Here is a 112028-nt window from a genome sequence, read left to right as displayed (position 1 = left end):
GGCCGAGCGCATCGTATCGGTTCCCCAGGGACTCGTACTGCAGCCACCAGCGCTGAATGGGGCCGGTGACCCATTCCCCGCCGATCAGGGAGAGCTTCAGGCCGTGAGACTCCTTCGAGTGCCACGCCACGACCCAGACCTGGTCGGTGCAGTCCGGTCCGTCCTCGCACGGACACCCGCTCGTGACGCCGGAGATGTTGACGAGCGCGGTCGGGAAGACCGCCCTCGTCGCCTGCTCGATCTGTCGCACTTCGTTGTCCGAGATGTTCGTTTCGCGGAGCGGGTCCGTCGGGCGCCGGGGCCTGAGCTGATGCGCACGGCTCCAGCGCTGGTAGGAACGCTCGCCAGCGACCGCCTTGTCCGCTCCGTCGGCTGCCGTCGACTGCGGCGGCGCGATCAGCAGGCCGAGGGATATCCCCAGGACTGCGGCGGCAATGATCCCGTTGTCGCGGCTAGCCATCGACTGACCCTTGCGGCAGGGGCCGCGGGACGTTTTCGGTATACATCCGCTTCTCGCCGGCGAAGCGCTCGTAGAAATCCCGATGCGCGCCGTGGGAGAACACGTCGTCCCGTTCGGTGTAGTCCCGGATCCAGCCGATCAGCATGTCGAGATTCGCATCCTGGGCCGCCTTGCTCTCGTATTTGTGCGGCTCCCACGGGCGATTCCTCGCATTCGCCACGCACTGCTCGACGTCGAGGTTCAGGAACACCGCCCTGGCGGCGAACGGCGCAGCCACCTCCAGCAGATCCGCGTAACAGCCCTCGATGACCCAGCCGGCATGACGGCCGATGAATGCCTCGATCTGCTGAGCAGAATCCGCGAGCGGCGCCCGCCGCGGGGGAGGCTCCGGCAGCCAGGCGAGCGTGTCCAGGTCCAGATGCGCCAGGCTCCCCGCGTCGGCCAGCTGCCGGGCCAGCGTCGACTTGCCGGAGCCGGAGTTGCCGAAGATCAGTACCTTATCGTCTAGCCCTGCCACTCGAAGACGTCCTCGATGCCCGTGCCGAATACCCGGGCGATGCGGAACGCGCTTTCCAGCGAGGGCGAATAGCGCCCCTGCTCGATGGCGATAATGGTCTGGCGAGTCACGCCGATGGCATCGCCGAGTTCCGCCTGGGTCAGTCCGCCGTGCTCGGCGCGTAACTCTCGCACCCGGTTGGTGAATGGTAACCGCTGGCGACCCATGGCGTGGTGGCTCCTAGATGCCGGTCCGGTACAGGAAAATCTGGATGACGTACTCGGCAAGCGTCCCGAGCATCAGTGAAGCGAAGACGCAGTAGAACAGCAGATCGCCGTTGCCGGAGAGCAGATAGAGGCCGAGTGAGACGATCACGCCGGTGCCGAAGACGTAGCCCGACCGGTGGCTCGCGTAGGCGGCAATCGTGCGATCTCTCTCATCGAGGGGCGCGTTGGCATCCTTCGGCGCCAGCGCGGCGGTCACTGCATGGCCGATTATGGCGATCACGATCAGGACGATCGTGTATAGCGCGATCAGCGGTATGGCGGGGGTGGCGAGGCTGGCGGTGGAGGACGAGGCCCTGATCACGACACCGAAGTACACGAGCGCCCCGAGCAACAGGGCGACGGTCATCACCCATGCGGACTTTTCCCGAAAACCCATCCTGAAAATCCTCATGTCAAAAATTATTAACATTCAGCATAGGGGGTTCGTGGCGGTATGTCAAAGATCTTTTACACTCGGAGCCGCACTTGAATCCGGGCTCCGCATTCACCGTCCCTCGGCGCTTCGTTCGGTGAGGGCGCTACCGATCCTCGTCGCCGCGAACGCCATGGGGAAATATGCCAGCACGAGGTCGGCGACAACGAACCACGTGGGTGCCGGTATCATCCGCGCGGCCGCGATGCCGCCCGCGAGGAACACCGCGCCGACGGCCCACGCGGCCGCGTTGCGGTAGCTGCCGGCGAAGAGATGCGCCGCGGTGGCGCCGACCAGCGTGCCGACGGCATGCGCAAGGAAAGGAAACAGGAAGTGCCGTGGCTGAAACAGGTGGGCGGATGCCGCGACCGACTCGGCATTCGTAACATCCACGCCTGCGGGGGCCGAAACGATCGCCGACCCCAGCATCACCAGCGCCATGTTGACGATTCCGCCGATGAACACACCGGCGACGAGGGCAAGAATCACGCGCAGGATCTTCATGACGTGTCTCCTCGAGTTGCCCCGGCAGCGGGGCCGACGCCCTAGCTTACCTTGCGGTCGGACGTCACGCTTCGGCGCCGGGCCGTCCCGTGCCCCCGGCCTCCACCTGTACGCTGCGGTAGAACAGCACCCCCAGCAGCAGGACGACGATGAAGAACGCGCCCACATAGCCCGCGATGCCGATGTTACGGAGAGTCATGTTGCCGGTCACCACACCGCTCAGGCCCGCCAGGGCGAGACCGCCGCTCAGCAGCATGGCCGCTCTGATCGACAGCGCCAGTCGACTCCCGGTGAACGCGCCGGCGGCGCACAGCATGGAAAGCGCGAAGAATACGTCCCAGGCCAGAATATCGATGGCGTAGGCGAGCGAAGGCCATTCGAACGAGAGCAGGTGCGGCAGACTCTCATGCGCCGCAAACTCCGCCTGCCGGCTCAGAGTCAGGATCGCGAAGTGCACGGCGCACGTAAGTGACGCCGCAATGGTCATGAAGACCACTGCTGAGAGGCTGAGCGCCTTCCGTCGGGCCGGCGCCCAGGAGTGAACCGTGACCATCAGCAGGACCATCGCAGGCATCATCAGGAGGATCAGAACCTCGAGCAGCGTGAAATACGGATCGCCTATCGGCTCGTCACCGGACTCGAGCGAAGCGAGGCCGGCAGCGAGCGTGATGGCGTACGCCAGCAGCAACGCTGCGACGAGCGATGCGGATCCGATACCGAGGCGACGGGCTGTCGCGCCGTACTCAGCGGGCATTCACATCCGCCCCGCACGAGGGCGCTGACGTGCGCGGCAGCTGCGCACGGTCACGCTTTCGCAATGATATAGCTCCCGGCTCCGAGCATGATGGTTCCCGCCGTCTTCCTGGCTGCTCTCTCGATCTTCAGTTCTCTCGCCATCGTTGCCAGCTTTCGCGCCGATAGCGCATACAGCATCTTCACGCCGCCGACGCTCGTGACCGTGATACACACGATTGCCATCACGTCTACGGCTTGAAGCGCAGACAAGTCAACGAACATGGGAAAAAGGCTGAGGTAGAACAGGATGGCCTTGACGTCCCCCAGGGTCAGAGCAAAGCCCGCGACAAAGCTGGCCGCGAGACTCCCACGTCCATTACCGGCATTCGCCGGGACGGCGGTCCCGTGTTTCGTTCTCAGCAGCGAGAGACCAAGCCAGAGAAGGTATATCGCCCCCAGATACCTGATGCCCAGGAACAGGCTGCCGAGAGTCTCTGCGAGCACGGACAGGCCGAGCACCGCCAGCCCGATAAAGACCAGGTCACCCAGGACGATTCCCGCGGAAACGGCGGCACCACTTCCCACCCCCAACGTCGCCGACCGGGTCACGACGAGTGCGACACTGGCGCTCGGTATAGCGGCGAGCGACGTCATGATGCCGAAGAGGGCCAGTGTCTCGATGAGGCTCATTGTCGGTATAGTGCCAGTCTTCGGCACTTTCGGTCATCACTCCACGTAATAGGACCACGTTGCAGAGCGAGTGCCGCCGGGGTTTTCGACCACTTCCAGCACATCGCAACCCGCCTCCCAGCAGCGCTCGAGCCGCGCTACGCGGTCTTCACCGATGGGGATTGTATTGACGCCGAGGCTGCTCAGAAGGGTTTGTGAGCTGGATTCCAGATAGATCAGGAATTCCCTTCCGCTCGAGAGGTTCTTCACGAAACGGGCCTCGGTCTCGCTCCCCGTGAGGCCATAGCAGACGATGGGCTCCATCGTGTTCTCGCCCATACAGGATCCCTTGTCATGAAGCCGCGTATCCTTACCGAGGAACTCCTGCCAGCTGTCCCGACTGTTGCCGACCATGTCGACGGGCGCCCGCACCCAGCCGTGCCGGTCCTCCGCAGGTACCTCCAACGAGTGATTACGCACCCATTCGATACTCCCTTCCGGACTCACTTTCGCAGAGAACACGACGGTCTTGCCGAGCAGCGTCGGATGGGCCTCGCTGCCGAAGGTCACGAACACGTGTCCGTCCGTGACGTCGAGTGCAGCCACCGGGCCGGTCCGGGTATCGGCGGGCGACGGGCTCATGCCCGTCTCTGTGCGGTCCGCGGGGAAGGACCGGGTGTTCCGCCACACTTCCTCGATCGCCGCCCGGGCGGCGGCCGAGACGATCCAGGCCATTTCGATGTCGCCGGCAACGGCGGCTTCCTCGTAGTCGGACTGCGCAGCCGCGACATGGCAGAAACAGACGGCGGTAATCAGCAATGCTGTCAGCTGCAGTAATCGGAAACCGGTCTTCACGAGAGACCTCCTCGTTCATCCCGCCAACGGTGGCGGAACAGGCGCTGTCCGACGATGGCTCCCGCCAGAGCGCCCGCCATATTAGGCAGCAGGAACAGGCTATTTCGTGTCGCGATGGCGAAGAAATCGCCCTGGCCGGCGACGGCCGCGATCGAATGAAGGATATAGATGACGAAGAGCGAGAGGGCGAAGGACAGACAGACCGCAGGGGCGACGAAGTTCCTGCGCGCGACCCATGTTCCCGCGAGCGCCGCGACGAATATCATCGCTGCACTGGCGAGCATCGCGGCGGGCGGCGTGACGTCGAACGGCGGGAACAGCGAGCCGAGGGCACTGATGAGGAAGAGCGTGCCGATCGCCGCGGCGACACCGAGCCCGATGCGTTTCATCCCCGGGACAGACATCAGGAATCCTAGCGGCCCCTCGCCGCGAACTGGCGGATCACCTCCGGATCGCGGTTGACGTAGCGCTGGAGCATGTCGATGAGCTTGTCTTCCGGTCGCGAGTGAAGGTACCAGCCCCATTGGCCCAACAGGACTCCCCCTAGCATGAAGTAAGCGTCAGTCAGGTCGTAGGGGTAGTCGATGTCGACGTAGAGGGCGATGACGGGCACCGCCAGCCAGCAGGCGAAGCCAACAAACAGATTGCGTCTGCGCTTTGCACGCTCCACGGGTATTTTCGAGAGAAGTTCGATTTCGCGCTGGGTGAGTTTCATGGTCACTCTCGTCACGGAGACTTGCTTGTGGTCGGAAAATACCACAAGCGGCGCGAAACTGAGAGCGTGTGCCAAGGCCGATGATCGGGGAGCAGCCCTGAGCAGCCTCGCTTCCCGGGCGCGTCACAGCGTGCCCAGCAACTCCTCCGCTTCCTGCCGGTGCACGTAGTCGGCATCGGCAGCGGACCAGACTTCCAGCGCGGATTCCAGCAGTGGCCTCGCGCGCGCCGGGTCACCCTCGCCGATATGGATCTTGGCCAGCGTCAGCCTGGCGAAAGCGTAGGTAGGAAACACTTTCAGCACGCGCTCGAGTACGTCGCGTGCCTTCTCCGGCGCGCCGGCTTCGAGGTACAGCTCGGCGATACCGACGTACACCGATGACGAACTGAGGTTGCCGACCAGCACCTGCAGGATGGACCTGTCCAGCAGCTCCCGCGCCCGGTCGACTTCGCGGATGGCCGTCTCGAAATCTCCGTCCCAGATCGCGATCCTCGCGGACTCGGTGGCGATGAAGGACTTGAAGATTTCGGGGTACTGGCCCATCGACTGCCGGCTCATCGCCGCTCGTTCCCGGAACGCCTCACGATCGTCGGTGCGCGTGTGGATCTCCGTGTAGGTGAAGTTCATGAACGAGTCGAAGGGCGGCTGCAGCTGCGCGGAGATCGCGTCGGCGTTCGCGAGGGCTTCGTCGAACCGTCCGAGCAGCAGCAGCAGGCTGGAGCGCTGATTCTCCAGGTTGATCAGGCGCACCATCGGCGGCACGAAGGTCCTGCTGAGTTCGACGATCTCCGCGTGCAGCGCCAGCGCACGTTCGATCTGCCCGCGCACCAGCGCGATCTCCGTCTGGGCGCTCAGCACTTCGACCCGCTGTTCCGGGTTGAGCGAGTCGCTCAGCTGCGCGGCGAGACGCTGTTCCGCCTCGGCATAGTCGCCTCGTGCGGCCTCGATGCGTGCCAGCGCCAGCTCCGAGGCACGGGGGTCGTCCGCCAGCACCGCGGCATCCTCGAGCGATGCCTGGGCCTTGTCCAGCTCGCCGGCGGCCTGGTAGACGGCGGCCAGCTGCTGGTGCGCGCCGGCGCTGTCCGGCCGGCTCTCCAGGTATAGTCGCAGGTAATTCGCGGCTGCCTCGTAGTCGCCTCGCTGCTGCTCCAGGCCGGCCATCTGTCGATAGACGCCGAACGCCAGCGGGTCCAGCTCCAGCAGGCGGTCGTAGGCGGCGCGCGCTTTCGCCAGCCCCTCGTCGCCGCCCTGCAGCCGTGCCAGGCGTGCCTGCTGCTCGTAGGCCTTGGTGCTGTTCGGCTGCACCTCCGTCCACATGTCGAGCACCCGCAGTGCCCGTTCGTAGTCGCCGTCGAAGACGTAGCGGTTGGCTCTCAGCACGAACCGGCTGGTCTCCGAAAGTCGATAGCTGTTCCTGAGGCCCGCCGCCGCGGCGGACCGCGCGGATTCGATGTCACCCGCGAGGTAATAGGCGACCGAGAGTTGACCGCTCGCCTCCGCGAAATTCGGGTCTTCATCCAGCGCACCGCCGAGTTCCTCGATGCCCTGCTCGAAGTCGTTGTTCAGGCCGATCGCGACCAGGCCGGTGGTGTAGTGACGCAACGCCTCGAGCGAGTCGCTGAGATGCTGGGCTACCGGGTCGTCGCTGCGGTTCTCGCCCGGCGAGATGTCGAGGTAATTCAGCAGGGCTTCGCTGACGTCGTCGACGCCGGCCAGCCAGTCGTCGGCGGATACGGTGTGGGTGCCGATCTCGTCGCCGCTCTCGGCGTCGATCAGTGTGGCGGTGATGATCAGCGCGTCGCCGTCGGTCCTGAAACGGCCGGTGACGAACGCGGCGCTGCGGCGGTCTCTCACGATCTGCACCCGCAGTGCCGGCGGTTCGTCGCGCAGCGTTTCGTAGCCGCGGTCCCGGAGCTCGCTCTTCATCGAAGTCGAATCGAGCGGCGTCTCGACGGTGATCACCGGCGAGACCCGGTTCATGTCGTGGGAGAGCATGAAGGGCAGGCCGTAGCTCAGCCAGTCCAGATCGCTGTTGCCGGACTGATTCTCCCAGAAGAACGCGACGACCTCCCGGTGATAGCCCTGCCGGGCCACCTCGAATTCGCGGACGGCTCCGGTCTCGTCGGTGACCTGCACCGTCTCCGTCGCCGCCTCGACCAGCAGCGAAGGCCCCGTGAAGTAGAGTATGCCGAGGGCGACCGCCGCGTTCAGCGGGATGAACACCTGCTCGGTACGAGTCCAGCGGTCCTTGCCCGGCGCGCCGTGGTTGTACGCGAACAGGATGACCGCCGGCAGCATCACCAGCATGGCGATGAACACGTAGGACGTCAGGCTCGCGGGCAGAGCGGAACGCTCGGTGACCCAGTCGCCAAGCTCGATGACCAGCCACGACGCCGCGATGTACATGCCGACGATCTGCGGCACGCGCCGGTGCATCAGGTTGTGCAGTACCGATCCGTCGGCGGACATGGGCCGATCCCTCTCTCCCTGCGAGCGCAGAGTATAGCTTACGGGTGATTGCCGTCTGTACGCCGGCGGAGCTGCAGATCCGGGCCGGGGAACTCCACCAATGGGTGGGGCCGCCGCCGACCTAGATCCATCTTCGCACTCTTCGTTTGTACGCAAGATACGATTCGCCGAACTTCGCCTCCAGGTAGCGTTCCTCATGGCGAATGACGAGTGTATAGAGCGCCCACATGACAGCAGGAACCAGAACCAGGACCCACCAGTTTGCAAGGGCAATGCCGACGCCTGTGCACACCAGGGCCATTTGCAGGTACATGGGATTTCTCGTGAATCGGTAAGGACCGCGTTCCTCGATATGTGTCGTGGGCTTCCAGGGATTCTCGCTTTGACCTCCGCTGCGAAAGAGGACCACGGACCAGAGGCCGAGCAGGAGAACGCTGATCAGGGCGAGCGAGGCGCCGATTACGACACGGGCGGGTGATTCGATTGGGAAATACCCGGACAACGGAAAAATCCACTCCAGCAGAACGCCCAGGAAGATCGCGATCAGCGGTATTGCCGGTGGGAAGAAGGCGACTTCCGCAGCGTCCTCGCGATCATTCATGGTTTGAAGACTCCATGCGTCCCGCCTGACACCCGGTAATTCGTGCACTCAGACCTTCACGAGCCAGCGGCCTCGCCCCAGACCGCGAACTCGTTTCCGCTCGGCTCGGTGAAATGGAAGCGGCGTCCCCCAGGAAAGGAGAATATCGGCTTGACGATGCGACCGCCGGCCGCCTCCACCTTGTCCTGGGTCTCCTCCAGGCGCTCGCTGTAGAAGACGATCAGGGCGCTGCCGTTGTCCGTCGATGCAGCGGCGTCCGCCTCGTAGAAGCCACCATCGAGGCCCTGATCCGAGAACGATGCGTAGGTCGGGCCATAGTCCACGAACGACCAGCCGAACACTCGTTCGAAGAATGCCTTGGTGGCGGCCAGATCCCTGGTGGGAAACTCGACGTAGCTGATCTTCTCGTGTGCTGGCATGGCGATTGCCTCCCGGTATCTGCCTCGGTCGCTGAACAGGCCGCATCCCGTGCGGCGCGACCCACTCATACTCATCACGCAGATCGTTGTCCCCGGCGCTGATCGGAGTGCCGCGCGATCGTTCCCGTCACAGTTTACGATCCGTTCGGGCGCCTCGCCTGCCTTTTCATCCACCAGCGTCCTATTCCGACCAGGCTGATCATCACCCAGAACGCCTCGATGACGAATGCGGACAGATTGAAGTCGAAACACAACGAGATGATGACCAGCGCGGCGCCCAGTGCGTTCATCACCGAATAGGTGAGCGCCGTGCTGCTCAGCCGGTCGAGCTGCAGCAGGAGGTAGGCGAGGATGATCAGCGCGACGCCCGCATTGCCGATGAGATCGTGCCAGGCGTAACTCATAATTGGGGTCGGACCTGAAGGCCCTCCTACATGGTCTCCAGCCAGTCAGGTAATGACAGCCCTTTCGACTCCAGATACGCGCGGTTGAACAGTCGCTCGCGATAGCGCATGGCGCCGTCGCAGAGCACGGTCACGATGGTGTGGCCGGGCCCCAGTTCCCGCGCCATGGCCATCGCGCCGCCCACGTTGATGCCGCTGGAGCCGCCGAGCACCAGGCCTTCCTCGCGGATCATGTCGTAGACCAGCGGGATGGCCACATCGTCGGTGATGCGATAGGCCACGTCGATCTCGGCGCCTTCCAGATTGGCGGTGATGCGTGAGTTGCCGATGCCCTCGGTGATGGAGCTGCCCTCGATACGGATCTCGCCTTCGGTGTAATAGTGGTAGAGCCCGGAGCCGCCGGGATCGGCGAGGCCGATCTTCACCTCCGACTTGCATGCCTTGAGGTACTGGGCCACGCCGGCCAGCGTGCCGGCGGTGCCCACGGCGCAGATGAAGGCGTCCACCTCGCCGTCGGTCTGGTCCCAGATCTCCGGGCCGGTGGTCTCGGCGTGGAAGTCCCGATTGGCCGTGTTGTCGAACTGGTTCGGCCAGAAGGCGCTGCCGGGTTCCTTCGCGTTCATGTCGTCCGCCATCCGGCCGGAGACGTGGACGAAGTGGTTCGGGTTGCGGAAAGGCACGGCGGGGATCAGCCGGACATCGGCACCGTAGGCACGCAGCGCGTCGATCTTCTCTTTGCTCTGCGTGTCGGGCATGACGATGATGCTGGGATGGCCCAATGCGTTGCCGACCATGGCCAGGCCGATGCCGGTGTTGCCTGCGGTGCCCTCGATGATGGTGCCGCCGGGCTTGAGTTCACCCGTGGCCTGGGCGCGGCGCACCATGCCGAGCGCCGCCCGGTCCTTCACCGAGCCGCCCGGATTCATGAACTCGGCCTTGCCCAGGATCTCGCAGCCGGTGGCCTCGGATGCCCGGTTCAGCCGGATCAGCGGCGTGGTGCCGATGGCGTCGATGAGTTGCCGTGCGTCCACGTTGCCGTACTCCCTCAGTGTTCGGTGAGCGCTGCGAGCTGGTCGGCCTGATACTCCCGGGTGAGCGGGTCGATGACCTGATCCAGGCTGCCTTGCAACACTTCGTCCAGTTTATAGAGAGTCAGGTTGATGCGGTGGTCGGTCACCCGGCCCTGGGGGTAGTTATAGGTGCGGATGCGTTCGGAGCGGTCGCCGGAACCCACCAGCAGCTTGCGGGTCTCGGCGCGCTCGGTGGCCAGCGCCTCTTCCTCGGCGGCCACGAGCTTCGCCTGCAGCAGCGACAGCGCCCGCGCGCGGTTCTTGTGCTGGGAGCGCTCGTCCTGACACTCCACCACGATGGCGCTGGGCAGGTGCGTGATGCGCACGGCGGAGTCGGTCTTATTCACGTGCTGGCCGCCGGCGCCGGACGCCCGGTAGGTATCCACCCGCAGCTCCGAGGGATTGATGTCGATCTCGCCCACCTCCTCCGCCTCGGGCAGCACGGCGACCGTGCAGGCCGAGGTGTGGATGCGACCTTGCGACTCGGTCTCCGGCACCCGCTGCACCCGGTGCGCGCCGGACTCGAACTTCATCTGCGCGTAAACGTTGCGGCCGCTGACCTTGCAGATGATCTCCTTGTAGCCGCCGTGCTCGCCCTCGCTGGCGGAGAGCACCTCGACGCGCCAGCCCTTGTCCTCCGCGTAGCGGGAGTACATGCGGAAGAGATCGCCGGCGAAGATGGCCGCCTCGTCGCCGCCGGTGCCGGCGCGGATCTCGAGGTAGACGTCGCTCTCGTCTTTCGGGTCCTTGGGCACCAGGGCGAGTTCGAGTTCGCGCTCGAGGGTCTCGCGTTCGGCCTCCAGCCGCTCGATTTCCTCGCGGCCCATGGCCTGCATGTCGGCGTCGGCGTCCTTTGCCATCTCCTCCGCGGCGGCCAGGTCACCCACGAGTTCGCGATAGCGGCGGAACAGCGACATCACGGGCTCTAGCTGCGCGTACTCCTTGGAATAATCCCGGAAGCGGTCCTGCGCCGCGATGACGTCCGGGTCGGCGAGCAGGCCGGCGAGTTCCTCGAACCGGTCGGCGAGACCCTGGAGCTTTTGTTCGATGCTGTCTTTCACGGGGGGAGGGCCGTCGCTGCGGCCGGCCTCAGGATCGGTTCTTCTTGTCGTCGTTCAGGCCGAAGAGTTCCCGGGCCGAGAGCATGATGGCCTCGTCCGACTCTTCGCCGGCCTGGCGCAGCCGCTCGCTGGGCTTGTGCAGCATCTTGTTCATGAGCGTCGAGGCCAGGAATCGGAGCGCCGCCTCCGGGTCGCCGGAATTCGCCAGCCGGCGCATGGCCTGCTCGAGCACCTCGTGCTTCAGCTCCTCGCCGCGGCCGCGGATGGACTTGATGATGGGCACGGCGTCCAGCACCCGTTCGGCGTTGCGGAAGCGCTCCAGTTCGAACTCGATGATGCGCTCGGCCTCGTCGGCGGCCGCCTTCCTGCTCTGCAGGCCGTCGTTGATCACGCCCTGCAGGTCGTCGACGGTATAGAGGTAGACGTCCTCGAAGTTCGCGACCTCGGGCTCGATGTCCCGCGGCACGGCGATGTCGCAGGCGAAGATGGGCTTGCGCTTCCTGAGTTCCAGCGCACGCTTCATGTCGGCGGCGGAGATCAGCGGGTCGGGGCTCGCCGTGGAGGTGATCAATATGTCGGCCTCTGGCAGGGTGCCGGGCAGCTCGGAGAGCGGCAGGGCGAAACCGCCGAACTCGGCGGCGAGCGCGCGCGCTCGGGGCAGGCTGCGGTTGGCGATGAACAGGCGGCCGATGCCGTGGCTGTGCAGGTGGCGTGCGACCAGCTCGATGGTCTCGCCGGCGCCCACCAGCAGCGCCGTGTGCTTGTCGAAGCGGGAGAAGATCTGTCGGGCGAGCGATACGGCGGCATAGGCCACCGACACCGGGCTGGAGCCGATGGTGGTGTCGGTGCGCACCTTCTTCGCCACCGAGAAGGCGTGCTGGAACAGGCGGGTGAGCCGGGGACCGGCGCGGCCGTGGCCCTGGGCATGGCGGAACGCGTCCTTCAGCTGGCCGGTGATCTGGGGCTCGCCGAGGATGACCGAGTCCAACCCGCAGGCGACGCGGAACAGGTGCCGGGCGGCGGCGTCGTCCCGGGCCTGGAACAGGCATTCGGCGAGGCGGTCGTCCATGCCGTGGAAGTTGTGCAACCACTCGACGAGCCCGGTTTCGGCCTCGCTCTCCAGGTCGCAGACGATCTCCGTGCGGTTGCACGTGGAGACGATGACGTTCTCGTTGACGCCGGGCAGCGAACCCGATTCGTTGAGCGCATCGGGCAGCACGGTCTCGTCGAACACGATCCGCTCACGGATATCGACCGGGGCCGTGTTATGGTTAATGCCCAGGATGAAAAACGGCATCTGAAGGAATCAATAATTCGGATTGGTTCACGAAGCGCTTATGATAAGCGAACTGCCGGTGATCTGCCCGAAGCGGCCCACCGGGTCACCGACAGAGATTTCCGAATGCTAGACACACATATCCTCCCGCGTCGAGGCGGGGTCCCGGCCCTCGCCACGCTGCAGATTCTGTTGCTGGCCGCCTTTGCGGCGGGCTGCGCCGGCACCCCGCAACCGGCGCCCGAGTCGACCGACGGGCAGGATCGAACCTATCACATACTCATGGCCGAGATCGCCCTGCAGCGGGGCGAGAACGCCACGGGGGTCGAAGAATACCTGAAGGCGGCACAGGCCGGGGAGTCGGTAGAGACCGCAAGCCAGGCCACCCGCACGGCGTTCGACTACGGCTACGATCGCGTCGCCTACGAGGCCGCGCGGCGCTGGGTGGAGCTCGCGCCGGAGGACGCCGAGGCCCGGCGCTACGCCGGTCGGCTGGCGCTCCGGCACCAGCGCGTGGCAGAGGCGGCGCGGCACCTGAAAGAGGCTGCCGCCGCCGACGGCGCCGACGATGCCGCGTTCCGCGAGCTGGTCACCATACTGATGGAGGACGGCCACCCCGAGGACGCGTTCGCAGTGGCCGAGCGCCTCGCCGATGCCTACGACGACAATGCCTACGCCCAGGCCACCGCGGCGAGCGCGGCCCTGCGCACCGGCGCAGCGGCGACCGCGATCGCCTACGCCCGGCAGGCCCGGGATCTCGCGCCGGAGGAACCCCGCGCGACGTTGCTGCTGGCCCGTGCGCTGGAGGCGGATGAGCAGACCGAGGCGGCGCTGGAGACCGCCGCGCCGCTGGCCGATGCCGAAGACCTGGACCTGCGGCTGGATTACGCCCTGTTCCTCGCCGGCGCGGACCGGCCCGACGAGGCGCGCACCGTGGTGAACCGGGTGCTGCAGGACGAGCCCGGGCAGGCTGACGCCTGGCGGGCCACGGCGCTCATCAGTCTGCAGCAGGGCGACTACGATGCCGCCTGGACCGATTTCTCGGAACTGCTGAAGAGCGGGGAGAACACGCACGAGGCACTCTTTTATCTGGGCACGATCGCCGAGGAACGCGAGGACTGGCTGCAGGCCATGCGCCTGTACTCCCAGGTAGGCGAAGGCGGCCTGCAGCTCGCCGCCCAGCAGCGGGTGAGCGTGATCCTGACCCGTCTTGGCCAGGCGGACGGCGCGCTGTCCCAGCTGGAACGGTTCGCCCGGCGCAATCCTCGCCAGGCGCTGGACGTGCGCTTCACCGAAGCCCAGCTGCTCGAAGCCATGGAACGTTACGAGGAGGCGCTGGAAGCCTACGACGAGATCCTGGCGGCCAGGCCGCCCTCGCTCGGGCTGCTGCTGAGCCGCGCCGAGGTGGAACTCGCCCGCGGCGAGACGGACGCCGCCATCGAGGTCTATCGGGAGGCGCTGGCGCTGCGCCCGGACAGCGCGACGGCGCTGAACGCGCTGGGTTACACGCTGGCGGACCGCACCGACCGGCTGAAGGAGGCCCGCAAGCTGATCGAGCATGCCCTCGAGAAGGAGCCGGACAACGCGGCGATCATCGACAGCATGGGCTGGGTGCTGTTCCGCCAGGGCGAGCCGGCGGAGGCGTTGCCGTACCTGGAGCGGGCGTGGGACATGATCCGCGACCCGGAGGTGGCCGCCCACCTCGGCGAGACCCTCTGGGCGCTCGGCCGGCGGGAGGAGGCCCGCGAGATACTGCAGCAGGCGTACGACGAGTTCCCCGGCAGCGAACCGTTGCGCGACACGCTGCAGCGCCTGATGGAAGCGGCCGAGACCACCGCGAGCTGATCGCGCCATGCCCCGCCTGTCCGTACCGGCTGCGCTCGGCCTCCTGGCCCTGCTGCTGGCGGGCTGCGCCGCCCGGCCCACCCTGACCCTGCCGCCGCTGGAGAGCTGGGAGCAACGCGCGGCCGTGCTGGGCGCAGTGGATACGTGGCGTGCCGGCGGGCGCATTGCCGTGGTGGCCGGCGACCAGGCGGAGAGCGGCAGTCTCGACTGGCGCCAGGACGACGGTGAGGTCACGGTGTCCATCCGCGGCCCGCTCGGTGCCGGCGGCATCCGCCTGGAAGGCGGCCCGGACGGGCTGATCCTGACCGCCTCCGACGGCAGCACGGTGGCCCTGACCCGGCCGGAGGAGGAGCTGCGTCAGATCTACGGCTGGTCCATCCCGGTGGCGAGCCTGTCGTGGTGGCTGCGGGGGCTGCCGGACCCGGCCCGCCCCGCGGACACCGAGGTGGCGCCGGAGGGTTGGCTGACCCGGCTGGGGCAGGCCGGCTGGCAGGTGGAGTATCCGGACTACCGCGCCGCCGCCGGGGTGATGCTGCCGTACCGGATACGGGCGCGCAGCGCGGATATCCGCCTGACCATCGTGGTGAAAGAGTGGAATTTCGGGCCCGGCGCGGTGCGTTGAGGCGTCGCGTTGACACCCCCGGGGAGGCTCGGGACAATGCGCGCGTCGGCGCGGCCGGCGGCGGTCTCCGCCCTCGGGCCGCGCCGCAGGGCCCCCGTCGGGGGCGGCGGTCGGGTTTCTGGGGTGTAGCCAAGCGGTAAGGCAACGGGTTTTGATCCCGTGATTCGCAGGTTCGAATCCTGCCACCCCAGCCATCGTCGCCGGGCATAGAGGCAGTGGGCCCGTCAATAAGAGCAATAACAAAGAGTCACGGACGGGCCAAGGGAGGATTCGGTGGATATTCGCAGCATGGCGCTGTTCTCCGGGAACGCGCATCCCCAGCTGACGGCAGATATCGCCCGTCATCTCCGCATACCGCTGGCGAAGGCCCACGTGGGCAAGTTCTCCGACGGCGAGACCAGCGTGGAGATACTCGAGAACATCCGCGGCCGGGACACCTTCATCGTCCAGCCCACCTGTCCGCCCTCCAACGACAACCTCATGGAACTGCTGGTGATGGTGGACGCCTGCCACCGCGCGTCGGCGTCGCGCATCACCGCGGTCATCCCGTATTACGGCTACGCTCGCCAGGACCGCCGGCCCCGCGCCTCGCGGGTGCCCATCACCGCGAAGCTGGTGGCCAAGCTCATCGCCACCTCGGGCGTGGACCGGGTGCTGACCGTGGACCTGCACGCCGATCAGATCCAGGGCTTCTTCGACATTCCCGTGGACAACGTCTACGCCTCCCCCATCCTGCTCGGCGACGCCTGGAAGCAGAAATACCCCAACAAGGTGGTGGTCTCGCCGGATGTCGGCGGCGTGGTCCGGGCCCGGGCGCTGGCCAAGCGGCTGGACGACACGGATCTCGCCATCATCGACAAACGCCGGCCGCGCGCGAACGTGGCGGAGGTGATGAACATCATCGGCAACGTCGATGGCAAGACCTGCGTGCTGATCGACGACCTGGTGGACACCGCCGGCACGCTGTGCCAGGCCGCCTCCGTGCTGAAGGAGAAGGGCGCCGTGCGCGTGGTCGCCTACATCACCCACCCGGTACTCTCCGGCCCTGCGGTGGAACGCATCTCCAACTCGGAACTGGACGAGATGGTGGTGACCGATACCATCCCGCTCTCCGAGGAAGCCACCGCCTGCACCCGTATCCGCCAGCTTTCCACGGCGGAGCTCCTGGCCGAGACCATCCGCCGCATCAGCGACGAGGAATCGGTGAGCTCGCTCTACCTCGACTAGCCGCGTAGGAGGGCCTTCAGGCCCGACCGGCCCTTCTGACCGCAGCGTCCTTTTGTCTTCGTAGGCCCGCCATCGGCCGGACCGGGCTCCGGGGGACACTCAGTGTGGGAGGGTCTTTAGACCCGATCGATCGCGGCTGAACCCGCTCCTAACATTGTCTATTGGCTCCAGTCGGCCCGGACGACCCCCGCAGCCCGCCCCGGCCGCTGACGGGCCCGTAGCCGAAAGGTCTGGCACCCATCAGCCACCGTATCTGACGGGCAGTTCCTCCACGCCACCGGGAGCACGGCCGTCATGCGGGGGTATCCATCGCCGCGACCTTTTGTCGGGAGCAAGATGGATACCCCCGCAGGGCGGCCAGGAAAGAAAGGAATCGGGCCTGAAGGCCCTCCCACAGTCGGATCGGGCCTGAAGGCCCTCCTACACAAAGCTCGCGTTTTCCAGTATTATTCGCGCCCCCTCGTGGAGGGGTCCGCCGGCGGGCCTGGTCGCAAGGCTCTCCGGCGAATTTTCATCCGACCGGAGAAAGCTCATGAACGAAGAGTACGATCTGGTTGCGGAGTACCGGGAAGACCAGGGAAAAGGTGCGAGCCGCCGCCTGCGTCGCGAAGGTAAGCTCCCCGCAATCGTATATGGCGGCGACCGGCCGCCGAGGGCCATCACCCTGGACCATGACAAGGTCCTGCAGCAGTCCGAGAGCGAGCGTTTCTACTCGAGCGTGCTGACCGTCAAGGTGGGTGACAAGGCTCAGGAAGTCATCCTCAAGGACATCCAGCGCCACCCGGCCAAGAACAAGATCCTGCATCTGGATCTCCAGCGCATCGTCGCCGGCGAGGCCATCCGTATGAACGTCCCGATCCACTACATGGGCGAGGAGCAGGCACCGGGCGTCAAGCTCGAGGGCGGCGTGCTGTTCCGCCAGTACAACGAGGTCGAGGTCAGCTGTCTGCCGAAGGACCTGCCCGAGTACATCGAAGTGGACGTCAGCGAACTCGGCATGGACGAACTCCTGCACCTGTCGGACATCAAGGTGCCCGAGGGCGTCGAGATCGTCGAGCTGGCCCAGGAAGATGCCGAGGATCAGGTGATCGTCTCCATCCACATGCCGCGTCAGGTCATCGAGGAAGAGGAAGGCGAGGAAGCCGAGGAGCCGGAGGCGGGCGAAGTGCCCCGCGTCGGCGAAGAGGAAGAGGGCGAGGACGAAGACGAGTCTTCGAAGGAAGACTGATCCGCTCACTTCGTGCCGACGAAAAAGGCCGCCGCGTGCGGCCTTTTTCTTGTGCGCAGGGGGAATCGCGCTAACATGCCGAAGCCATGGAATATCCTCCCGTGAAGGCGATCGTCGGCCTGGGTAACCCGGGCGACCGTTATGCAGACACCCGCCACAACGCGGGCTTCTGGTTCGTCGACGAACTGGTCCGGCGCCACGGCGGCAGTTTCGCTTATCACAAGCGCTTCGATGCCGAGGTCTGCCGCGTGCGGGTGGACGGCGGCGAGCTGTGGCTGGTGAAGCCGCATTCCTACATGAACCGCAGCGGCGGGCCCGTGCGCGCCTTCATGGATTATTACCGGATGAAGCCCGGCGAGATCCTGGTGGCCCACGACGAACTGGACCATCCGCCCGGTACCGTGCGGCTGAAGGAAGGCGGCGGGCACGGTGGCCACAACGGTCTCCGGGACGTCTCGCGGCACATCGGTCCGGAGTACCCGCGGCTGCGCATAGGCGTCGGCCACCCGGGGCAGCGGGACGAGGTCACCGACTACGTGCTGCGGCGCGCGCCCGCCGGCGAGGAACGGCTGATCCGAGAGGCCGTCGACCGGGCCGCAGGCGTGATGCCGGTGCTGCTCGAAAAGGGCATGCAGCAGGCGATGAACCGGCTGCACACGAAGCCTGCTGACGAGCCCGCGAAGAAGCCTGCGGGTGCCGGCGATGAGCGATCTGAGTGACTATTGCCAGGGCCCGCGCGTGCTGCGTCTGCACGGTGGCGTGCAGCACTATGCCTGGGGCAGCATGGATTTCATCCCCGACCTGATCGGCCAGGTCAACGCAGACGGCGAGCCGTACGCCGAGCTCTGGCTGGGTGCCCATCCGGAGCGGCCCTCCGAGGTGGAACTGGGCTCCGGCACCCTCGGGCTCGACCGCCTGGTGGCCGCCTGCCCCGGCCGGGTGCTCGGCGAGGCCGCGGCGCGCCGTTACGGGGAGCTGCCCTATCTGTTCAAGGTCCTCTCCGCGGCGGTGCCGCTGTCCATCCAGGCGCATCCCACGCGGGAGCAGGCCGAGGAGGGCTACGCCCGCGAGGAGGCCTCCGGGATTCCCCTCTCGGCGCCCCATCGCAACTTCAAGGACACGAACCACAAGCCGGAGGCCCTGGTGGCCCTGACGGAGTTCTTCGCGCTGCGGGGTTTCCGGCCGCTGGCCGAGATCGCAGCGCTGCCACGAGAGGTGCCGGAGTTCGCGCCCCTCTTCGCGGAGTTCGAACCCACGCCAGCGGGGCTGCAGGCGCTCTACCGCCGGCTGATGACCGCCGGACAGGGCGTGGTGGACGCCGCGCTGGCGCCGCTGGTGAAGCGGCTGCGTCGCGAGGCTCCGTCCGACCCAGGGGAGCTTGGCTATTGGACGCTGGAGGCGGATCGGCAGTTCTCCCGGGACGGCCACCACGACCGGGGCCTGTTCTCGGTGTGGCTGCTGAACCTGATGCGGCTCTCCCCCGGCGACGGCATCTACTTGCCGGCCGGCAACCTGCATGCCTACCTGCGCGGCACCGGCATGGAGCTCATGGCCAATTCAAACAACGTGCTGCGCGGCGGGCTGACGCCGAAGCACGTGGACGTGGACGAGTTGCTGGACGTGGTCACCTTCGACGGCGGCGAGGCGGAGGTGATCCGCGGCGAACGGCACGACGTGGAAACGGTCTATCGCACGCCCGCCGAGGAGTTCGAACTCCGCCGCATCGACCTGCCGTCAGGCGGTGAGTGGCACGCCGGGCGCGCACACGGCGCGGACATCCTGATCGTGACCGCCGCGGACGCCGATCTCACCGTCGAGAGCGGCGGCAGATTGTTCGGACTCGCCCGGGGCGAGAGTCTGTTCGCACCGGCCGGCGTGCCGTATTCGCTGCGGACCGGGGCGCCGGCCACCGTGTTCCGTGCGACCGTACCCGGCGGCTAGTGGCTGACGAGCGGATGAGGGGCAAAAGGCCGGCGGCCGGCGGGCAGGACTGAGCCCGCCCTGCCGGGCGCCTTCACGCGCGTGAAATGGTCGCGGGTGAGCTAGCCGGGCGTGAACGTGTTGACCACGTCGCCCGCGGAGACGCTGCCGTCGCGACCGAGAAACTCCTCCTCCACCATGCGCGTCAGCAGTGCCGGATCGGCCGGCGTGTTGGCGATGAACCGGGCTCCGCCGTTATCCAGCCGGCCGATTACGATGCCGCGCTCGGCGCCCTTCCGGCCGAACACCACCGTATAGGTCTCGATGGTGCCCCTGCCTTCGGGCCTGTGCTCACGCGCCGGACTCTCCATCGCATCGATCTCCTGCTGCAGTGGGGCGGCGTCCGGCCGCTGCCAGGCGCCCTCGAACGGCCGGGCGGAGTAGATGCCGATGGAGTGCTTGGTAAGATAGCCGCCGTTGCCGTTCACCAGCGCGTACTCGCCCGGCTTGTCGCGGCAGCGCGTCCAGGCTTCGGCGATGGCGTGCATGGTGTAGTTGTTGCCGGGGCCGCCGAAGTAGGGCAGGCCGCCGGTGAGGGTGAGGGCGCGCGAGTCGTCCTCGGCGACGCCGAGCGCCTCGGCCGCCGCTTCCACCGCGGACGGAAAGCAGCTGTAGAGATCGAGATAGCGGATGTCGTCTATGCCGATGCCGGCCATCGCCAGCGCTTCCGTGCCCGCCAGCCGCATCGCGGGTGAGCTGTGGTAATTGATCCGTTCGCCCACCAGCAGCTTGTCGCGCAGGTCGGCGCAGCCGTGCAGGTAGACGCGGTTGTCCTCCGGGATGCCGAGCTCGTCGGCCTTGCCGGCGGAGGTGAGCACCAGCGCCGCGCCCTGGTCGACGCCGTCGCGGGCGTTCATCAGTAACGTGTACGGGAAGCCGATGAAGGGGTTCTCGGCGGACGGCGTGGCGATTTCCTCGGCGCTGCGCCGGCGCGGAAAGTAGGCGTAGGGGTTCTCGGCGGCCACGGCGGTGAACGGGCTCAGCAGCCGTCCCATGGCGGCCAGGTGATCACGGATGCTGTGCCCGCGCCGGCCGCGGATGGCCTGCTCGAAGAGGGGATAGGTCTGTACCGGGAAGCCGATGCCGTGAGCGAGTTCGCGCGGGTCCACAAACATGACGCCGAAGCCCTTGTCGTCCAGGTGGCCCTCCACCTCGTCCTGCCAGTTCAGGGTGAGGCCGGCCCGGCGCGCCGCCTTCTCGGTGGCGACCGCCTCGCCGCCGGCGAGCAGTACGGCGTCCGCCTCGCCGCTGGCGATCATTCCGGCGTATTCGTTGACGTAGCGCTGAGGCACGTCGCCGCCCGCCTCGGAATAGACGGCGCGATGGGGGTTGGCGCCGATGTCCCGGGCCAGGCTGCGGGGCGGATTCGTGGCGCGGCCGTAGTCGTGACTGCGCCGGGGCGTGGAGTCGGAGAAAGTGCGGGTGACGGCGATGGTATCCAGGGCGGCGGCCAGATCGCCCTTCGCAGCCGCGGCGGCGATGGCGGTGCGGGCCGCCTCGGCGGCGATACCCATGGGCGGCAGGGCGTCCTCGGGAGCCACGTCCTTCTGGGTGTACTGGCCGGCGCCGACGATGACCGGGGTTCTGTCCTGGGGCACTGTCTGCTCTCGCTCGTTCCGGAACGAGCGCAATGTTAGCGCATCGTCTCGCGGCTGCCACCGGCTCCGCGGCTGAAAAGCAGTGGCCCGGGCGGTATGATCGGACTAACCGAGGGGTTAAATGCCGATGCAGGGGAACGGTGCCGCTGGCACCCGCCGCAACAGGAGAGAACTCATGAGCGCCGTCGCAGATCAGATCCGTGCCAAGACGTCCGAGCCCACCCGTGACGACATGCTCGCGGTCCTGGAGAAACAACGCCGCGCCTTCCTGGAGGAGGGATTCGTTCCCGTCGAGACCCGTATCGATCGGTTGAACCGGGCCATCGATCTGGTGATCGATAACAAGGATGACCTGGTCGCCGCGATGGACACGGATTTCGGCGGCCGGCCGCGGCCGCTGTCCATGATGACCGACATCATGTCGTCGGTCAGCGCGCTGAAGCATGCGCGCAAGCACGTGAAGAAGTGGATGAAGCCGGAGAAGCGGAAGCTGGACTTCCCGCTGCCGCTGCTGGGTGCCAAGGCTCGGGTGCATTTCCAGCCGAAGGGCGTGGTGGGCTGCATCAGTCCGTGGAACTTCCCGGTGAATCTGACCTTCATGCCGCTGGCCGGCATGTTTGCTGCCGGCAACCGGGTGATGGTGAAGCCGTCGGAGTTCACGGAGCGCACCTCGGCCCTCATGGCGGAGCTGGCCGCGAAGTATTTCGACGAGAGCGAGCTCGCCTTTTTCCTCGGCGGGCCCGAGGTGGGCAAGGCGTTCTCCACGCTGCCCTTCGATCACCTGAAATTCACCGGCGCCACGGAGGTGGGCCGCCATGTGATGGCGGCCGCAGCGAAGAACCTCACGCCCGTTACGCTGGAGCTCGGCGGCAAGTCGCCGGTGATCATCTCGAAGACGGCGGACATCCGCCAGGCGGCCGAGAATGTGATGCTCGGCAAGCTGATGAACGCCGGGCAGATCTGCCTGGCGCCGGACTACATCCTGGTGCAGGAGTCGCGGCACGACGAGCTGCTGAAGACGATGCAGGAGGTGGCCGTCGACATGTATCCGAAGATACTCGCGAACGACGAGTACACGTCGGTGATCAACGAGCGGCACCACACCCGGCTGCAGGGTTACGTGTCGGACGCGAAAGAGAAGGGTGCGAAGATCGTGGAGCTGAATCCCGCCGGTGAGGACTTCGCGCACCAGCAGGGTAGCCACAAGATCCCGCCGATGTTCATCGAGCAGGTCAGCGACGACATGGCGGTGATGAAGAACGAGATCTTCGGTCCGCTGCTGCCGCTGATGACGTATGGGGGGATCGACGAGGCCATCGACTACGTGAACGATCACCCGCGACCGCTGGCGCTGTACTACTTCGGCACCGACAGGGACGAGGAGCGCGAGGTGCTGGAGCGCACGACGTCGGGCGGCGTGACGCTGAACGACGTGATCTGGCACGTGGGGCACGAGGACCTGCCCTTCGGCGGCGTGGGTCCGAGCGGCATGGGCGCGTACCACGGGATCGACGGCTTCCGGGAGTTCAGCCATCGCAAGGCGGTGTACCGCCAGGCGAAGGTGAGCGTCGCGAAGCTCATCGGCATCCGCCCGCCCTACGGCGACACGCTGCAAAAAACCCTGAAACGCGAAATCAAGAAGTAGAGGGTGCCGGACCGAACTTTTGCAACTTTTCCAACTTATTCTGGAAAGGCGTTTAGCTCGCCGGACAACGGTCCGGCTTCAAAGAAACGCAAGAAAGTTGCAAAAGTTCGGTCCGGCACCTATTCCTATTCCAGGCGGGCGGCTATGGTTTCCAGGCGGCGGGTGATCGCCTCCAGGTCTGCGTGGCCGGACGGTTTTTCGCCGACGCGCGCGATGCCTTGCCAGACCATGTGCATGAGGCGCTGGACGTTCCTCGCGATCTCCACCAGGTCGTCGGCCGCGTGCCCCCGCAGCAGATAGGTGCGGCACGAGTACTCCAGGGCGCCGTAGAAGAGATCGCGGATGTTCCAGATGGGGATGTCCTTGCGAATCTCGCCCCGGTTCATACCCTCCCGGATGACGTGGTCGAACACCGCCACGTAGGTCTTGTTGAACTGCAGATACCCTGAGCTCTCGTACTCCGACATCTGCCGGTAGGTCGCCATCGCCAGCTCGATGATGCGCCACTCCGACAGGCAGCTGATCATGTGATGCCGCGCCAGGAACTCGAGCTGCTTGCGTGTATCGGAGAGCCCGTGCACGCCCTCCTCCGCACTCGCCGTCAGCCGTTCGTAGAACGTGCCCACCACCGCGTGCAGCAACGCTTCCTTGTTCTTGAAGTAGAGGTAGATCGTGCCCTCGGCGACCGCCGCGCGCCGGGCGATTTCCGCGATGCGCGCGCCGTCGAAGCCGTGCTCGCGGAACACCTCGTGGGCCGCGGCGATGATGGCCTCTTCGCGCGCCTCCACCCGCTCGCGGCGCGTTCTCGGTTCGGCATTACTCATGCTCGTTTCCCGGCTATAAATGCCATAATGAACTTGACTCATTTATACTGAATTGCTTTCATAGTCAACCGGCGCCGGCTGAAGGCCGCCGGCCGGAGGGGCATATGGCGAAGGACATCCTGCGCATCGGCGGAGCGGTCGGCTTCTGGGGCGAGACCTCGGTGGCCACCCCGCAGCTGCTTGCCGCCGGCGTCGACTACCTCGTCTACGACTATCTCGCCGAGATCACCATGTCGATCATGGCCCGCGCCCGCGGCGCCGACCCGGAGCGCGGCTACGCCACCGACTTCGTTTCCGCCGTCATCCGGCCGAACCTCGTGGAGATCGCCCGCCGGCGCGTCAAAGTGATCTCCAATGCCGGCGGCGTCAACCCGGGCGCTTGTGCGGATGCCATCCGCGCATTGGTGGAAGAAGCGGGGCTCGATCTCAGGGTCGGCGTGGTGCGCGGCGACGACCTCAGCGACCGCATCGCCGACCTGGCCGCGACGGAGATCCGCGAGATGTTCTCCGGCGCGCCTCTGCCGCCGGCCGAGCGTATCGCGAGCACGAACGCCTACCTCGGCGCGCTGCCCATCGCCGCCGTGCTGGATGCCGGCGCCGACATCGTCGTCACCGGCCGCGTCGTCGACAGCGCCGTCACCCTGGCCGCCTGCCTGCACGAGTTCCGCTGGCCGCAGGATCACTACGACGCCATGGCCGGCGCCAGCGTCGCCGGCCACATCCTCGAATGCAGCACCCAGGCCACCGGCGGCAACTTCACCGACTGGGAACAGGTGGCCGACGGCATCGCGGACATCGGCTATCCTGTCGCGGAGATCTCGCCCGACGGCAGCTTCGTCTGCACCAAGCCGGAAGGCACCGGCGGTCTGGTCAGTATCGGCACCGTCGCCGAGCAGATGCTCTACGAGATCGGCGACCCGCAGGCCTACGTCCTGCCCGACCTGATCTGCGACTTCTCCGGTGTCATGCTGGAGCAGGCCGGCCCGGACCGGGTGCGCGTCAGCGGCGCCCGTGGCAGGCCGCCGACCGACACCTACAAGGTGAGCGCGACATACGCCGACGGCTACCGCGGCGGCCAGCTCCTGTTCTTCTACGGTTTCGATGCCGAGCGCAAGGCGCGCGCCTATGCGGACGCCGCACTCGCCCGCGCCCGCGGCCGACTCGCGCAACAGGGCCTGGACGACTACACCGAGATCCTCGTGGAGGTCTTCGGTGACGAGAGCCACTACGGCGCCGCGCGGCGCATCGCCGGCGCCCGGGAGGTCACGCTGAAGATCGCCGCGAAACACACCGACCCCCGCGGCGTCGGCGCGCTACTGCAGGAGACGATCGGCGCGGCGCTCAGCGCGCCGCCGGGGCTCACGCTGTTCTCCGGCGGCGGCCGGCCGAAGCCCTCGCCGGTAGTGCGCCTGTTCTCTTTCCTGTACCCGAAGACCGACGTGCCGGTCACCGTCGACGTCGACGGCGCCACCGGTCCCGTGGAACCGCCGCCCGGCGCCCCGTTAGATGCCGACGCCATCCGTCGACCGGTGCCGCCGGCCTCGCCCGATCTCGCCGGCGACACCGTCGAGGTGCCGCTGGTGCAACTCGCCTGGGGCCGCAGCGGCGACAAGGGCGACAAGGCCAACATCGGCATCATCGCCCGCCGACCCGAGTACCTGCCGTACATCTGGGCGGCCCTCACCGAGGAAGCGGTCGCGGCCCGCTTCGCCCACTTCCTCCGCGGCCCGGTCGAGCGCTTCCTGCTGCCCGGCTCGAACGCCGTGAACTTCCTGCTGCACGACGTGCTCGGCGGCGGCGGCGTGGCGAGCCTCCGGAACGACCCCCAGGGCAAGGGCTATGCCCAGGTCCTGCTGGACCATCCCATCACCGTGCCGGCCGCGCTGGCGGAGACGCTCTGACATGCCCGTCTATCACTCCCGCATCGACACCGCCGCCGACGGCTATGCCGACAACCGCGCCGGCATGCTCGGCCTGATCGAGAAGCTGGAGGGCCTCAATGCCCGCAGCGCCGCCATCTCCGAGCAGCGCCGGCCCCGCTTCGAGGAACGCGGCCAGCTCACCCCCCGGGAACGCCTGTCGGCGATGCTCGATCCCGGCATGCCGTTCCTCGCCATCGGCAACATCGCCGGCTATCTCTACGACACCAGCGACGAGGAGAAGTCGCTGCCCGGCGGCAACGTGATCGTCGGCATCGGCTTCATCGCCGGCGTGCGCTGTGTGGTCTCCGTGAGCGACAGCGGCATCCAGGCGGGCTCGCTCACCGAACCCACCGCCTACCGCATCCTGCGCGGTCAGGAGATCGCGCTGGCGCAGAAACTGCCCTTCGTGCACAGCGTCGAGAGCGCCGGCGCGAACCTCATGCAGTACAAGGTGAGCGGCTTTCTGGACGGCGGTACGTTCTTCGCCAACCTGGCGCGCCTGAGCGCGGCCGGTATCCCGGTGGTCAACATCCTCAACGGCTCGTCGACGGCCGGCGGCGCATACATGCCCGGCCTGAGCGACTACGTCATCGCGGTGCGCGGCCGGGCGAAGGCGTTCCTGGCCGGTCCGCCGCTGCTGAAGGCGGCCACCGGCGAGATCGCCACGGACGAGGAACTGGGTGGCGCCGAGATGCACTCGACCGTATCCGGCCTGGTCGAGTACGTGGCCGAGGATGACGCCCACGCCGCGCTCATCGCACGCGAGGTGGTGGCCCGGCTCGCCTGGAATGACCGTTGCCCGCGGCCGCCGGCGCGCGGCGGCGCCGAGCCGCTGTTCGACCCGGACGAAATCGCGGGGATCGTGCCGCTGGATTATCGCCGGCCCTACGAGGTGCGGGAGGTCATCGCCCGCATCGTCGACGGCTCGGACTTCCTGGACTTCAAGCCCCGCTACGGCGCGGGCACGGTCTGCGTGCAGGCGGAGATCCACGGCCAGGCCTGCGGCATCCTCGCCAACAACGCACCCATCGACCCTGACGGCGCCACCAAGGCCACCCAGTTCCTGCAGCTCTGCGACCAGTCGGATCTGCCGGTGGTCTTCCTGCAGAACACCACCGGCTACATGGTGGGCAAGCATTACGAGCAGGGCGGCATGATCAAGCACGGCTCGAAGATGATCCAGGCCGTGACCAACATCTCGGTGCCGCGGCTGACGCTGATGATCGGGGCGAGCTACGGCGCCGGCAACTATGGCATGTGCGGCCGCGGCCTCGACCCGGACTTCCTGATGACCTGGCCGAACGCGAGCACCGGCGTCATGGGCGGCGACCAGGCGGCCACCACCATGTCCATCGTGACCCGGGCCGCGGCGAAGGCCAAGGGCCGGGAACTGGGCCCGGCGGAGGTCGAGACCCAGGAACGGCGCCTCGCCGAGCACTTCGATTCCCAGTCCAGCGCCTTCTATACCTCCGGTCACATGCTGGACGACGGCATGATCGATCCCCGGGACAGCCGCCGCACGCTCGGCTTCATGCTCGAGACGGTGTGGGAGGCGAGGAACCGGACGGTTAAACGCAACAGCTTCGGCATCGCGAGGATGTAACCATGAGCGACCTGCCCGACACGAAGAACCTGGATCTGAAGCTCGCCGGCGGCTGGCTCACCATCTGGCTGAACCGGCCGAAGGCGAGGAACGCGCTCTCCGCCGAGATGATCGAGGAGCTGATCGCGGTACTGGAAGCGGTGCGCGACGACCGTGCGGTGCGCGGCATCACCTTCCGCGGCCGCGGCGGCATGTTCTGCGCCGGCGGCGACGTGAAGGGCTTTCGCGCGGCCTTCCAGGGCGGCGGCCAGAGCGCCGACGACGTAGCCGCGGCCAGCCGCCGAGGCGGCGAGCTGTTCGCGATGGTGGACTCCATGCCCCAGGTGGTGGTGATGCTGGTGGAGGGCGCGGCCGTCGCCGGCGGCCTCGGCATGGTGTGCGGCGGCGACGTGGTGGTGGTCACCCGCGACGCCCGCTTCGCCCTGACCGAGGCCCGTCTCGGCATCCCGCCGGCGCAGATCGCGCCCTACGTCGTGCGGCGCATCGGCCTGGCCGCCGCGCGGCGTATCATGCTGACCGCCGCCGAGTTCGACGGGGCCGGTGCTAAGGAAATCGGCATCGCGGACTTCCTCGCCAACGACGCCGACGAACTCGAGACCCTTGAGGCGGTGATCCGCGCGGACGTGCTGCGCTGCGCGCCCGGCGCGATCGCCGTGACCAAGGAACTGGCGCGGGCGGCGGTCCACCTGGACGCCGAGGCCATGACCGATCTCGCCGCCCGGCGCTTCGCCGAGTGCATGCTGGGCGAGGAGGGGCGCGAGGGCGTGGCCGCCTTCGTCGAGAAGCGCAAACCGGGCTGGTCGCCGTGACGCTGGAGCGTATCCTCGTCGCCAACCGGGGCGAGATCGCCTGCCGCATCATCCGCGGCGTGCAGGCGACGGGGCGCCGGGCCGCGGCGGTGTACTCCGAGGCGGATGCCGACGCCCCCCACGTGCGCCTGGCCGACGCCGCCGAATGCATCGGTGCGGCACCCGCCGCCGAGTCCTACCTGAACATCGAGGCCGTGCTGCGCGCGGCGGAGACTGCCGGCGCCGACGCCGTGCATCCCGGCTACGGCTTCCTGGCGGAGAACGCGGACTTCGCCCGCGCTTGCGTCGATGCGGGGCTGACGTTCATCGGCCCGCCCGCCGGCGCCATCGAGCTCATGGGCAACAAGGCGGCGGCCAAGCGGCGGATGATCGAGGCGGGTGTGCCATGCGTGCCCGGTTACGAGGGCGAGGACCAGGGCGACGCAGCCTTCGCCGCCGCCGCCCGTGACATCGGCTATCCGGTCATGGTGAAGGCGGCCGCCGGCGGCGGCGGCCGCGGCATGCGCCGGGTCGAACACGAAGCCGAGCTGGTTCCCGCACTCGCCATGGCTCGCAGCGAGGCCGAGAGCGCCTTCGGCTCCGGCGAGCTGATCCTGGAGAAGGCGGTGGTCGACGCCCGCCACGTGGAGATCCAGGTGTTCGCCGACGACCACGGCGCCGTCGTCCACCTGGGCGAGCGGGACTGCTCCGTGCAGCGCCGCCACCAGAAGGTGGTGGAGGAGGCGCCCTGCCCGGTGATGACCGAGAGACTGCGCGAGGCCATGGGCGCCGCGGCGGCGGATGCGGCCCGCAGCATCGATTATCGTGGCGCCGGCACCGTCGAGTTCCTGCTGGACGCGTCGGGGGAATTCTATTTCCTGGAGATGAATACCCGGCTGCAGGTGGAGCATCCGGTGACGGAGATGGTGACCGGGCTCGACCTCGTCGCGCTGCAACTCAGGGTGGCCGAGGGCCGCGCGCTCGGTATCGAGCAGCACGAGGTCGCGCTGCGGGGTCACGCCATCGAGGTGCGCCTGTACGCCGAGGATCCCGCCCGGGGTTTCATGCCGGCTACCGGCCGCATCGACCTGTGGGCGCCGCCTTCGGGCGGGGGCATCCGGGTGGATGCGGGTGTCGGGACGGGCTCGGAGATCTCGCCCTGGTACGACCCGATGGTGGCCAAGATCATCAGCCACGGCGAAACCCGGGACGCCGCCCGGCTGAACCTGATCCGCGCGCTGGAGGGCACGGCCCTGTTCGGCGTGACGAACAACCGGGACTTCCTCGTCGAGGTACTGCGGCGGCCGGAATTCGTCGAGGGCCGGGCCACGACGGCCTTCCTCGATGCGCAGGGCGCGGGGGCGTTCGGCGGTGGTCCGGGGCCGGCCGATGCCGCCGTCGCGGCGCTGCTGGAATACACCCTGGCCGGCGAGGCCGCGCTGGCGGCCAGCGTCGGGGTATCGCCCCGGCTGCTGGGCTGGTCGAGCGCCGGCCGGCTGGTGTCCCGATACCGCTACGAGCTGGACGGCGAGCCGGTCGATCTCGCCGTCAGTCCCGCGCCCGACGGCACGGTGACGGTGGCCGGTGCGGGCGGCGAATGGCGGCTGCGTATCCTCGCGCGCGAAGCGCACCGGGCGCGCGTCGCCATCGACGACCGCATCGTCGACGTGCTGTTCCACCTGTCCCGGCCGGGGTTCATCCACGTGTCGGTGGACGGGCGCGCCGCGGCGTTCGAGAATCTGAGAGAGAGCGTTGCGGCGGCCGAGGAGGCCGGCGGCGGCCGGGTGACCGCCGCCATGCACGGGCTGATCACCGAGATCGCGGTCACGCCCGGCGCGAGCGTCACGCGAGGCACCCGGCTGCTGGTGCTGGAAGCCATGAAGATGCAGCACGAGGTGCGCGCCGAGATCGACGGCGTGGTGACCGTCGTGCACTGCGAGGCCGGCCGGCAGGTGGCGGCCGACGAACTGATGCTGGAGATCGAGCCGGCGGACGACGACGCGGCCTGAGCCGCCGGCGACCCTGACTGACTGGAGGAATCTATGAAATCAGCCCTGTGCGAGCGACTCGGCATCGAGTTCCCGCTGTTCGCTTTCAGCCACTGCCGCGACGTGGTGGCGGCCGTCTCCCGTGCCGGGGGCATGGGCGTGTTCGGCGCGGTGACGCTGCCGCCCGACCGGCTCGAGGAGGAACTTTCATGGATCGACGACCACGTCGACGGCAAGCCCTACGGCGTGGACCTGATCGTGCCCAACAAGGTAGAGGGCAAGGGTCAGGCCGTCGACGAGGACCAGCTGCTCGCCGCCGTGCCCGAAGCGCACAAGCAGTTCGCAGCCGGCCTGCTCGCGAGCCGCGACATCCCCACCGACGACCTCGAGGACGGGCGCCGCGAGCACGTGCGCTTCGCGAAGAACCTGCAGGAGGGCGGCGCCGGCGAACTGCTCGAAGTGGCGTTCTCCCATCCCATCAAGCTGATTGCGAACGCACTCGGCGTGCCGCCGCAGATCATGCTCGACATGGGCAAGCAGCACGATGTGGCCGTCGCCGCATTGGTCGGCGCGAAAGAGCACGCCATCCGCCAGGTGAACGCCGGTGTCGACATCCTGGTGGTGGCCGGTGGCGAGGCCGGCGGCCACTGCGGCGACGTCTCCACGCTGGTGCTGGTGCCGGAGGTCTGCGAGGCGGTGCGGCCCATCAGCGACGTGCCCATACTGGCGGCGGGCGGTATCGTGACCGGGCGTCAGATGGCGGCCTGCATGGCCATGGGCGCCGACGGCGCCTGGACCGGCTCCGTCTGGCTCACCACTGCCGAGGCCGAGACTAATCCGGTGGTGAAGGAGAAGATGCTGAAGGCCAGCTCGCGCGACACCGTGCGCTCGCGCAGCCGCACGGGGAAACCCTCCCGTCAGCTGCGCTCGCCGTGGACCGATGCCTGGGAGTCCGGCGACAGCCCCGAGCCCCTGCCCATGCCCCTGCAGTCGCTGGTCAGCGAGCCGGCGCTCAGGAAGCTCGACAAGCTGGCCCAGGGCGGTCACGCCGGCGCGGGCGAGCTGGCCACGTACTGGGTGGGTCAGGGCGTCGGTCTCATGAATCAGGAGAAGTCCGTGCGCGCCGTGGTGCAGGAGTTCCAGGAGGATTTCCTCGCCGCCTACGAGCGGCTCGGCGAGTTCCTGGACGACTGAAGCCATTCGGCCAGTCGGGAGGCAGTCATGTTCCAGCAGGTGATCGATTTCCGCGACGAGAGTGAGGCGTTGTACCAGCTGCTTGCGCCGCTGGGCGACGAGCAGTTCGCGCGGCCCACCCAGTTCAAGGACTGGACCATCGACGACGTCATCGGCCACCTGCACATCTGGAACCGGGCGGCGGCGCTGTCGCTGGCGGACCCGGAGGCATTCCGGCAGTTCCTGGCCGAAGTGATGGCCGCAGCGCAGAAAGGCGGCATGCGGGCTTTCGAGCGGGAGTGGCGCGGCGAACTGGCCGGCCACGCCCTGCTGGAAGCCTGGCGGGAGTTCTACCTGCCCATGTGCGAGCGCTTCGGCGAGGCCGATCCGAAGGCCCGGGTGCAATGGGCCGGCCCGGACATGAGCGTGCGCTCGGCCATCACCGCCCGGCACATGGAGACCTGGGCCCACGGCCAGGAGGTGTACGACGAACTCGGCGTGGTGCGCCGGGACGCCGACCGTATAAAGAACATCGCCGTCCTCGGCGTCAACACCTTCGGCTGGACCTTCCGCAATCGCGGCCTGGAGATACCGGAGCAGCCGCCGTTCGTGCGCCTCGACGCGCCCTCCGGCGCCGTCTGGGAGTTCAACGAGCCGAGCGACGTGAACTACGTGGCCGGCGACGCCACCGAGTTCTGCCAGGTGGTGACCCAGACCCGCAACGTCGCCGACACCAGCCTCGACGTGAAGGGCGAGACCGCCGTGCGCTGGATGGCCATGGCCCAGTGCTTTGCCGGCCCGCCGGAAGACCCACCCGAACCAGGCACCCGCCACACGGTGAAATAACCACGTAGGAGGGCCTTCAGGCCCGATCAATCGCGGCTGAAGCCGCTCCTGCCATTGTCCATTGGCTCCAGTCGGTCCGGACGACCCCCGCAGGGCGGCCATAAAGGAAGGGGATCGGGCCTTCAGGCCCCTCCCACAGCGGGTCGGGCCTGAAGGCCCTCCTACCGCGGTGTGTTTCGGTTTACCCGACTTGCTGCAGCGCAAAAAGCCTGTAGCATCGGGCAAGCCTGTTTGTGCGCGATGCGGGGGCCGAAACCATGACTGACAACGGCGGCGAAGAAGAAAAAGGGACCTCCCTGGCGGCATCACTGGACGATTTCGTCAGGGAATATCAGCCGTTCGGCAGGCAGGACGCCGAGAAGCTGGACCGGGAGGTGCGTTCGCTGATCGCCCGGGCCACACGAGGCATGTCGCCGGTGGAACTCTCGCTGGCCTATCTCGACTGGCTGGTGCATCTCAGCCTTTCGCCCGGGAAGCTCGCGCTGCTCGCCCAGAGCTTCATACGCAAGACCGTCCAGCTGGGTATCTACAACGTCAAGGCCATGTTCGGCCGCGGCGGGGAGCCGCCGGCGCGGATCACGGAGCGGCGCATGCAGGGCGAGGCCTGGCAGCGCTGGCCGTTCAACGTGATGGCTCAGGGGTATCAGCTCAGCCAGGACTGGTGGCAGGAGGCCACCACCGGCGTGGACGGCGTCGACCGCTCCCGCGAACAGCTGGTCGCGTTCATGGCGCAGCAGATCCTCAGCCTGGCCTCGCCGATGAACGTGCCGATCACGAATCCGGAGGTCATTCACACCACCGTTGCCGAACGCGGCCGTAACCTTCTGCGCGGCGCGCGCAATCTGGTCGACGATCAACTGCGCAAGGCGCGCAACCAGCCGCCGCCGGGGGTCGAGGCCTACCGGCCCGGCGAGAGCGTGGCAGTGACGCCGGGCAAGGTGGTCTACGAGAACCGCCTGATCGAGGTGATCCAGTACACACCGCAGACCGGGGAGGTGGGCGCCGAGCCGGTGCTGGTCACGCCCGCCTGGATCATGAAGTACTACATCCTTGATCTCTCGCCGAAGAATTCGCTGGTCCGCTACCTGGTGGAGCAGGGCAAGACGGTGTTCATGATCTCGTGGAAGAACCCGACCGAAGCCGACCGGGACCTGGGCATGGACGATTACCTGAACCTGGGCATCATGGCCGCGCTGGATGCCGTGAGCGCCATCGTGCCGCGGCGCAAGATCCACCTGGTGGGCTATTGCATCGGCGGCACACTGGCCTACATCGCCGCGGCGAAGATGGCCCGGGACGGCGACGAGCGCCTGAAGTCGCTGACCATTTTCGCCGCCCAGGCGGACTTCACGGAGGCCGGCGAGATCCGGCTGTTCCTCTCCGACAGCATCGTCTCGTTCCTCGACAGCTTCATGTGGAAGCAGGGCTATCTCGGCGTCGAGAACATGGGCGGCGCCTTCGCCGCGCTCAGGGTGAGCGATCTCGTATACGCGCCCGCGGTCGACCGTTACGTGCTCGGCAAGGAGCCGCAACTGAACGACCTCATGGCGTGGAACGCCGACGGTACCCGCATGCCGCCGCGCATGCATTCCGAGTATCTGCGCCGGCTGTACCTCGATAACGATCTGGCCGAGGGCCGCTTCGAGGTGGACGGCGAGAAGGTGCACCTGGACGCCGTCGACGTGCCGCTGTTCGTCGTCGGCACGGAGACCGATCACGTGGCGCCGTGGAAGTCCGTGTACAAGATCAACCGGCTGAGCAACGCGGAGGTGACCTTCCTGCTCACCAGCGGCGGCCACAATGCAGGTATCATCAGCGGCCCCAGCCACCCGCGGCGCCGCTACCGCCTGCGCACCCGAGCGCCGGGCGAGAGCTATATCGCGCCGGAGCGCTGGCTGGCCGAGACGCCGCCGGAGGACGGTTCCTGGTGGCCGGTGTGGGATGCGTGGCTGGACGCGCAGACCACCAGCCGGGTGAAACCGCCGTCCATCGGTGCGCCGCGCAAGGGTTATCGCCCGCTGCGCGATGCCCCGGGCGAGTACGTCTTCGGCTGAACGACACGCATTCGATAACGACAACGAGGAGCAATCATCCCCATGGACCTCAAAGACAAGACCATTGCGATCACCGGCGGCGGGCGCGGACTCGGCGCCGCGATGGCTCTCCGCCTGGCCTCCCGCGGCGCGAAGCTGGCGCTGGTGGACCTGGACGAGGATGCCCTGAAGTCGACCGCTTCGGAATGCGAGAAGGCCGGCTCGCCCCAGGTGGCCGTCTACAAGGCCAATGTCGCCGAGGAGGATTCGGTGGTCAGCCTGTTCGAGGACATCGGGGACGATTTCGGCGCGCTGCACGGGCTGGTCAACAACGCCGGCATCACCCGGGATGCGCTGACACTGAAGGTGAAGGACGGCGAGCTGGTCTCCAAGATGTCGCTGGATCAGTGGCAGCTGGTCATCGACGTGAACCTCACCGGCGTGTTCCTGTGCGGTCGAGAGGCGGCGGCGAAGATGATCGCCACGGGTTCGAAGGGCTGCATCATCAACATCTCCTCCATCTCCCGCGCCGGCAACATGGGCCAGGTGAACTACTCGGCCACCAAGGCTGGCGTGCAGGCCATGGCCGTCGTCTGGGCCAAGGAATTCGCCCGCTACGGCATCCGCGCCGCCTCCATCGCGCCGGGATTCATCGGCACTGAGATGGTCATGTCCATGAAGCCGGAGGCCCGCGAGAAACTCACGAAAGGCATACCGTCCGGCCGCGTCGGTGACCCGGACGAGATCGCCCACGCGGTGCAGTTCATCCTGGAAAACGACTACGTGAACGGCCGCTGCATCGAGGTGGACGGCGCCCTGAGACTGTAGGAGGGGCTTCAGCCCCGACCTGTTCGGCAATCGGGCCTGAAGGCCCTCCTACGGTCAGCGTTGCCCGAAGGCTTCCACGAAGCGGGCGAGGGTCTTCGAGATTCTGCCGCGCGGGATCATGATCTCGATGAGTTCGAACGTGCCGCGCCGGGCGTAGGCGGCCTCCAGCGCCGTAGCCAGTTCGGCGCGCGTGTTCACGCGCGTGCCACGGCCGCCCAGCGGCGCAGCCATGTCGGCGAAATGCCAGTCGTCCAACCGGTTGTATGGCGTCTCGGGCTGGAAGGTGGCGAGCATCTCCCAGGAGGCATTGTTGAACACGAGCACGATGGGGTCCCAGCCGTAGCGGCGGCAGTTGCCGAGTTCCCAGCCGGTCATCTGGAAGGCGCCGTCACCCACCAGTATCAGCGGCCGGCGGCCGCTCGCCGCCTGCAGGCCGAGCCCGGCCGGTACGCCGAAGCCCATGCCCGCGTAATAGCCCGGCGCTGCGAGTTCCGTATTGGCCATCTCCATGGCCGTGAACAGGCAGTCTCCGGTGTCTGCGGCCAGCGGCAGGGGCTCGTGGCGGGCGAAGAGGTCGTTGACCGCGCAGCTGATATCGTCGGGGGAGATGGCTTCGTCGTCGGCCGGCATACCCGTTGCGTAAGCGTGACGATACGGCTCGCGATCTTCGCCGAGCGGCTCTACGGCCGCCAGCAGCTCGTCGATGAGCGCGGCGAGGGGGATGTCCTCGTAGACGTGGTAGCCGAGGCGCACGTGTCGGTCGGTCGCCGCTATGGCGTTGCGGTTGTCGATGCGCCGCGCCGAGACGCCGAAGTTCGTGTCGCACAGGATGACGCCGAGTGCGAGCAGCGCGTCGGAGTTCTCCACCGCTTCGCCGATGGCGGGATCGCCCGCCAGCCCGAGGTAGGTGCCGATCAGCGGCGCGCGGGCGTCGGCCAGCAGACCCCGCCCCATGAACGTCGTGGCCACCGGTATCCCCAGCCGCCGCGCCAGTCGCGCCACCCGGTCCTCTAGGCCGTAGCGGCGGATTTCCACCCCGATCAGCATGACCGGCCGTGCCGCCGCCCTGAGCCGCTGCATGACCTCCGCCGCGCAGGCAGACACCGCCCCGGCATCGAATGCGGTGGCCCTGGCCGACGGTACCGCATCCGTCGGCATGTGCACGCGGTCCCGAGGCAGTTCGATGTAAACCGGCCGCGATTGTTCCAGGCAGTTCCGCAGCACCCGATCGATGAGCGCTGGTGCCGTCGCCGGGTCGTCCAGCACGGCCTGGTCGCAGGTGATCTCCTGGTATATGCGGTGCTGGGAACCGAGCGTCTTCGCCTGATGATGGACGAGCAGCCCGCGCCGCCCTTCGGCGACGCCGGGTGCGCCGGAGACGACCACCAGCGGCGACTTCTCGGCATAGGCGCCGGCGACCGCATTCACCATGTTCAGCGCGCCGGCGCCGTAGGTCACGGCGGCCACGCCGAGCCCGCTGCGGTAGCGCGCTGCCGCATCCGCCGCGAAGCCGACGGCGGGCTCGTGGCTGAGCGTGTAGTAGGGCAGGATGCCGGACTCCGCGATCACCTTGAAGAATGGCAGTGCGAAGTCGCCCGGGATGCCGAATATCTCGCCTGCGCCCCGATCCTTAAGCGCATGGAGCAGTGCTTCCGCCAGGTTCATCGCGTCCTCGTGGTCCGCAGTGGGAATACGACACGCTAGAAGGCGCAGCGGCGGGCTGTAAATAGGTAATGGACGCCGGCGTCCGCGACACGCGATATTGCGTAAACCACGACTGGCAGCGCCCGCCGGTCTCGGTTAGGGTTCGCCGAGAAAAAGGTAGGAGGGCCTTCAGGCCCGATACCGCCTTCAGGCCCGATCCGAAAGACGATCGGGCCTGAAGGCCCTCCTGCGGCAACATCGAGGGGGACAAAATGAACGACGCAGCATCACCCGCGACGAAACAGATGATCGGCGGCGAGGTGCTCGCCGCCATGCTGGCGAAGGAGGGCATCGACACGATCTTCGGTATCGTGGACGGCACCTATCTCGGCTTCTACACGGCGTTCCAGAAGTACGGTATCCGTCTGGTCTCGCCGCGGCATGAGTCCACCGCCGCACACATGGCCGGGGCCTATGCCCGCGCCACCGGCAAGCTCGGCGTCTGCATGGCCAGCAACGGTCCCGGTGTCGCCAACATCCTGCCCGGCGTGGCCGTGGAGCAGGGCGAGGGCAATCGGGTCCTGCTGATCACGAGCTGCAGGCGCACCGGTCTCGCCTACCCGGACCGGGGCGGCACGTTCCAGTACTTCGACCAGGTCGGCACGACGGCCCCCATGAGCAAGTGGTCGGGCGCGGTGGCCACGCCGGACCGGCTGCCGGAACTGGCGCGGGAGGCGTTCCGCATGTCGTGGATCGGGCGTCCCGGCGTCGTCCATCTGGACGTGCCCGAGAACCTGATGAACGGGCCGGCGGAGTATCCCGCCGACTTCCTGCGCGAGCCGGCCAGCTACCGGCCGGTGACGCCGCTGGCGGCCGATCCCGATCAGGTGCGCGCGGCGGCGGACATGCTGCGCGAGGCGCAGCTGCCGATGCTCCACGGCGGCACGGGTATCGTGCATGCGGACGCGGCCGCCGAGCTGCAGACTGTAGCCGAAGCGCTGCAGGCGCCCGTTACCGTCAGCTGGGGCGCCCGCGGCGCGCTGGACGAATCCAGCCCGCTCGCCATCCCCAACAGCACCCTGGACGTGGCCCGCGAGGCACGCGGCCGCAGCGACCTGTTCCTGATCCTGGGCTCCCGGGTCGGCGAGACCGACTGGTGGGGCCGCGGCCGCTTCTGGGGCGGCTCGAACCCGGAGGTGCCCAAGCGCACCATCCAGGTGGACATCGACCCGGACATCATCGGCCGCAACCGCCCCGTGGACCTGGGCATCGTGGGCGACGTGAAGGTATTCCTGCAGGCGCTGCGCGCCGAACTCGAGCGCGAGCCAGTGGCCGATCGTCTGATCACCGCGCGCGGGCAGGCAATCGCGGAACTCGCCGAGGCCCGCGCGAAGATCCGTGCCGGGCTGGACGCCGTGCTCGCCTCGGACAAGTCGCCCTTGCATCCCGCCCACGTGCCGGCCAAGGCCCGCGAGGTGTTCGGCGACGATGGCATGCTGGTGATCGACGGCGGCAACACGGCCGTTTGGTGCGCGCACTATTACCGCAACGCCAGGCCGGATGCGATCTACTCCACCTTCAAGTTCGGCATGCTCGGTGCCGGCGTCGGCCAGGCGCTCGGCGTGAAGACCGCCTGCCCGGACCGACCGGTGGTCTGCATCATCGGCGACGGCGCCATGGCCATGCATATGCAGGAGGTCGAGACCGCGGTGCGGGAGAAGCTGCCGCTGGTGTACGTGGTGCTCTGCGACAAGCAGTGGGGCATGGTGAAGCTCACCCAGACGGTGGGCATCGGCCAGCTGCGCCAGGCCATGGGCATCGACGCCGACTCCACGATCAATACCGATTTCGAGGAGACCCGCTTCGACGAGGTGGCCAAGGCCATGGGCGCCATCGGCGAACGCGTGGCCGACCCGGCGGAGCTGGAGGGCGTGCTCCGGAGTACGAAGGAGTCCGGCCGGCCGGCCGTGATCCACGTGGACGTGGACCCGATGGCTCACCTGATGGCGCCAGGGCTGACCGAGTTCAAGGAGATGCACGGGGAGCCGGTGGGCTGAGCGGCTGAGCCGCCCGCGTGGATCCCGCCCTCGACGCCATCAGGCTGGATTTCGAGCCGGCCAGCCTGCTCGCGCTCAACATCATCCTGGCGCTGCTGATGTTCGGGGTGGCGCTGGATCTGCGCCTGTCGGATTTCCGGGCGGTGGCGAAGGCGCCCCGCGGCCCGCTGGTGGGCATCGCCACCCAGCTCCTGCTGCTGCCGCCCGCCACCTTCCTGCTGGTGCAGCTCATCGACCCCATCCCCAGCGTGGCGCTGGGCATGATGCTGATCGCGGCCTGCCCGGGCGGCAACGTCTCCAACTTCCTGGTATGGCTCGCGAAGGGTAATGCGGCACTCTCGGTGAGCATGACGGCCGTGACCAGCACGGCAGCCATGTTCATGACGCCGTTCAACCTCACCTTCTGGGCCGCACTCGATCCGGATACGCGGCGGCTGCTCGCAGACATCGCCGTGGACCCGGTGATCATGGTGATCACCATCCTCCTGATTCTGGCGCTGCCGCTGCTCGCCGGCATGTGGACCGGCTCCCGCTATCCCGAGTTCGCCGCCCGCATGCGCCGACCGCTGCGGGTGGCAGGCGGCCTGTTCTTCCTGGGCTTCATCGTGCTGGCGTTCTGGCGCGATCGGGAGTACCTCACTCTCGCTATACTGCCGGTGCTGGGGATCGTCGCGGCGCACAATGCCCTCGCTCTGGCGCTGGGTTACACCGCCGGCCGGCTCACAGGTCTCTCGGCGCGGGACCGCCGCGCCGTGACCATCGAGGTGGGCATCCAGAACAGCGGCCTGGGGCTCGCGCTGATCTTCACCTTCTTCGCGGGGCTGGGCGGCATGGCGATTGTCGCTGCCTGGTGGGGCAGCTGGCACATCGTCGGCGGGCTGACCCTGGCCGCTCTCTGGTCGCGGCGCGAGCCTGGCGACCATTCCGGTGACAATTCCGGCGACGGCCCCGGACGGGCATTGCCCGACTGACAGACACGGGAGACATCCATGCCGAGGAACATCTTCGTGACCGGCGCGGCAGGCTACATCGGCGGGCTCACCATTGCCGAGCTGGTCGGCCGCGACGACGTGGGCACGGTGGTCGCCTACGACATCCGCGAGGCGGAGGCGCCGGCAGGGGTGGTAACTGTTAGCGGCGACATCGCCAGCGCAGATATCAGGCCCTTGCTCGAAGAGCACGAGATCGACACCGTGATCCATCTCGCCAGCATCCTGAAGCCGCCGCCGGACGCGCCGCCGGACCTCGCCCGCCGGGTGGACGTCATCGGCACCCGCCGGCTGCTGGAGGCCTGCGTGGAATCGGGCGTGGGGCGCGTCGTGGTCACTACCAGCGGGGCCGCCTACGGCTACAGCCCCGACAATCCCCGCTGGATGACCGAGGAGGCACCGGCCCGCGGTCATCCCGCGTTCGAGTACAGCCGCAACAAGAGCGAGGTGGAGCGGATACTGGCCGAATACCGGGTCACGCATCCGGAACTCGCCCAGGTGCTGCTCAGGCCGGGCACGGTCATCGGCAAGGGCACCAGCAGCCCGGTCACCGAGATCTTCGAGGGGCCGGTGGTGCCCGGCATCGTGGGCACGGATGCACCGTTCGTGTTCGTCTGGGACCGGGACCTGGTGGCCATTCTCCTGCAGGCGGCGCTCGGCGAGCAGACCGGCGTCTACAACGTCGCCGGCGACGGCGCTCTCACCGCGAAAGCCATCGCGAAGGCCCTGCGCAAGCCCTACGTACCCGTGCCCGCCAGCCTGCTGGCTGCCGGGCTCGGCCTCGCCAAACACCTCGGCAAGACCGTGAACGGCCCGGAGACGGTGGACTTCCTGCGCTACCGCCCGGTGCTCTCCAACGAGCGGCTGAAGAGCGAGTTCGGCTACACGCCCATCTCCTCGGCGGCGGCCTTCCGTATCTGGCTGGAGGATCGGGACGAGCCGGACGACAAGAGCCTCGCCGGCGACGCCGATTACCGCCCTGTCGTCGCCATTACGGGCGGCGCCGGCGGCATCGGCCGCGCGCTGGCCCGGCGCTGGACGCTGGAGGGCGCCCGCATCGCCCTGCTCGATTTCGAACCCGAACCGCTCGAGCAGGCCGCCGAAGGGCTGCGCGTGACGGGCGCCGACGTCATGACCGCCGAGTGCGACGTGACCGATTACGCGGCCTGCCAGCGGGCGGTGCGGGCTGTGGTGGATCACTACGGGCGTCTCGACGTGCTGGTGAACAATGCGGGCACCGTCCACCGCAGCCTGTTCGAGGAGACGGAACTCGACGTGTACCGCAAGGTGATGGAGGTGAACTTCTTCGGCAGCGTGAACTGCACGAAGGCCGCGCTGGAGTATCTGAAGACGACGAAGGGCCTGATCGTCGTCACCAGCAGCATCGCCGGCGTCGCGCCGCTATACGGGCGTACCGGTTATGCGGCGAGCAAACACGCGCTGCACGGTTTCTTCGAGTCGCTGCGCTGCGAGATCGCAGCGGACGGCGTGCGGGTGATGATGGCCTGCCCGAACTTCGTGCGCAGCCCCTTCGAGCAGCGGGCCATGGGCGGCGACGGCAATCCGGCCGGCACGAAACGCACCATGATCGGCCGCCTGGCCGAACCCGACGACGTGGCGGATGCCATCGTCCGCGGCGCGAAGAAGGGCAGGGACATCGTCGTGCTCAGCTTCCTGGGGCGACTGTCGTACTACATGGCCAGACTCACGCCGCGCCTCTACGCCCGCGGCATGACCCGCCGCCTGCGGGAGAAAAAGATGTAGGAGGGGCTTCAGCCCCGACCTTCAGCCCCGACCTTCAGCCCCGATCTTCCGCCGCGAACAAGGAACGAGACCAGCCAGCCATGAAGCTCCGCTTACTCTTCTACTTTCTGTTCTGCCTGCCACTGACCAAGCCCGCGATAGCCGCCGACCCACCCCGCCTCACCGCGCAGGGTTTCGCCATCACGAGCGTCCAGCGCGGTGAGCCCGGCGCATTCCCGCCGGTGCGCCTGCGGGCGGAGGCGCCGGCACGGATCGCTTCCCTGGTAGTCAGGCAGGGTGAGTTCGAGGCCGATCTGGCCACCACGCCGGATCGCTCCCTGTTCCCGCTGTTCGGTCTGGAGAGCCGTCCGCTGCAGGCCTACGACGTCACGCTGGATTTCACCCCCTACATCAACCAGCGGCTGAAGGCGGACGGCGAATACCTCTTCCTGGTAACGCTCACGGACCGGGAGAGACGCCGCAGCACCGCCACCCTCGAGATCGCCGTGGGCGAACCCGAATTACCGCCCGAGCGGGCTGCCGGCGAGGCGTTCGGCCGAAAGCTGGAAGCGTCAGATGCCGTCCTGCGTCGCATCGGCGCCGGCGCGGTCCAGGCGGCGGGCATCTCCCGCCTGACGTGGGTCACGGTGGAGCCGATCGATGTCACGATCCGCGTTCGGCCTGCGCAGGCAGGGCTGTCGCTGCGCGAGTTACCGGCGGGCATCTGGTCGGAGCTGACCGACACTCTGGCACTCGCCGGCGCCGCGGCGGCGACCGATCCGGTCGAATTCGTCGACCTGCCGACCGCGAACCGGGCGGCCACGGGGCGCGTGCTGGTGCTGAGCGATGCGGCCGGGCATACCGCCTTCCGCATTACGGGCAGCGCCACCGCCGTGTCGGAGAAAGGCACGACGGTGGAACTGGTGGGCCGGGTCCGGCGCTAGCCGGCGCGCTTGAGTTCCGGTCCCTTCTCGGCCGTGCCGAGGTCCGCGAGCGTCTCCTGCAGGCTCTTCTGACGCCGCGCCTGCGGGTCGATCAGCTTCTCGGTCTGAAGGTTCAGGCTGTCGACGAACAGCGACTCGATCTCCTTCGGCATGCCCTTGATGGACAGGCTGGCCCGCTCGCGGATGCCCTCGAAGATGCGGATCTTCTCGTCGAGGAAGCCCGTCGCGTCGAAGCCCAGTCCTGCGATGTAGTCACCGTAGCGCTGCAGCTGGCTCTGCAGCAGGTGGATGTACTCGCCGAGCAGGAACTCCGTGGCGACCACGAACGGCTTCGGCGGCTTCGTCGCCAGCGTGTTCAGCGCGTTGATGATGTCGAACAGGCTGTCCGAGAAACCGATCAGCAGTTCGCGGTACTCACGGTCGATCCTCTCGGCCTCCCGCAGCTTCGCATCGAAGCGGGAGGTGGCGTTCCACCACACCGAGAGGATAAAGCCGAGGCTCACCGCGAAGAAGCTGGCCACGGTGATCTTGATCGCGTACATCGGATCGCCCGCCATGACCGGCAGGTTCTCGAACAGATACAGCGACCCTCCGAACAGAAACGCGAATACGACCACGAGTGCGAACAGCGGATTCGTGAATCGTCTCGATTTCAGCTGCGACTCGGCCTGGCGGATCCACTCGCCGTGGCGCAGCTCACCTGTGTGGCGGCGCCCTTCGGGATGCAGCGCTACGTCAGCCTGTGACTCGGCCATCTGGCCCTTTCTGATGCTTTTCCTGATGTAGTCTGTCACGGTCTTGTCCTCGCGACGTCATGGCTTCCCTGCCATTCCTCTCCCGATTCCACGCTAGAGCGGATTCCGCGGCCTGGCAATCGTGGATTTGTGAAATGCGCGGGAAGGAAGGAACGGAGCGCGTCCGTGTAGTAAGTTATGCAGCGACACAAGAATGACAAAGGACTGGGTTCATGAGATATCGGAACTTCTGGGTACCGGTTGCCGCGGCTCTGGCGCTGGCGGCTTGCGGGTCGTCCACACCAGAATCGGGCATTGACGGCGCGGAGCGTAACGTTGTGACCAAACGCCCCTTCGAACCGATGCTCGACGGCAAATGGATCGGCAACGGAATCTCGTACGGTGCCTACCGGGACGGCGAAGCGCCCGGAGAGGCGCTGACGTCGAAAGCGCATATACTCGAAGACCTGACGATTCTCGCGCCACGGTGGAACCTGATCCGTCTCTACGGCGCGGATGAGCAGGCGCGGAACATCCTGGAGGTGATCGAGGAGCACGACCTGCCGATCCGGGTGATGCAGGGCATCTGGCTGGACGCCCACAAGACCGAGCAGGAGAACGACGAGCAGGTGAGGCTCGCGATCGAGTACGCGAATCGCTTCAGCGACATCATCATCGCCGTCAACGTCGGCAACGAGATATTCGTCGACTGGTCGTACCACCGGATAGACGACATCGACGGTGTCATCGAAAAGATCAGGCAGGTGCGTGCGGCCGTCCGGCAACCGGTGACCGTGGCGGACGACTACAACTTCTGGAACAAGCCCCACGCGCGCCGCGTCGCCGACGAACTGGACTTCATCTGCCTGCATGCCTATGCGTTCTGGAACGACAAGCCGCTGGACGTCGCGATGGAATGGACGGAGTCGATCTACCGCGACATACAGGGCCGTCATCCGGACCATCAGATCGCCTATTGCGAGACCGGCTGGCCGACGAGCCGGGTCTACGGCGACGGCAGCCACGAAGGCGGATTGATCGGTAAAGCGGGCGAGCCCGAGCAGGAGATCTTCTTCAACCAGTACGATCCGTGGGTGGACCGTAACAGGATCACCTCCTTCTACTTCACGTCATTCGACGAGAAGTGGAAGGGCGGGTTCGACGGGGCGAATCCCATGGACAAGGCCGAGAAGCACTGGGGACTCTACTACAGCGACCGGACGCCGAAGCAGGTCCTGCAGTAGCCTGAAGAAAGTCAGCCTGGCCGCTAGCCGGGCAAGGCGGACACGATCAGCGTGAGGCCTTCGCGGTCGATCACGTGCACGGTCATCCCCGCGGTGAGGGCTCCGGTGTCGCCGGGCGCGCGGACCGCTCGCCACGTCTCCCCGCGTATCGATACGTGGCCGTGCGGCTCCGAATCGAAACCGCCAACGACGACGGCCTTCTCGGAAGGCAGATCGGACACCAGGCGCTTTTCGCCCGGGCCGATGTGGATTCGTGTGGGTGCGATGGACTCCATCCAGGCGGCTATCGCCAGGTCTGCGAGAGCGGTTGCGACCGCCGCGACGGCAAGGATCGTGAAGATGCCCCAGTCCGTAAGGAGGCTGGCAAGCAGGATGGAGGTCCCGCCTACCGTTACCGAGGTAGGAAGGATGACCAGCCACCACATAAAGGAGTAGCGCTTCACAGTGATGCCGTCATAGTCGCTGTCCTTCGAGTCGGTTGGTCATCGACAGTGGAGGATATTCCGATTCGTGATCCTGGAGCGCGCCGGCTAGCCGTTCAAGCGTTCGATGCGACTCTCGGTGAGCCAGTGACCAGGGCGAAGCACGACGGGATCAGGCGACGGTGTAGGCGGCCAGGGTCCAGAGCAGGGCTGCGAGGCCGGCCGCGTAGCTAGCCGGCACGATCTGGGTCTTCACGTGGTCCATGAGGTCGCAGCCGGTGGTCATGGCGGAGAGGATGGTGGTGTCCGAGATCGGCGAGCACTGGTCGCCGTAGACGCTGCCGTTTAGCACGGTGGCGAAGCAGATCGAGAGGTAGATCTCCGGGTTTGCGACCCCCTGCACCTGGCCCACGGTCCACGCGAGCGGCATGGCCAGCGGGAAGGCAATGGCATAGGTGCCCCAGCTGGTGCCGGTGGAGAAGGCGATGATCATGGTCATGAGCTGCAGCGCCACCGGCAGCGCCCAGTACGGGATGCGTTCGCCGAGCTGCTGCACCAGGTAGGTGCCGGCGCCGATCTCCTGGCTGATGCCGCCGATAGTGACCGCCAGCATCAGGATGACCGAGGCGAGTACCACGCCCTTCAGCCCGTCGCCGATGCCTTCGATGACCTGGCCGAGGTGCATGCCCTTGAACAGTGCCACCAGCACCGACAGCAGCAGCGCCGCGCCGAAGGCCCAGTTCACCCGCGGCGTGCCCATGGCCACGAAGGTGCCGACGGCGATGGCGATCAGCAGCGCCAGCGGCACGAAGAATTCGGCCACCTGGGGCCGGTAGCCGGGCGGCACGTGGCTCGTGTGCAACTCCTTCGCGCTCATGGGGATGGCGCCGGGGGCGTCCAGCTCGCCGGTCTCCCGCGCGCGTCTGCGGGCGGCCCGTATGCCCGGGCCGGCGAAGCGGGTGATGCCGAGCGAGAGCAGCAGTGTCCCCAGCACCGCCAGGATGCCGTAGAAGCTGAACGGCACGCTCTGGAAGAAGAAGCTGATGCGTTCGTCCTCGGTGGCCAGGAAGGCGACGCCGGGGATGAAGATGAACGCCTGCACGTAGGTGGGCCAGGCATTGAACGCCAGCACGGACGCGATGGGCGAGGCGGTGGAGTCGACGATATAGGCCAGTTCCTCGTGGCTCACCCGTTCCTTGTCGGCCACTGGCTTGACGATGGTGCCCACCAGCACCACGCTGATGGTGCCGCCCTGGAAGAAGATGACGCCCATCAGCCAGGAGACGAGCTTTGCCGAGCGGGGGCCCTTCACGAAATGCCTCGTCATGAATTCCGCGAAGGCCTGCGCCGCGCCCGTGCGCGACCAGATGCCCATCAGGCCGCCGACGAGCCAGAGATATAGCAGCAGGATGGCGGCGGCGCTCTCGCTGGCGAGGCTCGGCAGCAGTACCGCGTTGGTGATGTCGAACTGCCCGAGCATGAACGCGCCGGTGACGACGCCGGCGAACAGTGCGGTCAGCGCCTCGCGGGTGAGGAGACAGAGCGCGATGGCGATGGCTGCCGGCAGCAGCGACCACGGACCGAAGTGATAGGTGGGCTCCAGCAGGGAATAGCGCTTCTCGCCGCCGCTGTCGGTGGGGACCGTTTCCACGACCCACTGTTCCTCCAGCGGCGGTTCACCCTCCAGCTCGTCGAGTGCCGCCTGGCGCAGCGGCGACTCCTCGTACGGCACGACGTCGAGCACGCGCTTCTCCCGGCCCCGCTCCACGTACACCCGGCGGCCGGCGTCGTTCTCGTAGACGTTATAGGTGACCTTCTGCTCGACCCACTGTCGGTCGATGTTGGCAGAGACCCAGAGTCCCGCGCCGAGGCCGGCCAGCACCACCAGCACGGCCGGGCGGATCAGGGGGACCAGCCACCGGGCGGTGGCGGCGACGATGTCGGGCTGGTCGGCCGTGCCGGTGCCGGACTCCTCGATGGAGGCGATCGGCTCGCTGCCATTGTCCTCGGACTCGCGCTTTCGTATCGGCTTGCGCTCTTCGGACATCGGGTGCGGGGCAGCCGCGCCGGCGCTATGCCTTTGCCTTCGGTTCCGCCGTCGCGAATACCCGCGCGAAGTAGTCCGTGAACGTCTCCAGGATCTCCTCGCGGTCCGTCTCCTCGATGCCTGCCAGCTCCTTCGCCAGCGCCTTCCTGAAGTCCATCTGGGCGGCCCGGGCGATCTGGATGCGCTGGGCCTGAGGCGAGCCCGCGCCGTGCATGGATTCGGTGAGATAGCCGACGGCGTTGCGCCCCATGGTCATGTTCTCGATCAGCCTGAGAATGCGCATGCGGTTCTCGGTGGGGATGTCCGCGCGGCCTTTCAGGTACTTCTCCAGCAGGGCGCCGATCTCCGGGCTCTCGAAGTCCTTCTGAGAGGGCAGTGTGACCACGAGCCCGCCGGCGAGGTCCTGGGCCAGACGTCCGATCTCGTACGGCATCTTCGTCACATGGTGCTTGCACACGTTGGCGATCATGTCGTCGCAGATCCACGCGCCGGATTTCAGCTTGTGAGACTGGTAGCTCGCGGCGATGCCCGTCGAGTAAATGGTCTCGTTGAGATGGGTCATCTCGGTGAGCTTGTCCTTGATGTGGGAGGCCTTGTCCGCGCCGTTGTACTCGGCCACGGTGGCCGCGGCACCTATCAGCACGTCGCCCACGCCGGACTTGCACACGTAGCTCCTGCGGTGATAACAGGTGAAGCGCTCCACCAGCATCGCCGCGTACTCGTACTCGCCGTGCATGAAGACGCGGTCCCAGGGGATGAAGACGTCGTCGAAGATGACCATCGCCTCCTGGCCGCCGTACTCGTTGTTGCCCGTGTCGATGTCGCTGCCTTCCATGGCGCGGGTGTCGCAGGACTGGCGGCCGTAGATGTAGGTGATGCCCTCGGCCTCCACCGGGATGGCGCCGACGATGGCGTAGTCCTCGTCGCCCTCGCCGAGACGCATGGTCGGCATGACGATCAGCCAGTGGGAGTTCAGGCAGCCGGTCTGGTGGGCCTTCGCGCCGGTGATGTATACGCCGTCGTCGGTGCGACGGGTGACGTGGACAAAGAGGTCCGGATCCGCCTGCTTGTGCGGAGGCAGGCTGCGGTCGCCCTTCACGTCGGTCATGGCGCCGCCGATCACCACGCCGTCACGCTGCGCCTCGGCCACGAATCCGGTGAAACGTGCGTGGTAGTCCGTGCCGTGCTTCTCGTCGATCTCGTAGGTGACCGAATGCAGTGAGTTCAATGCGTCCATGCCCACGCAGCGCTGGAAGCAGGTGCCGGTCAGCTGGCCGAGGCGGCGCTGCATCTTGTTCTGCATTACCACGTCTTCGGCGGACTGCGCCACATGCAGGAAGCGGTTCACCCGCTCGCCGGTGAAGGGTGAGAGGGCGGTGGCCAGCTCCGGGTTCTCGACGGCGAGGTCGTAGGTGCGGGCCACGGCGTTGACGGAGGGCCGGATGATCGGGTGGTCGACGGGTTCTTCCACCAGTTCGCCGAACAGCCAGACCTTCAGGTTCCGGCCGCGCAGGCTGTCGATGTACTCCTGGCCGGTGCGTATCGGTTTGCGGGTCGACGTGAACGCCGCTGCTGCTCCGCTGCTCATGGCATCTACCTCTGTGTGTCCTGTCCGGTGCCGTGGGGCGGCCCGAACCCCCAAAGTTACCGCAGATCGGGCCCGTATGCAGGCCCGCCGGCCCTCCAGGCGCCATCTCCCGCTGCCATGCGCGCCCCGTAGCGGTAAACTGCGGCATATCCCCGCACAGCCGCCAGGTAGCGATCATGCACCAGCTCAGCCCCCAGGACGCCCAGTTCCTGTACATGGAATCGGCGAACAACTTCACCCACGTCACGGGCGTACACGTCTTCGACCCATCGACCGCGCCGGGCGGCAAGGTGCGCTTCAAGGACATCATCGCCCACGTTGAGAGCCGGCTGCACACCTCGCCGATCTTCCGGCGGCGGCTCGTGCGCGTGCCGCTGGAACTGGACTTCCCCTACTGGGTGGACGACGAGTACTTCGACATCGAGTACCACATCACCCACGGGCGGCTGCCGGAGCCGGGGGACTGGCGTCAGTTCTGCATCCACGTGGCCCGCTATCACTCCCGGCCGCTGGCCATGCAGCGTCCGCCCTGGGAGATGTACGTCATCGAGGGCCTCGACCGGATAGAAGGCTTTCCCGAGGGCGCCTACGCCATCGCGACCAAGCTCCATCACACGGCCGTGGACGGCGCCGCCGTCATCCGCTTCTACGCTGCCATGTCGGACGTGGATGCGCTCGGCACGCCCGCGCTGGTAGTGCCAAAGCGGGAAGAGGAGCCGGCGACCGAACCGACCCCGCGGGAGATGTTCGGCCGCGCCGTCGTGAACAACGTGCGCGAACCGTTCCAGCTGGCCAACACGGTGGTGCGCTCCGTGCCGGCGCTGGCCGGCCTCGCGCAGAAGGCGCTCCGCCGCGACGACGGAACGAGCAAGCGCGTGCCGTTCACCCGTTTCAACGTGCCGGTGGGTCCGCACAAGATGTTCGACGCCGCCATCTTCGCGCTCGACGACTTCAAGCAGATCCGAAAGGCGGTGGAGAACGCCACCATCAACGACGTGGTGATGGCGGTCTGCGCCGGCGGTCTGCGCCGCTATCTGGAGCACCACGGTGAGCTGCCCGAGGACCCGCTGGTGGCCTGGGTGCCCATCAACGCGCGCCCGGGCAAGAGTACCGGCGTGGATGTGGAAGCCTCCGGCAACCGCATCACGGCGATGACCGCGAGCCTGCATACCCAGGTGGCCGACCCGCTGGCCCGTCTCACCGCCATCACGGCGGGCACCCGGCAGAGCAAGGAGGCGAAGTCGGGGATTTCCGCCCGGCTCATGACCGACATCTCCCGGCACATCCCGGCCGCCACCCAGGCGCTGGCCGGCCGCCTCGTGCTGCGTGCCGGCGCCGCGCAGCGGGTCTGCAACCTGTTCATCTCCAACGTGCCGGGCCCGCAGCAGCCGCTGTACATGGCCGGCGCCCTGAACCTGCATTCGTTCGGCATGGCGCCGCTGGCGGACGGCATGGGGCTGTTCATCGGTACGCCTAGCTACAACGGCGAGATCACCTTCAACGTGACCTCAACCCGCCACATCCTGCCGGACATCGATTTCTTCGTGGAATGCCTGCGCCAGTCGCTGGGCGAGCTGAAGGCCGCCGCGGAGGCCCCACCGGCGCCGAAGAAGAAAAAGAAGCGGAAGAAGAAAGCGACGCCTTCGTAGGAGGGCCTTCAGGCCCGATTCCCTTCTTTCCTGGCCGCCCTGCGGGGGTAGCCCGGGCCAACTGAGCATCCCGCGCAGTCCACCCCAGTCGATGGCGGACCAGCGCGGATAGAACCGCGCATCGGGCCTGAAGGCTCTCCCACAGCGGATCGGGCCTGAAGGCCCTTCTACCTGCGTGTTACGCGAACGGTTTGCACGCGGTGCGAATCCTCGCCCTCTGCCGCCGTCCATGCCACGATCAGGTCGTCGCCGTCTCGCACCATCTGTGGGAAGCCGACTTGACGAGCAGGCTCCGGGTTCGGGAGCACTGCCTGACGCGAAGAGACCTGTCCATCGCTGCCGACCCAGCCCATCGCCACTTTCCCCTTTCCGGCGCCGGCACGGGTGACCCAGCTCACCAGAGAGCTGCCGTCGTCGAGGGTCACTACGTCCACTCTGCCCCACGGAGGCCTCTTTCCGCTGAATCGCCCCTCTATCGTGACAGGGTCGGTCCAGGTCACGCCGCCATCGAACGACCGTGCGAATCGCACCTCCGGCTCTTCCGCAGCCGTGAACCAGGCCACGTCGATCTGGCGTCCATCGGTGGAAAGTGCAGGTCCGTTGACCGGGCAGCCTGCAATCTTCCAGCCGTCGTCATGGACTGCGACCGGCTCGCCCCAGTCGCCGCCGTCGGCGCGGACGGCCTGGATGTCGCGGATCTCGTCTTCGGTGCGGTTGCGGTAGACGATCAGCGGGCCGTCTTCGGTCACCACCGCATCGGTCTGGCAGCAGTCGCAGACCAGTCCGTCCACCAGTCCCCCCCCGAGCAGTTCGCCCCCGGGCGTCACGACTGCCGAGCGCAGCGTCATGCCGCCGCCGCCATGGTCGCCGTGGCCTCCCGTCATGTTGCGCCCGTCCAGCCAGACGACGCCGATGGCATCCTGCCAGGGAAAAATCGTGACGAATCCGTGCTCCGTGGGCGTGCCGTCGGTGTGGGGGCGGAAGGGTTCCGACCAGGTTTCGCCGGCATCGTCGGACACCGTCAGCATCACGTCATACGCATAAGTGGAGTCGGCGGATTTCGCGAGCCAGTGGGCCGCCCACACGGTGTCGGTGACGGGGACGACCGAGGGAAAGTCGGCCCAGTTCACGAACCAGTCGTCGCCCCGGGCGATCTCCACGGGTTCGCTCCAGGCCTCGCCGTCCAGCCGGGAGTAGCGCAGCGCCTGACCGTCGCCGGCAGGCTCGAGCCAGCTCAACATCACCGTGCCGTGCGGCGACACGGCCAGGTGCGGCTGACCGCTGTCGGGACCGGCAGGCGAGGGGACCGCTTCGACCCCCTTCCAGGGGAAGGCGCCGCCGTCGGCCGCCGTTGCAACCGCCGGCAGCAGACAGACAATGGCGAGCAGAGCGCAGAAACGGTGGACCAGCGGATTACCCATTCCGCGCTGCCTTGTCCCGCTCGTTCGCCTTGCGGATCTCCTCGCGCATCTCGTCCCATTCGTCGTCGGTGACGTCGATCAGCTGGGAGTAGAAGTTGCCGCCGGTGGCGAGGCCCTGGGCTCCGTCGATGGCGATGGTCTCGCCGGAGAGGTAGTCGCAGCCGTCGGCCATGAGGAAGGTGGCGAGATTCGCGAGTTCCGGCATCTCCCCGTAACGGCCCCAGGGGTTCGACTGCTCCATCGAGGCCTGCTTCTCCGCCGCCTTCGAGCCCGGGTTCAGCCGCTCCCACGCGCCCTTGGTCGGGAAGGGCCCCGGCGCGATGCAGTTCAGGCGGATGCCGTAGCGGCCCCATTCGGTGGCCAGCGACTTGGTCATGGCATCGATGCCGGACTTCGACATGGCCGAGGGCACGACAAAGGCCGAGCCGTTGCGCACCCAGGTGGTGGTGATGGAGATGACGCTGCCCTTGTGACCCCGTTCGATCCAGCGCCGGCCCACCGCGTGGGTGACGTAGAAGGTGCCGTGGAAGACAATGCTGGCGATGGCGTCGAAACCCCGCGGCGAGAGATCCTTGGTCGGGCTGACGAAGTTGCCGGCGGCGTTGTTCACCAGGCCGTCCAGCGGGCCCTCGGCGAAGATGCCGTCGATCACCTCGTCCACCGCCTGGGCGTTGCGGATGTCCAGCGTGCGCGTGTTCACCCGGCCGCCGTGCTTCTCCGTCAGCTCCCCGGCTGTGTCGTCCAGCACGGACTGGCGTCGGCCGCAGATGTAGAGTTCGGCACCCAGCCGCAGATACTGCTCGGTCATCACCTTGCCGAGGCCGGTGCCGCCTCCGGTCACCAGGATGCGCTTGCCCTTCAGCAGGTCGTCTCTGAACATGGTCTTCCTCCGTGGCTTAGAGCACCGGCGCCATGGTGGCCTCGTCCACCCGCTGCATCCAGCGTCGCACGTCCTTCTTCCGCGCCAGCGCGGCCTCCCCCTCGGGCACACCCTGCAGACACTGCAGCATCACGAACACCGAGATGTCCGCGATACTGAGGGTCTTGCCCACCAGCCATTTCCGGTCGCCGAGCAGGCCGTCGATGGCATCGACGTGGCGATTCAGGTCCTTCGCGATGGTCTCCGGCGACTTGCGACCGATGCCCTGGGCCCGGGTCGCCTTCAGCGCCGCGCGCGGGATGATCCTGGGCCCCAGTTTCTGAAACCACTCGGGGTCGTACTTCAGCAGTTCCGGCGCCCAGCGCCGGGCGTTCTCCGGCACCGCGAAGCGCAGGTAGAACTCGTAGAAGTACAGGGACTCGTCCGCCCAGTCCTCCAGCACGTGGCACATGGCCACCTCGGCCGGGACGATGGGGTAGACGTGCGGCTCCGGGTACTTCTCCTCCAGGTACTCGACGATGTCGGTGGAATCCGCCAGCCGCACGCCGCCGTCCTCGATGGCCGGCAGCTTGTTGGTGGACGACACGGCCTTCGCCTTGCCGCGCAGGAAGGCGAGCATCGGCACCTCGACGATCTCGTAGGAGACCTTCTTCAGGTTCATCACCCGTTTGACCTTCTCGCAGAACGGCGAGACCTCGAACTGGTAGAGCTTGACCATCGGTCCTCCGGGGGGATTCGGCGGCTTATGCGGGCCGGGCATTCTTGTTAGGATACGCGCCCTGTCGGACGCCCCTTGAGTTAATTCGATTATACAGAGCCCCGCTGCCGGCGCGGGCGCACGGATCCGGACCATGGCAATCAGATGCGGCATCGTGGGACTGCCCAACGTGGGCAAGTCCACGCTATTCAATGCACTCACCGCGGCGGAGATCGCGGCGGAGAACTACCCGTTCTGCACCATCGACCCCAACGTGGGCGTGGTGCCCGTGCCGGATCCCCGGCTGGAGCGTCTGGCGGCTATTGTCCGTCCCGAGAAGGTGATCCCCACCACGATGGAGTTCGTCGACATCGCCGGCCTGGTGGCGGGTGCCTCCAAGGGCGAGGGCCTCGGCAACAAGTTCCTGGCCAACATCCGCGAGACCCACGCCATAGCGCACGTGGTGCGCTGCTTCGAGAACGACGACGTCACCCACGTGGCGGGCCGGGTGGACCCGGTGGGCGATGCCGAGGTCATCAACACCGAACTGGCGCTGGCAGACCTGGAGTCGGTGGAGAAGGCGCTGGACAAGGCCGAGCGCGCGGCCAAGACCAACGAGAAGAAGGCCGTGGCCTGGCGTGACCTGCTCAAGCGGGTGAAGGCGCACCTGGATACCGGCGCACCCCTGCGCACCCTCGAGCTGAACGACAACGAGCGCGCGGATCTGCGGGAGCTCTTCCTGCTGACGGGCAAGCCGGTGATGTACATCGCCAACGTCAACGAAGACGGTTTCGAGAACAATCCCTACCTGGACGCTCTCAGGGGACTGGCTGCGTCCGAGGGTGCCGAGGTGGTGGCGGTGTGCGCGGCCATCGAGGCGGAGATCGCCCAGCTCGACGAGGACGAGAAGGCGGAATTCCTCGCGGACCTGGGCCTCGAGGAACCGGGTCTGAACCGGGTGATCCGCGCTGGCTACCGGCTCCTGGGACTGCAGACCTTCTTCACCGCCGGGCCGAAAGAGGTGAGGGCCTGGACGGTGCACGTCGGCGCCACGGCACCCCAGGCCGCCGGCGAGATCCACACGGACTTCGAGAAGGGCTTCATACGCGCGGAGGTCATCGCCTACGACGACTACGTGGCGAAGAACGGCGAGGCTCGGGCCCGGGAGGCCGGCAAACTCCGTCTGGAAGGCAAGGACTACGTCGTCAAGGAGGGCGACGTGATGCACTTCCGGTTCAACGTCTGACGGATCATGCGACGGACGCACGCAACGCTGCTCGGCATCAACGTCGGTATGACGCCGGGCCTGTTCCGGGCCAAAGACAGCCGGATCATCGCCATCCGGCCGGACCGGGCGGCGCTGGAGCGGATCATCGCGGGCTATGAGGCCGACCCGGAGTCCGCCCACGCAACCTATCTCGAGGCGTGTTGCGCCGATTAACGCCGGCGGGCCGTCTCCTTGTGCGCGCATCCGCTGATCGGCGAGGTCCCGCCGGAATGTCGCGCTCTACTCGTCTTCACGCACCCACAGGAACCCCTGCCAGACGCTCTCCCGGTTGCCGTCACAGGCGTCGCAGGCACGGGCGCGTTCCTCGTCGGTAAGCTGCGCGTCGAGGCTCGGCATGAAGAGGCGACCCTCGATGCGGTTGTGGCCCGTCTGGGTCAGTTCGATCGGATACTCGGCCTCGCACGCGTTCTCGCGGCGATAACCGCGCTCGTAGTACCAGCATTGCCAGGTCGCGCGGGCGGTGCCGGTGTAGCGGTTCGTGTCGACGCGCGCGAGGTCGTAGCTGCCGCTCGGGTAGCGACCATCTTCGGACGCGCGTCCCCAGGTACCCCGGAGCCTCCGGTTCTCGAGCACGAGGGTGCGGGGAGTCTCGCTTTCCGCCGAGACCCAATCGCCGGTCGGGTCCGGCCCGACGGCGCATCCTCCTGTGCAGAGTGCGAGCGTCATCGACAAGCAAGTCCAAGCGGGAATTCGGCTGCTGGCGCGCGTCATCATCATCGTCCAAGATCCACAGTAGGAGGGCCTTCAGGCCCGATTGATTCTCTGATTGGGCCTGAAGGCCCTCCTACAGCCAGGCCAGGCGGCTGGATTCCACCCGGTAGAGCACCCGGTCGCAGAGGCGCAGCGCCACGGTCTCGTCGAGCCAGGGCACGGTTACCGTCTCCGCCGCCAGCACGAACTGCAGCGTGACCAGGCCGTGGCGGCGCTGGAACGGTGACTGGACGACATCCACCCGCTGCACCTTGCGCAACAGGAATGCCTGCAGCGTTGAGCCAACCAAGCCCTGGCGCACTACGGCCGCATCCGCGGTGAGCGCGAGGCCCCAGCGCGCGTATCGGCGACGGATCAGGGGCCAGGCGCCTGCGGGTACGAGCAGGGCGATGACGGCGGCGACGGGCCAGGGGACGTTGATGGCGAGCAGCAGCAGTCCGGTCACGGCGCCGATCGCGCCGAACAGCAGCGTCCGGGAGCGGACGTAGCGCTGCGAAATCGAATGGAAGCCGTTGCCGTCCATGCGCAGATCGAGCTCGCGGCCTTCGTCGCCGAAGAACACGGCCGGCGCGCGCTGGACGAGCGACGGCGATGCCAGCGGGATCAGGAAGCTCTTGCGCGTGTTGACGGCGTGGCTGGCGGCCTGCTTGGCGACCATGCGGAAGGCGCCGAACAGCCGCAGCAGCGGTCCCTGGCGGATGCGCAGCACCTGCAGTTTGCCGAGCCCCATGGAATGCTCGTGGGTGGTGAGCAGTCCGCCGCGGGAGCGGATCACCTCGCCGTCGGTGCTGAGCGTGTAGCCGTGATGGCGCAGGAAGGCGCCCAGAACCGAGATGCCCATCAGGACCATGGCAGCGGCCAGGATGCTGGCGACGGCTACGAAAGCCGCTGCACCGGCGGAAAGGCCCTGCAGCGTGTCGGCGACCGGTCCGAACGTGCGCTCGAGCCAGGGACCGGCGCGTTCGCCGAGCTCATCGGCGAGAGGCGCCAGCACGGCGAGCAGGATGAGCGCTCCGTTGCTCGTAAGGCCGATCCGGACCATGTCGCCGGGGGACAGCGCCAGCAGGGTCTCGCCTTCGTCGGAGTCTGCTTCCTCCGTGCCGGCCACTCTATCCGCGCTCTCGTCCTTGCGGCGCCGGATGCGTCCCCGCAACCGCTCGCCCAGGCCGGCCGGGATGGCCGGCAGGTGGCCCTCGGCCGTCGCGGAGCCTGCGGTATCGAGCTTCAGGTCCACGAGGCCGAACAGCCGGTAGATCGGGTTCTGGGTGGTGTTGATGCCCTGGATGCGGTCGTAGCCGATATCCAGTTCCTCGCGCTGGAATATGCCCTGGCGGATGCGGATGCCTTCTTCGTCGATGCGGAAACGGAACCGCAGCCAGCGCCCGACGGCCACCAGAATCAGCACGACCAAGAGCGCACCGGCCAGACTGTAGAGCCGATCCTGTGTCGCCCAGCCCGTGCTGATTACCACCGCGGTGGCGGGCACGACGGCCTGGAACAGGTTGCGGGCCACCCCGCGCAGTATCTGGCCGACGTAAAACAGCACCGACAGCGGCGAGGCCCGCTGCCAGCCGTGCGCTTCAGCCGGACTCATCGGCTTGTCCGGCACGGCGCAGGATGTGTTCCCGCAGCCGGTGTGCCTGGTCGGCCTCGAGCCCGCGGATCTTGAGATCGCCACCGCTGCCGCCGGCGGTGTAGACCACGAGCGTGGCCAGGCCGAACAGACGCTCGGTGACGCCGCTGGTGGTCTCGACGTGCTGGATGCGGTTGAACGGGATCGCGATGAGCTTGCGGCGCAGCACGCCGAGCCGATACAGGAGGTCGTGCTCGCGCAGCGCGTAGCCCCGGTGCCGGACCGACAGCGGCGACCAGACGGCGACCGCGAGCAGATGCATGGCGGCATAGAGCGCCACGCCCTTCGGCACGGAACCGGGCGCGTTGATGATGCCGAGGGCCGTGCCGCCGAACGCCACGAGGAGCACGATGCCGAGGCCGATGACGTGCCCGGCGATGAGTTCCGCCAGGTAGCTGCGGGCGATCGGCTGCCAGCTGACCTCCTCCACGGAGGGCAGGGATTCCAGTGGTATCTCGGCGTTCTCGAACATCGGGGAGGCGGTCTGGGGCAAAGAAGGACCGGGATTATACCGGCAGCAAGGACGCGGCAGCGGCGCTTGACTCCGCGGCCCCCGCGGCCGACAATTCTCGCCCCCGACCCGGGGGTCCCCTGCCGTGGTGATGTAGCTCAGTTGGTCAGAGCGCGGCACTCATAATGCTGAGGTCGGTGGTTCAAATCCACCCATCACCACCATCTACACCGCCCGCTAAGCGAAGACGCCGGCTTCGATCAGCTCGCGCTCGAACCCGAATTTCTCTTTCTCGACGATGCGGTCCGGGTACAGGATGCCGTCGAGATGGTCGTACTCGTGCTGGAAGACCACGGCGTGGAAGCCGTCCGCCTCGCGCTCGACCGGCTCGCCGTGCGGGTCGAAGCCCCGGTATCGGATACGCCGATAGCGGGGCACCCGGCCGCGCATGCCGGGTACGGAGAGGCAGCCCTCCCAGCCGCTCGTCTGCGTCTCGTCGAGCACTTCGTAGCTGGCGTTCACCAGCACGGTGGTCGGTACCGGTTCGGCATCGGGGTAGCGCGGGTTCGATTCCACGCCGAAGATCATGACCCGCAGCGGCACGGCGATCTGGGGCGCGGCGAGCCCGGCGCCGTCGGCGTCGGCCATGGTGTCGAACATGTCCGCGATCAGGTCGTGCAGCTCGGGCGTGTCGAAGGCTTCGACGGGCCGGGAGACCTGGCGCAGTCGGGGATCGCCCATCCGCAGGATCGGCCGGATGGCCATTCAGAACTCCTCCTGCACCTGGCCGTAGGCGAGCAGTGCGAAGAGTCCCGTGCCGCCGAGAATGTTGCCGAGCAGGCTGGGCAGGATCAGGCCGAACACGCCCTCGACGATCCCGAGCTCGCCCGACAGCTGCAGCAGGAATACCTCGGACGAGCCGACGATGACGTGGGCGAAGCCGCCCAGGGCGATGAGATAGGTCATCGCGATCACCACCCAGAACTCGCTGCCCTTGGCGTTGGGAATCATCCAGACCATGGCGGCCACCAGGAAGCCGGCGGGGATGCCCAGGCCGATTGCCTCTCCGGGAGTCATGAGGGCGAATTTCCCGCTCACCTCGAGCATGGCCTGGAGATGCTCAGGATGCACCGGTCCTGCGGCCACGATGAAGACCGCGGTCAGGAAAGTGCCGGTCAGGTTCGCGATCAGGACGACGCCCCACAGCCGGCCGAGTCCGATCCAGTTTTCCCGTTTCGGGTTCTTCAGCAGCGGCAGCACCGCGGTGACTGTCTGCTCCGTGAACAGCTGCAGGCGACCGAGGACGACGATGAGAAAGCCGAGGCAGTAACCGAAACTCGTGACCGCCTGTGCCCAGTCGGCCGCGGGCAGATAATGGAAGAGCAGGCCCGTGCCCAGCAGCGACGCGGAGATGCCGACGCCGGCCGCGAGCCCGGACCACCAAAGGGAGGAGGTGGGCCGGCGCAGCTCCTCGATGCCCTCGCGGCGCACGATCTCGTAGATGACCGGCGAACGCAGGCGTTGCCGTTCTTCTGCTTCCTTCTTTTCGGTTTTCTCGTTCATGCGGCGGACGGCAGGCCCCAGGGCGCACGGTAGCCTTTGGGCAGTCCGGCGTCGGGGGTGAAGCCGTAGAGCTCCTCGTCGGGCAGCGCCTCGCGGACGATGTCGCGCACTCTCAGCAGCTTCTCGATGTCGATGCCGGTGTCGTAACCCATGCTGTCGAGCATGAACACGAGATCCTCGGTGACGATGTTGCCGCTGGCGCCCGGCGCGAACGGACAGCCGCCGATGCCGCCGAGGGAGGCATCCAGGGTGGTGATGCCGACGTCCAGTGCCGCCAGCGCATTCGCCAGCCCCAACCCGCGGGTGTTGTGCAGGTGCACGCCGGTGAGTGCGTCGTCCCCCACTTCGGCGCGCACCAGCCTGACCAGCCGCTGCAGCTGCGCCGGATTCGCGTAACCGGTGGTGTCGGAGAGCCCCACCTCGTCGCAGCCAAGTTCCATCAGCCTGACGGCGAATTCGACGACCTTGCGCTCGTCCACCGGTCCCTCGAGCGTGCAGCCGAACGCGGTGGACAGCCCGCCCTCGAACCCGGGGCGCTCGTCCGCCGGCAGCGTGCCCAGCAGCTGGGCGATGGCGCGCACCTCTTCAAGCACCTCGGCGTGCGTCTTGCGCAGGTTCGCCTTGCTGTGGGTCTCGCTGACCGACAGCGGCAGCGTGATCTTGTGGGCGCCGGCGGCCACGGCGTCCTGCGCGCCCCTGAGATTCGGCACCAGGGCGGCCACCGTGAGGCCGGGCAGGGTGCGGGCGTAGCGGACGATCTCCGCCGTGTCGGCCAGCTGGGGCAACAGCTTCGGCGGCACGAACGAGCCCACCTCGATTTCGCGCACGCCGGCTTCCGCCTCGGCGGCGATCCAGGCCTTCTTCGCCTCCGTGGGCATGGTGGATTCGATGCTCTGCAGGCCGTCCCGGGGTCCGACCTCGCTCACCAGGATGCGCGTAGTGTTCGTACTCATGGTCTCCGTTACTCGGCTGACGTGCGGATGACAACCATACTATCCTACGCTAACGTCCCCAACCCGTAGGAGGGCCTTCAGGCCCGACTGTGGACTTGCTGGATCGGGGCTGAAGCCCCTCCTGCATGCTTCGATCGGGTCGGGCCTGAAGGCCCTCCTACGGATGAGAGCACGACGATGACACGAGACCGGGAAGACCTGCCGCTGGCCGGCATCAGGGTGGTCGAGTTCACCCACATGGTGATGGGGCCCGCCTGCGGACTGCTGCTGGCGGACATGGGCGCCGACGTCATCAAGGTCGAGCCGGTGAAAGGCGACAACACCCGGCGGCTGCTCGGCTCCGGCGCGGGCTACTTCCCGATGTACAACCGCAACAAGCGCTCGATCTGCCTGGATCTGAAGTCCGCCGAGGGCAAGGCCGCGGCGCTGAAGCTGGCGGAGTCGGCCGACGTGCTCATCGAGAACTTCCGGCCGGGGGCCATGGACAAGCTCGGCTTCGGCTGGGAGGTGATGCACGCGCTGAACCCCCGCCTGATCTACTGCTCCGAGAAGGGCTTCCTGGCCGGTCCCTACGAGCACCGCACGGCGCTGGACGAGGTGGCGCAGATGATGGGCGGTCTCGCCTACATGACCGGGCCGCCGGGCCGCCCGCTGCGTGCCGGGGCGAGCGTCATCGACGTACAGGGCGGCATGTTCGGCGCCATGGGCGTGCTGGCCGCGCTCGAGCAGCGCCATCGCACCGGCGAAGGGCAGAAGGTGGTCAGCTCGCTGTTCGAGAACACGGTGTTCCTGGTGGGCCAGCACATGGCCCAGTACGCGGTCACGGGCACGCCGGCGGCGCCGATGCCGGCGCGCATCTCCGCCTGGGCGGTGTACGAGGTGTTCGACACCGGCGACGACGAGCAGGTATTCGTAGGGGTCGTGAGCGACACCCAGTGGCGCCTGTTCTGCGAGGCGTTCGGCCTGACGGAATTCGCCGCCGACGAGACGCTGGCGGCCAACGGCGACCGCGTGCGGCAGCGGGACCGCATCATCCCGGTCATCAGGGAGACTTTCCGCTCCTACACCAAGGCCGAGCTGATGGAAAAGCTCGAGCAGACGGGCCTGCCGTTCGCGCCGATTGCCAGGCCGGAGGAGATGTTCGACGATCCGCACCTGAATGCCGGCGAGGGACTGGTGGAGGTCACCGTGCCCGGCGGCGAGCACGCCGGCGAGACCGCGAAGCTGCCGGCGCTGCCGCTGGAGATGGCGGGCGAGCGTTTCGGCCGGCACCAGGACGTGCCGCGCCAGGGGCAGCACACGGCCGAGGTGCTCGGCGAACTCGGCTACACGGACGAGGAGATCGGCGGCCTGTTCGAACGCGGCCTTGCCGCCGGCGAGTAGCCGGCAGCCGCGAAGTCGCCTGTAAGCTGACGCGACTTAGATGAACAGCGTCGCCGGGTGCTCCAGCAGCTCCTTCATGCGCTGAATCATGGCGGCCGCGTCGTAGCCGTCCACGAAGCGGTGATCGAAGGAGGACGACAGGTTCATCATGAGTCGCGCCGTCACCTGGCCGTCGACGATCACCGGGCGTTGCACCGCCTTGTTCACGCCGATGATGGCCACCTCGGGCTGATTGATGACCGGCGTGGAGACGATCCCGCCCAGCTTGCCGAGGCTGGTGATGGTGATGGTCGAGCCCTTCAGCTCGTCCGGTTTCGCGCTCTTGTCCCGGGCCGCCTCCGTGACCCGCCGGATCTCGCCGGCGAGGTCGTCCAGGTCGCGGGCTTCCGCGTGGCGCACGACCGGCACCTTCAGCCCGTCGCCGGTCTGGGTGGCGACGCCGAGATGCACCGGGTTGTGGCGCAGCAGTACCTTGCGCTCGGCATCGTGGGTGGTATTGCACTGAGGGAAGTCGGCCAGCGCGCGGATGAGTGCCAGGCCGATGAACGGCAGCAGCGTGAGCCGCTCGGCGGGGTCGGACTTCTTCCCGTTCAGGTGCTTGCGCAGGGCCTCGAGCTCGGTGACGTCGAGCTCCTCGACGTAGGCGAAGTGGGGTATCTCCTGCTTCGCCTTCGCCATGCGCTCGGCGATGACCCGGCGCAGGCCGATGATCTTCACCTCGGTGGCGCCCGTGGCGCGGCGCGGCGAGGGCGCCGGGCCGCCGGCGGAGCGCTGCTCGAGGTGGCGGTCGAAGTCCTCGCGCAGGATGCGCCCGCGGGGGCCGGAGCCTTCCACCTCGGTGAGGTCGATGCCGGCTTCCTTGGCGCGGCGGCGTATGGCGGGGGACGTGATGACCTTGCCTTTGCGGGCGGGTTTGGGTGACCCGGGTTTTTGGGTCGGGCCTGAAGGCCCTCCTACATGCTCCGGCGGGGGTTCGGGTTTCCTGGCCTGGTCTGCAGCACCTCCTGTAGGAGGGGCTTTAGCCCCTATTCCTTTTTCCTCGTCGTCCGTCGGGCCTGAAGGCCCTCCTACATCATCTTTCGTCTCGAAGACGACCAGCGGCGTGCCGACCTGCACCATGTCGCCGGGTTCGCCGGCGATCTTCGTCACCTTGCCGGAGACCGGAGAGGAGACTTCCACCGCAGCCTTTTCCGTCATCATGGTGCAGACGACGTCGTCCTCGGCCACCTGGTCGCCGACCTTCACGTTCCACTCGCCGATTTCGGCTTCCGTGGTGCCTTCCGCGAGGTCGGGGAGTTTGAAGATGTATTCGCTCATCCTGCCTCCATCACCTTGCGGATCCCGGCGGCAACACGCTTCTGGCCGGGGAAGTATTTCCATTCGAAAGCGTGGGGGTAGGGCGTATCCCAGCCCGTCACCCGCTCGATCGGCGCCTCCAGGTAGTAGAAGCAGGCCTCCTGGATACTCGCCGTCAGTTCCGCCCCGTAGCCACTGAAGCGTGTGGCCTCGTGGGCGATCAGGCAGCGCCCGGTCTTGCACACCGACTCGGCAATCGTGTCGATGTCCAGCGGCATCAGCGTACGCACGTCGATGATCTCCGCGTTCACGCCGGCCAGCTTCGCCGCCGCCTGGGCCACGTGCACGATGGTGCCGTAAGTGACGATGGTGAGGTCCTCGCCCTCGGTAACGAGATCCGCCTTCGACAGCGGCACCGTGTAGTAGTCCTCGGGCACCTCGCCCTTCGGGTGGTTGGACCAGGACAGTGCGGGCTTGTCGGGGTCGCCGTCGAAGGGGCCGTGGTAGATGCGCTTCGGCTCGAAGAACACCACCGGGTCCGGCGATTCGATGGCGCTGATCAGCAGTCCCTTGGCGTCATACGGGTTCGACGGCATCACGGTCTTGATACCGCTCACGTGGGTGAAGATGCCCTCCGGGCTCTGGGAGTGGGTCTGACCGCCGCGGATGCCGCCGCCGCAGGGCGTGCGGATGGTCACCGGCGCGTCGAAGTCGCCACCGGTCCGGTACCGGATGCGGGCCAGTTCGCTCACCACCTGGTCGAAGCCGGGGTAGATGTAGTCGGCGAACTGGATCTCGGCCACCGGCCTCAGTCCGTTCACGGCCATGCCGATGGCCGCACCGATGATGCCGCCCTCGGCGATGGGCGCGTCGATCACCCGGTGTTCGCCGTACTTCCTCTGCAGGCCGTCCGTGCAGCGGAATACGCCGCCGAAGTAGCCGACGTCCTCACCCATGACGATGACGTCCGGGTTCTTCTCCATCATCACGTCCATCGCCGAACGGATGGCCTGCACCATGGTCATCTGCGCCATGACTCAGTCCTCCTCTTCGAGTTCGAGCAATTGCCGCCGCTGGGCTTCCAGGTGCGGCGGCGTCTCGGCGAAGACGTCGTCGAACATCTCCGACGGATCCAGCCAGGGACCTTCCGTCATCGTCCCGTAGGTCTGGGCCTCCTTCCAGGCGGCGGAGACTTCCTCCTTGAGTTCGTCGCGCAATGCCTGGTGCTTGTCCTCCGACCAGTGGCCGATGGCGATCAGGTGGTCCTTCAGGCGCTCGATCGGGTCGCCGAGCGGGAAGGCCGACCACTCGTCCTTCGGCCGGTACTTGGACGGGTCATCGCTGGTGGAGTGGGCGCCGCCGCGATACGTGACGTGTTCGATCAGGGTGGGTCCACCGCCGCGCCGGGCGCGCTCCGCCGCCCACATCGTGACCGCGTAGACCGCCAGCAGGTCGTTGCCGTCCACCCGGATGCCCGGTATGCCGAGGCCGAGGCCCCGTGCCGCGAACGGCCGCCGCTCGCCGCCGGCGAAGCCCTGGAAGGTGGAGATGGCCCACTGGTTGTTCACGACGTTCAGGATGACCGGCGCCTGGTAGACCGCGGCGAAGGTCAGCGCATGATGGAAGTCGGCCTCGGCCGTGCTGCCGTCGCCGAGCCAGCTGGTGGCCACGTGGTCTTCGCCCTTGATGGCCGCCGCCATGGCCCAGCCCACCGCGTGCGGATACTGGGTGGCCAGATTGCCGGAGACGGAGAAGATGTTGCCGTCCCGGCTGTGATACATGATGGGCATCTGCCGCCCCTTGCACATGTCCCGGGTGTTCGAGAGGCACTGGGACATGAGATCGACCAGCTTCGTACCGCGGTACAGGAACAGCGCCTGGCTGCGGTAGGAGGGGAAGCACATGTCCCCGGGCCTGAGCGCCATGCCCTGGCCGATGGAGACCGCCTCCTCGCCGAGCGACTGCACGTAGAAGGAAATGCGGCCCTGGCGCTGGGCCTGCCACATGCGCTCGTCGAAGACCCGGGTGAGCAGCATCCAGCGCAGCGCCCGCTGCAGCTCGGCGGCATCGATGTCGGGGTCCCAGGGCCCCACGGCCTTGTGGTCGTCGTCCAGCACGCGGATCAGGCCCGTGCTGAGCTCGTCGAGCTCACGTGTGCGCGCGTCGATGGGCGGCCGGGCGTGGGCGCCGGCGGGCTCCAGTTGCAGGTAGCTGAAATCCGGCTCTTCGCCGGGACGTGCCGCAGGATGCGGAATGTGCAGGCGTGACTTTTTGGTCATGCGTCGAGGATCCCCCCTGAGATTCTCATGAAACCTGTCGGCCGGCGGGCGCTGTCTCCTCCGCGGGCCGGGCCGGCGCGCCGCCGGCGACGATGCGGCGAGCGAGTTCGTCGGCCACCTCGTTGGTGGGCCGCCCCGTCTCCTGCGCCTCGGCGAAGATGGCGCGCAGGCGATCCGGGATGCGGCTGACCTCGGCGCGCACCTCTTCTCTCGAGCTGCCGCCGAGGTACTCCCGCGCCACGCTGATCACGCCGCCGGCGTTGATCACGTAGTCGGGCGCGTACAGGATGCCGCGTGCCGCCAGCCGGGCGCCGTCTCCGGCCGTCGAGAGCTGGTTGTTCGCGCCGCCGGCCACGATCTTCACCCGCAGCCGCGGGATGCTGGCGGAGGTGAGTATGTTGCCGAGTGCACAGGGTGCCAGCACCTCGGCCTCCGTGGCCAGCAACTCGCCCACCGGCACCACGCTGGCGCCGAGTTCTTCGCGCGCTCGTTCGGCGTTGCGCCGGTTGACATCCGAGACGATCAGCTCGGCGCCGTCCTCACGGAGCAGGCGGCACAGGTGCCAGCCGACGTGGCCGACGCCCTGCACGGCTACGCGGATGCCTTGCAGCGAATCGGTGCCCAGTTTCGATTCGACGGCCGCACGGATGCCGAGGAACAGGCCCAGTGCCGTCCAGGGCGAAGGGTCGCCGCCGGCGCTCTCGCCGCTCTGGGGCAGGCCCGAGACGAATTCGGTTTCGGCCCGCACCGCGCGCATGTCCTCCACGCTGATGCCGACGTCTTCGGCCGTGATGTAGCGCCCGTGCAGGGAGGCCACGGCGCGGCCGAAGGCGGCGAACAGTTCCGGCGACTTCGGCGCCCGGTCGCTGCCCAGGATGACGGATTTGCCGCCGCCGAACGGCAGTTCGGCAATGGCGTTCTTGTAGGTCATGCCACGGGACAGCCGCAGCGCGTCGGTCAGCGCATCGGCGTCGCTGGCGTACTGCCAGCGGCGGCAGCCCCCGGCAGCGGGACCCAGCGCCGTCGAATGCACGGCGATGATGGCCTCCAGCCCGGACGCGGGATCACAGAAGTGGTGGATGGATTCGTGCTGATCGAATTCGGGATGGTCGAATACGCTCACCGGCTGCCCCCTGCAGTGTCTAACCTTCAAATATATCCCGGTGACAGGGAATTATTTCTGAAATTTCATTGGCATCAACGACGATCTGCGCATAATGAATGCGTCATTAGCTGCCAAAACGGTTTTGCCATGCAGACCCTCGATCTCGACAAGACCGACCGCCAGATTCTCAATCTCCTCCAGACGGAGCCGGGAATCAATGCCTCTGCCATCGGCGAGGCCATCGGGCTGTCCCAGTCCGCCTGCTGGCGGCGCATACAGCGGCTGCGCGAAACCGGCGTGATCCGCGACCAGGCCGCGGTGCTGGATGCCGAGAAGGTGGGGCTGAACACGATGGTGTTCGCGCTCGTGAAGCTCACCTCCCACGGGCGCAGCAACCTCTCCGCCTTCGCCGATGCCGTCCGGGCCTTCCCGGAGGTGCAGGAATGCTACCTGCTCATGGGCACGGTGGATTTCCTGCTGCGCATCGTCGCCGAGGACATCAAGGCCTACGAGCGCTTCTTCTTCGAGAAGCTCTCCCAGGTGCCGGGCGTTCAGGAGATCACGTCGAACATCGCGCTGTCGCGCATAAAACACACCACCGTGCTGCCGCTCTAGCGCTGCCTCAGAGCACGGCGGCCACGGATTCGACGAAGTAGTCGATGTTGCCGGCGTTCAGCGACGCCACGTTGATGCGCCCGGAGTCCACCATGTAGATGGAGTACTCGTCGCGCAGCCGCCGCACCTGATCCACCGACAGCCCCATGAACGAGAACATGCCCGACTGGCGCTCCATGAAGGAGAAGTCGCGCTCGACGCCGGCGTCGCGGAACTTCTCCGCCAGCACCCGCCGCAGGCCGTTGATGCGATCGCGCATGCCGTCCACTTCCTCGACCCAGCGGGCCCGCAGCTCCTCGTCGTGCAGGATGATGTCGACCACTCCCGGTCCGTGGGCGGGCGGCATCGAGTAGTTCGCCCGGGTCAGCTTGTTGATGACCGTCTCCACGGCGCTGGCCCGGTCGGCATTCTCGGTGACCACCGTCAGCGCCCCGACCCGGTCCCGGTAAAGCGCGAAGTTCTTCGAGCAGGAAGTCGCGATGATCACCTCCGGGCAGCGTTCCGCGAACAGCCGCACGGCCAGGCAGTCCTCCTCCAGGCCGCGCTCGAAGCCCATGTAGGCGGTATCGATCACCGGCGTGAAGCCCTTCTCGGCGGCGAGATCCACCACCTCCTCCCACTGGTCCGGGTCCGGCGTGACGCCGCAGGGGTTGTGGCAGCAGGCATGGAACAGTACGGCGTCGCCCGGACCGCGCTGACCGATGGCTTCCATCATGTCCTCGTAGCGCAGGCTGCTGGTTTCCGGATCGAAATAGGGGTAGCTGTGCATGGGCAACCCCGCGGCCGGGAATAGGGCGAGGTGGTTGCCCCACGTCGGATCGCTGGCCCAGAGCTCCGTGCCGGGGCTGGCCCGGTGGATGAGGTCGCCTGCCACGCGCAGCGCGCCCGTGCCCCCGGGCGTCTGTATGGTGCGCACGCGGCCGGCCCGGACCACCTCGCTGTCGGCGCCGAACAGCAGTTCGGTCATGCCCTCGTTGAATCCGGCCACGCCGGCGGGGCCGAGGTAGGCCTTGCTGGTCTGGGTCTGCAGAAGGCGGGCCTCCGCATCCTTGACGGATCCGAGTACGGGCGTCTCGCCCTCCTCGTCGCGGTAGACGCCGATGCCGAGGTCGACCTTCTTCGGGTTCGTGTCGGCGGCGTAGGCGGCGATGATGCCGAGGATGGGATCGGGCGGGACGGGTTTGACTTGTTCGAACATGGAGTCTGATTCGCCTTGTTGTGTGGTGTTTTGCCGGCGGGCCGGCGTTATCCGGTGTAATCCGTCTAAGCATAACGCGTTCGCCCGGGGATTTGGCCGCCGGGCACCGCTGGGAAGGTGCCGGCGCGGCTGCTATTCTCTCGCCGCTCTTGCCACAGCTGTTGCCACTGACGTCGCCATTGCCTTGCCAACCCCGCCCAACGAGGAAGCGCCATGCCCGGACAGCGATCCGACATCGATCCTGCAAGTGATCCCCAGGTAGATCCAGAGGGTCTGCTCGAGTATTCGGTGGTCTTTACCGACCGTTCGCTGAACCACATGTCCGCCCTCTTCCAGGGGGTCATGAACGATATCTCGGCCGGTCTGAAGGACGTCTACGGCGCCGACGCCGTGGTGGTGGTGCCGGGTGGCGGCACTTTCGCCATGGAGGCGGTCGCCCGTCAGCTCGCGACGGGACGGCAGTGCCTCATCGTGCGTAACGGCTGGTTCAGCTACCGATGGACCCAGATTCTCGAGATGGGCGGATTCGCGGCCGGATCGACGGTGCTTGCCGCGCGACAGAGCGGCGAGGGCTCCCGGGCGCCGTTCGTGCCCCCGCCCGTCGACGAGGTCGTCGAACGCATCCGGGCGGAACGACCGTCGGTGGTCTTCGCGCCCCATGTGGAGACGTCGGCCGGCCTGCTGCTGCCCGACGACTACGTCCGCGCGGTCGCCGATGCCGCGCACGAGGTGGACGGGCTGTTCGTGCTGGACTCCGTTGCCTCCGGCTGCCTCTGGGTGGATATGCAGGCGCTGGGCGTCGACGTGCTGATCAGCGCGCCCCAGAAGGGCTGGAGTTCCACGCCGTGCGCGGGCCTGGTGATGCTGAGCCGCGGCGCGCGCGAGTACGTGGAAGCGAGCGAGAGTGGCAGTTTCGCCTGCGATCTCCGGAAGTGGCTGCAGATCATGCAGGCCTACGAGAACGGCGGGCATGCCTACCACGCCACGATGCCCACCGACGGCCTGCGCCAGTTCCGTGACACCCTGCACGAGACGCGCGATTTCGGCTACGAGCGCGCCCGCGACGCACAGGCGGAACTCGGCCGGCGCGTGCGGGCCGTGCTGGAAGGGGCGGGCTTCCCCAGCGTCGCCGCACCGGGCTTCCAGGCGCCGGGGGTGGTGGTCTCCTACACCGACGACCCCGACATGCAGAACGGCAGCCGGTTCGCGGCGCAAGGCCTGCAGATCGCCGCGGGGGTGCCGCTGATGTGCGGCGAGCCGGCCGACTACCGCAGCTTCCGCATCGGGCTGTTCGGGCTGGACAAGCTGGCGAACGTCGAGCGCACCGTGGCCCGCCTGGGCGAGGCGCTGGAGCGCCTGTGAGCGGCGCGGAAAATGCCGGGCAGCCGTCCCGCGAGTACATCCTGACGATGCACTGCCCGGATCGTCCGGGCATTCTGGCGGCGGTGACCGGCGCGCTGGCGGAGCAGGGCGGCGACGTCCGCGACGCCCAGTCTTTCGCCGACGACAGCACCGACGAGTTCTTCGTGCGCATGCACGCGCTGCTGCCCTCGGACGAGGCGGCCGCCGCCTTCGGCGCCGCGATCGGCGAGCTCGCGGTGAGGCTCGGCATCGGCTGGGAACTGCATGACTGCGCGGTAGCGCCGCGCGTGATGATCATGGTGTCGAAATTCGACCACTGCCTGCGCGACCTCCTGCACCGGCGCGAGACCGGCGCACTCCGCGCAGACATCCCGCTGGTCGTCTCCAATCACGACGACGCCCGCGAGCTCGTCGAGTGGCACGGCATCCCCTTCGTGCACTTGCCGGTGTCGAAGGACAGCCGGCCCGAGCAGGAGGCGGAGGTGCTGCGCCTCGTCCGCGAGCACCGCATCGAGCTGGTCGTGCTGGCCCGCTACATGCAGATCCTGTCGGCCGGCATGGTCCGGGAGCTGGCGGGCCGCTGCATCAACATCCACCACTCTTTCCTGCCGAGCTTCAAGGGGGCGATGCCTTATCGGCAGGCCCACGAGCGGGGCGTGAAGCTGATCGGCGCGACGGCGCACTACGTCACCGAAGACCTGGACGAGGGTCCGATCATCGAGCAGGACGTGCGGCGCGTGACCCACGCCACGACGGAGAGTGAGATGACCGGCATCGGCCGGGAGACGGAAGCGAGCGTGCTGGCCCGGGCCGTGCGCTGGCACGTGGAGCGCCGCATCCTGCTGAACGGCGTGAAGACCGTCGTCTTCCCCTGACCGGTTCGCCTGGCCGACGCCCCGACCGGCTGTCCTACAGGTAGATCCAGGGCCTTTCGCGGCGATCGCGCTCGCGGAAGGCGCGGATTTCTTCGTCCAGCTTCATGGTCTTCGCGACGGGGTCGAGGCCCTCCAGCAGCATCTCCTTGTCCCCGGCGCCGATCTCGAAGGGATAGTCCGCGCCGGCCGCGTCGGTGACCGTCTGCGCCGGCAGGTCGATGGTCACCCGCTGGGCGGGCTCGGCGTCCACGTGCAGGGCGATCGCCTCGATGTCCGGCTCGGCGAGGCGCACGGGCAGGATGCCGTTGCGCACGCAGTTGCCGTAGAAGATGGAGCCGAAGCCGGGCGCGATGACCGCGCGGAAGCCGAAGTCCTTCAACGCCCACACCGCGTGCTCCCGGGACGACCCGCAGCCGAAGTTCTCGCCGGCCAGCAGGATCGTGGCGTGGCGGAAGGGCTCGCGATTCAGTACGAAGTCCGGGTCCTCCTCCCGGGCGGCCACGTCCCGGTAGCGCCAGTTCGCGAACAGGCCCTCGCCGAGCCCCTCCTTGGATACCCGCTTCATCTCCCGGCTCGGGATGATGGCATCCGTGTCGATATTGATGCGCAGCAGCGGTGCGGCGATGCCGCTGTGGTTCACGAACGGTTCCATCTCAGTCTTCCTCCGGCGCGAATTTCCGCACGTCGGCGATGCGGCCGGCGATCGCCGACGCCGCCACGGTGGCGGGGCTGGCCAGGTGGGAACGGGTGCCGGGCCCCTGCCGGTTCTCGAAGTTGCGGTTGGTGCTGGTGATCACGCGCTCCTCGCGGCCGAAATGCTCGCCGCCGGCGAAAAAGCACATGGAGCAGCCGGATTCGCGCCACTCGAAACCCGCCTCGGTGAAGGCGCGGTCGAGTCCTTCCGCCTCGGCCGCCGCCTTGACCCGGCTGGAGCCCGGCACGCAGATGGCCTTGATGCCGTCGGCGACGCGCCGCCCCCGCAGCACGCCGGCTGCCGCGCGCAGATCGCTCAGCCGGCTGTTCGTGCAGGAGCCGATGAACGCGGCGTCGATGGGAGTGCCGGCGAGCGGCCGGCCCGGCGCGAGCGCCATGTAGTCCAGCGCCCGCTCCATGGCTTTGCGCCGGTTGGCATCCGGCTCGCCGGCCGGGTCCGGTATCGTGCCGTCCACCGGCAGTTCGTGCTGCGGGCTGGTGCCCCAGGTGACCCGGGGCACGATAGCCGCCGCGTCCAGTTCGATCTCCCGGTCGAACGCCGCGTCCTCGTCGGTGGCCAGCGAACGCCAGTGAGCGAGCGCCTTCTTCCAGTCGTTGCCCTCCGGTGCAAAGGGCCGGCCCTGCACGTATTCGAAGGTCTTCTCGTCGGGCGCGACGATGCCGCTCCAGGCGCCGAACTCCACCGCCATGTTGCACAGCGTGAGCCGGGCCTCCACGTCCAGCGCCCGGACCGCCTCGCCGGCGAACTCCACCACGTAGCCGACGCCGCCCGACGCCGTGTGCCGGCCGATCAGCGCCAGGATCATGTCCTTTGCGGTCACGCCGAACGGCAGCTGCCCGGAGCAGGTGACCCGCATCTGCTTCGGCCGGGTCACCGCCAACGTCTTCGTGGCCAGCGCATGCTCGGCCTCGGTGGAGCCGATGCCCCAGGCCAGCGCGCCGAGCCCGCCCACGGTGCCGGTATGACTGTCGGGGCAGACGAGCGTCACGCCGGGCAGGGCGATGCCCTGTTCCGGCGAGACCACGTGCACGATGCCCTGGCTCGGGTCGCCGATGTCGAACGTGCGGATGCCGGCCTCCCTGGCCGCCGCCCGGGTGGCGGTGATGAACTCAGTGCCGCCCGGCATGATCGTGATGTCCGAGCGGCCGGGGAAGGTGTCGACGATATGGTCCATGGTGCAGAACACCTGCTCCGGGTCGCGGACGGAGCGGCCGGCGGCCTCCAGCCCCTTCAGCGCGATGCTGCCGGTGCGCTCGTGCAGGAAGATGCGGTCGATGTAGAGCAGCGTCGTGCCGTCGCCCAGGTCGGCGACCGCGTGCTGCGACCAGATTTTCTCGGCCAGCGTCCGGGCCATGAAGTATTCCTGCGGGTTGCCGGTTCCCTGTTCTCGAGTCCCGACTCCGAATTGACTCTGCGCGGGATTACCACAAGATAGGCGCAGCCGCCCGCCGCCTCAAGTCGCCTGAACGAGCCGTGTGAAGACGTTGCCATGAATCTATTCTTCGACCTCGACGGCACCCTCACCGATCCCCGTGAGGGCATCACCCGCTGCATCGCCTACGCGCTGGAACGCATGGGCAGGGAGCCGCCGCCGCTCGCCTCCCTGGAGCGCTATATCGGTCCGTCTCTGTTCGTGAGCTTCCGCGAGTTGCTCGGGACGCAGGACGAGGGCCGGGTTCGCGCCGCCGTGGCCCTGTACCGGGAGCGCTACACGGACACCGGCCTGTACGAGAACCGGCTGCACGAGGGCATCGACGATGTGCTTGAGGGATTCGCCAGCGACGGTGGCACCATGCTGGTGGTGACCACCAAACCCACGGTCTTCGCGCGGCGCGTCATAGGGCACTTCGGACTGGCGGGCTATTTCGCGGACGTGGTGGGTGCCCACCTGGACGGCAGCCGCTCCGACAAGGCCGCGCTGATCGGCCATGCGCTCTCGGCGCACGGCCTGGACGCAGGCGCATCGGTGATGATCGGGGATCGCAGGGACGATGTGATCGGCGCGCGGCGGACGGGTGTCTCCTCGGTCGGCGTACTGTGGGGCTTCGGCAGCCGTCGCGAACTCGTGCAGGCCGGCGCGGACGTCCTGTGCGAGAGCCCCGGCAGGCTCCCGGGCTGCGTCGCCCGGGCGATGCCGCAGCACAAGGAGGACAGGCAATGAATATCCGTAACGCACGACCCGAAGATGCGCCCGCTCTTGCCAGGCTGATCGACATCGCCGGCGAGGGGATCCCGAGCTGGCTCTGGTCCCGTTCGGCGGAGTCCGGCCAGACCGCCGAACAGGTCGGCTGCGAGCGGGCAGCCAGGGAAGAGGGCGGTTTCAGTTACCGCAACGCCAGGGTCTGTGTGGATACGTCGGGACACATCATCGGTATGTTGCTCTCGTACCGCCAGCCCGACCCCTACGAGCTGCCGGACCTCGCCGAGCTACCGGCTGTGGTGAGGCCGCTCGTCGAACTGGAGGCCGCGGCACCCGGGACCTGGTACGTCAATGCGCTCGCCACCTTCCCCGAATCCCGCGGTCTCGGCGCGGGTACGCGCCTGATGGGCCTGGCCGAGTCCATGGCCCGCGAGGCCGGGGCTCCCGGTCTGAGTCTGATCGTCGCCGAGGAGAACGCCGGCGCGAAACGCCTCTACGAACGCCTCGCCTATCGGGTGGAAGCCCGGGCCCCGATCGTGCCCTGGCCCGGGGCGGCCCACGGCGGAGACTGGCTGCTCATGGTCAGGCCGCTCTGAGCCGCGGATTCAATTCGCACTGAAAATCAAAGGCTTACGCCTAAATTGTATACAATCTGCTGCCGATTATCGGATCGGGCCGTGGTGAGAATCCGCCGTGGCCGTCGCCGGTCCCTGCTGTTGCCCGGTCGCGACATCTACGTATTGTTTTGAAAATGCCCCGCGTATCAGGCAGGATTCCCACGACGGGGGCTGTCTGCGTTACGGATTTGCAGGGAAGAGCCGGAACGTCCCGAAAACACTGAATGTTCTATCTTTTTCTGAGCAGGGGAGTACCCATGAGCAAATCTTTTCGAAGCGGGCCGGGCCCGATCGCAACCCTCCCGGCCTTGCTGGTGCCATTGTTGTTTTCCGCGGGTGCCAGCGCCCAGGTAGAGGAAATCATCGTCACCGCCGAGCGCCGCGAAGCGTCCATTCAGGACGTGCCGGTAGCGGTCAGTGCATACAATGACGAGGCGCTGGAGGCGCTGCAGGTGGAGGACACCCTCGACCTGATCAACGTCGTGCCGAACCTCTTCGGCGGCAACAACACGGGTATCGGCAGCGCGAACATGTACTACATGCGCGCCCAGGGCAACGACGAGTCCATCGCCACCTTCGACCCGCCGGTCGGCACCTATATCGACGGCGTCTACGTGTCCCGGCAGAACGCCAACAACTTCACGCTGTTCGACGTCGAGCGCATCGAGGTGCTGCGAGGCCCGCAGGGGACGCTTTTCGGGCGCAATACGACGGGCGGTGCCATCAACGTGGTGCTGAAGGACCCGTCGCCGGAGATGGGCGGTTTCGTAGAAGCGGGCTTCGGCCGCTACAGCGAGTACCGGGTGCGCGGCAGCGTGGACATCCCCGTCAGCGACACCTTCCTGACCAAGTTCTCCGGCTACCACATCTCCAACGACGGCTGGCTGGAGAATCGAAACCCGGCCGTCGGCGGCGACTACAACGTGCGCGACAGCATCGGCCTGCGGGCGGACTTCCGCTACATGCCGACGGACATGCTGACGTGGGACCTGACTCTGGAGTACATCGACGACGAGGCCGGCAACATCCACGGCGATCTCGTCGGCGACGACCGGGTCTCCACCTCCGTGGCACCCCTGGGTGCACCGACCACCGCCTTCGATTTCCTGAACTTCTCGATCACCGGCGGCTTCGTGCCGATCAGCTATCAGCAGAAGTCCGACTACGGCAGTGTCTCCGAGACCACCAGCATCATCTCGGACCTGACCTACGCCGCGCCCGCGGGCGAACTCGAGTTCATCGTCGGCTGGCGAGACCTCGAGCAGGATTTCTTCCTCAACTTCCCGAATGCGGTGGGTGACGCGGACGACTTCTTCTGGATCGACAATAACGGCGTCCATGAGCAGTTCACGGCCGAGGTCAAGTGGTCGGCCCGTTATTTCGACGACAAGCTCGATTTCGTCTCCGGCGTCTTCTACCTGAACGAGGACAACGAGACCGACTTCGCGGACTGGTTATTCGGCTCGTTTCTGCTGGCCGACCGCGTGATGGAGAACACCACCGACAGCTGGGCCGTCTACGCGCAGGGTGATTACGCCCTCTCGGACCAGTGGACGCTGACTCTCGGTGCCCGCTACACCGACGAGACGAAGGAAATCTCGATCACGGACAACATCGGCGCCCGTGGCGTGATCCCGGGCACCATTACGCTCGAGACCGCGAACCTGGTCGCCGCCGGTATCCCGGTGGAGCAGGAAGAATCCATCGTCACGCCGCGCATCGCACTGAAGTATGACTACTCCGACGACCTGATGGTCTACGCCTCCGCCACCCGGGGCTTCAAGTCAGGCGGCTGGAACGCCCGCGAGGCGCTGGCGGCGACCATGGAGCCGTTCGGGCCGGAGAAGCTCTGGGCCTACGAACTCGGCTTCCGCGCCGACATGTTCGATAACCTGGTACGAGCCAACGGCACGCTCTTCTACACGGACCTCGAGGACCTGCAGACCACTTCGGCGACACCGTCGGGCAACTTCCTGACCACCAACGCCGGCGGCCTGGAGGTAACCGGATTCGAGCTCGAGGTGAACGCCGTACCGACGGACTGGCTGAACCTGTTCGTCTCGCTGGGCCTGCAGGACGCGGAATACGTCGACATCTCCGATCAGATCGCCGCCTGCACCGTGCCCAACACGGACTTCGCGGCGCTCGACGGCAACTGCAACGTGGCCGATCCGAAGCGCTCGCCCGACTGGACGCTGACGCTGGGCGCGTTTCTCGACTTCCCCGTCGAGGCGCTCGGTGCTTCGCTGCAGCCGAACCTCTCGTCCCGGTTCATCGGGCCGAACGTGGTCGGCACGCGTCAGCTGGGCGAGAACGACACCGAAGTCATCGTCAACGCCGGCGTCTCGCTGGTGGATGACGAAGGCGTGTGGTCCGTGACCGCCGAGTGCAATAACTGCTCGGACGAGGAGTACGTTACCTCGAACCTCTTCCTCAACTACTGGACGCCGCCGATGACCTGGCAGGTGCGCGGCCGCTGGAACTTCGGCGCGCGCTGAGGCACGTCCTCGCCGGCACCCGCCGGCAGGTTCCGGGAGAACGCCCCCTCAGCGGGGCGTTTTCTTTTCTGGGGTCCGGCAGGGCGGGCCTGTCCCGCCGGCTAGCTCAGGCGTTCGAGTATCTTCACGAACTCCGCCGGATCCGGCCGCTCGCGGACGTCCTTCGAGCGGTTGGCGTAGCGGATCATCCCTTCGCTGTCGATCACGACGGAGACCGGCCGCAGCGTGTCGGTGCCGTAGTCGTCCCGGTAATCCGCCGGCACGCCCCCCGGATGCACGATGCCGAGTTTGCGCGCGGCGGCAAGATCCGGGTCCATCCAGAAGGTGAAGTCAACGTCGAATAGGTCGGCCACGCGCCGGGTGGTCTGCTGCGGCTTCGGCACGAGGAGAATCAGCCGGGCGCCGAGCTCGTTGATACGCCGGTAGTGCTGCGTCAGGTCCTCGACCTGAGCGGAACAGAACGGACACCAGTTGCCACGCAGGAAGATCAGCACGGCCGGCAGCCCGCGCAGATCGGACGGGCTTGCGGGCTCGCCATCCTCAGTCTGCACGGTGAAATCCGGAATGCGGCGGCCGCGCACCAGCCGGTCGCTGGCCTTCTCGCCGGAGCGGCGCAGCAGCCAGACGATCAGCCCCGCCGCCAGCAGCAGGACCACCACAACGATCGCAGTGACCATGGCCGTGTCGTTCAGCACCTGTTCCGCCTCCGCCAGCCACGCCGGGCAATGCGGCATTCTAAGGCTTTACCCGCGGCCGGGAAAACGCGAGCATCGGCTGCCGGTCGAGGGCGATAGAACCGGACCGGCCGGGGCCGCATACGGCGGCTCGGGCGCCACCGCAACAGGGGGGGAAGATGGACTTCGAGATTCCGGCACTCGTGCGCGAGAAGCTCGCCGCGCTGGACCGCTTCATCGAGGCGGAAATCCGGCCGCTGGAGGCCGCGGACGACAACGTCCGCTTCTTCGATCACCGGCGGGAATATGCGCGCACCGACTGGGAACGGGGCGGCCTGCCCGCCGCCGACTGGGAGGCGCTGCTCGCCGAGATGCGCCGCCGCGCGGACGCGGCCGGCCATTACCGCTACGCGCTGCCGCGGGAGTTCGGCGGCGAGGAGGCGGGCAACCTGGCGATGGCAGTCGTGCGGGAACATCTCGCCGCGAAGGGCCTAGGCCTGCACAACGATCTGCAGAACGAGAGTTCGGTGGTGGGCAACCTGCCCATCGTGCTCATGCTGCGGGATTTCGGCACGGCCGAGCAGATCGAGCGCTACGTGGAGCCCGCGATCACCGGCGAGCACCCCATCGCGTTCGGCCTGACCGAGCCCGAGCACGGCTCGGATGCCACCTGGATGGAGACCCGTGCCGTCCCGGCTCGCCGGGACGGTGTGCCCGGCTGGCGCATCAACGGCGAGAAGATGTGGAACACGGGCATGCACGTTGCCGGCACCGATCTGGTCTTCGCCCGCACCGCCGGCGCGGACGGCGAGGCCGCCGGCATCACCTGCTTCCTGGTGCCCGCCGATGCGGACGGGGTGCGGATCGAGGAATATCTGTGGACCTTCAACATGCCCACCGACCATCCGCGGGTGTCTTTCACCGACGTGTGGGTGGCAGAGGACGCCGTACTCGGCGAAGCGGGCCGGGGCCTGGCGGTGGCCCAGCACTTCGTGCACGAGAACCGCATCCGCCAGGCGGCCAGCAGCCTCGGCGCGGCACAGTTCTGCATCGACCGCGCGGTCGCCCGCGCGCGGGAGCGCAAGCCGTTCGGCAAGCCGCTGGCGGCGAATCAGGGTATCCAGTTCCCGCTGGTGGAGCTGGCGACCGAGGCGGAGCTGCTGCGAGTGCTGATCCGCCAGACGGCCTGGCAGATGGACCGGTTCGACCGCCGGCGCATCGCGGCGGAGCTGTCGGACAAGGTGGCCATGTGCAACTACCGTGCGAACCGCCTGTGCTGCGAGGCCGCCGACCGGGCGATGCAGGTCTTCGGCGGCATGGGCTATTCCCGGCACGAGCCCTTCGAGCACATCTACCGCCACCACCGGCGCTACCGCATCACCGAGGGCGCGGAGGAGATACAGATGCGCAAGGTCGCGGGGCACCTGTTCGGCTTCATCCGCGGCTAGCGGCGGGGTGCATCCTCCCCGCTGCCGGCGGCGCCGGCCTCGGCGGCGATGCGCGCCCCGGAATAGGCGGGCTGGTCGATCGCCAGCCGGTCCAGGGTGGTGCGCTCCAGATGTTTCAGGAGCTCCGCGTCGTCGATGGCGATGCGGCCCTCCCGGATGGCATCGCACAGCGCACGATTCAGATCGGCGGGTTCGCCGTCGCGCCCGAGCAGCGCCCTGAGGCGTTCGGCCTCCGCCGCGTCGGCGGCAGGCGCCAGCTCGAGTTCGCGGCGTGCGATGTCCACCACGTTCGCGGCGACCAGCGCGTGGAATCCGCGATGCCCGCCGAGTTCCTCCCTGGCCTCGGTCAGGAAACCGCGCACCGCTTCCAGCAGCTCGCCCAGCTCCGGCGTCTCTTCCATCAGTCCCTGCCCCGTATGATGTTCAGCATGTCGATCTCCGCCTCGCTGACCCGCCGGCCGATGGCGGCGCGTTCCACGGAGCGGTCGACGCCGCGCCGGTAGATCTCCGCCATGGTCATGCATATGACGCCCCATTTGAGGCTGCCCATGAGCTGCCAGTAGCGCATCCGTCCCTCGTCCGGCGTGCCGCCCGCTTCGCGATAGCCCCGCAGCAGCTCGCGGCGCCGGCCGAATCCGCCCACGGGCCGGTGGCTCATGCCGAAGCGCCAGGAGTTGACGGCAATCCAGCCCAGATCCTCCATGGGATCGCCCCGATGCGCGAGTTCCCAGTCGAGCACGCCCACGAGCCCCTTTTCGTCGACCACCAGATTGCCGTTGCGGAAATCGCCGTGCACGAGCACTGGCTCTACGGGTTCGGGCAGGCGTTCGTTCAGCCAGCGGAAGGCGAGTTCGAAGACCGGGCGTGAGTGCCCGTAGGCGTCGTAGCGCTGCCGGTATGCCGACAGCACGTCCGTGCCCTGCATGGCCGGCAGCTCGGCCGCCGTGGCGGGCCGCGCGGCGTGTATGGCGGCGAGCGCGGCGCCGCATTGCTGCGCCAGGCGGCTGCGGGCGTCGGCGTACTGGTCGCGGCGCAGGATCCGCGGCGCCAGCGTCTCTCCGTCCAGCCGCTCCATGACGAAGCCCCGGCCCAGCCCTTCGTCCGGCGCGAGCACGTGCACCACGCCGGCCACCGGCAGGCCGGCCGCGGCCAGTTCCCCGACCAGCCGGCCCTCCAGGCCCGGGTCGAGAGCGAGCAGGTCCTCATCCGGCGCCTCACCGTCGCACGCCCGACGCAGGATGAGTGGCCGGCGGGACTCGCCGATCACTCGCTCGAACGACCAGGTCTCGCGGCTCGCGCCGCCGGTCAGCCGGCGCAGTGCCTCCACCCGGCCGGCGCCGCCGGTGAGTATCCGGGCCAGGGCGTGTGCGAGTTCGTCGGGACTGGATGCTTTACCGGAGGATGCCACGCCTTTACTTTAGCGGACATCGGCGCGGCTTTGCGCGCGGCAGACGGCGGGAGCCGGGAAAGGAGCAGCGATGGAGAACCTGGCACTGATCACGGGCGCATCGGGCGGCATCGGCGAGCAGCTCGCGCGTATCCACGCCGGGAAGGGCGGCGATATGGTGCTGGTGGCGCGCAGCGAGGAGCGGCTGGCGGAGCTCGCCGCCGAGCTCATCGACGCCCACGAGGTAAACGTGCGCGTCGTGGCGCGGGACCTGGCCGTGCCCGGTGCCGCGGAAGGCCTGTCCGACGAATTGCTGGCCGAGGGTCTCGTCCCGGATGTTCTGATCAACAATGCGGGCTTCGGCGGGCAGGGCCGCTTCCACGAGCGGGACTGGGCCCGGGACCGGGACATGATCAACCTGAACGTGACGGCGCTGGCGGCGCTCACGCACGGTTTCCTGCCGGCCATGGTGGAGCGGGGCAGCGGCCGCATCCTCAACGTGGGCTCGGTGGCGGGCTTCCTGCCGGGACCGAACTTCGCCACCTACTTCGCCACCAAGGCGTTCGTGCTGTCGTTCAGCGAGGCGATCGCCGCGGAGCTGACCGGCACCGGCGTGACGGTGACGGTGCTCTGCCCGGGACCGGTCGCCACCGGTTTCGTGGATGCCGCCGGTATGACCAACCGGCAGATTTTCGACGCCGTGGCTTCGGCGCCGGAGGAGGTGGCGCGTTACGGCTACCGGGCGATGCTGCGAGGCGACGTGATCGCGGTGCCCGGGGTCGCCACCCAGATCTCGCTGTTCCAGCTGCGCTTCCTGCCGCGGGGCCTCACAAGGGCGATCTCGCGGCTGACGATGGGCAACCTCTGATCAGGTTTCCAGCACGATCTTGCCCATGTGCTCGCCGGATTCCATGAGGGCGTGGGCCCGTGGAGCCTCGATGAGCGGGAAGGTCGCGTAGACGGTCGGCCGGATCCGCCCTGCCTCGAGCAGCGGCCAGATGCCACGCTCCAGGCCGGCGGCGATGGCCGCTTTCTCCTCGACTGTCTGCGGGCGCAGCGCTGAGCCGGTGATGGTGAGCCGCTTGCGCAGCACGTGGGCGAAGTTGGCCTCCGCCTTCGGCCCCAGCAGGAACGCGATCAGCGCGTAGCGGCCGTCGTACGCGAGCACGTCCAGGTTCCGGTCGACGTAGGGGCCGGCGACCATGTCCAGCACCACGTCGATGCCGCGTCCGCCGGTGATCTCCTTCGCCCCCGCCACCCAGTCGCTCTCGCGGTAGTTCAGGGCGAAGTCGGCGCCCAGTTCGCGGCAGTACTCGCACTTCGCCTCGGTCCCGGCCGTGACGATCACGCTCGCGCCGCGGGCCTTCGCCATCTGGATGGCCGCGCTGCCGATGCCGCTGGAGCCGCCGTGGACGAGCAGCCACTCTCGCTCGGCCAGCGCGGCGCGCGTGAAGACGTTGTACCAGACCGTGAAGTAGGTCTCCGGCAGCGAGGCCGCCTCGGTCAGTGTCAGCCCTTCCGGCACTGGCAGGCAGTGTTCGGCGGGCACCCGGCAGTATTCGGCGTAGCCGCCGCCGTGCACCAGCGCGCAGACACGGTCGCCCGGGCGCCAGCGGCCTGCGCCCTCGGCGCTCGCCACCACCTCGCCTGCCACCTCGAGACCGGGCAGGGGATCGGCGTCCGCGGGTACGGGGTACAGGCCCTGACGCTGCAGGCAGTCCGGGCGATTGACGCCGGCGGCGCGCACCCGGATCAGTACCTCCCCCGGCTGCGGATCCGGCACCGGCCTCTCTACGGCGCGCAGGACCTCCGGGCCGCCCGGCTCCGTGATGTCGACGGCCGTCATCGTCTTCGGCACGCCCATGATCGCTCCTCTGGCCTGTTTCCGGCCTGGTCAGTCTGTCAGCAGGCGGACGCGCGCAGCGACGATATCGCCGTTCAAGGTGCCCTCCACTTCGACGTCGCGGCCTTCCGCAGCGGCATAGAAGGCGGCGGCGTCGCTCGGTTGCCCGTCTGCCTCGAACTCGGTCGTGGCGTCGGTGACGACGGTGACGCCGAGCAGCACGAAGCGGGGTTGGGCGACGTCTCTGGCGCGTGCACGCAGGACGACGCCCGCATCGGCATCCGTGCGGGTGACGCTGCGTGCCAGGAGCGCGTCGCCGCTTTCCGTGCCCGCCGCCTCCACGCGATCGCCGGTGCCGATGTCGCCGAGCGAGAACGGTCGCTGTCGCTGACTGCTCGCGTCGCGGAAACCGGTCTTCGCGTCGGTGAGGACCGTGACCCCGGCCGCAGTCAGCGTGCCGGCATCGACGTCGACGTCGTCCACCGTGCCGTCCAGCCGCGCCTGGCTGGGGGACTCCAATCTGACGCGCTCGGCGAGGATGGCGCCCGTGCCCGTCACGGTGCCTTCCACCTCGACGCGCACGTCGGGACCGAGCATGGAGGCATTGCCGCCCTCGAATACGGTTGCGTCATCCGTGGCGACCGGCTGACCGTCCACGTCGAAGTCCGCAGCCGAGGCGAAGCGCGTGATCAGGCCCTCGATTTTCGCCTCCTCGCCTTCCGCGGCCGCGTCCACGCCCTGTTGCCGGTAGCTCAGCGTCTCGGCGATCAGCGTGCCGTCGGCGGCCCGCTCGCTACCGCGTGCTTCCACGCGGTCGCCGTTGGCGGGAGCACCGTCGGGGAAGCCGTCGAGCATGGCGCTGCCGTAATCGACGAGCGCCCCGCCGATGCGCAGCCGCTGCGCGGCCGTGTCCACCTGGGCGGCAACGCCGGACAGCTCCAGCCGGTCGGGCTCGGCCTTGAGACGTATCAGGGTGGCCTCGACGCTGCCGTCGGCGCGGTCGAACCCGCTCACCTCCACGGCATCCCCCGCGGCCAGACCGTCGAGTCCGCCGCCCGCTCCGTTGCCTTCGAACAGCGTGTCGATGGACACGTGCACGGTGCGCCCGAGCACCACGGCCGTGCCGGCGCCCGCGTCGACGGCATCCACCGGCCCCTCGACGCTGTCGTCGAATTCGATCCGGATGGCGTTGCCGGTGTCGGCGCCCGGCACCCGCTCGCCGCGCAGCGTCACCACGGCACCCACCGAAAGTCCGGCCTCGGTGCCCGGTTCGCCGTCGATCACGATCTCGGCGCTCCCGGTGTCGTAACGGACGCCGTTCACGATGACGCTGCCGAAACCGGTGATCTCACCCTTAGTCACCACCGCGACCGGGTTGCCGCCCCGGTCGACGCCGGCCACCTGCTCGGTGCTGTCGCAGCCGGCGAGCAGAACGGCGCACAGCGTCGCTGCTGCCAGTGTCGTGGTGGCCGTCTTCGAGGCCATCCTGGAGGTATGTGGTTGACTGCGCATCCTGTCACTCATCGCTCTCTTCCCTGGTCTGCGGGCCCTGGATGAAGTAGACGCCGATGCCGAGGCGCACCGTGTCCGTCTCCTCCCTGCCTGCCTGGCGTTCCTGCTCGGCCAGCCAGTCGTCGATCATGTACAGGAACTCCTCGCCCTTGTCCTCCAGCAGCGCCTGCAATTCGGGGATGGCGGAGCGGGGTACCTGCAGCGCCGTGGCGCGGCCCTCGAAGCGGGACGGCTCGTCCTGTGCACGCCCGAGATTGTGATTGACCGTCCTGCCCACGTCCTCCAGCACTTCGCCCGCGCGGCGCAGAGTCTCGGTATCGGTGGCCGCGGGCATGTAATAGCGGTGCAAGGCCCGGAGTCGCCCGCCCGCGGCCTGTTCGACAGCCCCCGTGGTCAGCAGCTCCTTCAGCATGGCCTTCGGCGGGATGTCGCCGGCGTAGCGGCGCAGGAGTTCGGTGAAGCTGTTATTGCCTTCCTCGTATTCGAGTTCGCGGGCGTTGCCCTGCCCGTCGGAGAAGTCCGGGTCCTGGTGCCAGCGGGCGAGTACGCGCGTGGCGTTGTTGGTCTTGCGGGTGAGAGACTCATCCAGCTGATCGGCCAGCAGCTCCCGCTGGCGCTTCACCTCACGGCGTGTAAGGCCGGTCAGGATGGAGGTGCGGGAGACGTTGGTGGGCCGGCCGCCGATACCGTAGTCGCTGGTTGCCACCTGCACGAAGACGGACTTGCTGATATCGGCGAATTCCCGCCACGTCATGCCGCCCCGCAGCATGATGCGCGCGATCGGCCGCAACAGGCGGCGGCAGGCGTCTATCAGAACTCTGCGGTACTCATCCATGGTGTTCGTCCGGTGGCTGAGCGGCAGTCACCCGTCTGCCCGGATCGCGATAGTCGCCACGCGACATAATGACGTGCGAGCGGATACACTGCGATAAAGCGGCACAGTATCCATCGTCAGGCAGGCTCGAGTCCATGACGCAGCACACGAATTCGAGCGAGAAACCGCGCGGCCGGCACTACCTGACCCGGCGTCATTCCCTGCACCTGTTCCCCGGGCGCTATACCCGCCCCGGCACGGCGCCCGGAGATCTCACCGCGCCGCCGGAGGCGGAGCGCGTCCCGGTCCGGATGTCCCTGACCGACTTCGACGGCGAGCAGCTCGTGGAGGAGACGGACTGCGGCCTGGAGGAAGCGGGGAGGTATTTCGACAGCCCACGCACGACCTGGCTGCACGTGCAGGGCACGCCCTCGGAAGAGCTGCTGCGCTCCATCGGCGATGCCTACGGCCTGCATCCTCTGGCGCTGGAGGATGTTCTGCATACCGGGCAGCGGCCCAAGGTCGAGGCCTACGAGGGTCAGCTCTTCGCCATCGTCGGCGCACCGGAGCACGGGCCGGACGGAGTAGTGCCCACCCAGCTCAGCCTGTTCCTCGGCGACACCTGGGTGGTGAGTTTCCACCCGGGCCACGCCGATCCTTTCGAGCCGGTGCGCCACCGGCTGCGCCAGCCCGCGGCGCGGATTCGGGAGCGCGGCGCCGATTACCTGTTCTATGCGCTGATCGACACGGCGGTGGACCTCAGCTTTCCGGTCATGGAGGCGCTGGGCGAGCGCATCGAGACCTTGGAACTCACCGTCTTCGACGATCCCAGCCGACAGGCGCTGGACGAGATCCACCGCCTGAAGCGCGAGCTGGTCGTGATGCGCCGCAGTCTGTGGCCCCAGCGCGATGCCCTGAATACCCTGGTGCGGGACGAGCATCACATGCTGGCAGCGGAGACTCACCCGTATCTCCGTGACTGCTACGACCACACGGTGCATGCACTGGATCTGGTGGAGAGCTACCGGGAGATGGCCTCCAGCCTGCTGGAGGTTTATCTGTCCAGCCTCTCCAACCGGATGAACGACGTGATGAAGGTGCTCACCATCATCGCCACCGTGTTCATCCCGCTCTCGTTCGTGGTCGGCATCTACGGCATGAACTTCGATACGGAGGCGAGCCGCTGGAACATGCCGGAGCTCGGTCTGCGTTACGGCTATCCGCTGCTGTGGCTGGTGATGCTCGGCATCGTCGCCGGCATGCTCATCTACTTTCGCCGCAAGCGCTGGCTCTAGCGACTCACTGCTGCGCCTCGCTCAGCCGGTGGGCCGAGGCGGCCGCGGCCACCGAGAGCGCCGCCAGCAGCACCAGGGTCCAGGCGGAGCCCACCAGGGTGGCGATGCCGCCGAAGATGCCCCCGGCCAGCAGCATCACGCCGATCACGGTATTGCTGACCGCGACGTAGCTCGCGCGGTTCTCCGCCGTGGCGATGTCCACGAGATGGGTCTTGCGCCCCAGCCGCACGCCGGCGTGGGCGATGCTGAGCGCAAAGTAGGTGGCCGCGAAGGCGGCGGGAGCGAGCGGCACTTGCGGCGCGAGCGCCAGCGCGGCCGTGGCCAGGCTGGCCGTCGCGGCGAGCAGTGCGGCGCGCTTCATCACCAGCCGGCTGGAACGGTCCGACAGCCGCCCCCAGACCGGCGCGCTGAGGAAGCTGGCTGCGCCGGAGGCCAGCATCAGCGAGCCGAGCCCGGACAGCGTGTTCTCCATGCTCTGGTTCGCGAGGCTCACGTAGAAGGGGGCGGCCAGCGCGGTGGAGAGCAGCAGCGTGCGGGTGATCAGGAATTCCCGCAGGTCCCGGTCGCGGCGGATGAGGCCGAGCTGGCGGACGGCCTCGGTCAGGGCATTACCGCCGCCCTCCGTGGCGCCGGCGTATTCGGCGAGGAAGCTGTAGATGGCGGCGGCCAGCAGCCAGAGGCCGCCGGCGGCGAACAATACGGCGACGAAGAAGCCGATACCCCGGCTGCCGGGGTCGAGCGCGATCGCCGCGACGCCCACGGCGACCGTCACGGCGCCGGCGGCCGAGGCCGCGTAGCCGGTCACCGAGCCGCGCCGGGTCTTGGCGATGGTCTTGCCGAGCACGTCCTTGCTGGCCACCGAGCAGATCCCCCGCGCCAGGCTGAACAGGGTGAGCAGCCCCAGGATCGCCCACCCTGCCGCGGAGCCCTCCAGGCTCAGCGCGACGGCACCCATGAGCATCACCGCCACGCCCTGCAGCACGCTGCCGGCCACCCAGAACCACTTGCGCACCGGCACGGCGCGCAGGTAGCGGGCGACGACGAGCTGGGGCAGCAGCGCGAGCGATTCGCGGATGGGCACCAGCCAGCCCAGCATCCACGCCGGGGCGCCGAGGCTCGTCAGGAGCCAGGCCAGCACGAGTTTCGGCCCGGCCAGCCGGTCGCCGGTCTTGGTCGCGACCAGCGAGGCGACGTGGATCAGATAATTGCGGGGCTGCTCCCGGCAGGCGGCATCGGGGATGTCCTTGCAGACGCGGGCATCCTCGTCGCCGGTCAGCAGGTCGTAGACGTCCCTCGCGGGGCCGGGTTTCGGAACCGTCTGCGTCAAGTCGATGTCTCGTGGTTTCCTTGCGAGGGTGGGAATACTAGCAAACGGCAGGCGGGCGGGAGGCGCCGGGATGGCCCGGCAATAGTACGGCAATTCGCCGGGCAATGGCGCGCCGCGCCGTGCGCGATGCCGGCCGGATGTGTATGCTCGTCGGACGTCAATGCTGCACGGGAGACCCTGGATGGGACTGGAAATCGGCGGCCTGTTCGGCCTGATCATCCTGATACTGGATGTCTATGCGATCGTGAAGACCCTGGGCAGCCGGGCGAGTACCGGCAGCAAGGTGCTCTGGATCGTGGTCATCCTCGTACTGCCGTTGCTCGGACTCATCCTCTGGGCGCTGTTCGGTCCGAAGGGCTAGGCGCACGAAGCGGCCGCCGGGGCCCGGCAAGGGCCGGCGGGGTTCACTCGTCCCGCAGGAACTCCCGCGCGTCCCGGGCCGTCCGTGCCGGTGACTCCTCCATGGGCACGTGGCCGAGATCGTCGTAGACCACCAGCCGCGCGTCCGGGATGTCCTCGGCGAAGCGCCGGCCGTGCTCCGGCGGTATCCACTCGTCCTGCCCGCCCCACTGCACCAGCGTCGGCGCGCCGATCTGCGCCAGCGCGGCGGCGGGATCGTCGCGGGCGGATCGTGACGCGGCACGAACCCGCTGCAGGAAAGCCTCCCGATTGCCTTCCCGCAGCGACAGTTCGAAGTAGCGGTCCACCAGCGCCTCGTCCACCAGACTGTCGTCCGCGTAGACCTCCTCCAGACTCCGGCGGTAGAGGATGCGCGGCGTCAGTTTCGCCAGTGCGTCGCCGATGCCCGGCAACGCCGCGAGCCGGAAAATCAGCGAGGGCGTGCGTCGCAGCGGATAGCCCGATGCGTCGACGAGTAGCAGCCGGTTCACCCGCTCCGGATGGGCGACCGCGTAGTTCCAAGCGATGCGCCCGCCCAGCGAGTTGCCGGCCAGGTGGAAGTCGTCGATGCCGAGACGCCGCGTGACGGCGTCGACGAATCGCACGTAGGCGCCGATGGAGTAGTCGCCGGCGGGATGGGGGCCCGTCAGCCCGAATCCCGGCAGATCCATGCGCACGATGCGGAAGTCGCCGGCCAGCGCCTCCGCCCACCCGTTCCACGTGTGCAGGGAGGCGCCGGTGCCGTGCAGCAGGACCAGCGCCGGCCCGCTGCCCTAGACGGCGACATGGGCGCTCATGCCGTCGAATTCCAGGAACTGCGAGCCGGTGACCCGGTAGCGCTCGGTCAGGGACTCGACGCTGCGATCGGGCTCCCAGGCCCATGCGAGCACCAGCGCCACGGCGATGAACAGGATCAGCACAGCATTGACGACTGCCCTCATGTGCCTCTCCCGGCGCTGCTGCTGTCCATGCCCGTTCTCCCGGTCGCTTGCCGATGCCTGCGTCGATGGTAAGGGCGCCGCGCCGCCACGGCCAGCGCATCCCTTACGGCTCGCCGAGGGTGTCGTTACAATGCCCGGGCCGACGCGCCGCACTGGCGCAACCGAGCCGGAGCGACTATGAGCCGACCACTGCGGGAACCATTGTGGGAACCGTCGCCGGAGCGCGAGGCCGGCGCGAACCTGACCCGCTTCGCCGCCTTCGCGGCGGAGGCCCGGGGCGAGGGTTTCCCGGACTACGCGGCGATGCACCGCTGGTCGGTGGAGGAGCCGGAGGCGTTCTGGTCCACGCTGTTCCGCTTCGTGGACCCGGTGTGCCGCCGTCAGCCCGAGACCGTGATCCGCCATGCCGACGCCATGCCGGGCGCGAAGTTCTTCCCGGAGGCTGAACTCAATTTTGCCGAAAACCTGCTGCGCTACCGGGGGCCGCTGCCCGCGATCATCTTCCACGGCGAGGACGGCAGGCGCCGGGAGCTGAACCGCGACGAGCTGTACCACGAAGTGGCGCGAGTCGCGGCCGGGTTGCGCCGGGCTGGCGTGGGACCGGGGGATCGGGTGGCCGGCTACCTGCCGAACTGCCCCGAGACGGTGATCGTCATGCTGGCGGCGGCGAGCCTCGGCGCGGTGTGGTCGTCGTGCTCGCCGGATTTCGGCGTGCAGGGCGTGCTGGACCGCTTCGGCCAGATCGCACCGAAGGTGCTGTTCGTTACCGACGGCTACCGCTACAACGGCCGGCTCTTCGACATGCGCGACACCGTGGCCGGCATCCTCGCGCAGCTGCCGGACGTGCAGACCTGCGTGGTGGTACCGTTCGTTGAGGACGAGCCGGCCATCGGCGGCATTCCCCGCGGCGTGCATTATGCGGATTTCCTGCAGGACGCGGAGGACATCGAGTTTGCGCCGCTGCCCTTCGATCATCCGCTCTACGTCATGTACTCCTCGGGCACGACGGGCACGCCGAAGTGCATCGTGCACGGCGCCGGCGGCACACTGATACAACAGATGAAGGAACACGTGCTGCACGTGGACCTGAAGCCCGGCGACCACCTGTTCTATTTCACGACCTGCGGCTGGATGATGTGGAACTGGCTGGTGGCCGGTCTCGCCTGCGGGGCCACGCTGGTGCTCTACGACGGCTCGCCCTTCCATCCCGACGGCGGACGACTCTGGCGCATGGCCGAGCAGGAACGCATCAACGTATTCGGCACCAGCGCCAAATATATCGCGGCGCTGGAGAAGGCGGGCCTGCATCCGGGCCGCGACCACGATCTCTCCGCGCTGCGCACGGTGCTGTCCACCGGCTCGCCGCTGGCGCCTGCGAGCTTCGACTACGTCTACCGGGAGATCGCGGACGACGTTTTGCTGGCGTCCATCTCGGGCGGCACCGACATCCTCGGCTGTTTCGCCGGCGGCTGCCCGATACGCCCGGTCTGGCGGGGCGAGCTGCAGTGCCGGATGCTGGGCATGGCGGTGGAGGTCTGGGACGAGGACGGCACGCCGCTCAGCGGCGCGAAAGGGGAGCTGGTCTGCACGCAGCCGTTCCCCTCCATGCCCATCGGTTTCTGGAACGACGAATCCGGCGAGAAATACCGGGATGCCTATTTCACCCGTTTCCCCGGCGTCTGGGCTCACGGGGACTTCGCGGAGCTGACCGAGCACGACGGCATGATCATCCACGGCCGCTCCGATGCCGTCCTGAACCCCGGCGGGGTGCGTATCGGCACCGCGGAGATCTACCGCCAGGTGGAGAAGATCGACGACGTGCTGGAGTCCATCGCCATCGGCCAGGACTGGGACGACGACGTGCGCGTGGTGCTGTTCGTGGTGCTGCGGCCCGGCGTCGAACTGGACGAGGAGCTGGAGACCCGCATCCGCCGGATCATCCGCGAGAACGCCACCCCGCGGCACGTGCCCGCGAAGATCCTGGCCGTACCGGACATCCCGCGCACCATCAGCGGCAAGATCACGGAGCTGGCCGTGCGCTCGGTGGTGCACGGCGAGAGCGTGAAGAACACGGACGCACTGGCCAACCCGGAGGCGCTGGAGTACTTCCGCGACCGGCCGGAGCTGGCGGAATCGTGAGCGCCTTCCACGGCGTCAGGGTGCATGCGGAGACGATCCGACCGGAGTGGATCGACTACAACGGCCACATGAACGTGGCCTGGTACGTGCTGATATTCGACCACGGCGTCGACGGGCTGTGGGACGAACTCGGCCTCGACACCGCCTACCGCGAGGAGAGCGGCGGCACTACTTTCGCGGTGGAGTGCCACGTGAGCTACCTGCGCGAGCTGTGCGAGGACGATCCGGTGGCGGTCAGCGCCCAGCTCCTCGCCTGGGATGCCAAGCGCATCCACCAGTTCCAGCGCATGTATCACGCCGACGAGGGCTGGCTCGCCGCCACCTGCGAGTGGATGAACCTGCACGTCGATACGGCCTCCCGGCGGGTCTCGCCGTGGCCCGAAGCGGTACTCGGCAGGCTGGCTGCCTTCGCCGCACGGCACCCGGATGCGCCCTGGCCGGAGCAGGCCGGGCACCGCATGCGCGTCCCCGATCCGCTCGGGCCGCAGCATCAGGCAAACGCAGAGCAAAGCCCCACGGAGCAGTAACCACCATGACCGAGCACGTGATACTCGCCATCGACCAGGGCACCACCAGCAGCCGGGCGATGGTCTTCGACCGCAAGGCGCGCATCCTCGCCGTGAGCCAGCGGGAGTTCCCCCAGGTGTTCCCGAAACCCGGCTGGGTGGAGCACGACCCGGAGGCGATCTGGCAGAGCGTGATCTCCGTCGTGCACGATGCCATCGCGGACGCCGGCTGCCTGCCGCGCGACGTCGCCTGCATCGGCATCACTAACCAGCGCGAGACCACGGTGGTCTGGGACCGGCGCACCGGCGAGCCGGTCTACAACGCCATCGTCTGGCAGGACCGGCGCACGGCGGCGAGATGCCGGGAGTACGCGGCCGGCGGCGGCGAGGAGCTGGCCGCCAGCCGCTCGGGCCTGCGCATCGACCCCTATTTCTCGGCGACGAAGCTGGCCTGGATACTCGACAACGTGGAGGGCGTGCGGGAGCGCGCCGAGCGCGGCGAGCTCGCCTTCGGCACCATCGACGCCTTCCTGCTCTGGCGCCTGACCGGCGGCGCCGAACACCGTACGGACATCACCAACGCCTCGCGCACGCTGCTCTACGACATCCACCGCCAGTGCTGGGACGACGACCTGCTCGCCCACTTCGGCGTGCCCGCTTCGCTGCTGCCGGAGGTCTGCGACAACACCTTCGATTTCGGCACGACGGACGCCGAGACCCTGGGCGCCGGCATCCCGGTGGCGGGCATGGCCGGCGACCAGCAGGCCGCCCTGTTCGGCCAGGCGTGCTTCCATCCGGGCATGACCAAGAGCACCTACGGCACCGGCTGCTTCGTGATCGCAAACACCGGCGAGACACCGCTGGCCTCCGGCCACCAGCTGTTGACCACCATCGCCAGCCGCGTGGACGGGCGCCTGAGCTACGGCCTGGAAGGCAGCATCTTCGTGGCGGGCTCGGCCATCCAGTGGCTGCGGGACGCGCTGAAGATCATCGCCGCGGCGCCGGACTCCGAGGCCATCGCGCGCGAGCAGGGCGTCATCGACAACATCCACGTGGTGCCCGCGTTCGCCGGGCTCGGTGCGCCCCACTGGGACCCGGACGCCCGCGGTGCCATCCTGGGCCTCAGCCGCGACAGCGGCGTCGCCGAGATCGTGACCGCCACGCTGCAGTCGGTGGCTTTCCAGACCCGCGACCTGATGCTGGCCATGCGCGACGACGGCCTGGACGTGGAGCTGCTGCGGGTCGACGGCGGCATGGTCAACAACGACTGGCTGGTGCAGTTTCTCGCCGACATGCTCGGCATCACCGTCGAGCGTCCGCGGATCACGGAATCCACGGCCTTCGGCGCGGCCTGCCTGGCGGGCCTGCAGCGCGGCGTCTTCGATTCCCTGGAGCAGCTGGAGCAGCTCTGGCAGCGGGACGCGCTGTTCGAACCCGCCATGTCCGGCGAACGGCGGCGGGCGTTGCACGAGGGATGGCTCGCCGCCGTCGCCCGGGTGCGGTCGGTGGCACGGGAGCCCTGACCGGGCCGCTCAGTCGAGGTCGCGCCGCACCGGATCGGTGTGGCGCACGGGTCCGCGATGCTCGCCGCCTTCCCCGGCCGGCGCCACCACCGCGTAGCCGGCGGTGAGCGCCAGGGAGTAGATCAGCACGCTCATGATCGGCAGGTAGTGGCCCAGCGCCACCGTACCGCCGCCGGCGAACTCCACCAGCCAGATCGCGAGCTCGGCGAGGACGGCCAGCAGCAGCATCATGGCGATCAGCAGCACCAGCCAGGCGGGCAGCCGGGCCCAGCAGGCGGAAAGACGGCTGCCTCCGTCCGGCTCCAGCAGGCGCAGGCACAGCAGGGCCAGCACGGCGGTGGGCAGCAGCAGCCAACCGGTGAGCGCGAGCAAGGACTGCATGCCGGGCCCGTCGGCGCCGAGGAACAGCGCCATCATGGCGGTGAACGCCAGCAGCAGGCCCGTGATGGCGAGTACCAGCGTGGCCACGGCGGTCAGCACGCGGCCGCCACCTTGCGGCGTTTCGTCCGGCCGTCTTTCGGTAATGGTCATGGAGGCATTGTGCCCGGGCGGCGGGCGCATGCAAACGGCTGCGAGGATCACGGATCGACGGCGCCCGGCAACGCCTGCGCGACATCCCGCGATGTCGTGGCGTCCTTGCGGGCGAGATGGCCGAGGAATTCGCCGGTCGCCCGGGCCCAGCTCTTCTCCAGCGCGGCTTGCCGGCAGGCTCCTCGGTCCAGCGTGAGCGCACGGCGCACGGCGACGCCGAGGTCCTCGTGCAGGACGCCGGTGCGGCCCTGCTCGATGACGTCCAGCGGACCCGTGACCGGATAGGCGGCCACCGGCGTGCCGCAGGCCATGGCCTCCAGCATTACCAGGCCGAAGGTATCCGTGCGGCTGGGGAAGACGAAGACGTCGGCAGCGGCGAGGTACGCCGCGAGTTCGGGGCCGAAGCGATAGCCGGTGAAAACCACGTCGGGGTATTCCGCGCGCAGCCGGACGAGGTCGGGGCCGTCGCCGACCACGTATTTCGTGCCCGGCAGGCGGAGCTGCAGGAAGGCTTCCACGTTCTTCTCCACGGCGACACGGCCCATGTAGAGACAGATCGGGCGCGGCCCGGCCAGGGACGCTTTCGGCTCGGGGCGGAACAGCTCCACGTCGACGCCGCGGCTCCACAGCCGGAGTCCGCGGAATCGACGGGCGGCGAGTTCGTCCCGCACGGCGGGCGTGGGCACCAGGGTCGCCGCCGCCGGCCGATGGAAGCGCCTGAGCCAGGCGTACATCCACGAGACCGGTATCGGCGCCCGCTCCCGTACGTACTGGGGGAAGCGGGTGTGATAGGACGTCGTGAATGCGAGGCCGCGCCGTACGCAGTAGCGCCTCGCCGCAAAACCCAGCGGCCCCTCGGTGGCGATGTGAATGCAGTCGGGCCGGAAGGCGTCCAGCGTCCTGCGAACGCGGCGATAGGGCAGCACGGAGAGCCGGATCTCGGGATAAGAGGGGCAGGGCAGCGTGCGGTGATCGGCCGGCGTGAGCATCTTGACCCGGTGTCCGGCGCGGATCAGTTCGTCGCGGGTCCTGCCCAGCGTTGTGACTACACCGTTCACCTGGGGCAGCCAGGCGTCGGTGACGATGGCGATGCGCATGGCCGCCAGTGTCCACCCACACCGTTACCGGAATCTTGCCGTTCGGAGAAAGTTCCGGGACAGGGATGCGCAACATGTCACCGATATTTCAAAAAGCTGTCACCTCGGTGACTTGTCCCCCGGCGAGACTCTCGTCAGCTTCGGGCAATCCGGGAGAGGTTTCCGTGCAGACAATCTGGCAGCAGGTGGCGGCAGCGGAGATCGGTTTCACGCTGAAGGTCAACCGGCTCAGCCGGCGCACGCCCGTACTGACCCTGTTCCGTGCGGTGAGCCGTCTGGGTGACGGCGTCGCCTGGTACGCGGGGCTCGGCGTCATGCTCCTGATCGGCGGCGAGCAGGCCGCCGGCCCGGTGCTGCAGACCGGCGTCACCGCGCTGGTTGGCGTGGGACTCTACCGTTTCCTGAAGGAGCGACTCGTGCGGGAGAGACCGTTCATCACCTTCGCGGACATCCGCTGTGGCACGGCGCCCCTGGACCGCTACAGCTTCCCGTCCGGCCACACTCTGCACGCGGCGCTGTTCTCGGCGTTCTTCCTGGTCTACCTGCCGGTGCTCGGCCTGGCGATGCTGCCGTTCGCGCTGCTGGTCGCCGCCTCACGGGTGGTGCTCGGCCTGCACTATCCCACCGACGTGCTCGCGGGCGCCGCCGTCGGCCTGCTGCTCGCCGCCGCCAGTCTCTCTTTACTGCACTTTGCTCCCCTATCGGTCTGAGCCGGCTTTGGGCTCCTCCAGCGCACCGGCGGCCTCGGCCGACTGGCCGAGCCAGTAGGCGATATTCTCGAGATTGACGCTGGCGGGCTGGGCATCGTCCCAGAAGGCGGCGATCAGCCCCTCGTCGGCATGCAGCAGCGCGCCGATGTGTCGCGACAGTGCAGTGTAGCGGGGGACGCGGTTACCGATCGGTGTCCTTGTCGTGGAAGCGGTCACGGCAAGGTCTCCGCGTCAGGCGACGGCGCCGAGTTCCACGTGGCCGAGCGCCGGTTCGGCTGCGCCGTCCCAGGACACCAGTCCGAGGCGGCCTTCCCGGTTCTCCACCAGCGCGGTGCAGTGCTCGACCCAGTCGCCGTCGTTGCAGTAGATGACGTCGCCGGCCCGGCGCACGGCCGGCCGATGGATGTGGCCGCAGACGATGCCGTCCAGGCCCTGCGCCCGGACGTACTCGATGGCCGTGTTCTCGTAGCGGTGTATGTAGTCCAGCGCTGCGTTGATGCGCATCTTGATGGTGCTCGCCATGCGCACGGGGCGATAACCGAGCCGGTGGCGCACCCGGTTCAGTCCCGCATCCATGTCCACCAGCCAGCGGTAGGCGGCAGAGCCGAGGCGCTCTTTCATGGAGCCGACCCGCAGGTCGCGGTCGAATTCGTCGCCGTGGGTCACCAGCAGCCGGCGCCCGCAGCGCGTCTCGTGGACGTGGCTGCGGCGGATCTCGATCAGGTGATGATCCGTGCCGTCGAACAGCCGCAGCTCGGCGTCGTGATTGCCCGGGATGTAGATCACCCGGGTGCCGTCCCGGGACAGGCGCATGATCTCGAGCAGTACCTCGCCGTGGACCGGCGGCCAGTAGACGGTGCTGCGCATCGCCTGCAAGTCGAGGATGTCGCCGACCAGGTAGAGCCGGCGCGTCTCCAGCGAGCGGAGGAAGTCGAGGAGTTGACGGGCGCGGCAGCCGCGGGTGCCGAGATGGGTGTCCGAGAGCCAGACCGCCTCCGCCTGTACCCGTGCTTCCGCGTGCTCCATATCCTCTGCCCCGCTGCCAATCCGAGATGGCGGTGAAGATAGTCACGCAAGTTGAAGATTTTCTTACGCTGCCGTGACGTTTTGATGGCTCGCCGCATGCGCAGAAAATCGCGGAGCCGGCTGCCGCCATGCCCCGGGGGGCTCCATCTCGGGTACACTTGGCCTCCGCCGAGGCGCCCAGGCGGCTCCGCGTGCGAAGAACAAGGCGCCCGGCAAGACCGTGGCGGACCGTGCCGGCCCGCCGATATCCAGTCTCAGAAGCAGGAGAGGGGACATGCCGGAAACAGTGTCCAAAGACCAACTCGCCGATTACATCGACCGGGACATGCCGCCGTCGGAGTGGCTGAAGATCGAGCAGGAGCGCATCGACGCATTCGCCGACGCCACGCTCGACCACCAGTTCATCCACGTCGACAAGGAGAAGGCGGCGCAGACGCCGTTCGGCACGACCATCGCTCACGGTTATCTGACGCTCTCGCTGCTGCCCTATCTCACCGGGCAGTGCGGTGTGATCCCGGAGGGCATCGCCATGGCCATCAACTACGGCTCGAACAAGGTCCGTTTCCTGCAGCCGGTGAAGGTGGGCAGCGAGGTGCGCGCGCACGTGAAGCTGAAGGAAGTGAACGAGAAGAAGCCGGGCCAGATCCTGACCACGTCCGAGGTGACGGTGGAGATCAGGGGCGAAGAGAAACCGGCGCTGGTGGCCGAGACGCTGGCCCTGTACTTCGTGCAGTGACGCCAAGGCGACAGTTTGACCAAGGGAGGCTGAAGTGACGATCCGATTCGACGATCAGGTGGCTATCGTGACGGGCGCCGGCGGCGGCCTGGGGCGCTGTCATGCCCTGGAACTCGCACGCCGCGGTGCGAAGGTGGTGGTGAACGACCTGGGCGGCGCCCGGGACGGCAGCGGCGGCTCCAGCGAGGCGGCGCAGGCCGTCGTGGCCGAGATCGAGGCCGCCGGCGGCGAGGCCATCGCCAACGGCGCGAACGTGGCCGACTACGAGCAGGTCCAGGCGATGGTGGCCGCGGCCATGGACAAATGGGGCCGCGTGGACGTGCTGGTCAACAACGCCGGAATCCTGCGCGACAAGAGCTTCGTGAAGGTGAGCCTGGAGGACTTCCAGCTCGTCGTCGACGTGCATCTCATGGGATCGGTGAACTGCACCAAGGCGGTGTGGGAGATCATGCGCGAGCAGAAGTACGGCCGCATCGTCATGACCACGTCCTCGACCGGCCTGTACGGCAATTTCGGCCAGTCGAACTACGGCGCGGCCAAACTCGGCGTGGTGGGCCTCATGAACACCCTGCACCTGGAGGGCCAGAAGTACGACATTCGCGTGAACTGCCTGGCGCCGGTGGCGGCCACCCGCATGACGGAGGGCCTCATGCCGGAAGAGGCGCTGGCGCTGCTGCAACCGGAATACGTCACGCCCGCCGTGGTGTTCATGGTGAGCCCGGATGCGCCGAGCCGGCAGATCATCTCGGCCGGGGCGGGCGGCTATGCCCGCGTTTACCTGGAGGAGACGCCGGGCATCTGGCTGGCGCCCGGCGAGCGCGACGCCGATCACGTGGCCGCGAACTGGGAGAAGATCGCGGACAAGACCGGCGCCGAGGAATACCAGGACGGCAGCGGCCAGAGCATGAAGTTCCTCACCCGCGCGGCGAAGGAGCTGGGCATCAAGACGGGCTGAGCGCCCGTCTCCACGGAACATCGACAGGCGGGCGCGGGCGCCCGCCGGGAGAAAGGCAGTGAAAGAAGCGGTAATCGTATCGACGGCGCGAACGCCAATCGGCAAGGCCTATCGGGGCGCCTTCAACAACACCCAGGCCCAGACGCTGGCGGCCCATCCCATCCGTGAGGCGGTGAAGCGGGCCGGCGTCGACCCGGCGGAGGTGGACGACGTGATCATGGGCTGCGCGATGCAGCAGGGCTCCAGCGGCCAGAACGTCGCCCGCCAGGCGCTGCTCGCCGCCGGCCTGCCGGAGACCGTCAGCGGCATGTCCGTGGATCGGCAGTGTTCGTCCGGCATGATGGCCATTGCCATCGCCGCCAAGCAGGTGCTGCACGACAACATGCCCATCGTGGTGGGCGGCGGGCTGGAGTCCATCAGCCTGGTCCAGAACGAGCACATGAATACCTACCGTGCCAAGGACCCGAACGTGACCGCCGCCAGCGAGCATATCTACATGTCGATGCTGGAGACCGCGGAGGTGGTGGCCCGGCGCTACGGCATCAGCCGCGAGCAGCAGGACGAGTACGGGCTGCAGAGCCAGACGCGTACCGCCGCCGGCCAGGAGGCAGGGGCGTTCGACGACGAGATCGTCCCGATGACCACGACCAAGGGCGTGATGGACAAGGAGACCAAGGAGATCAGCTTCGAGGAGGTGACCCTGGATAAGGACGAGGGCAACCGGCCCGGTACCACCGCCGAAGGTCTGGCGAGCCTCAGCCCGGTCTTCGAGGGCGGCGTGATCACCGCCGGCAACGCGAGCCAGCTCTCCGACGGCGCCTCCGCCTGTGTGGTGATGGACTCCAAGCTCGCCGAGAAACGGGGGCTGGAGCCCCTGGGCATCTACCGCGGCATCGCCGTGGCCGGCACCGATCCGGACGAGATGGGCATCGGCCCCGTGTTCGCGGTGCCGAAGCTGCTCGAGCGCACCGGGCTGAAGATGGACGACATCGGCCTGTGGGAACTCAACGAGGCCTTCGCGGTGCAGGTGATCTACTGCCGCGACAAGCTCGGCATCCCGAACGAACTGCTGAACGTCAACGGCGGCTCGATCTCCATCGGACACCCCTACGGCATGTCCGGCGCCCGCATGGTGGGCCATGCACTGATAGAGGGGCGCCGGCGGGGCGCACGCTACGTGGTATGCACGATGTGCATCGGCGGCGGCATGGGGGCGGCCGGTCTGTTCGAGGTGCTCTGAGGTACGGCGTACCCCGACTTGACGGCTCCCGGCCCAGGCCCAATTATCGTCTCCGGCGCTCCGGTTCCCGGAGCGTCCGGATATCCGGCCGGGGGGCCGGCCAGCAGGGGGGACCGGCACGCATTGCTCCGTGCGCGACAGAAACTCGGTAAGTACCGCATCGTCCGCTGCCTGTCGAAGGGGCCGCTCGCCAACGTGTATCAGGCCTACGATACGGTGCGCTCGGCTCACGTCGCGCTGAAGGTGCCCCTGACCACGGCCAGGAGTCTCTCCGCGGTCGAGGACTTCCTGCATGAAGTGCGGATGGCCTCCAAGTTCGAGCACCCGAACATCCTGCCGGTCTATGACGCCGGCTTCATCGGAGATCATTTCGTCATCTCGATGCCTCTCGGCACGGAGTCCCTGGCCGACCGCCTGGTCAGGCGCATGTCCCAGGGCCTGCGGATGGACTTCGCCTCCCAGGCGCTGGCGGCGGTGGCTCACGCTCACGAGCACCGGGTCATCCACTGCGATATCAAGCCGGAGAATTTCATCATTTTCCCCGGCAATCGGCTGCGGCTGTCCGACTTCGGGTTCGCCAAACTGAACCTGCGCACGCTGAAGGCGTCGGGTTCGGGCACCATCGACTACATCGCTCCCGAGCAGGCCATGGGCCGACCGAAATTCCAGTCCGACGTCTTCTCGCTGGGCCTGGTGCTCTACCAGCTGTTCTCCGGCCGCCTGCCGGAGTGGCCGTTCGACTGGCCGCCGCCCGGCATCGAGCGGGCCCGCCAGCACGCCAGCGGCGACCTGCTGGAGGTGCTGCGCCGGGCCATGCAGGTGGACGTCTCGGCGCGCACCCGCGACGCGGTGCAGATGCGCTCGGAGTTCGAGCGGGCGCGCAGCCGTGCGCGCCGCCAGCGCCGGCGCAGCAGCCCGAAGGCGGAAGGGCCGGTCTGGAAGCGCGTGCAATGGCGGGAGTTCCAGAGCCGCTACCGCAAGGTGCTGGACACCCGCCATCAATGCCGGCGCTGCGAAGGCCCGGTGGCCGAGGTGATGCAGGCCTGCCCCTGGTGCGGCGCCGACAACCCGGCCGCCGGCGAGACGCGCACGTTCCCGGCCCACTGCCCCCGCTGCGAGCGCGGCGTGAAGCTGGACTGGGACTATTGCGCCTGGTGCTACGGGCCGGGCTTCGAGAAGGAGACCAACCGGCATTACAGCGACCGCCGCTATACGGCCCGCTGCGCCAACAAGCGCTGCGGCGGGCCGCTGATGCCTTTCATGCGTTACTGCCCCTGGTGCCGCGCCAAGGTGAAGCGCAAGTGGACCCTGCCGGGCTCCGACCGGTGCTGCAGCTCCTGCGGCTGGGGCATCGCGGCGGAATTCTGGAATTACTGTGCCTGGTGCCGGCAGCCGGTCTCCGGCCGCGCGCGGGGCCGGCGCCGCAAGAATGGCTGAGGCGCGGGCATGGGGCACGCCGGAAGAGCCCCTCGTGCTGCCGGTGGAGGAGGACTCCGGCGAGGTACTGACCGCGGAGGCAGCCGGCGGCGAGGCCGTGGTCTATTGCCGTCGCAGTCCGGACAAGGAGACCGGCAACGAGGACACGCTCGCCGTGATCCCGCTGGCCGAAGACACGGTCGTGCTCGCCGTCGCGGACGGCGCCGGCGGCCTGCCTGCCGGGCAGCGGGCCTCGCGCACGGCGATCCGGACCGTCATCGAGTCGCTGAAGGCGGTCAGCGACCCCGCGGTGGCGCTGCGCACGGCCGTACTGAACGCCATGGAGGAGGCCAACGCGGCGGTCATGGCGCTGGCCAACGGTTCGGCGACCACGCTGACCGTCGTCTCGGTGGAAGGGCGGCTGGTGCGGCCGTATCACGTCGGCGACTCGGCGGCGCTCGTGACGGGACAGCGCGGCCGTCTCAAGATGCAGACCATCGCGCACACACCGGTGGCCTTCGCCGTGGAGGCGGGCTTCCTCGACGAGGTGGAGGCGCTCTACCACGCCGAGCGCAACCTGGTGTTCAACTTCCTCGGCACCGCCGACATGCGCATCGAGGTGGGGGCCGAGCTGGAGCTGGCTCCCCGGGATACGCTGCTGCTCGCGAGCGACGGTCTCACCGACAACCTCCATCTGGCCGAGATCGTGGAGATCGCCCGCAAGGGTCCGGCGGAGGAAACGCTGGCACAGCTGGCGGCGTATGCTCGCGAGCGCATGCTGACACCCGAGGCGCCCACGCCGAGCAAGCCCGACGACCTCAGCATCATCCTGTTCCGCAAGCCCGGCGCGGAAGACGACGCCGCGGCGCCGGACGGAGATGCGGCGAACGCTGCGGACAAGGAGAAAGGTGACGACGATGACGACGGTTAGCGAACTGCCACGACCGCCGTGCCCCTGGATGACGGAGAGCCACGAGGAGTGGCGCCGCCAGGTACGCCGCTTCGTCGACGACAAGATCATGCCGTTCGTGGACGACTGGGAAGAGGCGGGCCGCATCCCGGAGTCCCTGTTCCACGACGCGGCGGAGTTCGGCCTGCTCCAGGTCGGCTACCCGGAGCGCTACGGGGGCGTCTCCGAGGGCATCGACGGCTTCCATCGACTGATCGTCTCCGAGGAGCTGGCCCGCAGCGGCGCGGGCGGCGTCAACGCGAGCCTGATGGTGCACGGCATCGCCCTGCCGCCGCTGCTCGCCGGCGGCCCCGAGCCGCTGCGGGCGGCGATCGCGCCGCGGGTGCTCGCCGGCGAACAGCACATGTCGCTGGCCATCACGGAGCCGGGCGGCGGCTCCGACGTGGCGGCGATCCGCACCCGGGCCGCGGCCGAGGGCGATCACTACGTAGTCGACGGCGAGAAGACCTTCATCACGGGCGGCATGCGGGCGGACTACTTCACCACCGCCGTGCGCACCGGCGAAGGCTACGACGGCATCTCGCTGCTGCTGATCCCGGCGGATGCCGAGGGCGTGAGCCGCACGGAACTCGACCGCAAGCAGGGCTGGTGGTCGTCCGACACGGCCACCATACATTTCGATGGCGTGCGCGTGCCGCGGGACCATCTGATCGGCACGGAGGGCGCCGGGTTCGCCCTGATCATGAAGAATTTCAACGGCGAGCGGCTGGCGATGGCGGCAGGCGCCAACGCTTCGGCGCGGGTCTGCGTCGAGGACGCGCTCGCCTGGGCGCGCCAGCGCCACACCTTCGGCCGGCGTCTTGCCGACCATCAGGTCATCCGCCACAAGCTGGTGGAGATGCTGCGGCAGGTGAACGCGACCCAGGCCTATCTGGAACACTGCACCTGGCGGGTCGACCGGGGCGAGACCCCGGCGGCGGATCTGGCCATGCTGAAGGTGCAGGCCACGCTGACGATGGAGTTCTGCGCCCGGGAGGCGATGCAGATTCTCGGCGGCGCGGGGTATCTGCGCGGCAGCCGCATCGAGCGCATCTACCGGGAGGTGCGGGTCAACGCCATCGGCGGCGGGTCCGAGGAGATCATGCGCGACCTGGCCGCGCGTCAGCTCGGTCTCTGAGTCGCCAGTACGGTCGCGGGCAGCGTGATGGTCACCTGCAGACCGCCGTCTTGCCGGTTGCGGGCGACGATGGTGCCGGCATGCAGCTCGGTGACCCGCCGCGCGATGGCGAGCCCCAGTCCGGCGGTGCCCACTTTGTCGCCCCGGTAGAACGGCTCGAACAGCAGGCCGAGTTCCTCGTCGGGTACGCCGCCGCCGTCGTCGGCAATGGTGACGGCCAGGCCTTCCGGGTCACGGCTCAGCCGCACGTCGACGCGCTGCTCGGCGTGATGGGCCGCATTGCGCAGCACGTTCTCGACGGCGCTTGCGAGCGAGGCCCGCTGGGCGCGGACCAGGACGCCAGCCGGCGCCTCCAGCTCGATGCGAGGACCGTCGTCGCCCCCCTCGAAACGCGCGTCGCGGACCAGTTCGCGCAGCATCGCCGTGAGATCGAATTCCTCGCTGCGGGGGCCGCGGCCGGAATCGGCCCGGGCGAAGTCCATGATTTCGCCGATGAGCCAGTCGAGCCGATCCGACTCCTTCTCGATGCGCGTGAGCGCCGGCAGCTCGCCCGCGTCGCGCTGCGCGAGGCCCAGCGCCACCCGCATGCGCGCCAGCGGCGAGCGCAGTTCGTGGGAGACGTTGCGCAGCAATTCGCGCTGGGAACGCTGAGAGGCCTCCAGCTGTGCGGCCATGTCGTTGAAGTCCCGCGCGAGGCTGCCGAGCTCGTCGCGCCGGGTCACGATGGGTCCGCCCACGCGGGTATCCAGGCTGCCATCCGCCAGCGCGCGGGTGGCGTCACGCAGGCTCTTCACCGGCCGTGACAGAGTGCGCGCCAGCAGCCAGGCCACGCCCGCGCTGACCGCGAGCGCGAACAGCAGCAGCGTCACGCGCACGGGCAGATCCGGCAGCAGGCGCAGGGCGGCGCCGGGACGGCGGAACAGAAACAGGCTGTAGACGCGGCCGTCCGGGCCGATGATCTGGGGGATTGGTCTTGCCGGGCGGAAGTTCGGCGGCAGGGCGCGCGGTCTGCTCAGCTGTTCTGCCACCGCACGCAGGCGCGCGAGCTCGGCCACCAGCACCTCGGGCAGGGGCCGCCCCAGGATGTCGCTGCCGTCTTCCAGGAGAACGAACAGCCGCAGCTCCGGGGGCAGTCCGGCGCCCTCCTGCAGCCATTCCCGCAGGGCGTCGGGGCCGCCGCCGGAGAGCACCTGGGAGGCTTCGATGTGCACTGCTCGCGGGTCGAACTGCTGCCAGGCCTCGCGCCGCTGTTCCGCCACCTGCCAGACCACCAGGATGGCGGCCGCGAGCAACACACCGATGACCAGCCAGAAGCCGAGGAAGATACGCAGGAACAGGCTAGGCATCCGTCTCGTCCGGGACCAGCGTGTAACCCACGCCGCGGATGTTGCGGATGGGGTTCTCGCCGCGGTCGTCGCCGGTCAGCTTGCCGCGCAGATTGCTGATATGGGTATCCACGCTGCGGTCCCAGGGCTGTAGCCGCCGCCCCAGCACCTCCCGGGATATGGTTTCCTTGCTCACCACCTCGCCGGCGGCGGAAACCAGCAGCCCGAGCAGCTGAAACTCGGTGCCGGTGAGCCGGAGCTCGCGGCCGCCGCGGGTGGCCCGGCGAGTGCGCAGATCGAGTTCGATGGAGCCGGCGCTCAGATGGCCCGTCTCGGCGGCGGCGGGGGGTCTCGTCCGCCGCAGCACGGCCCGCAGACGGGCCACCAGCTCGCGGGGATTGAACGGCTTCGCCAGATAGTCGTCCGCGCCGATCTCCAGCCCGACGATACGGTCCACGTCGTCGCCCCGGGCGGTCAGCATCAGCACGGGCGTGTCGCGCTCGGCACGGATTCGGCGCAGCACCTCGAAGCCGTTCATGCCCGGCATCATGACGTCCAGGATGATCAGGTCGAAGGCCGCGTCGTCCAGGCGCTCCAGCGCTTTCGGGCCGTCGCCGGCCCATTCGACGGCGAACCCCTCGGGTTCCAGATACTCCTGCAGCATGGTGGCGAGTTCTTCATCGTCGTCCACCAGCAACAGGCGTCCGTCGGCCTCGTTGCGGCCCGTGCTGTCGGCAGCTGCGCTGTTCATGCGCGTATGCTCCGCTGCCGGCCGCGAAGCTGCAAGACCGCTGAGGGCGGCTTGACACTTCTTTGCACGGCCGTGGCGCAACTTTGCGCTGCATTGCCTATTCTGTAGCCGTGGCGGAGATCACTCCCCCCCCGACGGGAAAGGAGGCTGACATGAAAGGGATTATGATCGGTCGAGTCATCGGTCTGGCAATGCGGCGGAACGCTCTGGCGCTGTTGGCGCTGTTGTTCGCCGGAGCCGCTCTCGCGGGCCCTCACGGCGGCGGCCCTCACGGCGGCCCGGACCCGGATCGCATGCTGGCTCACATGTCGGCGGAACTGGATCTCAGCGCCGAGCAGCAGGAGGCAGTCCGCCAGGCCCTCGAGTCCCGGCGCGACGAAATCCGCGCGCTGCACGAGCAGTTGCGCGCGAATCACCACGAACTGCGCAATCTCGATCCTGCCGACCCGAACTATCAGACGCTTGCCGATTCGCTGGCCCAGCGCCAGGGCGAGCTGACCAGCCGCATGGCGCTGCTGCGCAGCGAGACCCATGCCGACATCATGGCGGCGCTGGACGAGGACCAGCAGTCCCGGCTGACGGAAATGCGCGCCGAACGCATGGCGCGCATGGGCCAGCGCCGGCAGAAAATGCAGCAGCGCCTGCACCACGGGCCGTCGGCGCCCGGCGGCACAGGCGCCGGCGAAGGCCGCGGAGCCGGTCCCGAAGCGAACGATTCAGGCGCGAAGGAGGACGACGTCCTCTGACCCTCGGCCGCCCCGGGCAGGCGCGCCCGGGGCGGCCCCTCTGCTCCCCCGCCCGATAGTCTTGCTGCCCGCCGTCCCCCGGCACGGGCCGCCGACACCCCTCCGGCATTGAATACAGGGCCCGGTCTGTGGCAAATAGGTCCTGGTAGGCAGCCGGGAACTCTGCGGCGGTTTTTCGCCTCGAATGCTATCCGGGAGGTCGTTACGCCGCGAGCGTGGCGAGCGACCCGGCGTTCGCCGCAGGCCCGCCTCGACGGGCAACGAAGAGGGAGACATGAGCAGTACGCGACACCCCACCCCACGAGTGGCCAGACTGATGGTCCTCGGACTCTGCGCGGCCGGCCTGACGCTGGGCGGTTGCGCCTCGACGTCGATGAGCAGCAGTTCCGGCAGCCCCAGCAGCAGCTCCGGCAGCCCGAGCAGCAGCTCCGGCAGCCCGAGCAGCGGTTCCGCGGGCTCGCCCTCCGGGTCGACGAGCGGCTCACCTTCGGGATCGACGGGCAGCAGCTCCGCCGGCGGTTCTCCCGACGCTTCGCCCAGTGGTTCGCCGAGCGGATCCACGGGCGGGATGCCCGGCGGCATGCCGGGTAGCGAAGGCAGTCAGTCGGGCCAGATGCCCGGGGGCATGTCGGGCGGCATGCCCGGCGGCGATCAATCGGGCAGCGAGTCGGGCGGTGCGTCGGGCGACGCCGCCGGCCAGGACGGCGCCGGTACCGAAGGCGGCAGCGCGACCACCGGCGAAGGCGGCGCCTACGGCACCGTGGGCTCTGTGGGCGAGCGCGAACCGGGCCCGGGTGGCATGACCGACGTACCCGGTGGCGGCGGCCAGGGTTCCCTGGACGAAGAGTTCGAGCGTTCCCTCGGCGACTTCGACGACTCGCTGCTGGAGGAACAGCAGAAAGTGGCCGAGGTGAGCCGCGACACGGGCGCCTTCGAGAGCGGCGGCGGCCAGGGCGGTGGCGGCGGCGTCGGACTCGGCGAGCAGGCGGGCGAGGCCGGCGAAGGCGCCGGCGGCACGGTGGGCGTGGTGAACAATTCCGCGGGCGGCGCCGGCGGCAGCATGCGTCAGGAACCCGGCTCGGTGGATCAGCTCAGCAAGGAGCAGATCGGCGAGCGCACCCCCGAGGACATCCCGTCGGGCGTCGACGACGACATCGTCGCCAAGCAGCTGCGGGAGGCCGCGCTGGCCGAGGAAGACCCGGAGCTCCGCGAGCGTCTCTGGGACGAATACCGGGCCTACAAGGGACTCTGATGAACCGTCGCACGGCGAGCAATCATGCCGCGTAGCACCGCAACCGTCGTTTGCCGATCGGCGGTCCTGGTGCTGGCCGCCGCCGCGCTGGCGGGCTGCAGCGTCGCGCGCGTCGAGAGCGCCGGCGAGGATGTCGACCTCACCCGTGCTGCGGTCGAGATACCGGAGGCGCGCCTGCTGGATGTCGGCGTCATCGAGTTCGCGCCGGGCATCGAGGAGGATAACGAACCGGAGGAGACCGGCGTCTATCCGGAGATCCGCCGGGCGGAGGCCCGCTATTTCGCCTATCACCTGAAGAATACGCTGCAGCGCACCGGTTACTGGGGAGCGGTGCGGGTGCTGCCGAGCCGGGAGGTGTATACCGACCTGTACGTGACCGGCGAGATTCGCGAGTCCGACGGTCATACGGTGGAACTGGAGGTGGTCGCCTTCGACGCCACGGGCCGGGAATGGATGGACCGGCGTTACAAGGCGCGGATGGTGGGGGCGGACTACGCACAGAACCGGGACCGCCGGAACGACCCGTACCAGAACGTCTACAACGAGATCGCGAACGACCTGAAGGCGCTGCTGGACGAACTCTCCGCGGAGGAAGTCGGCCGCATCCGCAGTGTCGCCGAGTTGCGCTTCATGGAAGACGTCGCGCCCAGGGTGTACGACGACTACCTCGCCGAGACCGACCGCGGCCGCTACGAGATCCGACGCCTGCCGGCGGAGAACGATCCCATGCTGCGCCGGCTGCGCCAGGTGCGTGAGCGGGATAACCTGTTCGTCGACACGCTGAACGAGCATTACGCGAATTTCTACTACGGCATCGCCATCCCCTACGAGGGCTGGCGCAAGGCGGCGCGCGAGCAGGCGGTGACCTACCGCGAGATGCGCCGGTCCGCCCTCATCCGCGGTCTGGCCGGCATCGTCGTGGTGGCCGGCGCGGCCACCATGAACACGGACAGCGACAGCGGCACGGCACGGCGCACGAAGCGTGCGTTGCAGTCATTCGCCATCCACGGCGGGCTCGAGGTGATCGGTTCGGCATTCCGGCGTAATGCCGAAGCCCGGCTGCACAAGGAATCCATCCGTGAGCTGGCGGACTCGTTCAACTCCGAGGCCGCGCCCATGGTGGTGACGGTGAAAGGTCAGACGCGGCGGCTCACCGGCACGGCCGAGGCCCAGTACGAGCAGTGGCGCCGCCTCCTGCACGAGATCTACGAGGCGGAGACCGGGTTCCCGGAAGACCTCCAGGTAGGCGCCCCGTCGCGCGCAGTGTCGTCGAAAGGACTGTCCAAAGAACTGTCCCAGGAATCGTCCCAGGAATCGTCCCAGGAATCGTCCGCAGAATCGTCCGGCCCGTCCGGCTGAGACGGCCGCCCGGAACGACGCCCCGACTCGCCGGATCGATGATGGAGTTGCATCCCGGACTGCGACTGCTGGACCGCTACGAGCTTCGCCGCCGCCTGGGCGCCGGCGGCACGGCGGAGGTGTGGCTCGCCCACGATCACCGGGCGGGCTCCGCCGTCGCGCTGCGGCTGCTGTCCGACGCGCTGTGCGTCGACCCGGCGCAGCGCGAGCGCTTCGAAGCCGGCTGGCGCCGGATCCGCTCGCTGAACCACCCCCACATCGTCAGGATCTTCGAGTTTCACGCGGAGCCGCGGCCGTTCTACGGCATGGAGTACATCGACGGCTCCGATATCGCCGCCTTCGCCGACCGGCCGCCATCGGAGTGGCTGCGCGGGATCGCCAGCGTGGCCGCGGCGCTGGTGTACGCCCACAACCGGCATCTGCCTCACGGCGACGTTACGGCGCGCAACGTCCTGGTGGATTCCGGCGGGCGCACGGTGCTGAGCGATTTCGCCGCCTCCGGCAGCGCGGGCGGGAGCCCCGCCGCGCTCAGCCCGGAGCGGGGCGCCGACGGGCCGCCGTCTGCCCCCGACGATATCCATGCCCTCGGCGTGCTTGTCTTCGAGCTCTGGCACGGCCGCGCGCCGGACGAGCCGGGCCCGCGCTGGCCGTCCCGGGACGACTTCGAAGTGGCCGGCCTGCGCGAGCTGACGGAGGACATGCTTGGCGAGGCTCAGGCGCGGCCCGACGCGGAGACCGTGGTGGACGCGCTCGGCAGCGTCGGCATCTCGGCCGGCCTGCTGCCGCGGCAACAGGCCCGCGCGCGGGCGGTGCGGCCGTCGGCGGTCCGGCCCCTGGAAGACGAACCGACGGAGGCGGTGGCGCCGCGCCGCCGGGCTGCCGCCGCGCCGGCGGCCGCACCCGCGCGCCGTCAGGGCGTGCCGGCCACCATCGTCGGCGGCGCGCTGGTGTTGCTGCTGGCGGCGGCGATCTGGGTGGTGGCCTTCCTGCCGGAGCGGATCGAGGAGCGCCGCACGGTCGGAGAGCAGGAGTCTGCAGCCCTGGAATCCGCACGGACGGCCCCCGAGGCTCAGGAGGAGGGTGAAGACGAGGGCGAAGAGGAGGCCGTGCGGTTCTCCGAGAACCTGGCGGACGACGCCGCCCGGGACGAAGTGGTGCAGGCCAGGAACCGGGCCGACCGCGCGCTGGGCGAGTTGCTGACCAAGCTGGAGGTGCTCGAGCTGCGCGGTGTGGAACGCTGGGGCGGCGAGGATTATGCCGCCGCGCGGGCCGCCTACGAACAGGGCGACGACGCCTATCTCGCGAAGGATTACGGGCGCGCCGAGATACTGTACCGGGAGGCGAGTGCCGGGCTCGACGGCCTGATCGCGCGCGTCGACGGCGAATTCGAGCGCGCGTTGGCCGCGGGTCGGGCGGCGCTGGAGGCCGAGGACGTGGCGACGGCGCGGCGCCAGTTCGAGCTGGCGCTGGCCATCACCCCGGACAACGAGGCTGCCGAGCGGGGCCTCGCCCGCGCGGAGACGTTGCTGGAGGTCATCGATCTCGCCGACGAGGCCGAGGCACTGGAGCGGCGGGGCGAGCTGAACGCCGCGGCGGAGCGATTCCGTGCGGCTGTCGACCTGGATCCGTATTACGACCGTGCCTCGGCCGGTCTGGAGCGGGTGCGCGCCGCGCTGGAGCGGCGCCGCTTCGAGGAACGCATGACCGCCGGTTTCGAGGCGCTGCAGGCCGAGCGCTTCGATGCCGCGCGCCAGGCCTTCGAGGCCGCCCGCGAGATGCGACCCTCCTCGCAGGAGCCCCGGGACGGGCTGCTGCAGGTGGAGCAGGCGGTGCGGCTGCGCACCATCGAACGCCTGACCGCCGAGGCGGAGCGCCAGGAGGCCGCGGAAGACTGGCAGGCCGCGCTGGCCACCTGGGGCGCGATACTGGAACAGGATGCCAACCTGGACTTCGCCCGTGAGGGTCGCGTCCGTGCCCGCCGGCGTCTGGCGCTGGATCGCCAGCTCGAGGACTGGATCGCGAACCCGGACCAGCTGAGCGAACCGGCCACGCTGCGCCGCGCCTCCACGGTGCTGACGGAGCTCGCGAAGATGGACGGCGGCCCGCGGCTCGTGAGCCAGCGCCGCGAACTCGCCCGGCTGCTGAAGCGGGCGGCCACGCCCCTGGAGGTGGAGTTCGTGTCCGACGGCCAGACCGAGGTCACCGTGTTCCGGGTCGGCCGGCTCGGGACGTTCGAGCGGCGGGAGCTTGAACTCCGCCCGGGCACCTATACAGTCATGGGCTCCCGGGTCGGCTACCGGGACGTGCGCATCGACTTCCGGGTGGCCCCGGAAATCGAACTCGAGCCGATCGTGGTCCGCTGCGAGGAACCCATTTGAGTCTGAAGATCATCGTCGCCAGCGAGGTCGGCGAACGCGAATACGGTGCATCCGATCTGCCGCTGCGCATCGCCACGGCACCGGGCAGCCAGATCCCCGTGCCCGGTCCGGCGTCCGCGTTGCCGCTGGCGGTCGTGGACGTGCTGGACGGTGCGCCATTCGTCCAGCCCGGCGGCGCCGAGGGCGGGGTGGAGGTCAACGGCGAACCGTTGTCGGCCGCCCGGCGGCTGCGCGAGGGCGACGAGATCGATGCCTACGGCACGCGCATCCGCGTGGCGCTGGCGGAGGGCGTGCTGCGCCTCGAACTGGCGCTGGAGGAGAGCCGCTACGTCACGGCCCCGCCCGTCGTCGAGGAAGGCGAGCCGGCTGAGGATGCCGAGGAGATCGCACCGATCGCCTACCGGCGCCGGGAGATCGAGCAGCAGCAGGCCGAGGCGCGCCGCGGCATCCCCTGGTACGCATGGGTCGGTGCGGCGCTGACGGTGCTCGCCGCGATGGCGTGGCTGCTGTTCACCTCCACCTCGGTGAGGCTGGAGACCGTGCCCGCGGAACCGGGCAGCGTCGAGATCAGCGGCGGCTGGTTCCGCCTGCCGCTCGGCGAGCGTTACCTGCTGCGCCCGGGGGTCTACACCGTGACCCTGAAGAGCGAGGGCTATCACCCGCTGGAGCGGCGCTTCGAGGTGGGCGACGAGGACAGCCTGACCCTGGAACTCGAGCAGGAGCGCATGCCCGGCCGGCTGGTGGTGGACTCCGCGCCGGTCGCCGGCGCCGCGGTGTTCATCGACGGCGAGGAAGTCGGCAGGACGCCGCTGCCGCCGCGTGTGCTGGAGCCGGGCGAGTATCGGGTGGAGGTGTTCGCCGAGCGCTACCTGCCCTGGCAGGCCCGGCTCGAGGTGCCGGGCCTGGACCGGGTCCAGCGGCTGACCGTCCAGCTCGTGCCGGCCTTCGCCCCGGTGACCGTCACATCCCGGCCTGCCGGCGCCACAATCCTGGCGGGCGATGAAGCGCTCGGCGAGACGCCGGCGACGGTGGAGTTGCCCGAGGGCCGCAATGAGATTTCCCTCGTGCTGGAAGGCTACAAGCCCTGGGAGGGCCGCGTCACGGCCTTCGCCGACACGCCCATGACGCTGCCGACCGTCGAGCTGGAGAAGGCCGACGGGGTGCTCCGCGTGATCAGCGAGCCGGCCGGCGCCAACGTGACGGTGGACGGGCGCTACCGGGGGCAGACGCCCGTGCGCATTTCGCTGGCGCCGGGCCGGCGCTACACCGTCGGCCTGTCCAAGGCGGGTTACCGGGCCTATAGCCGGAATGTGGTGCTGGAGGCCGCCCAGGGCGAGACGCTGCGGGTGGACCTCACCGCGCGTATCGGCGAGGTGCGATTCTCCGTGACCCCCGGCGACGCGGAGATCCTGGTGGACGGCCGTTCGGTGGGGCGGGGCGACACCCGGCTGGATCTGCCGGCCGAGCCCCAGGCGATCGTGGTGCGCCGTGAGGGTTACGAGACCTGGCAGGGTGAGGTGACGCCACGGCCCGGCTTCCCGCAGACCGTGAACATCCGGCTGCGCACGCTGGAGGAGGCGAGGCTCGCTTCCATCCCCCAGCGGGTGACCACGTCCCAGGGCGCCGCGCTGCGCTACGTCACGCCCGGCGAGTTCATGATGGGCGCGTCGCGCCGCGAGCCGGGCCGGCGCGCCAACGAGAACCTGCGCAGCGTCCGCATCACCCGGCCGTTCTATATCGGCATCAACGAAGTCACGAACCGGGAGTTCCTGGCCTACCGGGAGGCCCACGATTCGGGCGCGGACACGCATCCCGCGCTGGCCGGCGACAACAATCCGGTGGCCAGCGTCAGCTGGCAGGACGCCGCCGCGTTCTGCAACTGGCTGAGCAAGAAGGAAGGGCTCACGCCGGTGTACGAGGAGAAGTTCGGCAAGCTGGTGCCCATCCGGCCCCTCCCGGACGGTTACCGCCTGCCCACCGAGGCCGAGTGGGCCTGGGCCGCACGTTATCAGGGCGGCGCCGGCAAACTGAAATATCCCTGGGGCCAGGAGATGCCGCCGCCGGAGGAGTCGGGCAATTACGCCGATCAGGCCGCGAAGGAGATCGTGCCGACCGTGCTGCCGCGTTACAACGACGGCTTCGCCTCCACGGCTCCGGTGGGCACGTTCCCGGCGAACGCGCTTGGCCTGTACGATATCGGCGGCAACGTGGCCGAGTGGACCAACGATCACTATGCCGTCTACACGGGTCCCGCCGACGAAGTGGCCGTGGATCCGCTCGGGCCGGACAGCGGCACCCACCGGGTGATACGGGGCTCCAGCTGGCAGCACTCCGGCATCACCCAGCTGCGGCTGAGCTTCCGCGACTTCGGCACCGATCCGCGCACGGACGTGGGCTTCCGGCTGGTGCGCAACGCGCCCGAGTGAAGGCGGCGGAATAATTAGCCGCCCGCGCTGTCATACTCGTGGATTCTGGGACAATGACACCGGCAGGCATCCCCATGGTATCGACAACGGCATCGACAACGGCATCGACAACGGCATGGACAATGGCTTCGACCTTTGTACGCAGGATCGCCGCGCCGGCGCTGCTCGCGGCGATTGCCGTGGCCGTGGTCCTCGCCGCGCCGCTCGCGGCCGGACCGTGGTCCGGCGCCGTCGCGCTGGCACAGGAGAGCGGGACGTCGGAGGGCGAGGCCGACGCCGAAGCCCCTGCAGCGGACGGCGACGATGGCACCGCAGGCACGACCGGCGCCGAGGGGGCCGACGGCGAGGGCGCCGCGGATGAAGCGGACGACGGCCTGACGGAAGAAGAGGAACGGCTCGCCGAGATCGTCGGCGCCGACGAACAGGGCGCCAGCGGCGACTACGAACAGGAAGAGGACGACGACTTCGTGCCCACGCAGGAGGTCTCCTCGGACCAGTCAGTGAATTTCCCGGTGGATATCTGAGAGACCCATGCAGAAGAAGAACATCCCGTTCGAATTCGTCTACCAGCTGTTCGCGCTGATCATCGTGATCATCGTTGTGCACACCTTCTACGTCTCGGTGGTGCGTCCGAACGCCGCGGAGGTGATCGTCGAGCAGAACCGGCTGGTGGAGGAAGACCCGGACTATGTACGCGAGCGCTCCGTGTGGGTGCTGATCAAGGACTTCGAGCAGGAGGCCTGTTTCATCCTGATGTTCTGGGCGCTGGCCATCATGGGTTACAAGTCCGTGCGCATCGTGCGCGAGCGCTCCCTGCTGGAGCAGGAACTGGTGCCGGTCGCGGAAGGAATGCGGGTGTTG

The 112028-nt window shown here is 68.2% G+C and carries 107 protein-coding genes and 2 tRNA genes (2 of these 109 running past the window's edge); 54 read left to right on the top strand and 55 right to left on the bottom strand.

The window, feature by feature from the left end; translation table 11 throughout:
- The 17 genes from ACJMKZ_RS14965 to hemA all read right to left on the bottom strand — a co-directional run.
- A protein-coding gene (locus tag ACJMKZ_RS14965) for a hypothetical protein (RefSeq protein ID WP_405234005.1) crosses the window boundary here: on the bottom strand, positions 1-460 show its 5' portion. Its footprint begins 113 nt before the window's first position; 460 of the gene's 573 nt are visible here — the first part of the coding sequence; its start codon is at positions 458-460; its stop codon lies beyond the left edge, outside the window.
- Positions 453-977, bottom strand: a complete 525-nt coding sequence (locus ACJMKZ_RS14960; RefSeq protein ID WP_405234004.1) for an AAA family ATPase — start codon at positions 975-977, stop codon at positions 453-455. Before ACJMKZ_RS14960 ends, ACJMKZ_RS14965 begins: the two co-directional genes overlap by 8 nt.
- Positions 965-1183 carry a helix-turn-helix transcriptional regulator gene (locus ACJMKZ_RS14955; protein ID WP_405234003.1) on the bottom strand — a complete coding sequence of 73 codons (219 nt, stop codon included), beginning with the start codon at positions 1181-1183 and terminating at the stop codon, positions 965-967. The genes ACJMKZ_RS14960 and ACJMKZ_RS14955 overlap by 13 nt, the downstream gene beginning before the upstream one ends.
- A gap of 13 nt (positions 1184-1196) precedes the next feature.
- On the bottom strand, positions 1197-1619 hold the full coding sequence (locus ACJMKZ_RS14950; RefSeq protein WP_405234002.1) for a hypothetical protein: 423 nt from the start codon (positions 1617-1619) through the stop codon (positions 1197-1199).
- Positions 1620-1727: 108 nt separating this feature from the next.
- The gene (locus ACJMKZ_RS14945) at positions 1728-2159 is read right to left on the bottom strand and encodes a hypothetical protein (protein ID WP_405234001.1); all 432 of its coding nucleotides are present in this window, start codon (positions 2157-2159) and stop codon (positions 1728-1730) included.
- A gap of 64 nt (positions 2160-2223) precedes the next feature.
- Entirely contained in the window at positions 2224-2913 is a 690-nt protein-coding gene (locus ACJMKZ_RS14940; protein ID WP_405234000.1) for a hypothetical protein, read from the bottom strand.
- A gap of 50 nt (positions 2914-2963) precedes the next feature.
- Positions 2964-3584 (bottom strand): LysE family translocator, encoded by a 621-nt coding sequence (locus ACJMKZ_RS14935; protein ID WP_405233999.1) that lies wholly within the window; start codon positions 3582-3584, stop codon positions 2964-2966.
- A gap of 36 nt (positions 3585-3620) precedes the next feature.
- Complete coding sequence (locus tag ACJMKZ_RS14930) at positions 3621-4418, bottom strand: pilin (RefSeq protein ID WP_405233998.1); 798 nt, start codon at positions 4416-4418, stop codon at positions 3621-3623.
- On the bottom strand, positions 4415-4822 hold the full coding sequence (locus ACJMKZ_RS14925) for a hypothetical protein (RefSeq protein WP_405233997.1): 408 nt from the start codon (positions 4820-4822) through the stop codon (positions 4415-4417). Before ACJMKZ_RS14925 ends, ACJMKZ_RS14930 begins: the two co-directional genes overlap by 4 nt.
- 8 nt (positions 4823-4830) lie before the next feature.
- The gene (locus ACJMKZ_RS14920) at positions 4831-5133 is read right to left on the bottom strand and encodes a hypothetical protein (protein ID WP_405233996.1); all 303 of its coding nucleotides are present in this window, start codon (positions 5131-5133) and stop codon (positions 4831-4833) included.
- A 123-nt stretch (positions 5134-5256) separates the two neighbouring features.
- Positions 5257-7602, bottom strand: a complete 2346-nt coding sequence (locus ACJMKZ_RS14915) for a tetratricopeptide repeat protein (protein WP_405233995.1) — start codon at positions 7600-7602, stop codon at positions 5257-5259.
- A gap of 121 nt (positions 7603-7723) precedes the next feature.
- Positions 7724-8203, bottom strand: a complete 480-nt coding sequence (locus ACJMKZ_RS14910) for a methyltransferase family protein (RefSeq protein WP_405233994.1) — start codon at positions 8201-8203, stop codon at positions 7724-7726.
- Positions 8204-8259: 56 nt separating this feature from the next.
- Complete coding sequence (locus tag ACJMKZ_RS14905; protein ID WP_405233993.1) at positions 8260-8622, bottom strand: VOC family protein; 363 nt, start codon at positions 8620-8622, stop codon at positions 8260-8262.
- A 134-nt stretch (positions 8623-8756) separates the two neighbouring features.
- On the bottom strand, positions 8757-9026 hold the full coding sequence (locus ACJMKZ_RS14900) for a CBU_0592 family membrane protein (protein ID WP_405233992.1): 270 nt from the start codon (positions 9024-9026) through the stop codon (positions 8757-8759).
- Between the two features lie 26 nt (positions 9027-9052).
- Positions 9053-10057 carry a cysteine synthase A gene (locus ACJMKZ_RS14895; protein ID WP_405233991.1) on the bottom strand — a complete coding sequence of 335 codons (1005 nt, stop codon included), beginning with the start codon at positions 10055-10057 and terminating at the stop codon, positions 9053-9055.
- A 14-nt stretch (positions 10058-10071) separates the two neighbouring features.
- On the bottom strand, positions 10072-11157 hold the full coding sequence (gene prfA, locus ACJMKZ_RS14890; RefSeq protein ID WP_405233990.1) for a peptide chain release factor 1: 1086 nt from the start codon (positions 11155-11157) through the stop codon (positions 10072-10074).
- A gap of 28 nt (positions 11158-11185) precedes the next feature.
- Positions 11186-12454, bottom strand: a complete 1269-nt coding sequence (hemA, locus tag ACJMKZ_RS14885) for a glutamyl-tRNA reductase (RefSeq protein ID WP_405233989.1) — start codon at positions 12452-12454, stop codon at positions 11186-11188.
- Positions 12455-12559: 105 nt separating this feature from the next.
- On the opposite strand from hemA, the gene ACJMKZ_RS14880 reads away from it, so the two are divergent.
- From ACJMKZ_RS14880 to manA, 7 genes are all read left to right on the top strand, one after another.
- On the top strand, positions 12560-14278 hold the full coding sequence (locus ACJMKZ_RS14880; RefSeq protein WP_405233988.1) for a tetratricopeptide repeat protein: 1719 nt from the start codon (positions 12560-12562) through the stop codon (positions 14276-14278).
- 7 nt (positions 14279-14285) lie between these two features.
- Entirely contained in the window at positions 14286-14900 is a 615-nt protein-coding gene (gene lolB / locus ACJMKZ_RS14875) for a lipoprotein insertase outer membrane protein LolB (protein WP_405233987.1), read from the top strand.
- 119 nt (positions 14901-15019) lie between these two features.
- Positions 15020-15094: transfer RNA gene (locus ACJMKZ_RS14870), tRNA-Gln, on the top strand.
- A 94-nt stretch (positions 15095-15188) separates the two neighbouring features.
- On the top strand, positions 15189-16127 hold the full coding sequence (locus tag ACJMKZ_RS14865) for a ribose-phosphate diphosphokinase (RefSeq protein WP_405234175.1): 939 nt from the start codon (positions 15189-15191) through the stop codon (positions 16125-16127).
- Between the two features lie 532 nt (positions 16128-16659).
- Positions 16660-17355 (top strand): 50S ribosomal protein L25/general stress protein Ctc, encoded by a 696-nt coding sequence (locus ACJMKZ_RS14860; RefSeq protein ID WP_405233986.1) that lies wholly within the window; start codon positions 16660-16662, stop codon positions 17353-17355.
- 86 nt (positions 17356-17441) lie between these two features.
- Positions 17442-18074: an aminoacyl-tRNA hydrolase gene (pth, locus tag ACJMKZ_RS14855; RefSeq protein WP_405233985.1), complete on the top strand. Its 633-nt coding sequence runs from the start codon at positions 17442-17444 to the stop codon at positions 18072-18074.
- A complete protein-coding gene (gene manA, locus ACJMKZ_RS14850; RefSeq protein WP_405233984.1) occupies positions 18058-19296 on the top strand; it encodes a mannose-6-phosphate isomerase, class I in 1239 nt (412 codons plus the stop codon). The genes pth and manA overlap by 17 nt, the downstream gene beginning before the upstream one ends.
- A gap of 101 nt (positions 19297-19397) precedes the next feature.
- Here the strand turns inward: manA and ACJMKZ_RS14845 are convergent, their stop codons facing one another.
- Positions 19398-20933, bottom strand: a complete 1536-nt coding sequence (locus ACJMKZ_RS14845) for an acetyl-CoA acetyltransferase (RefSeq protein WP_405233983.1) — start codon at positions 20931-20933, stop codon at positions 19398-19400.
- Between the two features lie 175 nt (positions 20934-21108).
- Between ACJMKZ_RS14845 and ACJMKZ_RS14840 the strand changes: the two genes are divergently transcribed.
- Positions 21109-22578 (top strand): coniferyl aldehyde dehydrogenase, encoded by a 1470-nt coding sequence (locus tag ACJMKZ_RS14840; protein WP_405233982.1) that lies wholly within the window; start codon positions 21109-21111, stop codon positions 22576-22578.
- A gap of 125 nt (positions 22579-22703) precedes the next feature.
- On the opposite strand, the gene ACJMKZ_RS14835 is transcribed toward ACJMKZ_RS14840, so the two are convergent.
- Positions 22704-23402: a TetR/AcrR family transcriptional regulator gene (locus tag ACJMKZ_RS14835; protein WP_405233981.1), complete on the bottom strand. Its 699-nt coding sequence runs from the start codon at positions 23400-23402 to the stop codon at positions 22704-22706.
- 104 nt (positions 23403-23506) lie between these two features.
- On the opposite strand from ACJMKZ_RS14835, the gene ACJMKZ_RS14830 reads away from it, so the two are divergent.
- The 8 genes from ACJMKZ_RS14830 (at position 23507) to ACJMKZ_RS14795 (ending at position 34583) form a co-directional block, all read left to right on the top strand.
- A complete protein-coding gene (locus ACJMKZ_RS14830) occupies positions 23507-25303 on the top strand; it encodes an acyclic terpene utilization AtuA family protein (protein WP_405233980.1) in 1797 nt (598 codons plus the stop codon).
- Between the two features lies 1 nt (position 25304).
- Positions 25305-26927, top strand: a complete 1623-nt coding sequence (locus ACJMKZ_RS14825) for an acyl-CoA carboxylase subunit beta (protein WP_405233979.1) — start codon at positions 25305-25307, stop codon at positions 26925-26927.
- Positions 26928-26929: 2 nt separating this feature from the next.
- Positions 26930-27736 (top strand): enoyl-CoA hydratase/isomerase family protein, encoded by an 807-nt coding sequence (locus ACJMKZ_RS14820; protein ID WP_405233978.1) that lies wholly within the window; start codon positions 26930-26932, stop codon positions 27734-27736.
- Entirely contained in the window at positions 27733-29724 is a 1992-nt protein-coding gene (locus ACJMKZ_RS14815; protein WP_405233977.1) for an acetyl/propionyl/methylcrotonyl-CoA carboxylase subunit alpha, read from the top strand. Before ACJMKZ_RS14820 ends, ACJMKZ_RS14815 begins: the two co-directional genes overlap by 4 nt.
- A 33-nt stretch (positions 29725-29757) precedes the next feature.
- Positions 29758-30897 (top strand): NAD(P)H-dependent flavin oxidoreductase, encoded by a 1140-nt coding sequence (locus ACJMKZ_RS14810; protein WP_405233976.1) that lies wholly within the window; start codon positions 29758-29760, stop codon positions 30895-30897.
- 27 nt (positions 30898-30924) lie between these two features.
- Complete coding sequence (locus ACJMKZ_RS14805; RefSeq protein ID WP_405233975.1) at positions 30925-31722, top strand: TIGR03084 family metal-binding protein; 798 nt, start codon at positions 30925-30927, stop codon at positions 31720-31722.
- Positions 31723-31979: 257 nt separating this feature from the next.
- Entirely contained in the window at positions 31980-33776 is a 1797-nt protein-coding gene (locus ACJMKZ_RS14800; RefSeq protein ID WP_405233974.1) for a PHA/PHB synthase family protein, read from the top strand.
- A 42-nt stretch (positions 33777-33818) separates the two neighbouring features.
- Positions 33819-34583, top strand: coding sequence for an SDR family oxidoreductase (locus tag ACJMKZ_RS14795; protein WP_405233973.1), 765 nt, complete (start codon positions 33819-33821; stop codon positions 34581-34583).
- 54 nt (positions 34584-34637) lie between these two features.
- Here the strand turns inward: ACJMKZ_RS14795 and ipdC are convergent, their stop codons facing one another.
- The gene (gene ipdC / locus ACJMKZ_RS14790) at positions 34638-36248 is read right to left on the bottom strand and encodes an indolepyruvate/phenylpyruvate decarboxylase (protein WP_405233972.1); all 1611 of its coding nucleotides are present in this window, start codon (positions 36246-36248) and stop codon (positions 34638-34640) included.
- A 251-nt stretch (positions 36249-36499) separates the two neighbouring features.
- Here ipdC and ACJMKZ_RS14785 point away from each other — a divergent pair, with 251 nt between their 5' ends.
- The 4 genes from ACJMKZ_RS14785 (at position 36500) to ACJMKZ_RS14770 (ending at position 41960) form a co-directional block, all read left to right on the top strand.
- On the top strand, positions 36500-38284 hold the full coding sequence (locus tag ACJMKZ_RS14785) for a thiamine pyrophosphate-binding protein (RefSeq protein WP_405233971.1): 1785 nt from the start codon (positions 36500-36502) through the stop codon (positions 38282-38284).
- A 17-nt stretch (positions 38285-38301) separates the two neighbouring features.
- On the top strand, positions 38302-39255 hold the full coding sequence (locus ACJMKZ_RS14780) for a bile acid:sodium symporter family protein (RefSeq protein WP_405233970.1): 954 nt from the start codon (positions 38302-38304) through the stop codon (positions 39253-39255).
- An 18-nt stretch (positions 39256-39273) separates the two neighbouring features.
- The gene (locus tag ACJMKZ_RS14775) at positions 39274-41037 is read left to right on the top strand and encodes an SDR family oxidoreductase (protein WP_405233969.1); all 1764 of its coding nucleotides are present in this window, start codon (positions 39274-39276) and stop codon (positions 41035-41037) included.
- A gap of 80 nt (positions 41038-41117) precedes the next feature.
- Entirely contained in the window at positions 41118-41960 is an 843-nt protein-coding gene (locus ACJMKZ_RS14770) for a hypothetical protein (protein WP_405233968.1), read from the top strand.
- Here the strand turns inward: ACJMKZ_RS14770 and ACJMKZ_RS14765 are convergent.
- A complete protein-coding gene (locus ACJMKZ_RS14765; RefSeq protein WP_405233967.1) occupies positions 41957-42715 on the bottom strand; it encodes a hypothetical protein in 759 nt (252 codons plus the stop codon). The two genes, ACJMKZ_RS14770 and ACJMKZ_RS14765, sit on opposite strands and share 4 nt — an antisense overlap.
- 317 nt (positions 42716-43032) lie before the next feature.
- Here ACJMKZ_RS14765 and ACJMKZ_RS14760 point away from each other — a divergent pair, with 317 nt between their 5' ends.
- Positions 43033-43938, top strand: coding sequence for a glycoside hydrolase family 17 protein (locus tag ACJMKZ_RS14760; RefSeq protein ID WP_405233966.1), 906 nt, complete (start codon positions 43033-43035; stop codon positions 43936-43938).
- A gap of 23 nt (positions 43939-43961) precedes the next feature.
- Here ACJMKZ_RS14760 and ACJMKZ_RS14755 read toward each other — a convergent pair whose 3' ends face one another.
- The 3 genes from ACJMKZ_RS14755 to ACJMKZ_RS14745 all read right to left on the bottom strand — a co-directional run bounded on the left by ACJMKZ_RS14755 (position 43962) and on the right by ACJMKZ_RS14745 (position 47995).
- Positions 43962-44381 carry an NfeD family protein gene (locus ACJMKZ_RS14755; protein ID WP_405233965.1) on the bottom strand — a complete coding sequence of 140 codons (420 nt, stop codon included), beginning with the start codon at positions 44379-44381 and terminating at the stop codon, positions 43962-43964.
- A gap of 151 nt (positions 44382-44532) precedes the next feature.
- Positions 44533-46407, bottom strand: coding sequence for a Na+/H+ antiporter NhaC family protein (locus ACJMKZ_RS14750; RefSeq protein WP_405233964.1), 1875 nt, complete (start codon positions 46405-46407; stop codon positions 44533-44535).
- Between the two features lie 25 nt (positions 46408-46432).
- Positions 46433-47995, bottom strand: a complete 1563-nt coding sequence (locus ACJMKZ_RS14745) for a 4-hydroxyphenylacetate 3-hydroxylase family protein (protein ID WP_405233963.1) — start codon at positions 47993-47995, stop codon at positions 46433-46435.
- Positions 47996-48171: 176 nt separating this feature from the next.
- On the opposite strand from ACJMKZ_RS14745, the gene ACJMKZ_RS14740 reads away from it, so the two are divergent.
- A complete protein-coding gene (locus tag ACJMKZ_RS14740) occupies positions 48172-49644 on the top strand; it encodes a WS/DGAT/MGAT family O-acyltransferase (protein ID WP_405233962.1) in 1473 nt (490 codons plus the stop codon).
- A gap of 167 nt (positions 49645-49811) precedes the next feature.
- Here the strand turns inward: ACJMKZ_RS14740 and ACJMKZ_RS14735 are convergent, their stop codons facing one another.
- Genes ACJMKZ_RS14735 through ACJMKZ_RS14725 form a run of 3 tightly spaced genes read right to left on the bottom strand, consistent with a single transcriptional unit; the run spans position 49812 to position 52663 of the window.
- Positions 49812-51065: a sialidase family protein gene (locus ACJMKZ_RS14735; protein ID WP_405233961.1), complete on the bottom strand. Its 1254-nt coding sequence runs from the start codon at positions 51063-51065 to the stop codon at positions 49812-49814.
- Complete coding sequence (locus ACJMKZ_RS14730) at positions 51058-51945, bottom strand: SDR family oxidoreductase (RefSeq protein WP_405233960.1); 888 nt, start codon at positions 51943-51945, stop codon at positions 51058-51060. Before ACJMKZ_RS14730 ends, ACJMKZ_RS14735 begins: the two co-directional genes overlap by 8 nt.
- Positions 51946-51961: 16 nt before the next feature.
- The gene (locus ACJMKZ_RS14725) at positions 51962-52663 is read right to left on the bottom strand and encodes a glutathione S-transferase family protein (protein ID WP_405233959.1); all 702 of its coding nucleotides are present in this window, start codon (positions 52661-52663) and stop codon (positions 51962-51964) included.
- 133 nt (positions 52664-52796) lie between these two features.
- Between ACJMKZ_RS14725 and ychF the strand changes: the two genes are divergently transcribed.
- The gene (gene ychF, locus ACJMKZ_RS14720; RefSeq protein ID WP_405233958.1) at positions 52797-53888 is read left to right on the top strand and encodes a redox-regulated ATPase YchF; all 1092 of its coding nucleotides are present in this window, start codon (positions 52797-52799) and stop codon (positions 53886-53888) included.
- Positions 53889-53894: 6 nt separating this feature from the next.
- Positions 53895-54083 (top strand): hypothetical protein, encoded by a 189-nt coding sequence (locus ACJMKZ_RS14715; protein ID WP_405233957.1) that lies wholly within the window; start codon positions 53895-53897, stop codon positions 54081-54083.
- A 66-nt stretch (positions 54084-54149) separates the two neighbouring features.
- Here ACJMKZ_RS14715 and ACJMKZ_RS14710 read toward each other — a convergent pair whose 3' ends face one another.
- From ACJMKZ_RS14710 to ACJMKZ_RS14700, 3 genes are all read right to left on the bottom strand, one after another.
- Positions 54150-54647: a hypothetical protein gene (locus ACJMKZ_RS14710; protein ID WP_405233956.1), complete on the bottom strand. Its 498-nt coding sequence runs from the start codon at positions 54645-54647 to the stop codon at positions 54150-54152.
- A 67-nt stretch (positions 54648-54714) separates the two neighbouring features.
- Positions 54715-56235, bottom strand: a complete 1521-nt coding sequence (locus ACJMKZ_RS14705; protein ID WP_405233955.1) for a PH domain-containing protein — start codon at positions 56233-56235, stop codon at positions 54715-54717.
- Positions 56222-56746 (bottom strand): PH domain-containing protein, encoded by a 525-nt coding sequence (locus ACJMKZ_RS14700; protein ID WP_405233954.1) that lies wholly within the window; start codon positions 56744-56746, stop codon positions 56222-56224. The genes ACJMKZ_RS14705 and ACJMKZ_RS14700 overlap by 14 nt, the downstream gene beginning before the upstream one ends.
- A gap of 126 nt (positions 56747-56872) precedes the next feature.
- Between ACJMKZ_RS14700 and ACJMKZ_RS14695 the strand changes: the two genes are divergently transcribed.
- Positions 56873-56949, top strand: a tRNA-Met gene (locus ACJMKZ_RS14695).
- 13 nt (positions 56950-56962) lie between these two features.
- On the opposite strand, the gene def is transcribed toward ACJMKZ_RS14695, so the two are convergent.
- From def to ACJMKZ_RS14680, 3 genes are read right to left on the bottom strand one after another with little or no spacing between them, the layout of a single operon-like run.
- The gene (gene def, locus ACJMKZ_RS14690; protein WP_405233953.1) at positions 56963-57490 is read right to left on the bottom strand and encodes a peptide deformylase; all 528 of its coding nucleotides are present in this window, start codon (positions 57488-57490) and stop codon (positions 56963-56965) included.
- Positions 57491-58288, bottom strand: coding sequence for a formate/nitrite transporter family protein (locus ACJMKZ_RS14685; protein ID WP_405233952.1), 798 nt, complete (start codon positions 58286-58288; stop codon positions 57491-57493). It abuts the gene before it with no gap.
- Entirely contained in the window at positions 58285-59241 is a 957-nt protein-coding gene (locus ACJMKZ_RS14680; RefSeq protein ID WP_405233951.1) for a hydroxymethylglutaryl-CoA lyase, read from the bottom strand. Before ACJMKZ_RS14680 ends, ACJMKZ_RS14685 begins: the two co-directional genes overlap by 4 nt.
- A gap of 177 nt (positions 59242-59418) precedes the next feature.
- On the opposite strand from ACJMKZ_RS14680, the gene ACJMKZ_RS14675 reads away from it, so the two are divergent.
- On the top strand, positions 59419-60624 hold the full coding sequence (locus ACJMKZ_RS14675) for a CaiB/BaiF CoA transferase family protein (protein WP_405233950.1): 1206 nt from the start codon (positions 59419-59421) through the stop codon (positions 60622-60624).
- A 36-nt stretch (positions 60625-60660) separates the two neighbouring features.
- Here the strand turns inward: ACJMKZ_RS14675 and ACJMKZ_RS14670 are convergent, their stop codons facing one another.
- Genes ACJMKZ_RS14670 through ACJMKZ_RS14655 form a run of 4 tightly spaced genes read right to left on the bottom strand, consistent with a single transcriptional unit; the run spans position 60661 to position 65322 of the window.
- Positions 60661-61941, bottom strand: coding sequence for a dihydrolipoamide acetyltransferase family protein (locus ACJMKZ_RS14670; RefSeq protein ID WP_405233949.1), 1281 nt, complete (start codon positions 61939-61941; stop codon positions 60661-60663).
- Positions 61938-62954, bottom strand: a complete 1017-nt coding sequence (locus tag ACJMKZ_RS14665; protein WP_405233948.1) for an alpha-ketoacid dehydrogenase subunit beta — start codon at positions 62952-62954, stop codon at positions 61938-61940. Before ACJMKZ_RS14665 ends, ACJMKZ_RS14670 begins: the two co-directional genes overlap by 4 nt.
- A gap of 3 nt (positions 62955-62957) precedes the next feature.
- Entirely contained in the window at positions 62958-64199 is a 1242-nt protein-coding gene (locus ACJMKZ_RS14660) for a thiamine pyrophosphate-dependent enzyme (RefSeq protein WP_405233947.1), read from the bottom strand.
- 25 nt (positions 64200-64224) lie between these two features.
- Entirely contained in the window at positions 64225-65322 is a 1098-nt protein-coding gene (locus ACJMKZ_RS14655) for a Leu/Phe/Val dehydrogenase (protein ID WP_405233946.1), read from the bottom strand.
- A gap of 129 nt (positions 65323-65451) precedes the next feature.
- Between ACJMKZ_RS14655 and ACJMKZ_RS14650 the strand changes: the two genes are divergently transcribed.
- The gene (locus ACJMKZ_RS14650; RefSeq protein WP_405233945.1) at positions 65452-65919 is read left to right on the top strand and encodes an Lrp/AsnC family transcriptional regulator; all 468 of its coding nucleotides are present in this window, start codon (positions 65452-65454) and stop codon (positions 65917-65919) included.
- A gap of 7 nt (positions 65920-65926) precedes the next feature.
- Here the strand turns inward: ACJMKZ_RS14650 and ACJMKZ_RS14645 are convergent, their stop codons facing one another.
- Positions 65927-67117: an amino acid aminotransferase gene (locus ACJMKZ_RS14645; protein ID WP_405233944.1), complete on the bottom strand. Its 1191-nt coding sequence runs from the start codon at positions 67115-67117 to the stop codon at positions 65927-65929.
- Between the two features lie 213 nt (positions 67118-67330).
- Between ACJMKZ_RS14645 and ACJMKZ_RS14640 the strand changes: the two genes are divergently transcribed.
- Together ACJMKZ_RS14640 and purU are read left to right on the top strand one after the other, a co-directional pair.
- The gene (locus ACJMKZ_RS14640) at positions 67331-68479 is read left to right on the top strand and encodes an aminotransferase class V-fold PLP-dependent enzyme (RefSeq protein WP_405233943.1); all 1149 of its coding nucleotides are present in this window, start codon (positions 67331-67333) and stop codon (positions 68477-68479) included.
- Complete coding sequence (gene purU, locus ACJMKZ_RS14635) at positions 68476-69354, top strand: formyltetrahydrofolate deformylase (RefSeq protein ID WP_405233942.1); 879 nt, start codon at positions 68476-68478, stop codon at positions 69352-69354. Before ACJMKZ_RS14640 ends, purU begins: the two co-directional genes overlap by 4 nt.
- Positions 69355-69388: 34 nt before the next feature.
- Here the strand turns inward: purU and leuD are convergent, their stop codons facing one another.
- Both leuD and leuC read right to left on the bottom strand, forming a co-directional pair.
- Positions 69389-70006: a 3-isopropylmalate dehydratase small subunit gene (leuD, locus tag ACJMKZ_RS14630; protein WP_405233941.1), complete on the bottom strand. Its 618-nt coding sequence runs from the start codon at positions 70004-70006 to the stop codon at positions 69389-69391.
- Between the two features lies 1 nt (position 70007).
- Entirely contained in the window at positions 70008-71423 is a 1416-nt protein-coding gene (gene leuC, locus ACJMKZ_RS14625) for a 3-isopropylmalate dehydratase large subunit (RefSeq protein WP_405233940.1), read from the bottom strand.
- Positions 71424-71558: 135 nt separating this feature from the next.
- Between leuC and ACJMKZ_RS14620 the strand changes: the two genes are divergently transcribed.
- From ACJMKZ_RS14620 to ACJMKZ_RS14610, 3 genes are all read left to right on the top strand, one after another.
- Positions 71559-72230 (top strand): HAD hydrolase-like protein, encoded by a 672-nt coding sequence (locus ACJMKZ_RS14620; protein WP_405233939.1) that lies wholly within the window; start codon positions 71559-71561, stop codon positions 72228-72230.
- Entirely contained in the window at positions 72227-72805 is a 579-nt protein-coding gene (locus ACJMKZ_RS14615) for a GNAT family N-acetyltransferase (RefSeq protein WP_405233938.1), read from the top strand. Before ACJMKZ_RS14620 ends, ACJMKZ_RS14615 begins: the two co-directional genes overlap by 4 nt.
- 344 nt (positions 72806-73149) lie before the next feature.
- Positions 73150-75324 carry a TonB-dependent receptor gene (locus ACJMKZ_RS14610; RefSeq protein WP_405233937.1) on the top strand — a complete coding sequence of 725 codons (2175 nt, stop codon included), beginning with the start codon at positions 73150-73152 and terminating at the stop codon, positions 75322-75324.
- Positions 75325-75425: 101 nt separating this feature from the next.
- Here the strand turns inward: ACJMKZ_RS14610 and ACJMKZ_RS14605 are convergent, their stop codons facing one another.
- Complete coding sequence (locus ACJMKZ_RS14605; protein ID WP_405233936.1) at positions 75426-76058, bottom strand: peroxiredoxin family protein; 633 nt, start codon at positions 76056-76058, stop codon at positions 75426-75428.
- Between the two features lie 119 nt (positions 76059-76177).
- Between ACJMKZ_RS14605 and ACJMKZ_RS14600 the strand changes: the two genes are divergently transcribed.
- Positions 76178-77446 carry an acyl-CoA dehydrogenase family protein gene (locus ACJMKZ_RS14600; protein WP_405233935.1) on the top strand — a complete coding sequence of 423 codons (1269 nt, stop codon included), beginning with the start codon at positions 76178-76180 and terminating at the stop codon, positions 77444-77446.
- On the opposite strand, the gene ACJMKZ_RS14595 is transcribed toward ACJMKZ_RS14600, so the two are convergent.
- Together ACJMKZ_RS14595 and ACJMKZ_RS14590 are read right to left on the bottom strand one after the other, a co-directional pair.
- The gene (locus ACJMKZ_RS14595) at positions 77443-77847 is read right to left on the bottom strand and encodes a DUF6285 domain-containing protein (RefSeq protein WP_405233934.1); all 405 of its coding nucleotides are present in this window, start codon (positions 77845-77847) and stop codon (positions 77443-77445) included. The genes ACJMKZ_RS14600 and ACJMKZ_RS14595 overlap by 4 nt on opposite strands.
- The gene (locus tag ACJMKZ_RS14590; protein WP_405233933.1) at positions 77847-78854 is read right to left on the bottom strand and encodes a phosphotransferase family protein; all 1008 of its coding nucleotides are present in this window, start codon (positions 78852-78854) and stop codon (positions 77847-77849) included. The genes ACJMKZ_RS14595 and ACJMKZ_RS14590 overlap by 1 nt, the downstream gene beginning before the upstream one ends.
- 70 nt (positions 78855-78924) lie before the next feature.
- Here ACJMKZ_RS14590 and ACJMKZ_RS14585 point away from each other — a divergent pair, with 70 nt between their 5' ends.
- Positions 78925-79701 (top strand): SDR family NAD(P)-dependent oxidoreductase, encoded by a 777-nt coding sequence (locus tag ACJMKZ_RS14585; RefSeq protein WP_405233932.1) that lies wholly within the window; start codon positions 78925-78927, stop codon positions 79699-79701.
- Here the strand turns inward: ACJMKZ_RS14585 and ACJMKZ_RS14580 are convergent, their stop codons facing one another.
- Genes ACJMKZ_RS14580 through ACJMKZ_RS14570 form a run of 3 tightly spaced genes read right to left on the bottom strand, consistent with a single transcriptional unit; the run spans position 79702 to position 83023 of the window.
- Positions 79702-80697: an NAD(P)H-quinone oxidoreductase gene (locus ACJMKZ_RS14580; RefSeq protein WP_405233931.1), complete on the bottom strand. Its 996-nt coding sequence runs from the start codon at positions 80695-80697 to the stop codon at positions 79702-79704.
- Positions 80698-80727: 30 nt separating this feature from the next.
- Positions 80728-82200 (bottom strand): DUF5666 domain-containing protein, encoded by a 1473-nt coding sequence (locus ACJMKZ_RS14575; protein ID WP_405233930.1) that lies wholly within the window; start codon positions 82198-82200, stop codon positions 80728-80730.
- Complete coding sequence (locus ACJMKZ_RS14570; protein WP_405233929.1) at positions 82193-83023, bottom strand: DUF6502 family protein; 831 nt, start codon at positions 83021-83023, stop codon at positions 82193-82195. The genes ACJMKZ_RS14575 and ACJMKZ_RS14570 overlap by 8 nt, the downstream gene beginning before the upstream one ends.
- Before the next feature lie 134 nt (positions 83024-83157).
- Here ACJMKZ_RS14570 and corA point away from each other — a divergent pair, with 134 nt between their 5' ends.
- A complete protein-coding gene (corA, locus tag ACJMKZ_RS14565) occupies positions 83158-84297 on the top strand; it encodes a magnesium/cobalt transporter CorA (RefSeq protein ID WP_405233928.1) in 1140 nt (379 codons plus the stop codon).
- 4 nt (positions 84298-84301) lie between these two features.
- Here corA and ACJMKZ_RS14560 read toward each other — a convergent pair whose 3' ends face one another.
- Positions 84302-85624, bottom strand: coding sequence for an MFS transporter (locus ACJMKZ_RS14560; protein ID WP_405233927.1), 1323 nt, complete (start codon positions 85622-85624; stop codon positions 84302-84304).
- 181 nt (positions 85625-85805) lie between these two features.
- Between ACJMKZ_RS14560 and ACJMKZ_RS14555 the strand changes: the two genes are divergently transcribed.
- Positions 85806-85985, top strand: coding sequence for a PLDc N-terminal domain-containing protein (locus tag ACJMKZ_RS14555; protein WP_405233926.1), 180 nt, complete (start codon positions 85806-85808; stop codon positions 85983-85985).
- A gap of 43 nt (positions 85986-86028) precedes the next feature.
- Here the strand turns inward: ACJMKZ_RS14555 and ACJMKZ_RS14550 are convergent, their stop codons facing one another.
- Complete coding sequence (locus ACJMKZ_RS14550) at positions 86029-86775, bottom strand: alpha/beta fold hydrolase (protein ID WP_405234174.1); 747 nt, start codon at positions 86773-86775, stop codon at positions 86029-86031.
- Positions 86776-86796: 21 nt separating this feature from the next.
- Positions 86797-86964 carry a hypothetical protein gene (locus ACJMKZ_RS14545; RefSeq protein WP_405233925.1) on the bottom strand — a complete coding sequence of 56 codons (168 nt, stop codon included), beginning with the start codon at positions 86962-86964 and terminating at the stop codon, positions 86797-86799.
- Between the two features lie 177 nt (positions 86965-87141).
- On the opposite strand from ACJMKZ_RS14545, the gene ACJMKZ_RS14540 reads away from it, so the two are divergent.
- From ACJMKZ_RS14540 to glpK, 3 genes are read left to right on the top strand one after another with little or no spacing between them, the layout of a single operon-like run.
- Entirely contained in the window at positions 87142-89103 is a 1962-nt protein-coding gene (locus ACJMKZ_RS14540) for an acetoacetate--CoA ligase (protein WP_405233924.1), read from the top strand.
- Entirely contained in the window at positions 89100-89630 is a 531-nt protein-coding gene (locus tag ACJMKZ_RS14535) for a thioesterase family protein (RefSeq protein ID WP_405233923.1), read from the top strand. Before ACJMKZ_RS14540 ends, ACJMKZ_RS14535 begins: the two co-directional genes overlap by 4 nt.
- Before the next feature lie 5 nt (positions 89631-89635).
- Positions 89636-91132, top strand: coding sequence for a glycerol kinase GlpK (gene glpK, locus ACJMKZ_RS14530; RefSeq protein ID WP_405233922.1), 1497 nt, complete (start codon positions 89636-89638; stop codon positions 91130-91132).
- A 9-nt stretch (positions 91133-91141) separates the two neighbouring features.
- On the opposite strand, the gene ACJMKZ_RS14525 is transcribed toward glpK, so the two are convergent.
- Together ACJMKZ_RS14525 and ACJMKZ_RS14520 are read right to left on the bottom strand one after the other, a co-directional pair.
- Positions 91142-91663: a hypothetical protein gene (locus ACJMKZ_RS14525; protein WP_405233921.1), complete on the bottom strand. Its 522-nt coding sequence runs from the start codon at positions 91661-91663 to the stop codon at positions 91142-91144.
- A gap of 47 nt (positions 91664-91710) precedes the next feature.
- Positions 91711-92760, bottom strand: a complete 1050-nt coding sequence (locus ACJMKZ_RS14520; RefSeq protein WP_405233920.1) for a glycosyltransferase family 4 protein — start codon at positions 92758-92760, stop codon at positions 91711-91713.
- A 164-nt stretch (positions 92761-92924) separates the two neighbouring features.
- Here ACJMKZ_RS14520 and ACJMKZ_RS14515 point away from each other — a divergent pair, with 164 nt between their 5' ends.
- Positions 92925-93470, top strand: a complete 546-nt coding sequence (locus tag ACJMKZ_RS14515) for a phosphatase PAP2 family protein (RefSeq protein ID WP_405233919.1) — start codon at positions 92925-92927, stop codon at positions 93468-93470.
- Here ACJMKZ_RS14515 and ACJMKZ_RS14510 read toward each other — a convergent pair.
- Complete coding sequence (locus tag ACJMKZ_RS14510; RefSeq protein WP_405233918.1) at positions 93459-93686, bottom strand: hypothetical protein; 228 nt, start codon at positions 93684-93686, stop codon at positions 93459-93461. The genes ACJMKZ_RS14515 and ACJMKZ_RS14510 overlap by 12 nt on opposite strands.
- Positions 93687-93701: 15 nt before the next feature.
- The gene (locus ACJMKZ_RS14505; RefSeq protein ID WP_405233917.1) at positions 93702-94496 is read right to left on the bottom strand and encodes a UDP-2,3-diacylglucosamine diphosphatase; all 795 of its coding nucleotides are present in this window, start codon (positions 94494-94496) and stop codon (positions 93702-93704) included.
- 274 nt (positions 94497-94770) lie between these two features.
- On the opposite strand from ACJMKZ_RS14505, the gene ACJMKZ_RS14500 reads away from it, so the two are divergent.
- The 6 genes from ACJMKZ_RS14500 (at position 94771) to ACJMKZ_RS14475 (ending at position 100930) form a co-directional block, all read left to right on the top strand.
- Entirely contained in the window at positions 94771-95232 is a 462-nt protein-coding gene (locus tag ACJMKZ_RS14500) for a MaoC family dehydratase (protein ID WP_405233916.1), read from the top strand.
- 34 nt (positions 95233-95266) lie between these two features.
- Positions 95267-96187 (top strand): SDR family oxidoreductase, encoded by a 921-nt coding sequence (locus tag ACJMKZ_RS14495; RefSeq protein ID WP_405233915.1) that lies wholly within the window; start codon positions 95267-95269, stop codon positions 96185-96187.
- Between the two features lie 58 nt (positions 96188-96245).
- Positions 96246-97427, top strand: coding sequence for an acetyl-CoA C-acyltransferase (locus ACJMKZ_RS14490; protein ID WP_405233914.1), 1182 nt, complete (start codon positions 96246-96248; stop codon positions 97425-97427).
- Positions 97428-97550: 123 nt separating this feature from the next.
- Positions 97551-98864 carry a protein kinase domain-containing protein gene (locus tag ACJMKZ_RS14485; protein WP_405233913.1) on the top strand — a complete coding sequence of 438 codons (1314 nt, stop codon included), beginning with the start codon at positions 97551-97553 and terminating at the stop codon, positions 98862-98864.
- Positions 98857-99774: a PP2C family protein-serine/threonine phosphatase gene (locus ACJMKZ_RS14480; RefSeq protein WP_405233912.1), complete on the top strand. Its 918-nt coding sequence runs from the start codon at positions 98857-98859 to the stop codon at positions 99772-99774. Before ACJMKZ_RS14485 ends, ACJMKZ_RS14480 begins: the two co-directional genes overlap by 8 nt.
- Positions 99761-100930 (top strand): acyl-CoA dehydrogenase family protein, encoded by a 1170-nt coding sequence (locus tag ACJMKZ_RS14475; protein WP_405233911.1) that lies wholly within the window; start codon positions 99761-99763, stop codon positions 100928-100930. Before ACJMKZ_RS14480 ends, ACJMKZ_RS14475 begins: the two co-directional genes overlap by 14 nt.
- Here the strand turns inward: ACJMKZ_RS14475 and ACJMKZ_RS14470 are convergent.
- Together ACJMKZ_RS14470 and ACJMKZ_RS14465 are read right to left on the bottom strand one after the other, a co-directional pair.
- The gene (locus ACJMKZ_RS14470; RefSeq protein ID WP_405233910.1) at positions 100915-102276 is read right to left on the bottom strand and encodes an ATP-binding protein; all 1362 of its coding nucleotides are present in this window, start codon (positions 102274-102276) and stop codon (positions 100915-100917) included. The genes ACJMKZ_RS14475 and ACJMKZ_RS14470 overlap by 16 nt on opposite strands.
- Entirely contained in the window at positions 102269-103006 is a 738-nt protein-coding gene (locus ACJMKZ_RS14465) for a response regulator (protein WP_405233909.1), read from the bottom strand. Before ACJMKZ_RS14465 ends, ACJMKZ_RS14470 begins: the two co-directional genes overlap by 8 nt.
- Positions 103007-103158: 152 nt before the next feature.
- On the opposite strand from ACJMKZ_RS14465, the gene ACJMKZ_RS14460 reads away from it, so the two are divergent.
- The 8 genes from ACJMKZ_RS14460 to ACJMKZ_RS14425 all read left to right on the top strand — a co-directional run.
- Positions 103159-103752 (top strand): Spy/CpxP family protein refolding chaperone, encoded by a 594-nt coding sequence (locus tag ACJMKZ_RS14460; protein WP_405233908.1) that lies wholly within the window; start codon positions 103159-103161, stop codon positions 103750-103752.
- 357 nt (positions 103753-104109) lie between these two features.
- The gene (locus ACJMKZ_RS14455) at positions 104110-104343 is read left to right on the top strand and encodes a hypothetical protein (RefSeq protein WP_405233907.1); all 234 of its coding nucleotides are present in this window, start codon (positions 104110-104112) and stop codon (positions 104341-104343) included.
- Entirely contained in the window at positions 104333-105004 is a 672-nt protein-coding gene (locus ACJMKZ_RS14450; RefSeq protein WP_405233906.1) for a hypothetical protein, read from the top strand. The genes ACJMKZ_RS14455 and ACJMKZ_RS14450 overlap by 11 nt, the downstream gene beginning before the upstream one ends.
- A gap of 24 nt (positions 105005-105028) precedes the next feature.
- Positions 105029-106363 carry a hypothetical protein gene (locus tag ACJMKZ_RS14445; protein WP_405233905.1) on the top strand — a complete coding sequence of 445 codons (1335 nt, stop codon included), beginning with the start codon at positions 105029-105031 and terminating at the stop codon, positions 106361-106363.
- A 38-nt stretch (positions 106364-106401) separates the two neighbouring features.
- The gene (locus ACJMKZ_RS14440) at positions 106402-108741 is read left to right on the top strand and encodes a protein kinase domain-containing protein (protein ID WP_405233904.1); all 2340 of its coding nucleotides are present in this window, start codon (positions 106402-106404) and stop codon (positions 108739-108741) included.
- Positions 108738-111167 (top strand): PEGA domain-containing protein, encoded by a 2430-nt coding sequence (locus tag ACJMKZ_RS14435; protein WP_405233903.1) that lies wholly within the window; start codon positions 108738-108740, stop codon positions 111165-111167. Before ACJMKZ_RS14440 ends, ACJMKZ_RS14435 begins: the two co-directional genes overlap by 4 nt.
- Positions 111168-111289: 122 nt before the next feature.
- The gene (locus ACJMKZ_RS14430; protein WP_405233902.1) at positions 111290-111691 is read left to right on the top strand and encodes a hypothetical protein; all 402 of its coding nucleotides are present in this window, start codon (positions 111290-111292) and stop codon (positions 111689-111691) included.
- A 7-nt stretch (positions 111692-111698) separates the two neighbouring features.
- Positions 111699-112028, top strand: partial view of a MotA/TolQ/ExbB proton channel family protein gene (locus tag ACJMKZ_RS14425; protein WP_405233901.1) — the 5' end (the start) only. It continues 471 nt past the right edge of the window; only the first 330 of its 801 coding nucleotides appear in the window; it begins with the start codon at positions 111699-111701; its stop codon lies off the right edge, out of view.

It is taken from the genome of Lentisalinibacter salinarum (assembly GCF_040706555.1).
GTDB lineage: Bacteria > Pseudomonadota > Gammaproteobacteria > Steroidobacterales > Woeseiaceae > Lentisalinibacter > Lentisalinibacter salinarum.
The sequence above is the reverse complement of the archived record's forward strand: the minus strand, read 5'-3'. Positions and strand labels throughout refer to the sequence as shown.

Coding starts and splice junctions, on each gene's coding strand:
- ACJMKZ_RS14615 (WP_405233938.1), top strand. CDS start 72,227: ATGAATATCCGTAACGCACGACCCGAAGATGCGCCCGCTCTTGCCAGG.
- ACJMKZ_RS14945 (WP_405234001.1), bottom strand. CDS start 2,159: ATGAAGATCCTGCGCGTGATTCTTGCCCTCGTCGCCGGTGTGTTCATC.
- ACJMKZ_RS14680 (WP_405233951.1), bottom strand. CDS start 59,241: ATGAGTACGAACACTACGCGCATCCTGGTGAGCGAGGTCGGACCCCGG.
- ACJMKZ_RS14545 (WP_405233925.1), bottom strand. CDS start 86,964: ATGAGGGCAGTCGTCAATGCTGTGCTGATCCTGTTCATCGCCGTGGCG.
- ACJMKZ_RS14950 (WP_405234002.1), bottom strand. CDS start 1,619: ATGGGTTTTCGGGAAAAGTCCGCATGGGTGATGACCGTCGCCCTGTTG.
- ACJMKZ_RS14905 (WP_405233993.1), bottom strand. CDS start 8,622: ATGCCAGCACACGAGAAGATCAGCTACGTCGAGTTTCCCACCAGGGAT.
- ACJMKZ_RS14580 (WP_405233931.1), bottom strand. CDS start 80,697: ATGGGCGTGCCGAAGACGATGACGGCCGTCGACATCACGGAGCCGGGC.
- ACJMKZ_RS14570 (WP_405233929.1), bottom strand. CDS start 83,023: ATGGATGAGTACCGCAGAGTTCTGATAGACGCCTGCCGCCGCCTGTTG.
- ACJMKZ_RS14670 (WP_405233949.1), bottom strand. CDS start 61,941: ATGAGCGAATACATCTTCAAACTCCCCGACCTCGCGGAAGGCACCACG.
- ACJMKZ_RS14605 (WP_405233936.1), bottom strand. CDS start 76,058: ATGCCGCATTGCCCGGCGTGGCTGGCGGAGGCGGAACAGGTGCTGAAC.
- ACJMKZ_RS14715 (WP_405233957.1), top strand. CDS start 53,895: ATGCGACGGACGCACGCAACGCTGCTCGGCATCAACGTCGGTATGACG.
- ychF (WP_405233958.1), top strand. CDS start 52,797: ATGGCAATCAGATGCGGCATCGTGGGACTGCCCAACGTGGGCAAGTCC.
- ACJMKZ_RS14785 (WP_405233971.1), top strand. CDS start 36,500: ATGAACGACGCAGCATCACCCGCGACGAAACAGATGATCGGCGGCGAG.
- ACJMKZ_RS14705 (WP_405233955.1), bottom strand. CDS start 56,235: ATGAGTCCGGCTGAAGCGCACGGCTGGCAGCGGGCCTCGCCGCTGTCG.
- ACJMKZ_RS14450 (WP_405233906.1), top strand. CDS start 104,333: ATGCCGGGTAGCGAAGGCAGTCAGTCGGGCCAGATGCCCGGGGGCATG.
- ACJMKZ_RS14865 (WP_405234175.1), top strand. CDS start 15,189: ATGGCGCTGTTCTCCGGGAACGCGCATCCCCAGCTGACGGCAGATATC.
- ACJMKZ_RS14830 (WP_405233980.1), top strand. CDS start 23,507: ATGGCGAAGGACATCCTGCGCATCGGCGGAGCGGTCGGCTTCTGGGGC.
- ACJMKZ_RS14465 (WP_405233909.1), bottom strand. CDS start 103,006: ATGAACAGCGCAGCTGCCGACAGCACGGGCCGCAACGAGGCCGACGGA.
- ACJMKZ_RS14880 (WP_405233988.1), top strand. CDS start 12,560: ATGCTAGACACACATATCCTCCCGCGTCGAGGCGGGGTCCCGGCCCTC.
- ACJMKZ_RS14935 (WP_405233999.1), bottom strand. CDS start 3,584: ATGAGCCTCATCGAGACACTGGCCCTCTTCGGCATCATGACGTCGCTC.
- ACJMKZ_RS14685 (WP_405233952.1), bottom strand. CDS start 58,288: ATGAACGAGAAAACCGAAAAGAAGGAAGCAGAAGAACGGCAACGCCTG.
- ACJMKZ_RS14520 (WP_405233920.1), bottom strand. CDS start 92,760: ATGCGCATCGCCATCGTCACCGACGCCTGGCTGCCCCAGGTGAACGGT.
- ACJMKZ_RS14575 (WP_405233930.1), bottom strand. CDS start 82,200: ATGAGTGACAGGATGCGCAGTCAACCACATACCTCCAGGATGGCCTCG.
- ACJMKZ_RS14795 (WP_405233973.1), top strand. CDS start 33,819: ATGGACCTCAAAGACAAGACCATTGCGATCACCGGCGGCGGGCGCGGA.
- ACJMKZ_RS14700 (WP_405233954.1), bottom strand. CDS start 56,746: ATGTTCGAGAACGCCGAGATACCACTGGAATCCCTGCCCTCCGTGGAG.
- ACJMKZ_RS14675 (WP_405233950.1), top strand. CDS start 59,419: ATGACACGAGACCGGGAAGACCTGCCGCTGGCCGGCATCAGGGTGGTC.
- ipdC (WP_405233972.1), bottom strand. CDS start 36,248: ATGAACCTGGCGGAAGCACTGCTCCATGCGCTTAAGGATCGGGGCGCA.
- ACJMKZ_RS14440 (WP_405233904.1), top strand. CDS start 106,402: ATGATGGAGTTGCATCCCGGACTGCGACTGCTGGACCGCTACGAGCTT.
- corA (WP_405233928.1), top strand. CDS start 83,158: ATGACGCAGCACACGAATTCGAGCGAGAAACCGCGCGGCCGGCACTAC.
- ACJMKZ_RS14470 (WP_405233910.1), bottom strand. CDS start 102,276: ATGCCTAGCCTGTTCCTGCGTATCTTCCTCGGCTTCTGGCTGGTCATC.
- ACJMKZ_RS14800 (WP_405233974.1), top strand. CDS start 31,980: ATGACTGACAACGGCGGCGAAGAAGAAAAAGGGACCTCCCTGGCGGCA.
- ACJMKZ_RS14775 (WP_405233969.1), top strand. CDS start 39,274: ATGCCGAGGAACATCTTCGTGACCGGCGCGGCAGGCTACATCGGCGGG.
- ACJMKZ_RS14805 (WP_405233975.1), top strand. CDS start 30,925: ATGTTCCAGCAGGTGATCGATTTCCGCGACGAGAGTGAGGCGTTGTAC.
- ACJMKZ_RS14555 (WP_405233926.1), top strand. CDS start 85,806: ATGGGACTGGAAATCGGCGGCCTGTTCGGCCTGATCATCCTGATACTG.
- ACJMKZ_RS14600 (WP_405233935.1), top strand. CDS start 76,178: ATGGACTTCGAGATTCCGGCACTCGTGCGCGAGAAGCTCGCCGCGCTG.
- ACJMKZ_RS14430 (WP_405233902.1), top strand. CDS start 111,290: ATGGCTTCGACCTTTGTACGCAGGATCGCCGCGCCGGCGCTGCTCGCG.
- ACJMKZ_RS14840 (WP_405233982.1), top strand. CDS start 21,109: ATGAGCGCCGTCGCAGATCAGATCCGTGCCAAGACGTCCGAGCCCACC.
- leuD (WP_405233941.1), bottom strand. CDS start 70,006: ATGGAACCGTTCGTGAACCACAGCGGCATCGCCGCACCGCTGCTGCGC.
- lolB (WP_405233987.1), top strand. CDS start 14,286: ATGCCCCGCCTGTCCGTACCGGCTGCGCTCGGCCTCCTGGCCCTGCTG.
- ACJMKZ_RS14925 (WP_405233997.1), bottom strand. CDS start 4,822: ATGTCTGTCCCGGGGATGAAACGCATCGGGCTCGGTGTCGCCGCGGCG.
- ACJMKZ_RS14595 (WP_405233934.1), bottom strand. CDS start 77,847: ATGGAAGAGACGCCGGAGCTGGGCGAGCTGCTGGAAGCGGTGCGCGGT.
- ACJMKZ_RS14660 (WP_405233947.1), bottom strand. CDS start 64,199: ATGACCAAAAAGTCACGCCTGCACATTCCGCATCCTGCGGCACGTCCC.
- ACJMKZ_RS14525 (WP_405233921.1), bottom strand. CDS start 91,663: ATGACCATTACCGAAAGACGGCCGGACGAAACGCCGCAAGGTGGCGGC.
- ACJMKZ_RS14640 (WP_405233943.1), top strand. CDS start 67,331: ATGCCCGGACAGCGATCCGACATCGATCCTGCAAGTGATCCCCAGGTA.
- ACJMKZ_RS14460 (WP_405233908.1), top strand. CDS start 103,159: ATGAAAGGGATTATGATCGGTCGAGTCATCGGTCTGGCAATGCGGCGG.
- ACJMKZ_RS14810 (WP_405233976.1), top strand. CDS start 29,758: ATGAAATCAGCCCTGTGCGAGCGACTCGGCATCGAGTTCCCGCTGTTC.
- glpK (WP_405233922.1), top strand. CDS start 89,636: ATGACCGAGCACGTGATACTCGCCATCGACCAGGGCACCACCAGCAGC.
- ACJMKZ_RS14955 (WP_405234003.1), bottom strand. CDS start 1,183: ATGGGTCGCCAGCGGTTACCATTCACCAACCGGGTGCGAGAGTTACGC.
- ACJMKZ_RS14910 (WP_405233994.1), bottom strand. CDS start 8,203: ATGAATGATCGCGAGGACGCTGCGGAAGTCGCCTTCTTCCCACCGGCA.
- ACJMKZ_RS14665 (WP_405233948.1), bottom strand. CDS start 62,954: ATGGCGCAGATGACCATGGTGCAGGCCATCCGTTCGGCGATGGACGTG.
- ACJMKZ_RS14765 (WP_405233967.1), bottom strand. CDS start 42,715: ATGGCCGAGTCACAGGCTGACGTAGCGCTGCATCCCGAAGGGCGCCGC.
- ACJMKZ_RS14835 (WP_405233981.1), bottom strand. CDS start 23,402: ATGAGTAATGCCGAACCGAGAACGCGCCGCGAGCGGGTGGAGGCGCGC.
- ACJMKZ_RS14480 (WP_405233912.1), top strand. CDS start 98,857: ATGGCTGAGGCGCGGGCATGGGGCACGCCGGAAGAGCCCCTCGTGCTG.
- ACJMKZ_RS14750 (WP_405233964.1), bottom strand. CDS start 46,407: ATGTCCGAAGAGCGCAAGCCGATACGAAAGCGCGAGTCCGAGGACAAT.
- ACJMKZ_RS14940 (WP_405234000.1), bottom strand. CDS start 2,913: ATGCCCGCTGAGTACGGCGCGACAGCCCGTCGCCTCGGTATCGGATCC.
- ACJMKZ_RS14730 (WP_405233960.1), bottom strand. CDS start 51,945: ATGTTCAGAGACGACCTGCTGAAGGGCAAGCGCATCCTGGTGACCGGA.
- ACJMKZ_RS14445 (WP_405233905.1), top strand. CDS start 105,029: ATGCCGCGTAGCACCGCAACCGTCGTTTGCCGATCGGCGGTCCTGGTG.
- ACJMKZ_RS14725 (WP_405233959.1), bottom strand. CDS start 52,663: ATGGTCAAGCTCTACCAGTTCGAGGTCTCGCCGTTCTGCGAGAAGGTC.
- ACJMKZ_RS14860 (WP_405233986.1), top strand. CDS start 16,660: ATGAACGAAGAGTACGATCTGGTTGCGGAGTACCGGGAAGACCAGGGA.
- manA (WP_405233984.1), top strand. CDS start 18,058: ATGAGCGATCTGAGTGACTATTGCCAGGGCCCGCGCGTGCTGCGTCTG.
- ACJMKZ_RS14740 (WP_405233962.1), top strand. CDS start 48,172: ATGCACCAGCTCAGCCCCCAGGACGCCCAGTTCCTGTACATGGAATCG.
- ACJMKZ_RS14475 (WP_405233911.1), top strand. CDS start 99,761: ATGACGACGGTTAGCGAACTGCCACGACCGCCGTGCCCCTGGATGACG.
- ACJMKZ_RS14650 (WP_405233945.1), top strand. CDS start 65,452: ATGCAGACCCTCGATCTCGACAAGACCGACCGCCAGATTCTCAATCTC.
- ACJMKZ_RS14770 (WP_405233968.1), top strand. CDS start 41,118: ATGAAGCTCCGCTTACTCTTCTACTTTCTGTTCTGCCTGCCACTGACC.
- ACJMKZ_RS14735 (WP_405233961.1), bottom strand. CDS start 51,065: ATGGGTAATCCGCTGGTCCACCGTTTCTGCGCTCTGCTCGCCATTGTC.
- ACJMKZ_RS14585 (WP_405233932.1), top strand. CDS start 78,925: ATGGAGAACCTGGCACTGATCACGGGCGCATCGGGCGGCATCGGCGAG.
- ACJMKZ_RS14915 (WP_405233995.1), bottom strand. CDS start 7,602: ATGTCCGCCGACGGATCGGTACTGCACAACCTGATGCACCGGCGCGTG.
- ACJMKZ_RS14825 (WP_405233979.1), top strand. CDS start 25,305: ATGCCCGTCTATCACTCCCGCATCGACACCGCCGCCGACGGCTATGCC.
- ACJMKZ_RS14710 (WP_405233956.1), bottom strand. CDS start 54,647: ATGATGATGACGCGCGCCAGCAGCCGAATTCCCGCTTGGACTTGCTTG.
- hemA (WP_405233989.1), bottom strand. CDS start 12,454: ATGCCGTTTTTCATCCTGGGCATTAACCATAACACGGCCCCGGTCGAT.
- ACJMKZ_RS14820 (WP_405233978.1), top strand. CDS start 26,930: ATGAGCGACCTGCCCGACACGAAGAACCTGGATCTGAAGCTCGCCGGC.
- ACJMKZ_RS14540 (WP_405233924.1), top strand. CDS start 87,142: ATGAGCCGACCACTGCGGGAACCATTGTGGGAACCGTCGCCGGAGCGC.
- ACJMKZ_RS14645 (WP_405233944.1), bottom strand. CDS start 67,117: ATGTTCGAACAAGTCAAACCCGTCCCGCCCGATCCCATCCTCGGCATC.
- ACJMKZ_RS14505 (WP_405233917.1), bottom strand. CDS start 94,496: ATGGAGCACGCGGAAGCACGGGTACAGGCGGAGGCGGTCTGGCTCTCG.
- def (WP_405233953.1), bottom strand. CDS start 57,490: ATGGCCATCCGGCCGATCCTGCGGATGGGCGATCCCCGACTGCGCCAG.
- ACJMKZ_RS14620 (WP_405233939.1), top strand. CDS start 71,559: ATGAATCTATTCTTCGACCTCGACGGCACCCTCACCGATCCCCGTGAG.
- ACJMKZ_RS14745 (WP_405233963.1), bottom strand. CDS start 47,995: ATGAGCAGCGGAGCAGCAGCGGCGTTCACGTCGACCCGCAAACCGATA.
- leuC (WP_405233940.1), bottom strand. CDS start 71,423: ATGGCCCGGACGCTGGCCGAGAAAATCTGGTCGCAGCACGCGGTCGCC.
- ACJMKZ_RS14500 (WP_405233916.1), top strand. CDS start 94,771: ATGCCGGAAACAGTGTCCAAAGACCAACTCGCCGATTACATCGACCGG.
- pth (WP_405233985.1), top strand. CDS start 17,442: ATGGAATATCCTCCCGTGAAGGCGATCGTCGGCCTGGGTAACCCGGGC.
- ACJMKZ_RS14900 (WP_405233992.1), bottom strand. CDS start 9,026: ATGAGTTACGCCTGGCACGATCTCATCGGCAATGCGGGCGTCGCGCTG.
- ACJMKZ_RS14920 (WP_405233996.1), bottom strand. CDS start 5,133: ATGAAACTCACCCAGCGCGAAATCGAACTTCTCTCGAAAATACCCGTG.